Raw genomic sequence first — 115343 nt, 5'->3', positions numbered from 1 at the left:
AACGGGTATTTCCAGGCGACGCTCCAATAAGGTGGTTTCGCCTGCCAGCGTTCGGCGGGCGGGCGTTGATCCTGGCGCAGGACAATGCCATCGCTGGTGAAGGGCAGGGGAGCGCGATGCCAGTGCTCGCGCCAGCGTTCGGCGTCGGCAAATGCCTTGATCGGCTGACTGTAGGGCGCGGTGCTCGGGAAACCCAGTTCATCCAGCACCGCCACGCGGGCGGACAAGCTGGCCGGGCCTTGGGGCCAGTCCCAGACGAACAGGCCGATCCCTTCGGCTTGTTCGATGCTCAATATCTTGCGGGCCATCAAGCCAGCGACGGTGGCGCGGGCATTGAGGCTGCCGGCCTTGGCTTGAATGTGCTCGGTCAGGCGCCAATAGAGTTCGCCTTGCAACAACAGGTCCAGCGGTTGTGGCAGGTGTTGAGGGATGGCGGCGATCTGACGCGCCGAGGCCGTCCAGTCCTGGCCGTTCATTCCGTCCCCGCGACTGATGGCTTGAGTCAGTAGGCCTTTGCGGTAAATCAGTGTCACCGCCACGCCGTCGACTTTGGGTTGGACCCAGATGTCAGTGCGGTCACGCAGCCAGTTTTCGACGGCACGACCATCACGAAGCTTTTCCAGGCCGGTATGGGCGATGGGGTGGGGAATCTTGCCGCCCGCGGTGCGCAAGGGGTCTGCGAGTGGGCCTGAGTTGAAACAGTGATGCCATTCGATCAGGCGGGCGCGGGACTGATCGTAGAGTTCATCGGTGACCAATGAGCGGCCCTGGCGATGATAGTTGTCGTCCCAGAGATCGATCTGTTTTTGCAGCGCGGTGGTTTCGTTCAGCGCTCGTGCAGGGGGCCAGTCGGGGCATTCGGTGGCGTTGGTGGTCAGGCAGGCAAAGGTCAGCAGGAGACCGAAAAACAGGTGCAGGATGGTGAGCATTGTGAGCGTCCTTGCTCAGGGAGATGCTTGAAGGCTAGTCAGTATTTTCAGGGGAGGCAGGTGGGTGTTTTGCTTGGTGTTTCTGATGGTGACTGGGCTGGCGCCATCGCGAGCAGGCTCGCTCCCACAGTGGAATGCGGTCAACTGTGGGAGCGGGTCTGCTCGCGACGCGGTCTGAAGTGAAGACAATAAAAAGCCCCGCACGGCGAACCATGCGGGGCTTTGGGTGCCGCCGGGAAAGTCTTACAGGCCCGCAGCAGAACGCAGAGCGTCGACGCGGTCGGTTTTTTCCCAGGTGAACGTGGTGAACGTATCGTCGCCAACGGTCTTGGTTTGCGGGGTGCGACCGAAGTGGCCATACGCCGCGGTTTCCTGGTACATCGGGTGCAGCAGGTCGAGCATGGTGGTGATTGCGTACGGACGCAGGTCGAACACTTCGCGGACCAGGTTGATGATTTTCTCATCGCTGATCTTGCCGGTGCCGAAGGTGTTCAACGAAATCGACGTAGGCTGGGCCACACCGATCGCGTAGGAAACCTGAATCTCGCAACGCTCGGCCAGGCCGGCAGCGACGATGTTCTTGGCCACGTAACGACCGGCGTAGGCGGCCGAACGGTCAACCTTCGATGGATCTTTGCCGGAGAACGCACCGCCACCGTGACGCGCCATGCCGCCGTAGGTGTCGACGATGATCTTGCGACCGGTCAGGCCGCAGTCGCCCACCGGGCCGCCGATGATGAACTGGCCAGTCGGGTTGATGTGGAACTGGGTGTCCTTGTGCAGCAGTTCGGCAGGCAGTACATGCTTGACGATCAGCTCCATCACGCCTTCGCGCAGGTCTTTGTAAGACACTTCAGGGTTGTGCTGGGTCGACAGGACAACGGCGTCGATGCCGACCACCTTGCCATTTTCGTAACGGCAGGTGACCTGGGACTTGGCATCCGGACGCAGCCACGGCAGCAGGCCGGATTTGCGGGCTTCAGCCTGACGCTGCACCAACTGGTGAGAGAAGGTGATCGGCGCGGGCATCAGCACGTCGGTTTCGTTGCTGGCGTAGCCGAACATCAGGCCCTGGTCACCGGCACCCTGATCTTCAGGCTTGGCACGGTCGACACCCTGGTTGATGTCCGGGGACTGCTTGCCGATGATATTCATCACGCCGCAGGTCGCACCGTCGAAGCCGACGTCGGAGCTGGTGTAGCCGATGTCGGTGATCACGTCACGAACGATCTGCTCCAGGTCAACCCAGGCCGAGGTGGTGACTTCGCCAGCGATGATCGCCACACCCGTTTTCACCAGCGTCTCGCACGCCACGCGGGCGAACTTGTCTTCAGCAATGATTGCGTCCAGCACTGCGTCGGAAATCTGGTCGGCGATTTTATCCGGATGCCCTTCAGACACGGACTCGGAGGTGAAGAGGGAGTATTCGCTCATCTCGATGTTTTCCTGAAATTACCGATGGTGAGTGTCGCCAGTCGGTCGCTGAAAGTGGCGGACCTGAATCTGGAAACCATTACGTAAGCCTACATAGAGGCTTTCCCCGGGAACGAGTCCCGCAGCGGTGGCCCAACGGGCCAAATCGTCCTGTTCAAACCCCAACCAGAGATCACCGCAGGCCTCCCTGGCCCAACTCTGGTTGTGGCTGCATAAATCGGTTACCAGCAAGCTACCGCCTGATTGCAGCAAGCCGGCCATGTGTTTGAGCGCTTCGGCCGGCGCGGCAAAATGGTGCAGCACCATGTTCAGTACAACGCAATCGGCCTTGAGGCTGACGCCGTTCAGGGCGTCGGCCAGTTGCAAATTGACGTTGGTCAGCGTTTCGCGCTCGCAGACCTGGCGTGCCAGTTCGAGCATCGCCGGGCTGTTATCCAGCGCTGTCACTTGAGTGAAGCGGCGCGCCAGTTCCGGCAGGAATGCACCGTCTCCGGGGCCGACTTCAATGGCGGTGGCGCCTTCACTGAAACTCAATTTGTCGAGCAAGGCCACCACGCTTTCGCGGTATTGCGGCAGGCCGGCGATCAAGTCTTGCTGGGCGCGAAATTTCTCTGCAACCCGTGAGAAAAAGTCCTGGCTGGCCGCCGCTCGTTGCCCATGAACCTGACCAATCCGCGACTGCACATCGGCCGGCAGGGTCAGGTTGTCCACTTCCTCGAGCAGGGCCGCATGCAGCTTGCCGCCCGGCAGGTCGGTGTGGGGCAGGGCGCGACGGTAGAAAATCGCGTTGCCTTCACGGCGCGTCGCCACCAGGTCGGCCTGGGCCAATACCTTGAGGTGATGGCTCATGCCGGACTGACCGATGCCGAAGATTTGTGCCAGTTCCAGTACGCCAAACGAATCGTTGGCCAGCGCACGTAATACGTTCAGGCGCAGCGGATCACCACCGGCCTTGCACAGGGCCGACAGCTCATCGCAATCGTCATGTCGAATCGAGGGCGCGCGTAAATTCATAAGGCCAGCAGTCTAGTGACGGTCAGAAAGCATCGCAAGGGCAATATCAAAAAGTTTTGATATTGCTCGATAGATGGCACTTCTCGGCGTTAGGTTTAGTCAACAAACGAACAGCGGAAAGGTTTCACCCGTCGAATACGCTGTTAACCATTGGAAAAACGCCTTCAGATGACTATCTGTCATTGCCCCGAGGCGGGTGGGTGAGGGAAAATGCTCGCCTTTTTTCCGATTCGTTTTATTCACTCTCGATTCAATATCCGCAGGAGAACAGCGATGCCCAGCCGTCGTGAGCGTGCCAACGCCATTCGTGCCCTCAGCATGGATGCCGTGCAAAAAGCCAACAGCGGCCATCCCGGTGCCCCTATGGGTATGGCGGATATCGCCGAAGTACTTTGGCGTGACTACCTGAAGCACAACCCGAGCAATCCATCGTTCGCCGACCGTGACCGCTTCGTGCTGTCCAACGGCCACGGCTCGATGCTGATCTACTCGCTGCTGCACCTGACCGGCTACGACCTGTCTATCGAAGACCTGAAAAACTTCCGCCAACTGCACAGCCGCACCCCGGGCCACCCGGAATTCGGCTACACCCCAGGTGTTGAAACCACCACCGGTCCACTGGGCCAGGGCCTGGCCAACGCCGTGGGTTTCGCCCTGGCTGAAAAAGTCCTGGCGGCGCAGTTCAACCGTCCTGGCCATAATGTCGTCGACCACCACACCTATGTGTTCCTGGGTGATGGCTGCATGATGGAAGGCATCTCCCACGAAGTCGGCTCCCTGGCCGGCACCTTGGGCCTGGGCAAGCTGATCGCTTTCTATGATGACAACGGCATCTCCATCGACGGCGAAGTCGAAGGCTGGTTCACCGACGACACGCCGAAGCGTTTCGAAGCCTACAACTGGCAGGTGATCCGCAACGTCGACGGTCACGACCCGGAAGAAATCAAGATCGCGATCGAGACTGCACGCAAAAGCGAGCAGCCAACCCTGATCTGCTGCAAGACCACCATCGGCTTCGGTTCGCCGAACAAGCAAGGCAAGGAAGATTGCCACGGCGCCCCGTTGGGTGACGCGGAAATCGCCCTGACCCGCGCGGCGCTGAAATGGAACCACGGCCCGTTCGACATCCCGGCCGACATCTATGCCGAGTGGGATGCCAAGGAAGCCGGTCGCGCGGCCGAAGCCGAATGGGATCAGCGTTTTGCTGCCTACTCCGCTGAATTCCCTGAGCTGGCCAACGAACTGGTGCGTCGTCTGAGCGGCGAGCTGCCGGCTGACTTCGCGGAAAAAGCCTCGGCTTATATTGCTGAAGTCGCGGCCAAGGGCGAAACCATCGCCAGCCGTAAAGCCAGCCAGAACGCACTGAATGCCTACGGCCCGCTGTTGCCTGAACTGCTGGGCGGTTCCGCTGACCTCGCCGGTTCCAACCTGACCCTGTGGAAAGGTTGCAAAGGCGTGACGGCTGAAGACGCCAGCGGCAACTACATGTACTACGGCGTTCGCGAGTTCGGCATGAGCGCGATCATGAACGGCGTCACCCTGCACGGTGGTCTTGTGCCTTACGGCGCGACCTTCCTGATGTTCATGGAATACGCCCGCAACGCTGTGCGCATGGCCTCGCTGATGAAGAAGCGCGTGGTGTTCGTTTACACCCACGATTCCATCGGTCTGGGCGAAGACGGCCCGACGCACCAGCCGATCGAGCAACTGACCAGCCTGCGCAGCACGCCAAACCTCGATACCTGGCGCCCAGCCGATGCCGTTGAATCGGCCGTGTGCTGGAAGCTGGCTCTGGAACGCAAGGACGGCCCTTCGGCGCTGATCTTCTCGCGTCAGAACCTGCAGCACCAGGATCGCAACGCGCTGCAAATCGCCGACATCGCCCGTGGCGGTTACGTGTTGAAGGACTGCGACGGCGAGCCTGAGCTGATCCTGATCTCCACCGGCTCGGAAGTCGGCCTGGCGGTTCAGGCGTACGACAAGCTGACCGAGCAAGGTCGCAAGGTGCGTGTGGTTTCGATGCCGTGCACCAGCGTGTTCGATGCGCAGGACGCCGGCTACAAGCAAGCGGTCCTGCCGTTGCAGGTCAGTGCCCGTATCGCGATCGAAGCGGCTCACGCGGACTACTGGTACAAGTACGTGGGCCTGGAAGGCCGCGTGATCGGCATGACCACCTACGGCGAGTCGGCGCCTGCGCCAGCCTTGTTCGAAGAGTTCGGCTTCACCCTGGAAAACATCCTGGGTCAGGCTGAAGAGCTGCTGGAAGACTAAGTCCAGGTAATGTATTGCCTGTTCTGACGCCATCGCGGGCAAGCCCGCTCCCACAGGGATTTTTACCGTCCATGTGGGAGCGGGCTTGCCCGCGATAGCGGTAGCCAGGTCACACTGCAATGACGGATTCACCACGGTAATCGAGAACCTCATGCCTCAACCGCGTCCTTACAAAGTTGCACTCAACGGCTACGGCCGGATTGGTCGTTGCGTCTTGCGTGCGTTGTTTGAGCGAGGCGAAAAGGCCGGGTTTGAAATTGTCGCGATCAATGATCTGGCCGACATGGCCAGCATCGAATACCTGACACGCTTCGACTCCACTCACGGGCGTTTCCCCGGCGAAGTGAAGGTCGAAGGCGATTGTCTGCATATTAAGGGCGACTGCGTGAAGGTCCTGCGCAGTGCCACCCCCGAAGGCATCGATTGGGCGTCGTTGGGCGTCGATCTGGTGCTGGAGTGCTCCGGCGCTTACCACACCCGTGAAGATGGCCAGCGTTTCCTCGACGCCGGCGCGCCACGCGTGCTGTTTTCCCAGCCGATGGCCAGCGAAGCGGATGTCGACGCCACCATCGTCTACGGCGTGAACCAGGATTGCCTGACCGGCGACGAGCTGCTGGTGTCCAACGCGTCCTGCACCACCAACTGCGGCGTGCCACTGTTGCGCCTGCTGGATCAGGCCATTGGTCTGGAATACGTGTCGATCACCACCATCCACTCGGCGATGAACGACCAACCGGTAATCGATGCCTATCACCACGAAGACCTGCGTCGCACGCGTTCGGCGTTTCAGTCGGTGATTCCGGTGTCCACTGGTCTGGCGCGTGGCATCGAGCGTCTGTTGCCGGAACTTGCCGGGCGAATTCAGGCCAAAGCCGTACGAGTGCCGACGGTTAACGTGTCTTGCCTCGACATTACGATGCAGACCGTCAGCGACACCGACGCCACCGAGGTCAACCGGATTCTGCGCGAGGCCGCCACCAGCGGCCCGCTCAAAGGCCTTCTGGCTTACACCGAGCTCCCCCATGCAAGCTGTGATTTCAACCACGACCCACATTCGGCCATCGTCGATGCCAGTCAGACTCGAGTTTCCGGCCCACGGCTGGTGAACATCCTGGCCTGGTTCGACAACGAATGGGGTTTTGCCAACCGAATGCTGGACGTTGCAGAGCACTATCTGCAAACAGCCACCTCTCCAAAACAGTAGGAAATGCGACCCATGACCGTGTTGAAGATGACCGACCTCGATCTGCAAGGTAAGCGTGTACTGATCCGCGAAGACCTCAACGTCCCAGTCAAGGACGGTGTAGTCACCAGCGACGCGCGTATCCTGGCTTCGCTGCCGACCATCAAGCTGGCCCTGGAAAAAGGCGCGGCCGTGATGGTCTGCTCGCACCTTGGCCGTCCGACCGAAGGCGAGTTCTCGGCCGAGAACAGCCTCAAGCCAGTCGCTGACTACCTGAGCAAGGCCCTGGGCCGCGAAGTGCCGCTGGTCGCCGATTACCTGGGCGGCGTCGACGTCAAGGCCGGCGACATCGTGCTGTTCGAAAACGTACGCTTCAACAAAGGCGAGAAAAAGAACGCTGACGAACTGGCCCAGCAATACGCCGCCCTGTGCGACGTGTTCGTGATGGACGCCTTCGGCACCGCTCACCGCGCCGAGGGTTCAACCCACGGCGTGGCCAAGTTCGCCAAAGTCGCCGCCGCTGGCCCGCTGCTGGCCGCCGAACTGGACGCACTGGGCAAAGCCCTCGGCGCCCCGGCTCAGCCAATGGCTGCCATCGTTGCCGGCTCCAAGGTCTCGACCAAACTCGACGTGCTCAATAGCCTGAGCCAGATCTGCAATCAGTTGATCGTCGGCGGCGGCATTGCCAACACTTTCCTGGCCGCTGCCGGTCACCCGGTCGGCAAGTCCCTGTACGAACCGGACCTGCTGGACACCGCCCGCGCCATCGCCGCCAAGGTCAGCGTGCCGCTGCCGGTCGACGTGGTGGTGGCCAAGGAATTCGCTGAAAGCGCCACCGCCACCGTCAAGCTGATCGCCGACGTGGCTGCCGACGACATGATCCTGGACATCGGCCCTCAGACCGCAGCGAATTTCGCCGAGCTGTTGAAGTCGTCCAAGACCATTCTGTGGAACGGCCCGGTGGGCGTGTTCGAATTCGACCAGTTCGGTAACGGCACCAAAGTCCTGGCTCAGGCCATCGCGCAAAGCTCGGCGTTCTCGATCGCTGGCGGTGGTGACACCCTGGCGGCCATCGATAAATATGGCGTTGCTGAGCAAATCTCCTACATTTCTACCGGTGGCGGCGCGTTCCTCGAATTCGTCGAAGGCAAAGTGCTGCCAGCCGTCGAAATCCTGGAAAGCCGGGCCAAGGCCTGAGGCCGCCTATTTGACCAGGCAAAGGAGTGTTTATATGGTCAGGACCCTAGCGCTGTTGATCGTCGCGGTTTCGCTGGCGGCTTGCGGGAGCAACCCGAAAGCCAAGCCGGACCCCGCGCCGGCTGCGCCGGAGGATAAAGGCTGCTACCAGGCTGACTGGCAGGCCGAAACCAACCCGGTGCTCAACAAGCGTTCCGGGCCTGATGGCCTGGACAAATACGAGACACAGACCCCGGCCAAGGAACATGGCTGCCCTTGACGGGTCTGACTCTTTACTCAGGGCTGGCGGCGGGCGCCGTCAGTCGAGGACCACGGATGAAAGGTTTTATCGCCATTACGGCGCTGGCACTGCTGGCGGGTTGCTCGAATTTCAACCTGTTCAAGCCTGCCGAATCGACGGACAACTGGACCACCTGGACTTGCGACAGCCAGGCCAAAGTGCTCTGGCGTTATACCGACGACAGCCGTAAGGAAGTCGATGTGCGCCTCGGCGGGGCCGATCAGGTCTACCGCCTGAAGCTTGAGCCGGGCGCCGAAGGTTCGCTGTACAGCAACGACATGTTGGCGTTTCACATAAAAGGTGAGGAAGGCCTGGTGTACTGGGTCGCCACCAATGATTTGATCGGCCGCGGTTGTAAGGCGCAGTAATTGACACACCACAGATCCAATGTGGAAGCAGATCCAAATGTGGGAGCGGGCTTGCTCGCGAAAGCGGTGGGCCAGCTTGCATCAGTGCTGAATGTTGAACCGCATTCGTGAGCAAGCCCGCTCCCACAGTGGATCTGTGTAGGGACATCAGATTTTGGCAACACCGAATGAGCGGACCGGACCAACCCCCGATCTGCAATAACTTGAATAGCCGCCGCCGCTACGGCAGGCTGGCACGATTAACGACCCAAACCGGGAGAGACACACACAATGGCACTTATCAGCATGCGCCAGATGCTGGACCACGCAGCCGAGTTCGGCTACGGCGTTCCAGCCTTCAACGTCAACAACCTTGAGCAGATGCGCGCCATCATGGAAGCCGCTGACAAGACTGACTCCCCGGTGATCGTCCAGGCTTCGGCCGGTGCTCGCAAATACGCCGGTGCACCGTTCCTGCGTCACCTGATCCTGGCGGCAATCGAAGAATTCCCGCACATCCCGGTGTGCATGCACCAGGACCACGGCACCAGCCCTGACGTGTGCCAGCGCTCCATTCAACTGGGCTTCAGCTCGGTGATGATGGACGGTTCCCTGGGCGAAGACGGCAAGACGCCGACCGACTACGACTACAACATCCGCGTCACCCAACAAACCGTGGCCATGGCTCACGCCTGCGGCGTATCGGTTGAAGGCGAGCTGGGCTGCCTGGGTTCGCTGGAAACCGGCATGGCCGGTGAAGAAGACGGCATCGGCGCCGAAGGCGTTCTGGATCACAGCCAAATGCTGACCGACCCGGAAGAAGCCGCTGACTTCGTCAAACGTACCCAAGTCGATGCCCTGGCCATCGCCATCGGCACCAGCCACGGCGCGTACAAGTTCACCAAGCCGCCTACCGGCGACGTGCTGGCGATCGACCGCATCAAAGAAATCCACAAGCGCATCCCGAACACTCATCTGGTGATGCACGGTTCGTCTTCGGTGCCACAAGACTGGCTGGCGATCATCAACCAGTACGGCGGCGACATCAAAGAAACCTACGGCGTACCGGTTGAAGAAATCGTCGAAGGCATCAAGCACGGCGTGCGCAAGGTCAACATCGACACCGACCTGCGCCTGGCATCCACCGGTGCGATGCGTCGCCTGATGGCCACCAACCCGAGCGAATTCGACCCACGTAAATTCTTCGGCGCCACTGTCACTGCCATGCGCGACGTGTGCATCGCACGTTACGAAGCCTTCGGTACCGCAGGCAACGCTTCGAAGATCAAGCCGATCTCCCTGGAAGCGATGTACCAGCGTTACCTGAAAGGTGAGTTGAACGCCAAGGTCAACTAAGCCTTCAGCGTTTGAGCTGCATTAAAAAACCCGCCGAGAGGCGGGTTTTTTTGTGCGCGAACTCATTGAGCTTAACCGAAAACGTTTGTGAGTTATGGAGCCCTATATTTGTGCCATTAAAATGCTGCATCTAATTGTTGTTCCGGGTGTGGGTAGGTGCTCTACGTTGCCCGAGAACTTTAGATATCTGATGAACGTCTCTACTTCGCCATGCGTAAAACCAAGGCCGTCGGTTGGGGAACCGTAGCAAGGATTTTTTGGGTCGAGATCTAGTTCGCGCAGGGTGCCCATAATGGCTGCGTTTTTTGTGTTATGAGTTTGTTTGGTTTTTTCAAACAGTCGCTTAATGATATTGAGTTTGGCCCTGTGTTGAGCTCGATCGTAGTATCCCAATTGCTTTTATCTTCAAAGGCCGACCTCTTGCTCGCTGGGTTTTTACATGTGTACGGCGAGAACTTTCATAAGCGACTGTAGGAATGATTACTGATTGATGAGGTTTTTTTATATACGTGATTTTTGTCTTTGACAGGGTTGGGTTCTTTGCGCTAGATAGTTTGATCACTGGTCGGAGTGCCAGCGATTTAATTATCCAAGGATGAGGTTTTTTATGTGTTCTCGTAAAAATTTAAAGCAATTGATTTTTTATGTTCTTCAATCATGTTTTTTCGTTGCTATTACAGCCAATGCTGCAGACGGTGTTTTTACCGCGTCGATTGATAGCAAGGGTAACGTTATGGCGCAGTCCCCTAAGTGGATAAGCAACGTGAAGCACTACCCGCAACCAGGATTTTTTTCTGATTACGAAATAGTGCTTGAGGCAGGAGTGTTTGAACGTACTCCAGGGTTCTGTGCCGTATCTGTAACGGATCGGAGTTCTTACGATGATATTTTTTCTGCTCATGCCAAATTGGCCGGAACACCGACGCGTAGTACTGTAAAAGTTACGACTCAGTTAATAGGGGCTTCTGCGAAGGGGGCGGACACTTCAAAGAGTTTCATGCTGATGTGTGTTCGTTAGAAGAGCGTGATGTTTGAAGCGGTCTTTGTTGCGAGGGGCTTGTTCCCTCGCAACACAGTTTGCGGTCAGTGAGCGCGGAGCTATTTATCGTGATCAATATCCAGTTTGCTGAATGTTACTTTCCCGCCTTCGCTCGTATACCCGGTGTGGTCCTGCACATACACGCCGGCCTTGAAGTACAGCGGCTTGTCGCGCCAGGTCTTGCTGATGTCGGTGTCCCACTGGTAACCCGCCGCGCTGATACCCAGCGCACCGCCAGGGCTGAGGTGGATGAGGTAGTTGAATTGCTGATCCAGTTTCACCCCGGTGGCGATGGTGATGACCCGCCCTTCGCCGTCATCCGGGTGCATGCGCACCTTGGCGACGATGTTGCCGGAGGAGCTGCTGGTTTTGTATTGATACTCGAGCTTCACCAAAGGCTTCTGGCTTTGATAGGCGTGAATCTGGCCGATGACGATCTTGCCCGAACTCGGTACCTGGTTCACTGCCAGGGTGGCCCGCAGGGAGTTATCAGCCTCCGGGTACAGCCAATTGCGCAGGGTGCCGTTGCTGTAGGTTTCGCGAAGTTCGGTGCGGGGGTACTTGGCGTTTTCAGTTTTAGAGCCGGTGACCGGGGACCAGAAGAACAGGGTGCCGGTGTCGGAGTGGAAGTATTGATCCTTGAAGCCTTTCACCAGTTTTGGAGTGTCAACGGTGTACGGCGGATTGCCGACAGGAACACTCAGGTTCCAGGTTGCGAGATCGATCATAGTCAAAAGCTTCCACGTTTTTTTTTGCTGCACGCCCGTGCCAGAAGCTCTAGCACGTGCCTTGGAGGGCGGTCTTTATAAGCGTAGAAGCCGTCTTTGTTAATCCCCGTCCGGCAGATCGCTGGCGTCAACATCCTGTCGAAATGCCATCTTTCCCGGTTTTAGAGGGCTGTAGGACCGACCGTTAGTCGGCAAATGGACGCTTTGGTTAAATGATGGCTTACTGATAGCTTCTGCTTTCACAGAACCCGGTCTAGAGTGAACGTTAGTATTTGTCCGGTTTTCACGAGAAACCGGCCTGCCGCCCCGAACAAGAGAAGCAGCATGGAATGCGCGCAACCCACGCCAGCTGAAGGCAGCTCGATCCTGTTAATTGTCGACGATTACCCGGAAAACCTGACCAGCATGCGCGCGTTGTTGCAGCGCCAGGACTGGCAGGTCTTGACCGCAGGCTCGGGTTTCGAAGCGCTTAGTCTGTTACTCGAACACGATGTCGACCTGGTGCTGCTGGATGTGCAGATGCCGGGCATGGACGGATTCGAAGTGGCACGCCTGATGCGCGGCAGTCAGCGGACCCGCCTCACGCCGATCATTTTTCTCACCGCCAACGAACAGTCCCAGGCCGCCGTGATCAAGGGCTATGCCAGTGGCGCGGTGGATTACCTGTTCAAACCGTTCGACCCGCAAATTCTCAAGCCCAAAGTGCAGGCGTTGCTCGAGCATCAGCGCAATCGCCGTGCGTTGCAGCGCCTGAGCCACGATCTTGAGGTCGCGCGCGCGTTTAACGCCTCGGTGCTGGATAACGCGGCCGAAGGCATCCTGGTGGTCAACGAGGGCGGCCTGATCCGCTTTGCCAATCCGGCGATGTCGCGGCTGCTCAATGCCACGGTGCAAGACCTGCAAGGCAAGGAATTCCTGGATTTCCTGCAAAAGCCGCACATCCCGGTCTGGGCCGATTCCGAGCTGTTAGCCGGTTACAAACGCGGTGAAACCCTGCGCCTGCACGACGCCTTGCTGCGTACGGCGCCCGGCCAGCAGGTGCCGGTGGCCCTGTCGTGCGCGCCGTTGCCCGCTGAACAACATGCCATGGTGGTGACGGTGCTGGACATGTCAGTGGTGCGCCATCTGCACCAGCAACTGGAGTTCCAGGCCGTCACCGATCCGTTGACCGGGCTGCTCAACCGCCGGGGGTTCTACCAGACCGCGGAAAATCTGCTGCTGCGCGGCGATCGCTCTGACAGCGCCTGGGTGTTGCTGTACCTCGACCTCGATGGCTTCAAACGGGTCAATGATTCCCTCGGTCACGATGCCGGTGACCGGGTGCTGCGCTGGGTGTCCGAGCAGTTGAAGGCGTGCCTGCGGCCCTTCGACATTCTGGCGCGTATCGGCGGCGACGAGTTCACGGCGCTGCTGGATCTGGAGTTTCCCGAGCAGGCGGCAAAGATTGCCGAGAAGCTGATTGAGCGGGTGTCGATCTGTCAGCAGATCGATGGGCTGGATATCGCCCTGGGTGCCAGCATCGGCATCGCCACGTACCCGGATTGCGGCTCCAATCTCGACGGTTTGCTGCGGGCGTCAGACATTGCCATGTACGAAGCCAAGCGCGCCGGGCGTCAACAGTATCGCTTCTATGATCACGAAATGAACGGCCGGGCGCGCTCGCGGCTGATGCTCGAAGACAGCGTGCGCACGGCCATCGAGAACCGTGATTTCAGTCTGGTGTATCAGCCGCAGGTGGCGATTGCCGGTGGGCAGATTCGCGGGTTCGAAGCGTTGCTGCGCTGGCAGCATCCGAGCGTTGGCGATGTGCCGCCGGGGCTGTTTTTGCCGCTGCTGGAAGAGGCGCGGTTGATCAGTCGTCTGGGCAGCTGGATTTACCATCGCGGCGCCGAGCAACGCAAAGCCTGGGAAACCCTGTTTGCCGAGGATTTGGTGCTGGGCGTCAGTTTGAGCAGTACGCAATTCGGCATGCCCAACCTGGTCACCGAGTTGCGCCAGGTGCTGGAGCGTCATGGGTTGCAAGCGCGTTACCTGGAGGTCGAGGTCACAGAAGAGGCCTTGATGCAAAACCCTGAGGAAACCCGCAAACAGTTGCGTCTGCTGCGTAACCTCGGTGTGCGAGTGGCCCTGGATGACTTCGGTTCCGGGCCGTGCTCGCTGTCTCATCTGCGGGACCTGGAGCTGGACACGCTCAAGTTCGATCGGCATTTGATCGCCCGACTGCCGGAGTCTTCACGGGATGCGGCGCTGGTGCGCAATGTGATTGACCTGTGCAAACAGTACGGGATGCTGGTGATTGCCGAAGGGGTGGAAACCGTTGCGCAATACCAGTGGCTGCAAGCCAATGGCTGTGAGTATGTGCAGGGATATCTGGTGTCACGGCCGATGATGGCCGAGGACACGGGCGACTTTGTGCGGTCATTCGACTGGAGCGCGCTGGTCGGCTGAATTCGCTACACTGGCGACCTTTTCGTGACTCGTGTTGCCGCCACTAATGACCGCGTTGAAATACCTCCAGGCTTATCCCGCTACGTTGCAGGACCAGGTGCGCCAGCTGATCGCCGAGGGTCGGCTGGGCGACTACCTGAGCCAGCGTTACCCGGAAAAACACGGCGTGCAAAGCGACAAGGCGTTGTACATCTATGCGCTGGACCTCAAGCAGGAATACCTGCGCAATGCCCCGGCCATCGACAAAGTGTTGTTCGACAACCGCCTGGACCTGACCCATCGCGCCCTCGGCCTGCACACCACGATTTCCCGGGTGCAGGGTGGCAAGCTCAAGTCCAAGAAAGAAATCCGCGTGGCCTCGCTGTTCAAGGAAGCGCCGTCGGAATTTCTGAAAATGATCGTGGTGCATGAGCTGGCGCACTTCAAAGAGTCGGATCACAACAAAGCGTTCTACAAGCTGTGCGAGCACATGTTGCCGGGGTATCACCAGGTCGAGTTCGACCTGCGGGTGTACCTGACGTGGCGGGACATGCAATAGAAGATCCGGGAGCGTTTAGATGGACGTAAGCAAGACCAAAAGCAGCTTCTACCGTCGGTTGTACGTGGCGTACCTGATCGACAGCGGGCTGGCCAGCAGCGTCCCGGCGTTGACCGACGTTACGGGGATGCCCCGGCGTACGGCCCAGGACACCATCGCCGCGTTGGCGGATCTGGATATTGTGTGCGAGTTCGAGCAGGAAGAAGGTGCGCGCAATCATGCCGGGCGCTATCGGATTCGCGAGTGGGGGGCGATTGATCGGGGGTGGATCGAGCGCAATTTGCGGCAGATCAAAGCGGTGCTGGAATATCCCTGATTCCTGCGGTGACTTGGCTGACGCCATCGCGGGCAAGCCCGCTCCCACAGGTTGCGGGGTGGATTGCAAATGTGTGATTCACACGCAATCACTGTGGGAGCGGGCTTGCTCGCGAAGGGCCCTCAGGAACGACGCATTCCTATGTGCGGAATGTCATCCTCAAGAAACTCCTCACCCACCACGACAAACCCATACCGCCCGTAATACCCCTGCAAATGCGCCTGGGCCGAAAGATAGATCGGTACATCGGGCCAGCGTTTTTCCGCCTGTTTCAACGCCTGCGCCATCAACTCATGACCCAGCCCGGTGCCGCGTGCCTGAGGGGCAATGATCACCCGCCCGATCACCACGTCGCCGCCCTGCAGCTCGGGGTCGAGCAACCGCAGGTACGCCACTAGCCGATCCCCGTCCCAGGCCATCAGATGGCAGGTGTCACCTTCCAGGTCCTGGCCATCGATGTCCTGATACACGCATTTCTGCTCGACGACGAACACTTCCGCCCGTAATTGCAGAAGAACATACAGCTGCTCTTTGCCCAGATCGCTGTGGTGTTTGCAGACCCATTCGATTGTCATCTTCAGATTCCTTGAACAACGTCGCTCCGATACTAAGCGCCCAGCTGAAAGATGTCTTTATGGCAAAGAAATCTGTGACAAAGGCCAAAATGCCATCATTCATTTCTCGCGGCGTTGTCTTCTTTGTGTAATCTTCGATCACGCGCTTTGCAGTGGCTTCAATGAGCTAAGGTTAGACCGGAGTTTCGCCGGTTCGGGGGCCTTGGAGTTTAGGCTGAAAACACGCCGGGCAGCCCGCCCGCTAAGGATTTTCTAGCATGCCGCGATTGCATCGAGCCTGTGCTTTGATTGGATTGCTGTTGCTGACTCAAAGCGCGGCAGCTGAAAAGCTGCGGCTGGTGGCCGACGCCTGGCCACCCTTCACCGACGCCACGCTGGTCAATGGTGGGTTGGCGACGGACATCGTCAGCACGGCGCTGGCCCGGGCCGGCTATGCCAGTGATTTTGAACAAGTGCCCTGGGCGCGGGCACTGCTGGGCGTGGGCGAGGGGCGTTACGACGTGTTGGTCAACGCCTGGTACACCGACGAGCGCACCAAACTGGGCCAGTACTCCGGCGAATACCTGCTCAACCGCGTGCGCTTTCTCAAGCGCAAAGACGCACCGATCGAATACAACAACCTGCAGCAACTGCACACCTACCCGATCGCGGTGGTGCGCGGTTATGCCTATTCGCCGGAGTTCGATGAAGACGTCTCGCTGCAGAAAGTCCCTGTGCACAGCTTCGCGATGGCTGTGCGGATGGTCGCCGCGGATCGGGTCAAGCTGACGCTGGAAGACGAGTACGTCGCGCGTTATTACCTGGCCCGGGAGTCATCCGCGGTGCGCAATGCCGTGGAGTTCCTGCCCAAGGCGCTGAGCGAAAACAGCCTGCATATTCTGGTCAGCCTGAAGAACCCGAAGCATGAACAGATCGTCGCCGGTTTCGATCGTGAAATCGCGGCGATGAAGGTGGACGGCAGTTATGACCGGTTGATGAGGCAGCATGGGATGTGAGGTGTGGCTGATGGCCTCTTCGCGAGCAAGCCCGCGAAGAGGCCGTCCTAGCCACCTTAGATCTCAATCCTCACTCGTATCCTTGATCAAATGCGCGGCCAACGTGCGCAACGGCCCCAACTGCCGACAGATCAACCCCAACTGCGTCTGCACCAACCGCTGCCCTTCATCGATTTCATCCGGCATCTGCTCAAGCGAATTGGCCAGCGCCTCCTCCTCATCGCTTTGAATCGCAATCGGCAATTTGCTCGCCAACCCTTGGGCGATTTCGTCGATGCTGGCCGCCAGTCTCACCCCGGCACCGTCGATCAGCGACTCACGCACGTCCGGCGGAAGTTGGGTTTCCCGGTGCGCGCCCAGCCCTGACAAGTAACTGAGCAAAGTGTGCGACAGCACCAAAAAGCGGAAACCGACATCCGCTTCCTTACGGAAATGCCCAGGCTCCATCAGCATGTTGGCCAGCGTCGTCGACAGCGCCGCATCGGCGTTGTGCGCATTACGGCGGGCCAGGCGATACGCCAGGTCGTCGCTTTTGCCGGCGGCGTATTGCTGCATGATCTGGCGCAGGTAAATGCTGTTGCAGGTCAGGGTGTTGGCCAGCACTTTGTTCAGGCGTCGGCCCTGCCAGTCCGGCAGGAACAGGAACACCGCGAGGCCGGCGATCAAGCTGCCGAGCAGCGTATCGAACAGGCGTGGCAGGAACAGTCCGTAACCGTCGCCCACCTGGTTGAAGCAGAACAGCACCATCAGGGTGATCGCGGCAGTCGCCAACGTGTAGCGGGTGGTGCGGTTGATAAAGAACACCACCCCGGCCGCGATCGCGAAACACGACTGGACCAAGGGATTGGGGAACAGGTCAAACAGCGCCCAGGCCACGGTCAGGCCGATGGCGGTGCCGATGATCCGCTGGCCGAGTTTGCGCCGGGTGGCGCCGTAATTCGGCTGGCAGACAAACAGCGTGGTGAGAATGATCCAGTAGCCCTGGGACGGGTGGATCAAATGCACCATCGCGTAGCCGATGCTCAACGCCAGGGGCAAACGCAGGGCGTGGCGGAACAGCAGCGAGGTCGGCGTCAGCTGCGTGCGCACACGAATCCAGACATCCTTGAGGCTGCGTGGCGAACGGTCGAGCAGGCTGCTGTCGGTGGCGTCGGCGAGGGCGTCAGGGTTGCTGGCGTCGCTGAGCAAGCGATCGAGTGTGCCGAGGTTGGCCGCCAATGCACGCAACGAACGCAGCAAGCCGCGCCAGGCCGGGTTGCTCTGAATACGCAGGTGTTCGAGTGAGGCGTGCAAATCGCTGAGGGCTTCGGCGAAGCTCGCGTCATAGACGAACGGCTGACGCATCTGGATCGACTCGGCCAACGCTCGGCAGGCCTTGCCTTGCTGGCGCAACAGGCGCTGACAGCGGAACATCACGTCGCTGTGGAAGAACGCATCGGCCAGGGCGTTGTAAGGGTAGTGCGAGGAACTGGCGCGCTCGTGGATGTCCTGGGCCAGGAAGTACAGCTTGAGGTAACGGCTGACTTTCGAGCCCGGCCGACCGTTACCGACCCGGTGCAGGATGATTTCCTTGGCGACGTTCAGGGCCGCCACGACTCGACCGTTCTGCTGGGCCAGTTCGAGACGACGCGCTTCCACGTCCATCTGCCGGATCGGCTCGAACAGTGACGATTTCAGCTTCAGGTAAAACCCCAGTTCACGGAACAACCGCGCCAGGCTCTGCTGCACCGGCTGGTTGGAAAACAGCGCCTGCCACAACACCGAGAGCAAGCCGTACCAGGTGGCGCCGGCCACCAGCAGCACCGGCTCGTGCCAGAAATCGGTGACCGCGCCGCCGCGCTGGTCCACGCCGATCATGGTGTAGACCGACAGAATCAACGTCGCCGAGGCAATTGCGCCATAGCGTTCGCCGAGGGCGCCGAGCATGGTCAGGCAGAAGGCGGCCAGGGCGAAGGCGATGATGAACAGAACAGGGTAGGGGAACAGCAATTCGACCGACAGCGCGGCGACCATGAAGCACACCAGCGTGACCGCCAGTGCGTTGAGGCGGCCTTGCCAACTGTCGTCGGTCTCGGCCAGGGCGCTGGCGATAATCCCGAGGAACAGCGGGATCAGCAGCCCCATTTCATCCTGATACCAACACAGCGCCATGCTGCCGGTCAGGGCGATGAACACCCGCACGCTGTAGCTGAATTTATCCAACGCCCAGAGGCGGCGCAGAGACTGACTGAATGAGGTCGATGACATGAAGTGCGAAGGCCTTCCGAGGCAATGCCGCTAAATTGAGCCAGTAATGACGTCGACGCAATGGCGCCGATCACATCTGACAGCAAAATCTGTTCCTTTGAGCTTTTGTGCCGAACTCAATTTCCAGGGTCGGCAAAAAAACCTGTGGGAGCTGGCCTGCCAGCGATGAGGTCGGTACATCCAACATCATCGTTGAATGTCGAACCGCCATCGCTGGCAGGCCAGCTCCCACAGGGATTGCATTTCATATTGAACAATCTTGGTCAGACGTATTGCGCAGCCGCGTAACCCGAGGCCCAGGCCCACTGGAAATTGAAGCCGCCCAGATGCCCGGTCACATCGAGCACTTCGCCGATGAAGTACAGGCCGGGGCTTTTCAGCGATTCCATGGTCTTGGACGAGACTTCGTGGGTATCAACGCCACCCAGGGTCACTTCGGCGGTGCGATAGCCTTCGGTGCCGGCCGGCACGACTTTCCAGCTCGCCAGTTTTTCGGCAACGTCCGCCAGTTCCGCGTGGGTGTACTGCTTCATCGGTTTGGAAACGAACCAGTTATCCGCCAGCAGATTGGCCATCTTCTTGGTGAAGATTTCGCCGAGCAGGGTTTTCAGCTCACTGTTGGGGCGTTCTGCCTGCTGCTGTTGCAGCCAGCTCGGCACGTCGTGGTCCGGCATCAGGTTGATTTCGACCGTGTCGCCGGATTCCCAGAACGAAGAAATCTGCAAAATCGCCGGACCACTGAGGCCGCGGTGAGTGAACAGGATGTTCTCGCGGAAACTCTGCTCGTTGCAGCTCACCAGGCAATCCACCGAGGTGCCCGACAGCTCGGTGCAAAGCTCCTTGAGCTGATCGGTGATGGTGAACGGCACAAGTCCGGCGCGGGTCGGCAGCAAGTCGTGGCCGAACTGCTTGGCCACCTGATAGCCGAAACCGGTCGCACCCAGGGTCGGGATCGACAGGCCGCCGGTAGCGATCACCAGGGATTCGCAGGTGATCTGGCCGAGCGTGGTGTCCAGCAGGTAACCGCTTTCGAGCTTTTCGATGGTTTGGATCGAGGTGTCCAGGTGCAGGCTGACGCCGACCTGATCGCACTCGTTGAGCAGCATCTCGAGGATGTCGCTGGATTTGTTATCGCAGAACAACTGGCCGAGTTTTTTCTCGTGGTACGGCACGCCGTGCTTGGCGACCATGCCGATGAAATCCCACTGGGTGTAGCGCGCCAGTGCGGATTTGCAGAAGTGTTCGTTCTGCGAGAGAAAATTGCCCGGTTCGGTGTACATGTTGGTGAAATTGCAGCGGCCACCGCCCGACATCAGGATTTTCTTGCCGGCCTTGTTGGCGTGGTCGAGCAACATCACCTTGCGCCCGCGCCCGGCGGCGGTCAGCGCACACATCAACCCGGCGGCGCCAGCGCCAATGATCACGACTTCGGTAGAGCGCAAAACGGTGTCCTCTTGATGTCTCACCACAAAACAAATGTGGGAGCGGGCTTGCCCGCGATGGCGAACTGACAGACAACATGATGTTGAATGTGCTGGCCTCATCGCGGGCAAGCCCGCTCCCACAGGGGATGTGCGCGGTTCCTACAGGATACGTACGCGCAGCGAGCGGCCTTTGATCTTGCCGTCGTTCAGGCGCTGCAAGGCCTGCTTGGCGATGCCGCGTTCCACGGCCACATACGCCTGGAAATCGAAGATTGCGATCTTGCCGACCTGCGCGCCCGGAATACCGGCGTCGCCGGTCAGTGCGCCCAGAATGTCGCCCGGACGCACCTTGTCTTTACGGCCAGCGCCGATGCACAACGTGCTCATGGCCGGCAGCAGCGGAGCTCCGCCCTTGGACGTGAGGTTGTCCACCAGATCCCAGTTCAACGGCGACTTCTGCAGTAGCTCGATGGCTTGGGCGCGGTGCGCTTCGGACGGCGCGACCAGGCTGATGGCGATGCCTTTCTCACCGGCGCGGCCGGTACGGCCCACACGGTGAATGTGGATTTCCGAGTCACGGGCCAGTTCGACGTTGATCACCATGTCCAGCGCATCGATGTCCAGACCGCGAGCGGCGACGTCGGTGGCGACCAGTACCGAGGTACTGCGATTGGAGAACATGGCCAGCACTTGATCGCGATCACGCTGTTCCAGATCGCCATGCAGGCCGACGGCAGAGATGCCTTTGGACGTCAGGTGATCGACGGTTTCCTGAACCTGCTGCTTGGTGAAGCAGAACGCCACGCAGGAGGCAGGGCGGAAGTGGCCAAGCACCTTGGTCACAGCGCTCATGCGGTCATCCGGGGAGATTTCGTAGAAACGCTGCTCGATCTGCGTGTCGTCATGGAACGCCTCGGCTTTCACGATCTGAGGGTTGCGCATGAACTTGGCCGCCAGTTGCTTGATGCCCGACGGGTACGTGGCGGAGAACAGCAGGGTCTGGCGACGTTCCGGCGTCTGGGCGATGATTTCTTCGATCGAGTCGTAGAAACCCATGTCGAGCATGCGGTCCGCTTCGTCGAGGATCAGTGTGTTCAGGCCATGGAGCACCAGCGAACCTTTGCGCAAATGCTGCTGAATACGGCCCGGGGTGCCGACGATGATGTGCGCGCCGTGCTCCAGGGAGCCGATCTGTGGGCCGAAGGACACGCCGCCGCACAAGGTCAGGATCTTGATGTTGTCTTCGGCGCGGGCCAGACGACGCAGTTCCTTGGCGACCTGGTCCGCGAGTTCGCGAGTCGGGCAAATGACCAGCGCCTGGCAACCGAAGAAGCGCGGATTGATCGGGTTCAGCAGGCCGATACCGAAGGCGGCGGTCTTGCCGCTGCCGGTCTTGGCTTGCGCGATCAGGTCCATCCCCTTGAGGATCACCGGCAAGCTTTGCGCCTGGATCGGCGTCATCTGGGCATAACCGAGGGAGTCGAGGTTAGCCAGCATGGCGGCGGACAGCGGCAAAGTATTAAAAGCGGTGGCGATGGTGGTCACGGGACTGGCCTGCAAAACAAAATGTCGCGCAGTGTATCAGTCCCACGCACTCCACCTGCAAATTCTAGACGAGTAGCCCTGTAGCAGCTGCCGAGGCACGAGGCTGCGTTGGGTTGCGAAGCGGCCCCCGAAGGGCGGTCCTGCGGACACGCAACGCAGCCTCGTGCCTCGGCAGCTGCTACAGGTCAGTGTTCTATGTCGTGTTCGCGGCTGACCACTCGTCGGCCATCGTTGGGTGAAAGCTGCGAGAAGATCGTGGCAGCCAGCATCGCCATGATTCCGACCGTCACAAAGGTCAGTTGGAACGCGCCAAGAACCGTGTCAACGCCATCGTTTCCGACTTCTGCCGTGAAGCCGCCGAGCAGCGCACCGGCGCAGGCTACACCGAGGCTCAAGGACAATTGCGCGACCACCGACAGCAAACTGTTGCCGCTGCTGGCGCTGGCGTCGTCGAGGTCGATCAGGGTCACGGTGTTCATCGCGGTGAATTGCAAGGAGTTGATCGCGCCCAGAATCGATAGCATGACCAGCAGCAACCAGTACGGCGTCTGCTCGTTGACCAGGCCCATGCTCGCCAACATCAGCCCCAACGCCAAGGTGTTGCCGGTCAGCACGATGCGATAGCCCAGCCGCTCGATCAGCGGTCGCGCCACCGACTTGGCAACCATCGCCGCCGCCGCCAGTGGCAACATGCTCATCCCGGCCTGGGATGGCGAATAACCCAGGGCCACTTGCAGCAGCAACGGCACGAGGAACGGCAGGGCACCGCTGCCCAAGCGAGCGAACAGATTGCCGAGGATGCCCACGGCGAAGGTTCGGGTCTTGAACAGCGATGGCGCGAACAGCGGATTATCGATGTGCCCGGCCCGCAGCCAATAAGCCGCCAGACAGGCCATGCCACCGAACAGCAGCAACATCACGCGCAAGTGCGGCAGGTGCAATTCGCCGAGGCCTTCCATGGCAATGGTGATCAACACCATCGCCGCACCGAACAGCAAAAAGCCCAGGCTGTCGAAACGCGTACGTTCGGTGCCGCGCAGGTCGGGGATGAATTTCCACACGGCGTAGCAACCGACGGCGCCTACCGGCAGGTTGATCAGGAAGATCCAGTGCCAGGTCAGGTATTCCACCATCCAGCCGCCCATGGTCGGGCCGATCAACGGGCCGAGCAGGCCGGGAATGGTGATGAAACCCATGATCCGCACCAGTTCCGAACGCGGGTAGGCACGCAGCACCACGAGTCGCCCGACAGGCAGCATCAAGGCACCGCCGAGGCCCTGGATCACTCGGGCACCGATCAGCGTGCTCAGGGTGCTCGACAGCGCGCACAACAACGAACCGATGCTGAACAACAGAATCGCGCTGAAGAAGATTTTCTTGGTGCCGAAACGGTCGGCGATCCAGCCTGAGGCCGGGATCAGCAGCGCGACGGTGAGCATGTAGGCGATGATGACCCCTTGCATGCGCAACGGATCTTCCGCCAAGTCTCGGGCCATGGCGGGCAGGGCGGTGTTGAGGATCGTCCCGTCGAGGGACTGCATGAAGAACGCAATGGCGACGACCCACGGCACCCAGCGGGCGGTGACAGCGTCGAGAGGCGGGCGGTTGGGCATGGGACCTCATGTCAGTGTGGGTCAGGTAGTCCGTGGTGACTTCTTCGCGGGCAAGCCTCGCTCCTACAAAGGCAGCGCAAAACCTGTAGGAGCGAGGCTTGCCCGCGAAGCTTTTACAGCGTCAAAGTGAGTTGGCTGATCAGCGCCCCCGGCAACAACGCCGACGCCGTCGCTCGCTGGCTGTACGTGCTGGCCGACAGCAGCAATTCCCGCTCCTCGGTCAACGCTTCCAGCTTCGAACCAAGCAAACTGTAGGCGCTGTCATCAAAGCGCATGGTGCTCACCGGTGCCTGAATCTCGCCGTTCTCGACCCAGAACGTCGCGAACCGCGTCATGCCGGTCAGGCGCGCCGCCGGTTGGTCCGAGTAGTTCAGGTACCAGAGGTTGCTGATGTACAGTCCGGTGCCCAGTTGCTTGAGGATTTCAGCCTCGGGCAGTACGCCAGCTGCCATGTTCAGCGCGCTGGGCATTTCACCACCGCTGGCACCGTTGGCCGTCAGGCCATATTCCGCTGCACTGCGCGAGCTGACCATTTGCGCACCGGCCTTACCTTCGACGATCAACCCCAGATCACTGCGTGGATAACCTTCACCGGAAAACGCCGGGCTCAGGGAGCCGCTGACCTTTTCATCGACCGAGACCAGCGCGCTGAACGAACTGTCGCCACCGTAGAGCTTCTGCAACGGGCTGCCTTTGCTGGCGATCGATTGCGCTGAAAAACCGCCCCAGCCGAGCATGTCCATGATTTCGCCCATGGCCGCTGGTGCCAGGTAAGCGCGGTACTGACCGGGTGCCAGGGTGCGCAACGGCCGACCGAGAAACGCCAATTGCTCGCGGGCCTGCTGGAAGCGTTTGGCGAAGCCTTCGCTGTTCCAATCCTGACCGGCGTAACTGGCTTTCACCGCTTGGCCGTTTTCATGGAACAGGCTGAAGTCGAAGTTAAAGCTGTTGGCCTGATGCCAGCCGAACGCACCGGAGGAACTGGCAAAGCCACGACTGATCGGACCGGCCGCGTAGAAACCCACCAGGTCCAGTCCTTCGGCGGCCTGGGTGATTTCAGTAACGACCTGCTCGGTATCCGGCAGCGGATGTTCCTGCACGTTCTTGCTCTGCCAGTCGTTGTGATTCAGCAACAGGTACGGGTCCTGAGGCAGCAGCGGCAAGGTTTCGCGCAACTGTTGCAGCCCTTCAGCCAGACGATGAACATCGACTTCAGCCTCACCGGAGAGGGTTATTTCGAGGTCGGCATGGCGACCCTCATCGATCAGTTTGAAACCAATGCTCGCCTGCTGCACCTGCCCGGCCTGACGCACCTTGGCGTGGTTGAAACGCACGAAGGCCGACGACTCGGCGGCGTAGCTGAGGGTGAATTGTTCCGGCTCGCGAATCGCTTCGCGCAGCCAATTGACCAAGGCTTTGAACGACTCGGCCTGACTTTTCGACGTGCTCATCAGGCATCTCCCCCAAACACATCCACATGGCTGAACACACAGGCCGGCGAGGCATGGCCGACGCGGATCACCTGATTCGGTTCGCCCTTGCCGCAGTTCGGCGTGCCGAGGACCTTGAAGGTGCTGGCGCCGCCGACGGCGCTGAGGCTTTTCCAGAAGTGCGCGGAAATCGCCCGGTAATTGGGGTTTTTCACCACGCCCTTGAGTTCACCGTTTTCGATCAACTGGCCCCACTCGCAGCCGAACTGGAATTTGTTGCGCGCATCATCGATGGACCACGAGCGGTTGGTGCTCATCAAAATGCCGTTCTCGATCCCACCGATCAGTTGCTCCAGCGGTTGATCGCCGGGCTCGATGTTCAGGTTGGCCATGCGGTCGATCGGCGGGCGATTCCAGCCACAGGCACGGCTGTTGGCGACACCGTCCATGCCGGCACGGAACTGCGACAGCGCGCCGCCCAGTGGGCGCAGGAGCAAGCCTTCTTTAATCAGAAATTGCTTGCTGGCGGCCGTGCCGTCGTCGTCATGGCCGTAACTGGCGAGCTGCTCGGGGATGTCCGGGTCGAAGGTGACGTTGAGCAGTTTCGAGCCGTACTGCAGGCTGCCGAAGTCTTCTGCCTTGACGAAACTGGTGCCGGCGTAATTACGTTCATCGCCGAGGATGCGGTCGAGTTCCAGCGGGTGACCGATGGATTCGTGGATCTGCAGCATCATCTGGTCCGGCATCAGCAGCAGGTCGCGCGGGCCTTGCGGGGTGTTCGGCGCCAGCAGCAATTGCAGCGCCTGATCGGCGATTTTCGGACCGGCACCGACCAGGCCGCAGCGGCTGATCACATCGAAGCCACCTTGCTGGCCGAAGTTCTCACGGCCGAGGGTGCGGGTCTGGCTGTCGCTGCCGTCGTAGGCGGTGACTTCCAGGCTCGGGTAGACGAAACGCTGGGCCTGGCGCAGTTCGGCGCCGGCGCTGCTGAGGTAGATCTGCTCGACGTTGGTGATGCCAATGCTTACCTGCCAGTTCACCAGTCGCTCGTCCTTGGGCACGGCGGCGGATTCGGCGGCGAGCAGTTGGTAGCAGTCGCTCAGGGACGGAAAAGGCTGGTCGTGGTTCGGCGAAAAGTAGTCGGCACGGTCACTGGAAACGGCTTGCTCGCGCAGGTCCAGCAGGGCGTGGGGCTTGAGTCGACGGGCTTGCTGCTCGGCGCGGTCGAGGGCCGCTTGCAGGCCTTGCTGCGACAGGTCGTTGGTCGCGGCGTAGGCTTCGACGCCGTTGACTCGAACGGTCAGCATCGCGCCTTCGTCACGGCTCAGGCTCGGAGGTTCGGCGACATTCTTGCGCACCGACAGGTACTGACCGGACTCGCGCACATAACGCAGCGAAAAGAATTCAGCGCCCGTGCGCAAGGCAGCAAAACGCTGCTTGAGCTGGGGGTGGAAATCGAACATTCGGGAACCTCCTTGGTATGGAGTGGCGGCGTAGCGGTGTGGCGAGGGGGTGAATCGATTGCGTGGCGCTAGAGTAGGCCTGGGAGGGGGGTAGATCAAGCCTGGATCGGTGTGGGCAAAGTTTCCTGGAAGATGTGTGGTGTTTCGCCGGGCCCCATCGCGAGCAGGCTCGCTCCCACATTTGATCTTGGGTGTTCACACAATTTGTGTCCACTGAAGATCCCCTGTGGGAGCGAGCCTGCTCGCGATGAGCGGACTGCGGTGAAACTGTCTTACTGAGCAGTCAGGCTCACATCCCGCAACGGCTTGCCACGCACTGGCGCGTCGCCGGCGACGAAGTAAGCTGCCTTGCTGCGCGGCAATGGCTGGCGGCCGCGGATCTTGTCGGCGATTTTCTCGGCGATCATGATCGTTGGCGCGTTCAGATTGCCGGTGGTGATGATCGGCATGATCGAGGCATCGACCACGCGCAGGCTCTGCAGGCCGTGAACACGACCTTCCGCGTCAACCACGGCCATTTCGTCGGTGCCCATCTTGCACGAGCAGGACGGGTGGAACGCGGTTTCGGCGTGTTCGCGGATGAACTTGTCGAGTTGTTCATCGGTTTGCACGTCGATGCCGGGGCTGATTTCGCGGCCACGGAAAGCGTCCAGTGCCGGCTGTTGCATGATTTCACGGGTCAGGCGGATGCCGTCGCGGAATTCCTGCCAGTCCTGCTCGGTGGCCATGTAGTTGAACAGGATGCTCGGGTACTCGCGCGGATCCTTGGACTTGGCCTGGATGCGACCACGGCTCGGCGAACGCATGGAACCCATGTGCGCCTGGAAACCGTGCTCTTTCACGCCGTTGCTGCCGTTGTAGTTAATCGCGACCGGCAGGAAGTGGTACTGGATGTTCGGCCAATCGAACTCTTCGCGGGTACGGATGAAACCGCCGGCTTCGAACTGGTTGCTGGCGCCGATGCCAGTGCCGTTGAACAGCCATTCGGCACCGATGGCCGGCTGGTTGTACCAGAGCAGCGACGGGTACAGCGAGACCGGTTGGGTGCAGGCGTATTGCAGGTACAATTCGAGGTGATCCTGCAGGTTTTCGCCGACGCCTGGCAGGTCGTGGACCACCGGGATGTCGAGCTTGTTCAGCAGTTCGGCCGGGCCGACGCCGGAGCGTTGCAGAATCTGCGGCGACGCGATGGCGCCGGAGCACAGCAGCACCTCTTTGCGGGCACGGGCTTCAACGCGCTCTTCAGCGGCACCGATCAGGTAACGCACGCCAACGGCACGCTTGCCTTCGAACAGGATCTTGTCGGTCAGGGCGTGGGTGACGATGGTCAGGGTCGAGCGCTTCTTGGCCGTGTCCAGGTAACCGCGAGCCGTGCTGGCGCGACGGCCGTTCGGCGTCACGGTACGGTCCATCGGGCCGAAGCCTTCTTGCTGGTAACCGTTCAAGTCTTCAGTGCGCGGGTAACCGGCCTGTACGCCTGCTTCAACCATCGCGTGGAACAGCGGGTTGTTGCCGGCTTTCGGCGTGGTCACGCTGACCGGGCCGTCGCCACCGTGGTAGTCGTTCGGGCCGATGTCGCGGGTTTCGGCTTTGCGGAAATACGGCAGGCAGTTCAGGTAGTCCCAGTCTTCAAGACCTGGAAGCTTGGCCCAATTATCGTAGTCCATCGCGTTGCCGCGGATGTAGCACATGCCGTTGATCAGCGAGGAACCGCCGAGGCCCTTGCCGCGACCGCATTCCATCCGGCGACCGTCCATGTGTGGCTCTGGATCGGTTTCGTAGGCCCAGTTGTAGCGACGGCCTTGTAGCGGGAACGCCAGGGCGGCCGGCATTTGCGTGCGGAAGTCCAGACGGTAATCCGGGCCGCCCGCTTCGAGCAGCAGGACGGTGACGCCTTCGTCTTCAGTCAGACGGGCCGCCAGGGTGTTACCGGCCGAGCCGGCACCGATGATGATGTAATCGAATTCTTGGGACATTGAATGCACCCTCTTTGAAGTTGGTCAGGTCAGGCCTGACGAGTGCTGCGCACTCGATCGCCAGCAGGCTGGCTCCCACATTGGAACGCGTACTCCTGTGGGAGCCAGCCTGCTGGCGATGACGGCCTCGCAGGCGAAGCGGATATCGCCTTAGAAAACCGAGGCGTAATCGCCCAGTTCGACCTGTACCGATTTGATGCGTGTGAAGTTGTTCAGCGAGCTGATGCCGTTCTCACGGCCCACGCCCGATTGCTTGTAGCCGCCGACCGGCATCTTCGCGTCGGACTCGCCCCAGGCGTTGATCCAGCAGATACCGGCTTCCAGTTGATGAATCACGCGGTGAGCGCGGTTCAGGTCTTTGGTGACAACGCCAGCGGCCAGGCCGAAGTCGGTGTCGTTGGCACGACGGATCACTTCTTCTTCGGTTTCGTAAGTCAGGATGCTCATCACCGGGCCGAAGATTTCTTCGCGCACGATGGTCATCTCGTCGGTGCAGTCGGTGAACACGGTCGGGGCCACGAAGGCGCCTTTCGCGAATTCGCCTTCGGTCAGACGACCGCCGCCGCACAGCACGCGAGCGCCTTCTTCCTTACCCTTGGCGATGTAACCCAGCACGCTTTCCATGTGGGCGAAGCTGACCAGCGGGCCGAAGTTGGTGTTTTCGTCTTCCGGGTTGCCGACGCGAATGCGCGCAACACGCTCAACGATCTTGGCTTCGAACGCGGCTTTGAGGTGGCTCGGCACGAACACGCGAGTGCCGTTGGTGCAGACCTGGCCGGAGCTGTAGAAGTTGGCCATCATCGCGGTGTCGGCGGCGCGATCGAGGTCGGCGTCGTCGAAAATGATCAGCGGGGATTTGCCGCCCAGTTCCATGGTCACGTCTTTCAGCGACGAAGCGGAAGCGCTGGCCATGACCTTCTTGCCGGTGTCGGTGCCGCCGGTGAAGGAGATTTTTTCGATGCGCGGGTGCTCGGTCAGCCAGGTGCCGACTTCACGGCCGCTGCCAGTCAGTACGTTGAACACGCCCGCCGGAACGCCTGCTTCGGTGTAGATCTCGGCCAGTTTCAGCGTGGTCAGGGAAGTGACTTCGCTTGGCTTGAAGATCATCGCGTTACCGGCCGCCAGGGCCGGTGCGGATTTCCACAGGGCGATCTGGATCGGGTAGTTCCACGCGCCGATACCGGCCACGACGCCCAGCGGCTCGCGACGGGTATAAACGAAAGATGTGGTACGCAGCGGGATCTGCTCGCCTTCGATGGCCGGCACCAGGCCTGCGTAATACTCCAGTACGTCAGCGCCGGTGACGATGTCGACGTACTTGGTTTCGGAGAACGACTTGCCGGTGTCCAGGGTTTCCAGGGCGGCCAGTTCATCGTTGCGCTCGCGCAGGATGTCGACGGCACGGCGCAGGATGCGCGAACGCTCCATGGCGGTCATGGCAGCCCAGATTTTCTGGCCCTTTTCGGCGCTGACCACCGCGCGCTCGACGTCGTCGAAGGTCGCACGTTGTACTTTTGCGAGGACTTCACCGTTAGCCGGGTTGATGGCTTCGAAAGTGGCGTCGCTGCTGGCGTCACTGTAGCCGCCATCGATGTAGAGTTTTTGCAGTTCGAAACGGGCCATATTGTCCTCGCAAGAGCATAAGTGGGTTGGCGGTAACCACTGGGCGTGCCGTGTAGCTCGGGCGGCACGGGTCAGTGGCGGTTCAGGGGCTGAGCGTTTTATGTGTGCTCTAGCTCACCTGCTTGGCCAATTGGAAATCCATGTATTCGTAAGCGATGCGGTGCGCTTGCTCGGTGTCGAAAGCATCGCCCGACAGCGCGCCGCGCAACCACAAACCGTCAATGAGGGCTGCCAGGCCTCGAGCTGCACTGCGCGCGTCATCGAGCGGCAATACACGGCGGAACTGGCAGCACAGGTTGGAATACAGACGGTGATCGTTGATCCGCTGCAACCTGTGCAAAGACGGGTGGTGCATGCTGGTGGCCCAGAAGGCCAGCCAGGTTTTCATTGCCGGGCCATTGACCTGGCTGGCGTCGAAGTTGCCTTCGATAATCACCTGAAGGTGCGCCCTTGGGCTGCTGTCCTCCAGCGCTTGACGACGCGCGGTGACGTTCTCGCTGAGGACACTCATCAGGTACTGCGCCGTGGCAGCGATCAGGCCGTTCTTGTCCTGAAAGTAGTGACTGATGATGCCATTCGAGACACCGGCCAAACGGGCGATCAGCGCAATGCTGGCGTCCCCCATTCCGACCTGATCGACCGCCTGCAGGGTGGCTTCGATCAATTGCTGGCGGCGGATGGGTTGCATACCGACCTTGGGCATCTTGCACATCTCCTTAGGCCTTCCGGCGGACGTAAAACGTCTATCGGATTGAAGGCCAGTCTATTTTGTTTTGATTGAACGTTCAATCAACAAAGAATAAGATCTGCGACAATTCGTCGCGATTTACAGAATTTTCCTACGTGTAAACGGCGATAAACCGGCATCCGAAACTGCTCGAAACCTATACGCACTGGCGTCCCTAGGGGTTCGGGCTTTTTTAGGGGTGTCTTTATATCACCCGCTGGTCGGCTGCCAACTAACCGATTGGTCGGGTATCGCGTTGCCTTGTGTTCTTCTCCCGCACTGCCCGGAGCATCTGTGCCATGAGTTCTGCCTCTCTTATAAAGACCCCGCCCGAGAAGGTGACGGTCAACGGTTGGGTGTTCTACACCTCTACCGCGTTGATTCTGTTGTTGACCGCCATTCTGATCATCGCCCCGCAAGAGGCCGGCAGATTGCTCGGTATTGCCCAGGCCTGGTTGTCCCGCAGCTTCGGCTGGTACTACATGGTGGTGATTGCCGCTTATCTGGTGTTCGTGGTCGGCCTGGCGTTTTCCTCCTACGGCAAACTCAAGCTGGGCAGCAAGGACGATACCCCGGACTTCAGCTACGGCGCCTGGGCAGGGATGCTGTTCTCGTCGGGTATCGGCATCTCGCTGCTGTACTTCGGTGCCTCCGAGCCGCTGGACCACTACTTCAACCCGCCCGAAGGCGTCGCCGCCAGCAACATGGCGGCGCGTCAGGCGGTTCAGCTGACGTTCCTGCACTGGGGCCTGCATGGCTGGGCGATCTACGCCTTGGTCGGCTTGGCCGTGGCGTACTTTGCTTACCGTCATAACCAGCCGCTGGCGTTGCGTTCGGCGCTGTATCCGCTGGTGGGCGAGCGTTGGGTCAAGGGCGCGGCCGGTCATGCGGTGGATGGCTTTGGCATGTTCGTGACCCTGCTGGGGCTGGTGACGAACCTGGGGATTGGTTCGCTGCAAGTGTCTTCCGGGCTGGAAAACCTGTTCGGCATGGAACACAGCAACACCAACCTGCTGATCGTGATCATCGTGATGAGCACCGTGGCGACCATCGCCGCCGTGTCCGGCGTGGAAAACGGCATCCGTCGTCTGTCCAACCTCAACATTGTGTTGTTCAGCGGTCTGCTGATTTTCGTCCTGCTGTTCGGCCCGACCCTGCACTTGCTCAACGGCTTTGTGCAAAACGTCGGTGACTACCTGAACGGCGTGGTGCTGAAGACCTTCGACCTCTATGTGTACGAAGGCGACAGTGAGAAGTCTGACCGCTGGTTGGGCCTGTGGACCCTGTTCTACTGGGCCTGGTGGATTTCCTGGGCGCCATTTGTAGGCATGTTCATCGCGCGTATTTCCCGTGGTCGTACCGTGCGCGAACTGGTGGCCGGCGTGCTGCTGATTCCGCTGGGCTTCACCCTGGCGTGGCTGTCGATCTTCGGTAACTCGGCCCTCGACCTGGTGATGAACCACGGCGCGGTGGAGCTCGGGAAGACGGCGCTGGAACAGCCGTCCATGGCGATCTACCAGTTGCTGGAGCATTACCCGGCGTCGAAGATTGTGATCGGCGTGTCGATTTTCGTGGGTTTCGTGTTGTTCCTGACCCCGGCGGATTCCGGCGCGGTGATGATGGCCAACCTGTCTTGCAAGGGCGGCAACGTCGATGAAGATGCGCCGCACTGGCTGCGGATCTTCTGGTCGGCGGTGATCACCCTGGTGACCATCGGCCTGCTGTTCGCCGGTAACTTCGAAGCCATGCAAACCATGGTGGTGCTGGCCGGTCTGCCGTTCTCGGTGGTGCTGGTGTTCTTCATGTTCGGCTTGCACAAGGCGATGCGTCAGGACGTGCAAATCGAACAGGAGCAAGCGGAGTTGGCTGCACGTGGTCGTCGTGGTTTCAGCGAGCGTCTGACTCAGCTGGACTTGCAGCCGAACCAGTCGATCGTGCAGCGTTTCATGGACAAGCAAGTCAGCCCGGCGCTGGAAGATGCAACGGTGCAATTGCGCGCTCAGGGCCTGGACGTGCAGACGTTGCTCGGTAAGTCGAAGCGGTGCATGGGCGTGCGGATCGAGATGGAAGAGGGCAACCCGTTTGTCTACGAAGTCAGCCTGGATGGTTACCTGGCGGCGGCGAGTGACACGGTGTCGGCCGAAAGTGCCGATGAACCCCGCGCCCGTTACTACCGCGCCGAGGTGTACCTGCACAACGGCAGCCAGGACTACGACTTGATGGGTTTCACCCAGGATCAGATCACCCGTGACGTGCTCGATCAGTTTGAAAGCCATCGGCAGCTCCTTGGCCGGGTTTATAGCTGAGTCATCAAGGACGCGGTGTTTCGATCTGAAGCACCGCGTCGGCTTCATCGCCAGCAGGCTGGCTCCCACAGGAGAATGCATTCCAATGTGGGAGCCAGCCTGCTGGCGATGGGGCCTTTAACTCCAACACGGCATGACCCGATATCCCATAAACAAAAACGCCGCGATCCTCTCGCGGCGTTTTTGTGTGTGTTGCCTTACCCCAGGTTCTTGCCGAGCAGCGCGTGATACAGCTCGCTGTCGCCCAGAATCCCGACCACTTTGTTGTTGTCGTGCAGCACCAGCTTGTTGCCCGTCTGGTAACGAATCTGCAGCGCATCGCGCATGCCGATGTTCGAGTCCACCAGCGTTGGGCGGCGGCCCAAGCCTTCAACCGCCTGCCCTGGAATCCAGTTTTGCAGGTCCAGGCTCGCGCCGTTCTGGCGTGCGCCTTTGATGGTGTTGCCTTCGGCCAGGTCCAGCCACGAATCGCCGCCCGGATCCAGGCATACCGAACCGTTGATGCGTTTGCAGTTGTCCAGGGTGCGCATCAGGCTGCGACCGCAGAGAACGTTCAGCGGGTTGGTGTGGGCCACGAAGGTCCGCACATAGTCGTCCGCCGGGTTCAACACGATTTCTTCAGGCTTGCTGTACTGGATGATCCGACCGTCTTTCATGATCGCGATGCGGCTGCCGAGCTTCAGCGCTTCATCGAGGTCGTGACTCACGAAGACGATGGTTTTGCTCAGCTTGTTTTGCAGTTCCAGCAGTTCGTCTTGCAGGCCTTGGCGGATCAGCGGGTCGAGTGCCGAGAACGGTTCGTCCATCAGCAGAATGTCAGCGTCCATCGCCAGCGCGCGGGCCAGGCCCACACGTTGTTGCATGCCGCCGGAGAGCTCGTCGGGTTTCTTGTTACGCCACTGGGTCAGACCCACCAGCTCAAGCTTTTCATCGACCAGTTTTTTCCGTTCTTTCTCTGGGCGACCCTGCATTTCCAGACCGAAACTGATGTTCTCGCGAACGGTCAGCCAAGGCATCAGGGCGAACTTCTGGAACACCATCGCAATGCGCTTGGTGCGCATCATTTTCAGTTCTGCCGGAGTGCAGGACGCGATGTCGATCTGCTTGCCTTCGTGCTCGACGAACAACTTGCCACGGCTGACGGTGTTGAGACCGTTGATGCAACGCAGCAGGCTGGATTTGCCGGAGCCGGACAGGCCCATCAGCACGCAGATTTCGCCTTTCTCGACGTCCAGGCTGGCCTTTTCAACACCGACAATCTGCCCGGTCTTTTTCAGGATCTGGTCGCGGGTCATGCCTTGATCGAGGAGCTTGAGCGCCTCGCGCGGGTCTTTGGAGAAGATTACGTCGACGTCTTCGAACCGGATAATGCTCATGCGTCACCCCCTACTTTAGCGTCGGGTTGTTTGCAGATACGGTCGAGCATGATCGCCAGCAGTACGATCGCCAGGCCGGCTTCGAAGCCCAGGGCGATATCAGCAGTGTTCAGTGCGTTGACCACGGGTTTGCCCAGGCCATCGGCGCCCACCAGTGCCGCAATCACCACCATCGACAGCGACAGCATGATGCACTGGGTGATGCCGGCCGCGATGCTTGGCATGGCGTGGGGCAGTTCAATCCGTGAAAGCAGTTGACGGCGCGAACAGCCGAAGGCTTTGCCAGCGTCCATCAGTTCTGCGGGAACATCGCGAATACCCAGGTAAGTCAGGCGGATAGGCGCGGCAATCGCGAACACTACCGTTGAGATCAGGCCTGGGACCACACCGAGACCGAAGAGGGTCAGGGTAGGAATGAGGTACACGAACGTCGGCACGGTCTGCATCAGATCGAGCACCGGACGCATCAGTGTGTAGAACATCGGTTTGTGCGCGGCGACGATGCCCAACGGCACGCCGATAAGCACGCAGACCAGGGTAGCGAATAGCACCTGGGCGAGGGTTTCCATGGTTTCCTGCCAGTACCCCAGATTGAGGATGAGCAGGAAGGAGGCAATGACGAAAACGGTCAGGCCCCATTTGCGTTGGATGAAGTGTGCCAGTAGTGCGATGAGGCCGATCAATGCCAGCGGGTTGAACCAGGTCAGCGCAAAAGTCACGCCGTGGATCATCGTTTCCAGTGACACGGCGATTGCGTCGAAGGTGCTGGCGCCGTGTTGCGTCAACCATTCAACGAAGCCCGCGATGTACTGGCCTAAAGGTATTTTCTGATCAATCAGCATGGTAGTGAACGTCCGCATGCAAGGAAATAAACAGCCCGGGCGAGCGAACCCGCCCGGCGTAAGCGATGCTTCCTAATTCAAGGCTGCGCGAGCTTGGCTTTCACGGCCTCCAGGCCTGGTTTACCGTCAATGGTGGTCACGCCAGCGAGCCAGGTATCGAGCACCTGTGGGTTCTTTTTCAGCCAGGCCTTTGCGGCCGCGTCAGGCTTCATTTTGTCGTCCAGGATGTTGCCCATCAGCGAGCTTTCCATGTCGACGGTGAATTCCAGGTTTTTCAGCAACTGACCCACGTTGCTGCATTCCTGGACATACCCTTTGCGAGTATTGGTCGCCACGGTGGCGGCACCAAAGTCGGGGCCGAAGAAGTCGTCACCACCGGTGAGGTATTGGATCTTGAAACGCTTGTTCATCGGATGCGGTGCCCAGCCGAGGAACACCACGGCGGTGTCGCGTTTCTGGGCGCGGTCGACTTGCGACAGCATGCCCGCTTCACTGGACTCGACGATCTTGAAACCGGCGTCTTTCAGGCCGAAGGCGTTCTTGTCGATCATACTCTGAATCAGACGATTGCCATCGTTGCCCGGTTCGATGCCGTAGATCTTGCCGTCGAGTTCTTTCTTGAATTTCGGAATATCGGCGAAGTCATGCAGCCCTTTGTCATACAGCGCTTGCGGTACGGCGAGGGTGTACTTGGCGCCGGTGAGGTTGGTGCGCACGACATCCACGGTGCCGGCATCACGATACGCCTTGATGTCGTTTTCCATGGTCGGCATCCAGTTACCCAGGAACACGTCCATGTTCTTGCCATCCGCCAGGGACTTGTAGGTCACCGGCACGGAAATCATCGTGGTTTTGGTCTTGTAGCCCAGGGCCTGGAGGACGACGCTGGTGGTGGCGGTTGTTGCGGTGATGTCGGTCCAGCCGACATCGGAGAAGTTTACGGTACTGCACTGTGCCGGTTCTGCGGCTTGCGCCAGAAACGGCAGACTTAGCATGGCGGCCAACAACAACGACGGGGAACCTTTCATGGATGGACTCCTTGGTGTTTTTTTTGGCAGTGTTCCGACTGGACCACCGCACTTATAGGTTGCGGTTGGATGGCGTTTTTTTAGACCGCTCTACCACGGCGCCTTGCAATCGAGTCGATACGATCATGTACCAGTGAAAATCTGACGCCTACAGGGGGCGTCGTATCCAGTACAGGGATGGTCGCATCCAGTGTCGGTGACGTCGTTTACAGCTTTTTTCAGCCCCCTTTGTCCCGCTGAACCGCAAAAAAACGGCGAAAACGCAGCGTGGAACGCGCGCGGCGTTCGTGGACAAGAGTGCGTCGGTGTGAGACGTCGAACGACACGGTAAAAGCCTGATGATGCAGCCATACCGGCGGATTGCAGCTTGAGCGTAGCAGCTCCGTCACTGGGCGCTTTTGCGTCCGGAGTTGGCACATCCAGGAGTTCGGCAGTAATGGCTATCAGCGTTTTCGACCTGTTCAAAATCGGCATCGGCCCTTCCAGTTCGCACACCGTGGGGCCTATGCGGGCCGCGGCGCTGTTCGTGCAAGGTTTGCGTGAGCAGGGTCTTTTGGAACAAGTGCGGCGCGTCGAAGTTCAGCTTTACGGTTCGCTGTCGGCCACCGGCATCGGTCACGGCAGCGATAACGCCGTGATCATGGGCCTGATGAGCGAGTGGCCGGACGCGATCGACCCGTCGCAAATCGGCATCCGCATCGAAACCCTTCGCGAAACCCACACGTTGTTGCTCGATGGTCGACTGTCGGTGCCGTTTATCTGGGCCCGGGACATGCGCCTGATCGACGAAAACCTGCCGTTCCACCCCAACGCCATGACCCTGATTGTCGAAGGTGATGACGGCGAACTGCATCGCGACACCTACTATTCCATCGGTGGCGGTTTTGTCGTGGATGAGGCGCAGGCCTCCAGTGGTGTGGTGGATCTGGATCGCACCGTGTTGCCGTACGACTTTTCCAGCGCTGTCGAACTGCTCAGCCTGTGCCAGACGCACAACCTGCGCGTGGCCGAATTGATGATGGCCAACGAGAAGGTCTGGCGCAGCGAAGAGGAAATCCGCGCCGGCCTGATGAAACTCTGGCGGGCGATGCAGGATTGCGTCGATCAGGGCCTCAAGCACGAAGGCATCCTGCCCGGCGGGCTGAATGTGCGTAGACGTGCGGCCAAGCTGCATCGCAGCCTGCAGGAATTGGGCAAACCGAACGTGATCGGCTCGACGCTGAGCGCCATGGAATGGGTCAACCTGTTCGCCCTGGCGGTCAACGAGGAAAACGCTGCGGGCGGGCGCATGGTCACGGCACCTACCAACGGCGCGGCGGGGATCATTCCGGCGGTCTTGCACTACTTTATGAAGTTCAGTGAAGCAGTGACTGACGCCAACGTGGTCGACTATTTCCTGAGTGCGGCGGCGGTGGGGATTCTGTGCAAGAAGAACGCTTCGATCTCCGGCGCGGAAGTCGGTTGCCAGGGTGAAGTCGGTTCGGCCTGCGCCATGGCCGCCGCCGGACTGGCGGAGATTCTTGGCGCTACACCGGAGCAGCTGTGCAACGCCGCGGAAATCGGCCTGGAACACAACCTCGGCTTGACCTGCGACCCGGTGGGCGGGCTGGTGCAAGTGCCGTGCATCGAACGCAATGCGATTGCTGCGGTGAAAGCGATCAACGCGGCGCAGATGGCGTTGCGCGGTGATGGCCAGCACTTTATCTCGCTGGACCGGGTGATCCGCACCATGCGTGACACCGGTGCCGACATGCATGACAAATACAAAGAGACATCGAGGGGTGGGTTGGCTGTAAGCGCGGTTGAGTGCTGAGACCGCATCGACCCTATCGCCAGCAGGCTGGCTCCCACAGTGGATGTGTGTCGACCACACAACCTGTGGGAGCCAGCCTGCTGGCGATAGAGCCAGACCAGTCAAAACTGCGCGCTAAGTGAACACCCGATTCAAAACGCGCCACGTTTTGGCGCGTCGCTTAGAGATAAGCGGCATCCAAACGGACAACGTTCAAAACGGACCCTGACCGTCCATCACCTGTGCTTGCGGTGACACTCTCCAGCAGGTCGCCGCAGGCCTATTCCCACAAGTGCTACCGAATTGCTCAAACCCAACGGGGCAGAGCGATTGCGGCCATTGATGGCACTTATATTCCACCCTTCCTGCGTGTCATATCCAGACACATCGCGACGTCGTTTTCAGGAGTTATTGAACGGCCATTCAATTTTAGGCATGGCAATTGCTCTGTCATAACAAAGCCCGTCTCCCACGCGAGAACGATGGCAATAACAAGAGCCTCCGCCTGAGGCCATCACCCGCTTTGTGTGAGGAGATACCGCGATGACGACGTTCAACTCAGGGGCCCAACCCCAGAACCGTGCGCCTCAATCCATCGGCTTTTTGCTGCTGGACAATTTCACGCTTATTTCTCTGGCCTCCGCCGTAGAACCCCTGCGCATGGCCAACCAATTGTCCGGTCGCGAGCTGTATCGCTGGTCCACACTGACCGTCGATGGCGGTCAGGTCTGGGCCAGTGACGGCTTGCAGATCACGCCCGACTGCTCCATGCACAAAGCACCGCCCCTGGACACCGTGATCGTCTGCGGCGGTATCGGCATCCAGCGCACCGTTACCCGCGAGCACGTCTCATGGCTGCAAAGCCAGGCCCGTCAGTCGCGCCGTCTCGGTGCGGTCTGCACCGGCAGTTGGGCCCTGGCGTGCGCCGGCCTGCTGGACGGCTTCGATTGCAGCGTGCACTGGGAATGCCTGGCCGCAATGCAGGAAGCTTTCCCGCGTGTGGCCATGAGTACTCGCCTGTTTACCCTCGACCGTAACCGTTTCACCAGCTCCGGCGGCACTGCGCCGCTGGACATGATGTTGCACCTGATCAGCCGCGATCATGGACGTGAACTGTCCGCCGCGATTTCGGAAATGTTTGTCTACGAACGCATCCGCAACGAGCAGGATCACCAGCGCGTGCCGCTCAAGCACATGCTCGGCACCAATCAGCCGAAGTTGCAGGAAATCGTCGCGCTGATGGAAGCCAACCTGGAGGAGCCGATCGACCTCGATGAACTGGCGGTGTATGTCGCCGTGTCCCGTCGTCAGCTCGAGCGACTGTTCCAGAAATACCTGCACTGCTCGCCGTCGCGTTACTACCTGAAACTGCGCTTGATCCGCGCTCGGCAGCTGCTCAAGCAAACGCCGATGTCGATCATCGAAGTGGCGTCGGTGTGCGGCTTCGTGTCCACGCCGCACTTCTCCAAGTGCTACCGCGAATACTTCGGCATTCCGCCGCGCGACGAGCGTGTGGGTTCCAACACGACCCAGCAGGTCGCCATGATGCCGTTGCCACAGGCGCTGGTGCTGTCGCCGTTGTCCGGGCCGTTGTCGGCGCTGAGTCAGGCGCGCAATGAGTCGACGTTTGCCAGCGTAAGGCTTTAAACCGAGGCGCCTTCATCGCGGGCACGCCCGCTCCCACAGGGATCACGAATAACCTGTGGGAGCGGGCTTGCCCGCGAAGGCGGTTTATCAGGCGCTACGGCTCTGCTGATACTCCGCCAACGCTGGCAGCAGTTGCTTGTCGATAGCCTGGCGCACGGCGGGCAGGATGGTCGCGCTGCTGGTGTACATCTGCTTGACCATGGTCCGCAGTTCCATTGCCCGTTCGTTGTTCAAACCCCGTACCGCGCATTCGCAGGCCTGCTCAGCAGTTGCACCAGGGGGCACTGCAAATCCTAACGCCTTGAGCTGGCCCAACAGGTCTTCCTGGTCAATCAAATCGGCGTACATCATGACGCAATCCTTCTTCAGGGAACGGTGTCGTGGCTCGATTCTCGTAGGGGTGCGGGGTGGCGGCAAGGACGATTTGTCGCAATGGCCGCAATACCTATGAACAGGTCGTTTTCGGCTAACTTGCGATCGATGCGAGTGGGCACACTGGCGTCAGCTGGCTTCACGAAGGTTTGGTCACCCTCGCGCAACGGCTCCTCAACAGTACCCTCCTCAGCTCCGATCCTGTCACGGCTTGATCGGGGTTTTTTTTGCCTGTGAATCCGGGGGAAATGGGTTGTCTGGGCTGACGCCTTCGCGAGCAGGCTCGCTCCCACATGGGATTGCATTCCACTGTGGGAGCGAGCCTGCTCGCGAAGAACGATGACTCGGTTCAGCGCTGTAGAACGAGGATCCGCGACAACAATTCATCACGGTCGACATAGCAACCCTGGAAATGCCGGGCGCCGGAGGCGGGGTCAAACGCGTTGCGGGCGTGGAGGGTGCGTCGGTTGTCGAAGCACCACAGCTCGCCGGGGTTGAGCCGCGTCATCAGGCGAAACCGTGCCTCGCGGGTCATGGCAATAAAGCGCCGATAAGCGCGATACAGCCTGGGCATCTGTTCCACCGAGGCATCGAACGGGCCGCGCAGGAAGTTCGCCATGCGGATTTCCGACACCTGCCCAAACGCATCCAGGGCGATGATCGGTGCCAGGCAACGGTAGTCGCTGTGGCGGTCCTTGTTGCGGAACTCCACGGGGATTTCACACAAGGCCTGGAACGCCTCGGGATCTTCCTGGCGCAAGGCCTCGGCGATGGCAAAACCGTCGACGAAAATACTCTCGCCACCGTCGGCATCATTGACCAGGCAATGCAGAAACTGCAGCCCCGGTTGCAACTCCCGGGTCGGCAAGTCGCTGTGCAGCGGCAGGTTGAAAGCGGTATAGGCGTTGCTATCGGCATCGGCCTTGGATTGCACGTTGAACAGCACGCCGAAATTGCTCTCGCGGATGAAGGAAATCCGCTGGGCGATCAGCTTCAACGAGCCGGGTTCGGTGGGCACGCCGCGAACCTGGGTCAAGCCGATATCGCGCACGGCCAGCAGCCATTGCAGCAAGGCGTCGGCGTCGTTCATCAGCGCCTGGTATTCGAACACCGGCAGCTGCAAATCACTGTTCCAGAGCCGGGCTTTGGGTTTGCCGGCACGACGTTCCGCGCGGGACTCGTCGTCATAGGCGTGGGCGCGCAACCAGCCTGGATCAAAGCGGCTGAGGTGCCCGTCCTGCCACTGGACGTAGAGGCAACCGTCAGCATCGACGCGGGTCTCGGCCGGCACCAGGGTTTCCGGGACGTCGACGATTTCCAGCACTTGTTCACGGGTCACGGTGTAGACGCAGTGCGGGCACGGGCAGTTGTCCCGCAACCAGCTGTGATGAAAGGGACTGACGCGGTCGTCGGCCCACTTCACCAGAACACGATCCGCCAGGGTCTGCACGCATGTCAGCGCGCTAATCAACGGATAAGTACGGAAGTCGGCAAAAGCGGCGGCGGTGTTCATGGCGATCTCCTTATGCGGTGGTGGCTATTTCGCTGGGGGCAGGGCAATCACGCGGCCGATGTAGGCGGGAGCGGGCAGGTCGGCTTGCTCGGCGACGATGGCTTGCAGTTTGTTCAACGTGTCTTCGCTGAACGGCGTGGATCGCGGCCCGGCGAGGTCGACGTGCAGCAGCATTTGCTCGTTGCCCGCCAGTTCCTTGTCGCCACCGATCAAGTGCAGGCTGTGGTAGAGGTGCAGGCGTTTGCTGTCGTGGCCGATGATCTGGGTGCGCACCTCGACGTCGGCGTCGAGCTTCACTTCGTGTAGGTAATTGAGGTGCAGTTCGAGGGTGAACAACGAGTTGCCGCTGGCTTCGCGGTTGTTGCTGTCCATCCCGAGGCGGTCCATCAAGGCGTCGGTGGCGTAGCTGAAAATCAGCAGGTAGAACGCATCGCGCAGGTGGCCGTTGTAGTCGACCCAGTCGGGGATGATTTTTGTTTGGTAGGTGGTGAGGGTGGGCATGATGTCTTTTCCAACATGGATAGTGTCTGGAATGCCGCTTTCGCCAGCAGGCTGGCTCCCACATTGGAATGCATTCCCTGTGGGAGCCAGCCTGCTGGCGATGGGGCCGGTCCTGCTAGTCGATTACTCGCTGAAGGCCATCCCATGCTTCTCTTTGGTGGTCTTCACCGCCTCCAGCACCGCCAGCAAGCAATCATCACGATAGCGCTCCAGCGCCGAGATGCTGTGTTTGCCGAGCTGATCACTGGTGCCATCGACCACATCATCGATCAACTTGTCGGTCAGCTCCGGCGCTGGCAGGTACGTCCACGGCAACTGCAACGCCGGTCCGAACTGCGCCATGAAGTGGCGCATACCGGCATCGCCACCCGCCAGGGTGTACGTCAGGAAAGTCCCCATGAACGACCAGCGCAGCCCCGCGCCAAAGCGAATGGCATCGTCGATTTCACCGGTGGTCGCCACGCCGTCGTTGACCAAGTGCAGCGCCTCACGCCACAGCGCTTCGAGCAAACGGTCGGCGATGAATCCCGGCACTTCCTTGCGCACATGCAGTGGACGCATGCCCAAGGATTCGTAGACTTTCATTGCCGCCTGCACGGCTTCCGGAGCGGTGTTCTTGCCGCCGACCACTTCGACCAAGGGCAGCAGGTAAACCGGGTTGAACGGGTGCCCGACCACGCAGCGTTCCGGGTGGGTCGAGCTCTCGTAGAACTCGCTCGGCAACAGGCCCGAGGTGCTGGAACCGATCAATGCGTCGGGCTTGGCCGCGGCGCTGATTTTGCTGTGCAGTTCCAGTTTCAGATCCAGACGTTCAGGGGCACTTTCCTGAATGAAATCCGCATCGCGAACGCACTCTTCAATCGTCGCGACAAAGCGCAGCCGATCCTGCGATGCGCCGGGCGCCAGGCCTTGTTTCTCCAGCGCGCCCCAGGCATTGGCGACGCGTTTGCGCAGGGCCGCTTCGGCACCCGGCGCCGGGTCCCAGGCCACCACGTCGAGGCCGTGGGCGAGGGCGCGGGAGACCCAGCCGCTGCCGATTACACCGCTGCCCAATGCTGCGAAGGTTTTGATTTCGGTAATGAAGGTCATGGCAACTTCCTGAAGGAATTCGGTGATCCCTGTAGGGGCGAGGCTTGCCCGCGAAGAGGCCGGTACATCCGACGGATCTCTCACGGCAGGAAATCCGCCTTCGCGGGTAAGCCTCGCCCCTACAGGGTTATGTGTGGTTTAACCGCGCTTTGTCAGGCCCATTTTGGCCCGGCCTTCCGCCGGCGTCAGAACGCGGGCGCCGAGGCGGCTGAGGATTTCCGAGGCGCGTTCCACCAGTTGGCCGTTGGTCGCCAGCACGCCCTTGTCCAGCCAGATATTGTCTTCGAGACCGACCCGCACGTTGCCGCCGAGCAGCACCGCTTGCGCCGCCATCGGCATCTGCATGCGCCCGATGCCGAAGCCCGCCCACACCGCGTTGGCCGGCAAGTTATCGACCATGGCTTTCATGGTGGTGGTGTCGGCCGGGGCGCCCCACGGAATGCCCAGGCACAGTTGGAACAGCGGGTCGTCGAGCAGGCCTTCCTTGATCAGCTGTTTGGCGAACCACAGGTGACCGGTGTCGAAAATTTCCAGCTCGGCTTTCACGCCCAGCTCTTGAATTCGCTTCGCGCCGGCACGGAGTTGCGCCGGCGTGGACACGTAAATGGTGTCGCCGTCGCCGAAGTTCAGGGTGCCACAATCGAGGGTGCAGATTTCCGGAAGCAGTTCTTCGACGTGGGCCAGACGGGTCAACGGGCCGACCAGATCCGTGTTAGGGCCGAACTCCATCGGGTTCTCGCCCGCGCCGATTTCCAGGTCGCCGCCCATGCCGGCAGTCAGGTTGACGATGATGTCGACGTCCGCCTCGCGGATGCGCTCCATCACTTCGCGGTACAGCGCCACGTCACGGCTGAATTTGCCGGTTTCGGGGTTGCGAACGTGGCAGTGGACGACCGTGGCGCCTGCTTTTGCCGCTTCTACTGCGGCGGCGGCGATTTGTTTCGGGGTGACCGGCACGTGTGGGCTCTTGCTGGTCGTGTCGCCAGCACCGGTGAGTGCGCAGGTGATGATGACGTCGTGGTTCATTTGATAGTTCCTTGCAGGCGTGATGGTCCCGTTCGCAGCCCGGTCGGGCTGCGAATCGGTGGTTCGATCAGGGTTTATTTGCTGGTCAGTTTCAGGTTTTCAGCGGCTGGTTTGCCATCGAAGGTGGTGACGCCTTCGAGCCAGCGTTGCTTGTCTTGCGGGTGATCGTTCAGCCATTGCTTGGCCGATTCGAAAGCGTCCTTGTGATCGAGCAGCGGCTGCATCATCCGGCTCTCGTCTTCGGCGGTGAAGGTCAGGTTGCTCAGCAGGCGGCCAATGTTCGGGCACTGCTGCGCGTAGTTCGGTGAGGTGACAGTCCACACGGTCGCCATGCCTTCGTTCGGGCCGAGGGCGTCTTCACTGCCGGTGAGGTACGTCATCTTGACGTTGACGTTCATCGGATGCGGCGCCCAGCCGAAGAACACCACCGCCTCGTTGCGTCGCACGGCGCGATCCACTGCCGCGAGCATGCCGGCCTCGCTGGATTCGACCAGTTGGAACTTGCCGAGGCCGAACTGATTCTTGGCGATCATTGCTTTGATCTGAGTGTTAGCGCCTGAACCTGGCTCGATGCCGTAAATCTTGCCGCCCAGTTCTTTTTCGAACTTGGCGATGTCGGCAAAGGTTTTCAAGCCCTTGTCGGCGAGGTAAGTCGGTACAGCGAGGGTGGCGCGGGCATCTTTGAGGCTGGGAGCTTCAAGTACTTTGACTTGCTTGCCATCGACGAACGGCGTGATGGTCTGCGTCATCAGCGGGTTCCAGTAACCCAGGAACAGGTCCAGGCGCTGGTCGCGGATCCCGGCGAAGATGATTTGCTGGGAGGCGCTGGTTTGTTTGGTGTTGTAGCCGAGGCCGTCGAGCAGGACCTGGGTCATGGCACTGGTAGCGATGACGTCGGTCCAGTTCACTACGCCCATGCGCACGTTTTGGCACGAGGCAGCGTCGGCCGCCATGACACTGGCGCTCAAGAAAGCGGTACCGCTGAGTGCAAGAACACAGCTGCTGATCAGTCGTTTCATGGTGGGGTCCTCGGCAGGTCGTTATTGTGGGTCCGGGCGTCTTCGTGCGCCGGTGATGCCCAAGTTACGCAGCTAAGCCCCGGTGAAAGCGCACTACGGCGACCAGCTCTTGCACTGCAGCGACCTGACCTCTTGAAAGCCTGTTGCAAGTGGCGTATCAACGTCCACACGCTACCCGGCCTCACGTTACCCGCCTATCGAGTGCGCCCCATGTCCCAGGATTTCTACTTCTTGTTGATGCCGGGTTTCTCGGCCATCGGTTTTATCTCGGCCATCGAGCCGTTGCGGGTCGCCAATCGCTTTCGCGGCGAATTGTATCGCTGGCATGTGCTGAGCGCTGACGGTGGCGCGGTCTTGGCCAGTAACGGCATGTCGGTCAACGCCGATGCGGCGCTGGAGCCGCTGAAGAAAGGTGCAACCTTGTTGGTGGTCGCCGGCTTCGAACCACTGAAATTCGCCACCCCGGCGCTGGAGCACTGGTTGCGTCGGCTGGACAACGAAGGCGTGACCCTCGGCGCCATCGACACCGGCAGCTTTGTCCTCGCCGAAGCGGGCCTGCTCGATGGCCATCGCCTGACCTTGCACTGGGAAGCCATTGACGCGTTCAAGGAGTCTTATCCACAGCTCAGCGTCACCCAGGAGCTGTTCGAAATCGACCGTCGGCGCATCACCTCAGCCGGCGGCACGGCGTCCATCGACCTGATGCTCGACCTCATCGGCCAGGCCCACGGCCCGGAACTGGCGATCAAGGTCAGTGAACAATTCGTGCTCGGCCGCATCCGCCCGCGCAAAGACCACCAGCGCATGGAAGTCGCCAGCCGGTATGGCATCAGCAACAAAAAACTGGTGCAGGTGATCGGCGAGATGGAGCAGCACAGCGAACCGCCCTTGAGCACGCTGGCGCTGGCGGAATCGATCAAGGTGACACGACGCCAGCTCGAACGATTGTTCCGCTTGCACCTGAACGACACGCCGAGCAATTTCTACCTGCGCCTGCGGCTGGAGAAGGCGCAACAACTATTGCGGCAGACAGACATGAGCGTGCTGGAAGTGAGTATCGCGTGCGGGTTTGAATCGCCGTCGTATTTCACCCGCAGCTATCGGGCAAAGTTTGCAAGGTGTCCACGAGAGGATCGGCGTACCGCAAAAGCATGAACAACAGAGAACCCTGTGGGAGCGGGCTTGCCCGCGATGAGGCCGGCACTTTCAACATTGATGTTGACTGACACACCGCAATCGCGGGCAAGCCCGGCTCCCACAGTTTCTCCGTGTTGGCAGCAATAGCGTTACTTCTTCATCAACGCCGAGCACGCCGCTTTATAAGCCTCATGCTGATACTTGTTCAGCGTGGCCGGCAGTTCAAAGTCGAACTTCTTGTTCTGCGCATTAATGGTCTGTGGCGACAGCAGCGTCACCTCGCAATTCTCCAGCAGCTGGAAAACCCCTTCGATCTTGAACGTGGTCGGCCCGCCAGCAAACTCACCCTTCTTGCTGCGCTTCTTGATTGCAATCCGGTCGATGGAATTCTCACGCACAAACGACGCGACCTGAGCGGCAAAGACTTTGACGTTGGCGGCTTCGTCGTCATCGTCGAGGGCGATTTTCTTGGTCGCGAGGGCGACGTGGCTCAAGGTCTGATCGTCGAGGGTGGCCACGGCGATAATTGCCTCGCTGCCTTTGATTTCGATGCCGCAGATTTTCATTTGAATTCCTTAACTGGCTGATGGCGTGCAGCTTACAGCTCAAGCTGATTCGCGTTGATGCCAAAAGCCGCAGCGATTCTTTCGCGGGTGGCCTTGCGAGGCTTGGCGACGGTCTTGCTGGGCGAAGGCCGGTTGCGAGATGCCCATGCGTTTGGCCACTTCATCCTGCGTAAGGTTCAAGTGCTCACGCCAGGCGCGTACAGGTAGCTCACCATCGACAATGCGGCTGACAACTTCGTGAGGGATCATCTTGTTTGTCATCCTTTTGTGTTTACTCCTGCCCAATCGACTCCAAAAACTCCGACCGTTCGTCACTCATCCGCGCGATGCAATCATTCTGCGCAATGGTGAACGCCTTGCTACCGCTCGTCGCCGGAAACGCTTCCACCGCGCAATCCGCGTCCCGGGTCTTCAGCCACTGCTGTTGGGCGGCCTTGAGCTTGGCGGTGATGTCGGTCAGTTGCGCCGGGTTCTTGCCGTAGGCGGTTTGCATGCGCTCGGTCAGGCCCTGGTAGTTGTCTTTCAGCAGGTCTTCGGCGGTGGTTCTGCTGTAGACCGAGCATTCGAGGGTCTGGACGTCGTTTTCGACGGCATCGCACGGGTTGGTGTCGGACTCTTCAGCGGCCTGTACGCCGGTCGCTATCAGTGCCAAAGCCAGGAAGATCGTTCTCATTGCGCCGCAGCCCCTTTTTCAATGCCTATCCAGTGATGCGGCGAATTCTGGCCCAAGTTCCGGGGAAAGAACAGGTTGGCAAACAGCCCCTGACGAGACCCTTTGTCGTGTATTGACGCTTTCGGCAAACCCTCTGTCGTTTTTGCACCCGGCTGCCCCGCCCCTCAGGCATATGCTGGCCCCAAAGCGCCGGCACACGATTCGGCGCATGAATCGCTAATAGGGGACAGCCTGATGAGCCCAGCCGAATTGCACGCCGACAGCATCGTTATCGACGGGCTGATTATTGCCAAGTGGAACCGCGAGCTGTTTGAAGACATGCGCAAGGGCGGTCTGACCGCGGCCAACTGCACCGTGTCGGTGTGGGAGGGCTTCCAGGCCACCGTCAACAACATCGCCGCCAGCCAGAAGCTGATCCGCGAGAACAGCGACCTGGTGATTCCGGTGCGCACCACCGCCGACATCCGCAAAGCCAAGGAGCAGGGCAAGACCGGCATCCTCTTCGGCTTCCAGAATGCCCATGCCTTCGAAGACCAGATCGGCTATGTCGAGGTGTTCAAGCAGCTGGGCGTCGGTATTGTGCAGATGTGCTACAACACCCAGAACCTGGTCGGTACCGGTTGCTACGAGCGCGATGGCGGCCTGTCGGGCTTCGGTCGTGAAATCGTCGCCGAGATGAACCGTGTGGGCGTCATGTGCGACCTGTCCCACGTCGGTTCCAAGACGTCCGAAGAAGTCATCCTCGAATCGAAGAAGCCGGTCTGCTACTCCCATTGCCTGCCGTCGGGTCTGAAAATTCACCCGCGCAACAAATCCGATGAAGAACTGAAGTTCATTGCCGACCACGGCGGTTTCGTCGGCGTGACCATGTTTGCGCCGTTCCTCGCCAAGGGCATCGATTCGACCATCGACGACTACGCCGAAGCCATTGAATACACCATGAACATCGTCGGCGAAGACGCCATCGGTATTGGCACTGACTTCACCCAGGGCCATGGCCAGGACTTCTTCGAATACCTGACCCACGACAAGGGTTACGCCCGCCGCCTGACCAGCTTCGGCAAGATCATCAACCCGCTGGGCATCCGCACCGTCGGCGAGTTCCCGAACCTGACCGAGACGCTGCTCAAGCGCGGCCATTCCGAGCGCGTGGTCCGCAAGATCATGGGTGAGAACTGGGTCAACGTCCTCAAGGACGTCTGGGGCGAGTAAGCCACAGCCCCTCTGAATCCTTTCCCCCGGCCGTCCGCGCCGGGGGCAACACCAAAATTTTTCTGGAGTTAAGTTTCCATGGCCAAGATCGCCCCGCAATTGCCTATCGAAGTCGACAGCGAAACCGGTGTCTGGACCTCCGACGCCCTGCCAATGCTGTACGTGCCGCGCCATTTCTTCGTCAACAACCACATGGGCATCGAGGAAGTGCTGGGCGCCGACGCCTACGCCGAAATCCTCTACAAAGCCGGCTACAAATCCGCCTGGCACTGGTGTGAAAAAGAAGCTGAATGCCACGGCCTGGAAGGCGTCGCGGTGTTCGAGCACTACATGAAGCGCCTGTCGCAGCGCGGCTGGGGTCTGTTCAAGATCCAGGACATCGACCTCGACAAAGGCACCGCCAGCGTCAAGCTCGAACACTCGGCATTCGTCTACGTCTACGGCAAGGTCGGGCGTAAGGTCGACTACATGTTCACTGGCTGGTTTGCCGGTGCCATGGATCAGATTCTGCAAGCCCGCGGCAGCAACATCCGCACCGTTGCCGAACAAGTCTACGGTGGCTCCGAAGAAGGCCACGACGACGGTTTGTTCACCGTCAAGCCGTTGTAAGTCGAGGAACCCGCCATGGCTTTCGAAGCAATGTTCCAGCCGATCCAGATCGGCAAACTGACCATCCGTAACCGCGTGCTCAGCACCGCGCACGCCGAGGTCTATGCCACCGACGGCGGCATGACCACCGACCGGTACGTCAAGTATTACGAAGAGAAAGCCAAGGGCGGGATCGGCCTGGCGATTTGCGGCGGTTCCTCCAGCGTGGCCATCGACAGCCCGCAAGGCTGGTGGAAGTCGGTCAACCTGGCTGACGACCGGATCATTCCGCACTTCCAGAACCTGGCCGATGCCATGCACAAGCATGGCGCCAAGATCATGATCCAGATTACCCACATGGGCCGACGCTCGCGTTGGGATGGCGAGCATTGGCCAACCCTGCTGTCGCCGTCGGGCATCCGCGAGCCGGTACACCGTGCGACCTGCAAAACCATCGAGCCGGAAGAAATCTGGCGGGTGATCGGTAACTACGCCACTGCAGCGGGCCGCGCCAAGGCCGGTGGCCTGGACGGTATCGAACTGTCGGCCGTGCACCAGCACATGATCGACCAGTTCTGGAGCCCGCGCGTCAACAAGCGTACCGACGAATGGGGCGGCAGCTTCGAAAATCGCATGCGTTTCGGCCTCGAAGTATTGAAGGCTGTGCGGGCTGTAGTCGGCCCGGATTTCTGCGTCGGGATCCGTCTGTGCGGTGATGAATTCCACCCGGATGGCTTGTCCCACGAGGACATGAAACAGATCGCCAAGTACTACGACGACACCGGCATGATCGACTTCATCGGCGTGGTCGGCTCGGGTTGCGACACCCACAACACCCTGGCCAACGTTATCCCCAACATGAGTTATCCACCGGAGCCGTTCCTGCACCTGGCCGCCGGTATCAAGGAAGTGGTGAAGGCCCCGGTTCTGCACGCGCAGAACATTAAGGACCCGAACCAGGCGACCCGTATTCTGGAAGGCGGCTACGTCGACATGGTCGGCATGACCCGCGCCCACATCGCCGACCCGCACCTGATCGCCAAGATCAAAATGGGCCAGGTCGACCAGATCAAACAATGCGTCGGTGCCAACTACTGCATCGACCGTCAGTATCAAGGCCTGGACGTGCTGTGCATCCAGAACGCCGCGACGTCCCGTGAATACATGGGCGTGCCGCACATCATCGAGAAATCGACCGGTGTGAAACGCAAAGTCGTGGTGGTCGGTGCCGGTCCTGCGGGGATGGAAGCGGCTCGCGTGTCGGCCGAACGCGGCCACGACGTGACCCTGTTCGAGAAAAAAGAATTCATCGGCGGGCAAATCACTACGGCTTCGAAAGCGCCGCAGCGGGACCAGATCGCTGGGATCACTCGCTGGTTCCAACTGGAGCTGGCGCGTTTGAAAGTCGACCTGCGCCTGGGCGTGGCGGCGGATGCGGCGACCATTCTCGACCTGCGTCCGGACGTCGTGGTGCTGGCCGTCGGCGGCCATCCGTTCCTGGAGCAGAACGAACACTGGGGCGCGGCTGAAGGCCTGGTGGTCAGCAGCTGGGACATCCTCGACGGCAAGGTTGCGCCGGGCAAGAACGTGCTGGTCTACGACACGATTTGCGAGTTTACCGGGATGTCCGCCGCCGACTTCCTCGCCGACAAGGGCAGCCAGGTCGAGATCGTCACTGACGACATCAAGCCGGGCGTGGCGATTGGCGGGACCTCGTTCCCGACGTACTACCGCAGCATGTACCCGAAAGAAGTGATCATGACCGGCGACATGATGCTGGAGAAGGTCTACCGCGAAGGCGACAAGCTGGTGGCGGTGCTGGAAAACGAATACACCGGCGCCAAAGAGGAGCGGGTGGTGGACCAGGTCGTCGTCGAAAACGGCGTGCGTCCGGACGAAGAAATCTACTACGCCCTGAAGGAAGGCTCGCGCAACAAAGGCCAGATGGACATCGAGGCCCTGTTCGCGATCAAGCCGCAACCTTCGCTGAGCCAGGCGGGCGACGGCTACTTGCTGTTCCGCATCGGCGACTGCGTGGCGCAACGCAACACCCACGCGGCGATCTACGACGCGCTGCGGTTGTGCAAGGATTTCTAAGAGCTTGTGGATAACCCTGTAGGAGTGAGCCTGCTCGCGATGAACGATAACGCGGTTTGCCTGAGGCACCGCGGCGCCTGAATCGCGAGCAGGCTCACTCCCACAGGAATCGAGCAAGGCATCCAGGTAGTTTGGCCTGCAAGACCCTGCGGTCTTTGGGAGCTCCACCATGTTGAACACCCTTCTTCCAATCCTGTTGTTCGCTGCCTTGGGCCTGGGTGTCCTGGGCGCGTTGCGGCGGGTGGCTATGTGGCGCCGGGGCCGGGCTTCGAAAGTCGACCTGATCGGCGGCCTGTTCGCCATGCCCAAGCGCTACATGGTCGACTTGCACCACGTCGTCGCGCGGGACAAATACATCGCCAACACCCACGTCGCCACGGCCGGTGGTGCGGTGGCGTCCATCGTGCTGGCGATTCTGGTGCACGGTTTCGGCCTGCATAACCGCTTCCTCGGTTATGCGCTGCTGTTGATGACGGCCGTGATGTTTGTCGGTGCGATTTTTGTTTACCTGCGTCGACGCAATCCACCGGCCCGTTTGTCCAAAGGCCCGTGGATGCGCCTGCCGAAAAGCCTGTTGGCTTTCTCTGTGAGCTTCTTCCTGTTGACCCTGCCGGTCGCCGGAATCCTTCCGGAAAACTTCGGCGGTTGGTTGGTAGCTGCGATTCTCGGCGTCGGTGTGCTGTGGGGCGTTAGCGAACTGTTCTTCGGCATGACCTGGGGCGGGCCGATGAAGCACGCCTTCGCCGGTGCCTTGCACCTGGCCTGGCACCGTCGCGCCGAACGCTTTAACGGCGGTCGTTCCACCGGTTTGAAACCGCTGGACCTGAACGACCCGACCGCGCCGCTGGGCGTGGAAAAACCCAAGGATTTCACCTGGAACCAACTGCTCGGTTTCGACGCCTGCGTGCAGTGCGGTAAATGTGAAGCCGCCTGCCCGGCATTCGCCGCCGGCCAGCCGCTGAACCCGAAAAAACTGATCCAGGACATGGTGGTCGGTCTGGCCGGTGGCACCGATGCCAAGTTTGCCGGCAGCCCGTATCCAGGCAAAGCGATTGGCGAACACGCCGGTAATCCGCATCAACCGATCGTCAACGGTCTGGTGGACGCCGAAACCCTGTGGTCATGCACCACCTGCCGTGCCTGCGTCGAGGAATGCCCGATGATGATCGAGCACGTCGATGCCATCGTCGACATGCGCCGCCATCTGACGTTGGAAAAGGGCGCGACCCCGAACAAGGGCGCCGAAGTCCTGGAAAACCTGATCGCCACCGACAACCCGGGTGGTTTCGCCCCGGGCGGGCGGATGAACTGGGCGGCGGACCTGAACCTTACGCTGATGAGCGAGAAGAAGTCGGTCGACGTGCTGTTCTGGGTCGGCGACGGTGCCTTCGACATGCGCAACCAGCGCACGTTACGCGCCTTCGTCAAAGTGCTGAAAGCGGCCAAAGTCGACTTCGCGGTGCTCGGTCTTGAAGAACGCGACAGCGGTGACGTGGCCCGACGCCTGGGCGACGAAGCGACCTTCCAGCTGTTGGCCAAACGCAACATCCAGACCCTGGCCAAATACAGCTTCAACCGCATCGTCACCTGCGACCCGCACAGCTTCCACGTGCTGAAAAACGAGTACGGCGCATTCGACGGCAACTACCTCGTGCAGCACCACAGCACCTACATGGCCGAAATCATCGGCGCAGGCGCCCTCAACCTCGGCCAGCACAAAGGCAGCAGCGTGACTTATCACGACCCGTGCTACCTCGGTCGCTACAACGGCGAATACGAGGCACCGCGTGAAGTGCTGCGCGCTCTCGGCATTGAAGTGAAAGAAATGCAACGCTCCGGTTTCCGTTCACGCTGCTGCGGCGGCGGTGGCGGGGCGCCGATCACCGACATTCCGGGCAAGCAGCGAATCCCCGACATGCGCATGGAAGACATCCGCGAAACCGGCGCCGAACTGGTGGCCGTGGGTTGTCCACAATGCACCGCGATGCTCGAAGGCGTGGTTGAACCCCGGCCATTGATCAAGGACATCGCCGAACTGGTGGCCGACGCATTGCTCGAAGATGAAGCACCGAGCAAACCGTCCACACCGGCCAAACGTGAACCTGCGGAGGCCCACTGATGAGCGACATTATCCGCCGCGACCCCCGCGCCGAATGGATTGCCCGCAACCGCCTGCACCCGCTGCACGCGGCCATGCAACCAGCGCAACACAGCTGGATGGGGCCTAACGGCGTCATCCGCAAGAACCTTCACGGCATCGGTTTTATCGGGCCCAACGGCATCAAGCGCATCGACCGCAGCGGCGCGCAACAGGGCGGGGCGACCAAACGCTCGGCGGCGGTTGAAGTGCAGTTGCCGCTGCATCAAGTGCCTGCACCGGCGTTCTACATCAGCGTGGTGCCGGACATGGTCGGCGGCCGCTTGAGCAGCCACGACCGCGACCTGCTGGGCCTGGCTCATCAATTGGCTGGCAACGACGGCGCGGTGTTGGCCGTGGTTTTCGGCGAACACAAGGAAAACGCCTTTGCTACCGCTGGCGTCGATCGGCTGTTGGTACTGGAAGGCGACGAGTTCAGCGGTTATGCACCGGAACAACGGGTCCAGGGCCTGCGGGCTGTGGATAACCAGTTCAGCCCGCGTCACTGGCTGCTGCCGGACAGCCGCAGCGGGGGTGGCGAACTCGGTCGACGCTTTGCGGCGGCACTGGGCGAACGCCCGGCCACGCGGGTCTGGCAGGTCAAGGATCAGGAATGCATCGGCCGCGCCGGTGCGGGTCTGCAAGACCTTGCGCGTCCGGTTGCACGGTTGATTCTGGCTGCCGTCGAGTGCGCCGAACCGGTCAGCGAAACCCGTCACGAAGCCTTGCCAGTGGAGTTATCCACAACCGTGGCGCGCAGTCTGTCGCGCATCGAGGATCTGGGCGCGGTGGCGGTGGACCCGGCAGCGATTCCGATGGCCGAAGCCGAGTTCATCTTCTCCGGGGGCAACGGGGTCAAGGATTGGCCGTTGTTCCACCAGACCGCCGCTGCCCTTGGCGCCACCGAAGGCGCCTCCCGCGTGGCGGTGGACGATGGCTTCATGGCTCGCGACCGTCAAGTCGGCGCCTCCGGCACTTGGGTCACTGCGCGGGTCTACGTGGCGGTGGGGATTTCCGGGGCGATCCAGCACCTGCAAGGCATCGGTGCCTGCGACAAGGTGGTGGCGATCAACCTCGACCCTGGCTGCGACATGATCAAACGGGCCGACCTGTCGGTGATCGGCGAGAGCGCCGAGATTCTTCAAGCCTTGATCGCGGCGGTAGAGGCTTACCGCAACGAAGCCAAGCGCGATGCGGCTTAAGGGAAGGAAAGGGTTATGAGCACGAAAATCATCAGTCTGGTGTCCATCGGCGCCCACCCGACCTCTGGCCGGCCACGTCGCGCCGAGCAGGATGCGCGAGCCGTGGAATTGGGTCTGCAACTGGCTGGGGATAACTTGCAAGTGCTGCATGCCGGCGACGTCGCCGAGCCGGCGCTGCGCGCCTACCTGGGCATGGGCCTTGAGCAACTGCACGTGCTGGAACAACCGGAAGGCGCCGACGCGCTACCGGCCTTGACCGCCTATTTGCGTGACGCCGGGGCACAAGTCGTGCTGACCGGTAGCCAGGCCGAAACCGGCGAAGGCTCGGGCATGCTGCCGTTCCTGCTGGCGGAAAGCCTCGGCTGGCCGCTGGTGGTGGGATTGGCTCAGGTCGAGTCCATCGACGGCAACTCGGCGCTGGTGCTGCAAGCCTTGCCGCGCGGTCAACGCCGGCGCTTGAAAGTGCGCCTGCCGTTTCTCGCCACTGTGGATAACGCCGCACCAAAGCCGCGGCAGAGCGCCTACGGCCCAGCCCGGCGTGGCGTGTTGCAAGCGGATGAAGTCGAAGTGACCGACGATGAACTGCTGGCCGTCGCCACCCTGCAACCCGCCAAGCCACGGCCGAAACGCTTGAAAGTGATCAAGGCCAAGAGCGGCGCGGACCGCATGAAAGCCGCGACGGCCAAAGCCAGTGGCGGCGGCGGACAAGTGCTCAAAGGCGTGACCGCGCAAGCAGGCGCCGAAGCCATCCTCAAATTGCTGATCGAAGAAGGCGTCGTCCGCTAACGAATCCAAAACAGATCTAATGTGGGAGCGAGCCTGCTCGCGAAAGCGGTGTGTCAGATAGGACGCCTTCGCGAGCAAGCCCGCTCCCACAAGGGAAAACCAATGACCGTTGAATTTCGTTCGGCCCTGCGCGCGGATGCGCGGGAGATTGCTCGTTTGTTCCAGATTTCATCAGAAGGCGCCTCGGATTACATCTGGAGCCAACTGGCCGAGCCCGGCCAGGATCTGCTGGACGTAGGCGCCAGCCGCTACGCCCGTGACGATGTGGACTTCTCCTGGCAGAACTGCATCATCGCTGAGGCCGCTGGCAGCGTCATCGGCATGATGCACAGCTACGTGATGCGTCATGATCCGCTGGCGGCCCCCGTCACCGATCCGGTCCTGGCGCCTTACGCCACAATGGAAATCCCCGACACCCTCTACATCTCCAGCCTGGCGCTGCATGAAGGCTGGCGAAACCAGGGCCTGGGCAAGCAATTCCTCGCCTACGCCTACGACCGTGCCAACCAGCTTGGGCTCAATGGCCTGAGCCTGATCGACTACGCCGCCAACACCGGCGCCCGGCGGTTTTACGAGCGGCATGGCTTCCGTATCGTCGACACCTGCCAGATCACGCCACATCCGATGATTCGGGTCACGGGTGAGGCCTATCTGATGTATCGGCCCTGATGAGCTACATTTTTCTATGAGCTGGCTTTCCATGAGCAGGGCGGGGTGGCAGCAGCGCTAATTCATAACACTCGTTTTCAGGAATGGGTTGAACATGCGAGCGGTCAGTCGACATGAGGCATGTCTGATCTGTGGCGTGATGTTTGTTGTGTTTTTTCTAATTGTGTCCACGCGTTCGATGGCTCAAACCAGAAAGGAAAATCCGGATTTTTATCAATGGCTGGCGTCTGAACAAGGACAAAACGCCTCCTTGGCGCAGATGAAGCAGCAGTGCGAAAAGGTTTTGGCGGCTGATAAAAACCTCGATTGTTCAGTCACCGTTTTCGCCCGAATGTTCGAGACCAAAGCCGCCAACCAACTCCCCGAATACTACCTGTCGGTCAAGCGTCGTCATGCCCAGGCCATAGCGAATGATCCTGAGCTCAAAGCCCTGTTTTCCATGTTTGGCAGCGAATCGATCGCGACCTTGCGGGCAGTCGCCGATTTTTCGGTGACAAGAACGCAGCGGCGCGAGCTGTTGCCGATTTATCCCTACGCCAGTGACAGCCACGTGACTGACGAGGTACTGCCCTACATCGATGTCAAAGCGGCCAATGGTTTCTCGTCACGGTTTATTGTGGATACAGGCGCGCCGCAAACCCGGGTCAACACCGAAACCGCGAAGCTGATGGGTATCCGTCTGTTAACCGACTCCCACTATGGCTACAGCACGTTTTATGGCGAGCACGACCTGTCCGCCAAGCTCGGGATCTTCAAGTCGTTAAAGATTGGCTCAAGCGAGTTCAGGAACGTCCTGGTGTTTGTCAGTGACCGGGATAACTTACTCGGGCTTGATCTGATCGGTAAGTTAGGTCGTCTAAAGGTCACGAAAAAGACCTTGGAGATAAACGCCGCGCGTCCCGTGCGATGTGATTCGCCCGTTACCTATGCGCGTATCGACATCAATCAAAGACTGACCATTCCCGCCCGGCTGGATCATCGGGTGACGCTGGCGATTATCGACACCGGCAACGTCGATTACCTGACGTCGGCCTCACCGGGCAGCTCACCCATTCGCGTTGCCGAAAAGCGGCGCTATCGAACCTACAAGGGCGAGCTGAACTTGTCGGGCCGAACCCGGTTGATCACCTACCGATACTACCCGGACTATACGATCCCGCCGTCCTTGCTGCTTGGGCGGTACGTGCCGTCGCTTTTGCTCGGGTGGCGTGCCTTCAATGACTATGAGTTGAATCTTGATATCGACTCAGGCCGGTCGTGTTTCAACAGGATCTGATCGCGGTTACCCACAATCCCTGTTAGCGCTTCTGTGGATAACATGTTCGCCCTTCGCTACACCCCATACAAATAAGGCCTTGCAGGCCATCGTACAAAAAACAACCAGCCTAAGCTGCGGTTTTTACACGCTTTTTACGGTGGATAAGGTTTGGCGCTGGTCAATACTTGCCCCCAATCTCTGTTGGCGCTTCTGTGGATAAGATGTTCGCTAACCGCTACAGGCCATATAAACCGTGGTCTTCAGTTGTCTGGTTAAAAAACGATCAAAACGTCACTTTACGTCGGTAAAAACGTTGTAAACCCTGATTTATCGAGTCTTCCGACGGTTTTCCACAGATCCGACGAAGTTGCCCCCAAAGTCTGTTGGCGCTTCTGTGGATAAGGTGTTCGCGACTCGCTACAGGCCAATAAAACCGCTACTCGCAGCCTCATGATCAAAAAACAACCAATTCTTCCTTCATAGCCTGATAGTGGACAATTCCTGGATTTTCTTTTCGGCGCAGAGCACTTATCCCCAAAAATGGTGGGTAGGGTGTGGATAACATGCTCGCTAAAACCATCGGGATATATGTCTGTGATGGAGTTTTGTTTGGTTTTTTATCGCCAAACGTTCTTCTGCACTGATACTTCTCACAGGTTTCAGCACTTTTTCAGGTGGGTATGCTCAGCTCAACTTTATGGGTAAGTAAGAATTGATCATGAGCAACGATGACGATAACTTAGTCTCTGAGTGTGAAGAAACCAATGCGTACAATTTGAATAGTTGGATGGCGGATCTTCACTCATCTATTAAGCATTTGCTAGTGAGCGAACTCAGTCTTCCGGGGGGGCATAATTCCGGGATGGATAAAGAGGGGAATCCGAATGCTTTCTTTGACACGTGTCAGGATAAAAGCTTTCGTGATCAGCTTAACAATGGTGTGCGCGTTCTGGATATAAGGCTCAGGTGGCATTCTGGATTTGGGAATGAAAATATTAACCAAGGGCTTATATTTGCGCATGCTGGAACTTCAATCAGAACGTTTGCGAATATGTTGAATGACCTGGATCGTTTTCAGGAAGCCAATCCAGGGGAAATTGTCATTCTTGATTTTCATCATTTCGAAGCGCAAAGGGCAGATAAACCTGTTCCGTATGCCTTGATTTATGCGCATTTCATGCGGCACTACACATGGAAAATGCTGCCCGGTAAGGCAATTACTTTAACTCTCGAAGAAATAAGAGCCCAGTACCCTGGGCCAAGAATTATTGTTGCGGCATCCAGATTGTTATGGACGGATGGAACCGGGGACGGTATACCGGCACGTGATCGAACTTATTTTTGGGATAAACTTACTCATAAATGGATGGGGGACGGTGAAGTAACTGTTGCCGAACTTAAAAAGTACATTACGGTGACTCTGAAAGAACGTGTTCCCACCTTTTCGCCGTGGTCGATGTCCGCAACAGCCTACAATATGATGGAGGGCCCCGTAAATATGGTTGAAACGCTGGCGGGCTGGTACCCAGTAAGAGGCGAATGGCAGCGAAAAAGCAACATTATAAATTTTGATTGGTGCAGTCGTTCGAATGCAATCATGATCAAGAACTGCATTGAGAGTAATATTTTAAAAGAGTCAATGATGCTACCTCGCCCCGTAGTAGCTCTGCCATTTAATGAATCTTCTTGTGTGGGTTCTAGACCGGTAATTGTTGGAACCAGCGAAGTTCGCGGTGCAACGGTTGTTTTCGCGGACGCAGGGTTGTTTTTTTATTACGGTACGGCGGAGGTTAGGGAAGATGGGGTATGGTTTGGTCAGTTTTCTAAAGACATAATGACAAGTTCGTTTCGCTTGGTTTGTTACCAGGTATTGAATGGGCAGCGCTCCGCTTATTCACCCGTAAGAACGTTATATGTCAACGAAAGTGGGCTGTCCATGCCGAGAGACATCACGGTAAATGCGGGGCCCAATTCCGCAAGAATCAGTTGGTCCAGCCTAGAGGCACGATGCGATTGGTTTCAGGAGGGCCAGGGCGCGCCGCGTTCGACAACGGAAAACTTTGCAAATGTTGAGCAGTTGAAACCTGGCCAGACTTACACATTTAACGTGTGGGCGGTAAAAGGGCTTGAGACTTCTGAAACCGCAACAATTACGTATACGATGGCGGAAGGGCAATATTCTGTTCCTCGAGATTTCCGGGTAGTCGCCAATGCAAACAAGTCTGTGACGGTTGCTTGGAATGCTCCTCTTGATGGTGCAGATCAGGTGACTGGTTATTGGTTGGTTATACCTGGACGGCCAGATCAAGTTCTTCTCACCGACTTGCATTACACGATGATCAGCAACGTTGTCGGTTGGCCTCTGGTGTTCGCACTTCGCGCCCGCTTTTCTGGAGGAGGGCTGTCGGATTATGTGAGGCTGGTTGTGACGGTTATCGACTAAATATCCGCAGGCCTGTGCGTGATGAGCGCGCAGGCCTCGGTCTATTGATTGTCGGTAGGGCCTTGAGACTTAGCCGCTAACCGGAACCCCTTTGAGGTACGGCGCAGGCTCGGCCCCGAGGTTGTTCAACAAACGCTCGCTGTACCAATCCACAAAGTTCACCACGCCAAACTCATAGGTCTTGGAGTAAGGCCCTGGCTGGTACGCGGTGGAGTTGATGCCGCGCTGGTTCTCTTCGGCCAGGCGACGGTCCTGGTCGTTGGTGGCGTCCCAGACCTGGCGCATGCGCTCCACGTCGTAGTCCACGCCTTCGACGGCGTCCTTGTGCACGATCCACTTGGTGGTGACCATGGTTTCCTGCGCGCTGATCGGCCACACGGTGAACACGATGATGTGGTCGCCCATGCAGTGGTTCCACGAATGCGGCAGGTGCAGGATGCGCATCGAGCCCAGGTCCGGGTTCTTGATGCGGCCCATGAGTTTGGCGCAGCCCTGTTTGCCGTCCAGGGTCATCGATACGGTGCCCTTGAGCAGTGGCATGCGCACGATGCGGTTACGCAGGCCGAAGCTGGCGTGGGCGTAAGGGATCTTCTCGGCTTCCCAGGCAGCGGCGGAGGCGGCGACGTGGTCCTTGAAGGCTTGGTCGGCACGCGGGTCGGTGACGTCGTCCCATTCCAGCAGGGTTTTCAGCAGTTCCGGGTGCGACGCGTTGCAGTGGTAGCACTCGCGGTTGTTTTCCAGCACCAGTTTCCAGTTGGCCTTTTCGAACAAGGTGGTCTGGATCGCCACCTTGGTGTTTTCCATGTCGTACGGTTCCATGTAATGGTTCAGCGTTGACAGGAAGTCATCGATGGCCGGCGGGTTCTCCGCCAGGCTGATGAAGATGTAACCGCCGGCCGTCTTCACGTTCACCGGTTTGAGGCCGTACTGCTTCATGTCGAAGTCGGCGCCCATTTCGGTGCCGGCGAACAGCAAGCGACCGTCCAGCTCATACGTCCACTGGTGGTAGTGGCAGACCAGCTTGGCGACTTTGCCTTTTTCACTGGTGCACAGGCGCGAACCACGGTGACGGCAGACGTTGTGGAACGCATGCACGACGCCTTCGGCGCCGCGAATCACGATGATCGGGTTCTTGCCGATTTGCAGGGTCAGGTAGTTGCCCTTGGTCGGGATCTCGCAGGTCATGCCGGCGATCAACCACTCTTTCTGGAAGATTTCCTGCATGTCGATATCAAACAGCCGCTCGTCAGAGTAAAACGGCTGCGGCAGCGAGAAAGTGCGCTCGCGCTCTTGCAGCATCTGCGCGGTGGCCTTGCGTGCGGGTTCCAGCGGATCGCCCAGGCTGATTTTTGCGGTGACGTCCATCGATTTGATCCTCATGGCCATTCTGTGTGGCCGGCGAAATAGTGGCTGATACGGTGTGCAACGCAAGGGTGTAAAGAAATCGTCTTTGTGTGGGGCGAGTGTGGGGCCGGCGTTGCCTGGAACCTTATCCATGGGCGACATGGCCCAATCTGTTCCCGACGCGCAACCCCCGGTAGTTGGGGGCTGGTCGCGATAAGTATGTGAATGTCGCAGATAGGTAAATGGGTGGTCCGCGCTATACGCAGAATCGCCAACATAAGGCCGAACATCGGCGGTGGAGAACAGCATGTCCAACAGCTTCCTGAATCCGGTAACGACCCAGACCTGGGCCAATGGTCGTCACATCGTCCGTTGCGTCAAAGTGATCCAGGAAACCTGGGATGTGCGCACCTTCTGCTTTATGGCGGACCAGCCGATCCTGTTCTTTTTTAAACCGGGGCAGTTTGTCACCCTGGAGCTGGAAATCGAAGGCGTGCCGATCATGCGCTCCTACACCATTTCGAGCTCGCCGTCGGTGCCGTACAGCTTCTCGGTGACGATCAAGCGCGTACCGGGCGGCAAGGTCTCGAACTGGCTGCACGACACCCTGCATGAAGGCCAGGAGCTGGCAGTGCACGGGCCGGTCGGGCTGTTCAACGCCATGGACTTCACCGCGCCGAAGGTGCTGTACCTCAGCGGTGGCGTCGGCATCACGCCGGTCATGTCGATGGCGCGCTGGTTCTACGACACCAACGGTAATGTCGACATGGTGTTTATCCACAGCGCCCGTTCACCCAAAGACATCATTTACCACCGCGAGCTGGAACACATGGCGTCGCGGATCGATAACTTCAGCCTGCACCTGATCTGCGAGAAGCATGGCCTGGGCGAGCCATGGGCCGGTTATCGCGGCTACCTGAACCACAAGATGCTTGAACTGATGGCGCCGGATTTCATGGAGCGCGAGGTGTTCTGCTGCGGGCCGACGCCCTACATGAACGCGGTCAAGCGCATGCTCGAGGCGGTCGGTTTCGACATGAGCCGTTATCACGAGGAATCCTTCGGTGCCACCCCAGCAGAAGCCCGTGCCGATGCGGTGGAGCAAGCGGAAATCGCCGCCGACGCACCGGACATCGACGTGGCGGATCTGCATCAAGTGGAATTCACCGCGTCCGGCAAGAGCATTCGGGTTGCACCGGGGGAAACGGTCCACGCCGCGGCGGCCAAGCTCGGTCTGTTGATTCCTAAGGCCTGCGGGATGGGGATTTGCGGGACGTGCAAGGTGATGAAGCTGGGCGGGGAGGTCGAAATGGACCACAACGGCGGGATCACCGAAGAAGACGAAGCCGAAGGGTTCATCCTGTCGTGCTGCAGCGTGCCGAAGGGCGACGTGCGGATTGAGTTCTAACGCACAGCGCAAATTCTAATGTGGGAGCGGGCTTGCTCGCGAAGGCGGTGTGTCATTCGACATCAATGTTGACTGATCCACCGCTTTCGCGAGCAAGCCCGCTCCCACAGGGTCGGTGTTTCAGTCGACAAACAGATCCGGCATCAGTTTGTCGGTGGTGTCGGGCGCAAATCGATACTGTTGAAAATCCGTCACGCCGTGCTCACCCAGAATCTCCTCATCAATCAGCAACCGACCGGTGATGCTGCGACCGCTGCTGTCCAGGATGACATGGGCGGCATCCGCCATGATCGCCGGGGTTCGTGCGTGTTTGAAGGACTCGCGTGAGCCGAGCTGAAATTCGATGGCGGCGGTGGCAATCATCGTCTGCGGCCACAGTGAATTGACACTGATGCCATAACCGGCAAATTCCTCGCTCATGCCCAGGGTCAGCATGCTCATGCCGTATTTGGTCACGGTATAGGGGCTGTATTGGGCGAACCATTTCGTCGCCAGGTTCAACGGTGGCGACAGGTTAAGGATGTGGCCATTGGTTTTTTTCAAATAGGGCAGGGCCGCCTGGCTGCACAGCAGCACGGCCCGGGTGTTGATCTGGTGCATCAGGTCGAAACGCTTGAGCTCGATGTGTTGAACACCGGTCAGCTTGATCGCCCCGGCGTTATTGATCAGCGCATCAATGGCGCCGAAATGCTCGTGGGCCTGGGCCAGCGCCTCGCGTACCGCGACTTCATCGCGAACATCCACCTGTAACGCCAACGCCTTGCCGCCAGAGGCTTCGACTTCCTTGGCCACGCTGAAAATCGTGCCCGGCAACTTGGGATGCGGCTCGGCGCTTTTGGCCGCAATCACGATGTTGGCCCCGTCCCGCGCGGCGCGTAGCGCAATCTCACGACCAATCCCGCGACTGGCGCCGGTGATGAACAGGGTTTTGCCTTGTAAGGACATGCGTGCGCTCCTGGTTGTTTTTATCTGAGCAGATAGAAACGGCTCGCCAGTCAATGTAGACCAAGTATTTGCGGCGAGGGTGCGTGCCTAAAGGCCAGTCAGTCAGGAGCTGAAAGACGCGATCCTTGTGGGAGCGGGCTTGCTGGCGAATGCGGCGTGTCATTCAACATAGGTGTTGACTGACCTGACGCCTTCGCGAGCAAGCCCGCTCCCACAGGGTTTCATTTCAGCTCGGAGATCAGCGGGACATGACTTCGCGAATGTCCGCCGCCAGTTCGCGTACGCGTTCTTCTTCGGTGTCCCACGAGCACATGAAGCGTGCGCCGCCGTTGCCGATAAAGGTGTAGAAGCGCCAGCTCTTGGCCGTCAGTGCGGCGATGGCCGGTTCCGACAGTTGCAGGAATACGCCGTTGGCCTGCACCGGGAACATCAGTTCGACGCCGGGAATGTCGCTCACCAGCTCAGCCAGCAATTGCGCGCAATGGTTGGCGTGTTTGGCGTATTTGAGCCAGGCGTCGTTTTCCAGGATGCCGACCCAAGGCGCCGAGAGGAAGCGCATTTTCGAGGCCAGTTGCCCGGCCTGTTTGCAGCGGTAATCGAAGTCTTCGGCCAGTTTATGGTTGAAGAACAGAATGGCCTCGCCCACCGCCATACCGTTTTTCGTGCCGCCGAAGCACAGCACGTCGACACCGGCCTTCCAGGTCAGGTCCGCTGGCGAGCAGCCAAGAAATGCGCAGGCATTGGAGAAGCGCGCGCCGTCCATGTGCAGGTTCAGGCCGAGCTCTTTGCAGGTGACGCTGATGGCGCGGATTTCTTCCGGGGTGTAGACGCTGCCGACTTCGGTGGCTTGGGTCAGGGTCACAACGCGGGGTTTCGGGTAGTGGATGTCCTGGCGCTTGAGGGCGATTTCGCGGATCGATTCCGGGGTCAGCTTGCCGTTTTCGGTGCGGGCGACGAGCAGCTTGGAACCGTTGGAAAAGAATTCCGGTGCGCCGCATTCGTCGGTTTCGACGTGGGCAGTTTCCGAGCAGATCACGCTGTGGTAACTCTGGCACAGCGACGACAGGGCCAGGGAGTTGGCGGCGGTGCCGTTGAAGGCGAAAAACACTTCGCAGTCGGTTTCGAACAGTTTGCGGAAATCGTCGGACGCGCGGGCGGTCCATTCATCGTCGCCATAAGCGCGTTGGTGGCCGTGGTTGGCCTGTTCCATGGCAGCCCAGGCTTCAGGGCAGATACCGGAATAGTTGTCGCTGGCGAATTGTTGGCTCTTATCGGTCATGGCCGGCTTCCGTGGTCGAGGCTCTTATGGTGAAGAGCTTCGTGGTCAATGATGGTGCGCACTTTACCCAAGATCGTCAGGAGAGCACACGGGATGATGCTGTCAGAAAAATACAGAGATGACGGGCAATTATGCACATGACGCCAAGGGATGGGGCACTCGATCTGCTCAAGTGGCTGGCGCTATTGAGCATGGTGCTCGATCACCTGCGATATGTCGGTTATTCCGTCGATCTGCTGTATGTGCCGGGACGGTTGGCATTCCCTTGGTTTTGCCTGGCGATGGCCACCAATCTCGCGCGGGCGCGTGCAGTGAGGACTGGTAGTCAATGGCGTTATCTGGGGTGGTTGGTGTTGTTTAGCGCCATCAGCGAAATTCCCTATCGGCTGTACATTCCTGATCCCGACACCTTGAACGTGCTGCCCACGCTAGTGCTCGGTCTGCTGGTGGCGCGTGGCTGGCAGCACAAGAATCTGCAATCGCGACTGCTGGCGGTCGGCGCTCTAGCCCTGGCGGCAGTGTTCCCGGAACGACTGATGTTCGGGTTCTTCGGTGTGCTGTTGCCGTTGGCGATGTTGCTGGTGATCCGTCGGCCCTGGTATTTCAGCCTGTTGCCGGGGCTGGTATGCCTGGCGGCCAATCAGTGGGAGGTGCTGTTTTACTCCGCGCGGCTCGGCAACGGTGCCGCCCTTTTCGGTCTCGCCGCTTGTCTGATCGCGCCATTGCTGGGACTGCTCTTGTTGCGACACGCAAAAGGCGTTCAACCACCGCCAATGCGCCGCTGGGCGTACGCGCTCTATCCCGTGCATTTCCTGCTGTTGCTCGCCGTGCGACAGGTCATCGCCTGACCCTGTGGGAGCGAGCCTGCTCGCGATGGCGGCAGCTCAGGCGACATCAATGTTGAATGTACGGCCGCTATCGCGAGCAGGCTCGCTCCCACAGGGGATCTTCGTTGGTTCGAAGGTTGTGTCCGGTCAGCCATTTCAGCCCATGTCGTAAACGCACCTTTGCGTGGCGTCCGTAGGCATTTGACCTGTCTGCGCCGGTCATACCATCGCATTCAAAGGGCACTGCCGAAACGCCAGTGCCTTACCGAGACGAATGGCGCATAGATGCCGCTGGGAGAGACGCGATGTTCAGCAAGCAAGACCAGATCAAGGGTTACGACGATGCACTGCTGGCGGCCATGAATGCCGAGGAGCAACGCCAGGAAGATCACATCGAGCTGATCGCGTCAGAGAACTACACCAGCAAACGCGTCATGGAAGCGCAAGGTAGTGGCCTGACCAACAAATACGCCGAAGGCTATCCGGGCAAGCGCTACTACGGTGGCTGCGAGCACGTCGACAAGGTTGAAGCCCTGGCCATCGAACGCGCCAAGCAACTGTTCGGCGCTGATTACGCCAACGTCCAGCCGCACTCCGGTTCTTCCGCCAACAGCGCCGTTTACCTGGCCCTGATCCAGCCGGGCGATACCATTCTCGGCATGAGCCTGGCCCACGGCGGCCACCTGACCCACGGCGCCAAAGTGTCGTCTTCTGGCAAGCTGTACAACGCTGTGCAGTACGGCATCGACACCAAGACCGGTTTGATCGATTACGACGAAGTCGAACGTCTGGCCGTCGAGTGCAAGCCGAAAATGATCGTCGCCGGGTTCTCGGCTTACTCCAAGACCCTCGACTTCCCGCGCTTCCGGCAGATTGCCGACAAGGTCGGTGCACTGCTGTTCGTCGACATGGCCCACGTTGCCGGCCTGGTCGCCGCGGGTCTGTATCCGAATCCGCTGCCGTACGCTGACGTGGTCACCACCACTACCCACAAGACCCTGCGCGGTCCGCGTGGCGGGTTGATCCTGGCCAAGTCCAACGAAGAGATCGAGAAAAAGCTCAACGCCGCGGTGTTCCCCGGCGCGCAGGGCGGCCCGCTGATGCACGTGATCGCCGGTAAAGCGGTGTGCTTCAAGGAAGCGCTGGAGCCCGGTTTCAAGGCCTATCAGCAACAAGTGATCGACAACGCCCAGGCCATGGCCGGCGTGTTTATCAAACGCGGCTACGATGTAGTGTCCGGCGGCACCGACAACCACCTGTTCCTGGTCAGCCTGATCCGTCAGGGCCTCACCGGTAAAGAGGCGGATGCAGCACTCGGTCGCGCCCACATCACTGTGAACAAGAACGCTGTCCCGAACGATCCACAGTCGCCGTTCGTCACCTCCGGCCTGCGTATCGGCACCCCGGCGGTGACCACTCGCGGCTTCAAGGTGACCCAGTGCGTAACACTTGCCGGCTGGATCTGCGACATCCTCGACAACCTCGGCGACGCCGATGTCGAGGCCAATGTCGCACAGCAAGTGGCAGCCCTGTGCGCGGACTTCCCGGTTTATCGCTGAGCGCGGTTTTGGAGTAAATGACTATGCAACGCTATTCCGGCTTCGGCCTCTTCAAACACTCCCTCAGCCATCACGAAAACTGGCAGAAAATGTGGCGCACGCCGACCCCTAAAAAGGTCTACGACGTGGTCATCGTCGGCGGTGGCGGGCATGGTCTGGCGACCGCCTACTACCTGGCCAAGGAACACGGCATCACCAACGTGGCCGTGGTCGAGAAAGGCTGGCTGGGCGGCGGTAACACCGCGCGCAACACCACCATCGTTCGCTCCAACTACCTGTGGGACGAGTCGGCGCACCTGTACGAACACGCGATGAAATTGTGGGAAGGCCTGTCCCAGGACCTGAACTACAACGTGATGTTCTCCCAGCGCGGCGTCTACAACCTGTGCCACACCCTGCAAGACATCCGTGATTCCGAGCGTCGGGTCAGCGCCAACCGCCTCAACGGCGTTGACGGCGAACTGCTCGATGCCAAGCAAGTGGCCGACGAGATTCCGTACCTCGACTGTTCGAAAAACACTCGCTACCCGGTGATGGGCGCGACCGTCCAGCGTCGCGGCGGCGTGGCCCGTCACGATGCCGTGGCGTGGGGCTTTGCCCGTGCCGCCGATGCCTTGGGCGTGGACCTGATCCAGCAGACCGAAGTGATCGGTTTCCGCAAGGAAAACGGCGTGTGCATCGGCGTTGAAACCAACAAAGGCTTCATCGGCGCCAAGCGCGTCGGTGTCGTCACCGCCGGTAACTCCGGGCACATGGCCAAGCTCGCCGGTTTCCGTCTGCCGATCGAATCCCACCCGCTGCAAGCACTGGTGTCCGAGCCGATCAAGCCGATTATCGACAGCGTGATCATGTCCAACGCCGTACACGGTTACATCAGCCAGTCCGACAAGGGCGACCTGGTGATCGGCGCCGGTATCGACGGCTACAACGGCTACGGCCAGCGTGGTTCGTACCCGGTGATCGAGCACACCATCCAGGCCATCGTCGAGATGTTCCCGGTGCTGTCGCGCGTACGCATGAACCGTCAGTGGGGCGGCATCGTCGACACCACGCCGGATGCCTGCCCGATCATCTCGAAAACTCCGGTACCGAACATGTTCTTCAACTGCGGTTGGGGCACCGGTGGCTTCAAGGCAACACCTGGCTCGGGCAACGTCTTTGCCGCGAGCCTGGCCAAGGGTGAAATGCACCCATTGGCTGCACCTTTCTCCATCGACCGTTTCCACAACGGTGCGTTGATCGATGAACACGGCGCTGCTGCGGTTGCCCACTAACAGGAGAAATCCCCATGTTGCATATCTTCTGTCCTCACTGCGGCGAACTGCGCTCCGAAGAGGAATTCCACGCATCCGGCCAGGCGCACATCCCGCGTCCACTGGACCCGAACAGCTGCACCGACGAGGAGTGGGGCGACTACATGTTCTTCCGCGATAACCCTCGCGGTCTGCACCACGAACTGTGGGATCACGTCGCCGGTTGCCGTCAGTATTTCAATGCCACCCGTGACACCGTGACCTACGAGATTCTCGAGACCTACAAGATCGGCACCAAGCCACAATTCACCGACAAGACCGACAGCCCGAAAGCGGCCGCCACGGCTCTGGGAGAGAAGGTATGAGCCAGATCAATCGCCTGTCCAACGGCGGACGGATCGACCGCAACAAAGTGCTGAGCTTCACCTTCAACGGCCAGGTCTACAAAGGCTTTGAAGGTGATTCCCTGGCCGCTGCACTGCTGGCCAACGGTGTCGACATCATCGGTCGCAGCTTCAAGTATTCCCGTCCGCGCGGCATCTTCGCCGCCGGTGCCGAAGAGCCGAACGCCGTGCTGCAAATCGGCGCGACCGAAGCCACGCAGATCCCCAACGTACGCGCCACGCAACAAGCGTTGTACCAAGGCCTGGTCGCTACCAGCACCAACGGCTGGCCGAGCGTGAACAACGACATGATGGGGATTCTCGGCAAGGTCGGCGGCAAGCTGATGCCGCCGGGCTTCTACTACAAAACCTTCATGTACCCGCAATCGTTCTGGATGACTTACGAGAAGTACATTCGTAAGGCCGCCGGTCTGGGTCGCTCGCCGACCGAGAACGATCCGGACACTTACGACTACATGAACCAGCACTGCGACGTGCTGATCGTCGGCGCTGGCCCTGCGGGTCTGGCGGCTGCACTGGCGGCTGCCCGTAGCGGTGCGCGTGTGATCCTGGCCGATGAGCAGGAAGAGTTCGGCGGCAGCCTGCTCGACTCCCGTGAAAGCCTCGACGGTAAGCCGGCGGCCGAGTGGGTCGCCAGCGTCATCGCTGAACTGAAAGACACCCCTGACGTGCTGCTGTTGCCGCGCGCCACGGTCAACGGTTACCACGACCATAACTTCCTGACCATTCACGAGCGCCTGACCGATCACCTCGGCGACCGCGCGCCGATTGGCCAGGTGCGTCAACGCATCCACCGGGTTCGCGCCAAGCGCGTAGTGCTGGCGACCGGCACGCACGAGCGTCCACTGGTCTACGGCAACAACGACGTGCCGGGCAACATGCTCGCCGGCGCAGTGTCGACTTATGTTCGTCGCTACGGCGTGGCACCAGGCAAGAAACTGGTGCTGTCGACCAACAATGACCACGCTTACCGCGTTGCTCTGGATTGGCTCGATGCCAGCCTGCAAGTCGTGGCCATCGCCGACGCCCGCAGCAACCCTCGCGGTGCTTTGGTTGAAGAAGCGCGCGCCAAAGGCATCCGCATCCTCACCGGCAGTGCCGTGATCGAGGCCCGTGGCAGCAAGCACGTGACCGCCGCTCGCGTTGCCGCGATCGACGTCAAAGCACACGCCGTGACCAGCCCTGGCGAATGGCTCGATTGCGACCTGGTGGCCAGTTCCGGTGGTTACAGCCCGGTGGTTCACTTGGCTTCGCACTTGGGCGGCAAGCCGATCTGGCGTGAAGACATTCTCGGTTTCGTACCAGGCGAAGCACCGCAGAAACGCGTGTGCGTCGGTGGCATCAACGGCGTCTATGGTCTCGGCGATTCCCTGGCCGATGGTTTTGAAGGCGGCGCTCGCGCAGCCAGCGAAGCCGGTTTCAGCGTGGTCGAAGGCACCTTGCCGAAAGCCCTGAGCCGTCTCGAAGAGCCGACGCTGGCGCTGTTCCAGGTGCCGCACGAAAAAAACACCGCACGTGCGCCGAAGCAATTCGTCGACCTGCAAAACGACGTCACCGCAGCCGCCATCGAACTGGCGACCCGCGAAGGCTTCGAGTCGGTCGAGCACGTCAAACGCTACACCGCACTGGGCTTCGGTACGGACCAGGGCAAACTCGGCAACGTCAACGGCCTGGCCATCGCCGCCCGTTCGCTGAACGTGACCATCCCGCAGATGGGCACCACCATGTTCCGTCCGAACTACACGCCGGTGACTTTCGGCGCCGTGGCCGGCCGTCACTGTGGGCACATCTTCGAGCCGGTCCGTCACACCGCGCTGCATCATTGGCACGTGAAGAACGGTGCCGAGTTCGAAGACGTCGGTCAGTGGAAGCGTCCTTGGTACTTCCCGAAAAACGGTGAAGACCTGCACGCGGCCGTGAAGCGCGAATGCAAAGCCGTGCGCGACAGCGTCGGCCTGCTGGACGCTTCGACCCTGGGCAAAATCGACATCCAGGGCCCGGACTCGCGCGAGTTCCTCAACCGCATCTACACCAACGCCTGGACCAAGCTCGATGTGGGCAAGGCGCGTTACGGCCTGATGTGCAAAGAAGACGGCATGGTCTTCGACGACGGCGTAACAGCCTGTCTGGCCGACAACCATTTCGTGATGACCACCACCACGGGTGGCGCGGCGCGCGTACTGCAATGGCTGGAAATCTACCACCAGACCGAATGGCCAGACCTGAAGGTGTACTTCACCTCCGTGACTGACCACTGGGCAACCATGACCTTGTCCGGGCCGAACAGCCGCAAGCTGCTCAGCCAGGTCACCGACATCGACCTGAGCAACGAAGCGTTCCCGTTCATGACCTGGAAAGAAGGCCTGGTCGGCGGTGTGCCGGCGCGGGTGTTCCGGATTTCGTTTACCGGTGAACTGTCGTACGAAGTCAACGTGCAAGCCGACTATGCGATGGGCGTGCTCGAGAAAATCGTCGAGGCGGGCAAGCAGTACAACCTGACGCCGTACGGCACTGAAACCATGCACGTCCTGCGGGCCGAGAAGGGGTTCATCATCGTTGGCCAGGACACCGACGGCTCGATGACGCCGGACGACTTGAACATGGGCTGGTGTGTCGGTCGCACCAAACCGTTCTCGTGGATCGGCCAGCGCGGGATGAATCGCGAAGACTGCGTGCGTGATCAACGTAAACAGCTGGTTGGCCTGAAGCCGATCGATCCGACCAAATGGCTGCCGGAAGGCGCGCAACTGGTGTTCAACACCAAGCAAGCGATTCCGATGACGATGGTCGGGCACGTGACGTCCAGCTACTTGCACAACTCCCTCGGCTATTCGTTTGCCATGGGCGTGGTCAAGGGCGGCTTGAAGCGCATCGGTGAACGCGTGTTTGCGCCACTGGCGGACGGTAGCGTGATCGAAGCGGAAATCGTTTCTTCGGTGTTCTTCGATCCGAAAGGCGATCGCCAGAACATTTGATGGCCTCGAGATCTGTGGGGGGCTGCCAATCGCTAGCAGGCTGGCTCCCACAGGGAAACACGGTCGAATGTGGGAGCTAGCCTGCTAGCGATGACGGCAGTGCCGCCACCACAGGAACCAACAGAATTCAGGAAAGGTGCTTTATGACCGCAGCCAATGTTTACCAACAACGCCCAACCACCGGGGCCAAGGCCGAGTCGTCGCTGCATCATGCCGACCTCGCCAGCCTGGTGGGCAAGGGTCGCAAAAGCGCCGGCGTGACCGTGCGCGAGAAAAAACTCCTCGGCCACCTGACCATCCGTGGCGATGGCCACGATGCCGCCTTCGCCGCTGGCGTGCACAAGGCTCTCGGCATCGAATTGCCGGCAGCGCTGACCGTCGTCGTCAAAGGTGAAACCAGCCTGCAATGGATGGGGCCGGATGAATGGCTGTTGATCGTGCCGACCGGCGAAGAATTTGCCGCCGAGCAGAAACTCCGTGAAGCGCTGGGCGACCTGCACATCGCAATCACCAACGTCAGCGGCGGCCAGCAGATCCTCGAACTGAGCGGCCCGAACGTGCGTCAGGTGCTGATGAAGTCCACCAGCTACGATGTGCACCCGAACAGTTTTCCGGTAGGCAAGGCCGTCGGCACGGTGTTCGCCAAGTCGCAACTGGTGATTCGTCATACCGCTGAAGACACCTGGGAACTGCTGATCCGCCGCAGCTTCTCGGATTACTGGTGGCTGTGGTTGCAGGATGCAGCCGCTGAATACGGCCTGAGCGTCCAGGCGTAATCAGGAGGCGATCACCTGTGGGAGCGAGCCTGCTCGCGAAGACGGTATCTCAGCGACATTGATGTCGACTGACACGCCCTCTTCGCGAGCAGGCTCGCTCCCACAGGAGAATGTTTTGTTCCCCGAACTCTCAGGAGTCACCGCACTATGAGCCGCGCACCAGACACATGGATTCTGACCGCCGACTGCCCCAGCGTCCTCGGCACCGTGGACGCGGTGACCCGCTTTCTGTTCGAGCAGGGCTGCTACGTCACCGAGCACCATTCCTTCGATGACCGGCTCTCGGGTCGTTTCTTCATTCGTGTGGAATTCCGCCAGCCCGACGGTTTCGACGAACAAGCGTTCCGCGCGGGGCTTGAAGAGCGTGGTGCCCATTTCGGCATGATCTTCGAACTGACCGAGCCCAATTATCGGCCGAAAGTGGTGATCATGGTTTCCAAGGCCGATCACTGCCTCAACGATTTGCTTTACCGCCAGCGTATCGGTCAATTGTCGATGGACGTGGCCGCCGTGGTCTCGAATCACCCGGACCTCAAACCGCTGGCCGACTGGCACCAGATTCCGTACTACCATTTTCCCCTGGACCCGAACGACAAACCGTCGCAGGAGCGTCAGGTCTGGCAGGTGATTGAAGAGTCCGGCGCCGAGCTGGTGATTCTCGCCCGTTACATGCAGGTGCTGTCGCCAGAGCTGTGCCGCAAACTCGACGGCAAGGCGATCAACATCCACCACTCCCTGTTGCCGGGTTTCAAGGGCGCCAAGCCGTATCACCAGGCTTACAACAAGGGCGTGAAACTGGTCGGCGCGACGGCGCACTACATCAACAACGACCTGGACGAAGGCCCGATCATCGCCCAGGGCGTAGAGGCCGTGGACCACAGTCATTACCCGGAAGATTTGATCGCCAAGGGGCGGGATATCGAGGGGCTGACGTTGGCGCGGGCGGTTGGATATCACATTGAACGACGGGTGTTTTTGAACGCCAATCGCACCGTCGTTCTGTAGATCGCTATCGCTAGCAGGCTAGCTCCCACATTGAAATGCGTACCCCTTGTGGGAGCTAGCCTGCTAGCGATGGGGTCATGACAAGCAACACAACAATCAGCATCTGTACCCGAGCAATCAACGCGCCGCCGATCCTGGGCGACGCGACCGCTACATAAAAACAACAGCGAGGTGAAAGCATGTCTGGCAATCGTGGTGTGGTGTATCTCGGCGCTGGCAAGGTCGAAGTACAGAATATCGAGTATCCGAAAATGCAGGACCCGCGTGGCAGGAAGATTAATCACGCTGTCATCCTGCGCGTAGTTTCCACCAACATCTGTGGTTCCGATCAGCACATGGTACGCGGTCGTACCACCGCCCAGACCGGTCTGGTGCTGGGCCACGAGATCACCGGTGAAGTGATCGAGAAGGGCAGCGACGTCGAGAACCTGCAGATCGGCGATCTGGTGTCCGTTCCGTTCAACGTCGCTTGCGGGCGCTGCCGTTCCTGCAAGGAAATGCACACCGGTGTCTGCCTCAGCGTTAACCCGGCGCGTCCGGGCGGTGCCTACGGTTACGTCGACATGGGCGACTGGACCGGCGGCCAGGCCGAATACGCGATGGTGCCGTACGCCGACTTCAACCTGTTGAAACTGCCGGATCGCGATCGCGCCATGGAAAAAATCCGTGACCTGACCTGCCTCTCCGACATCCTGCCGACCGGTTACCACGGCGCAGTGACCGCCGGCGTTGGCCCAGGCAGCACCGTGTACATCGCCGGCGCCGGCCCGGTCGGCCTGGCCGCCGCCGCTTCCGCTCGCCTGCTGGGCGCGGCAGTGGTCATCATCGGCGACGTCAACACCGTCCGCCTGGCACACGCCAAGGCCCAGGGCTTCGAAATCGCCGACCTGTCCCTGGACACCCCGCTGCACGAACAAATCGCTGCACTGCTGGGCGAACCAGAAGTGGATTGCGCCGTCGACGCCGTAGGCTTCGAAGCACGCGGCCACGGCCATGACGGCGTGAAACACGAAGCACCGGCGACCGTGCTCAACTCCCTGATGGGCGTGGTTCGGGTGGCCGGCAAAATCGGCATTCCAGGCCTGTACGTGACCGAGGATCCAGGTGCTGTGGATGCAGCCGCGAAAATGGGCAGCCTGAGCATCCGCTTCGGTCTGGGCTGGGCTAAATCCCACAGCTTCCACACAGGTCAAACGCCAGTGATGAAGTACAACCGCCAGCTGATGCAGGCGATCATGTGGGACCGTATCAACATCGCCGAAGTGGTGGGCGTTCAGGTGATCAGCCTGGACCAGGCGCCACAGGGTTATGGCGAGTTCGACGCGGGCGTGCCGAAGAAGTTTGTGATTGATCCGCATAAGTTGTTTAGTGCGGCGTAAGAGATATAGAAAAAAGGGCGACGTAATGTCGCCCTTTTTCATCTCTAGCGTACTGAAATCAAAATAAATCACCGTTCATTGCTCTAATCTGTGCAGCAACAACATTTGGTGGATCAACTTGGGGAAGCAGGTCAGGTCTGGGGCCGTAATGCATGTTCCTGTTGTCAGTGCCAACTTGTCGGGTCATTGCATAAGGAAAATCCCGTTGGGCCTGCGCTTGGGTTACTCCCGTGTTGACCGCTGCTGAGGGTGCTATTCCTTTTATTTCCCCAAACCCTACGTTATCGATTATTGGCAATCGATGTTCTGGTAGGCCGGCGTTCAAAAGTTTTTCCATGTTGATCTTGGATAACGCGTCAACAGATCCCTTCATTCGTTTTGAAGTGAGGGACACATTGACAAGATCTCTACCCTCAAGGTTTTCGAATATCTTTGCCAGTATTTCATTGGGCATATTGTTGAGCCTCTTAATAGGCTGTAGCTGAGGTGCAGGGCTGACTCTTTTTGCCATTCCTGGTATGCCGCTTAGTGAAGGCTTAGAGGAAAGTGGTAAATGTCCCGTCCGATCCGATTTATTTACGGGGTCCCCCACGCAATACGCATACGCATTCAACCCCCCCTCCCCAAACGGACTCCAACTGTCCGGGCTGTTAAATCGCATCAAAACCGGATTAAACGCCCGATAGCCATTCCCCAACAAATAGCACCCAGTGACCGGATCCGGTCGTTCGCCATTGAAACCGAGCAGGCTGAGTAATCCGTTTTCCGGATGGTGGTGACCATAGGGTGTGAAGGCAAGGGGATTGCGCCCCGCTGCAGCGAGTACGTTCAACACCGAGCGCTGCTGATCAGTGGCAAGCAAGCGCGTTCCCACGGTGCTGCTCTGATGCTGTTGCTCGGCCAGCAGTTGATCTTCGTGCTGCATGATTGAACGCTGCTCGGCGCCTTGAATCTCGGTGGTCAGGCGATCTTTCAGGTAGAAACGCCGGGTATCGGCCTGCACCAAGGGCGCGCTCGCAACCAGCCGATTAAGTGCGTCGTACTGGTAACGACAAAGCAAGGTTTTGCTGTCGATCTGCATGGGGCTGATCTCCCTGAAGAGGCATCGATTCAGGGTTTCACTGTGGCGCAATCAACCAGGGTTGCCTACTAGCAGAACTGATAGGGTCAGAGCTTCCGTCACAACGCAATCTGTAGCAGCTGCCGAACGCAGCCTTCGGCAGCTGCTACAAAGGGTGCGTTTCGTCCTCGGAGTCGGTCACAACGCCGCTAGTGCGCCTTGATATAACACCGGGCCCGTCGGTTGCCCGGTCGGCGAGCCGCCCTGCGGTTCAAGACTCACCGCCAACGCAATCGGCTTGCCGATCAGTGCCTTCTGCGCGTCGTTCAGTTCAACCTTGCCTTTGCCTCCCGCCGGAATCACCCCGAGGGAGATCGGTTTGCCATCCGCCGGAATCGCCCACAACTCAAGGCTCTGTCCTGGCTCGACGGCGGCGAGGGTCAGCGGTTCGACTTTCAAATAATCCTCGTGCGCTTCTACCTTCATTGCAGGCTGCGCGTCTGCCGCCAGCAACGTGGCGCTGTAACGTGCATTGTCGTGGTTGTACATAACGCCCAACATCACAGCGACCACCAGCGAACACACCGCCGCCGTCACCCGCAACCAGTTCCAGAATGGACGCCTCGCGGGCACATGCAGCACTTGCGGTTCGATCCGCGCTGTAATGCCTTGCCAGACGCTATCCGGCACCGGCTGCTCGGGCAACGCATCGGTCAACCTGGCCAGGTTTTCCTGCCATTGCGCGAGTTCCGAGCGTAATGCCGCGTCTTCCAGCAATAACTGCTCGAAACGTCGGCGCGCGGCAGCCGGCATCAGGCCAATGGCGTAGTCGGCGGCGAGGGCGCGGCGCAGGGTTGGGGTTTGATAGTTCATGATTCCAGGCACCTGCGCAGGCGTTCCATGCCGCGACGGATCCAGGACTTCACCGAGCCCAGCGGCGCGGCCAGGTGTTCGGCCAGTTCGGCACACGACAGCCCTTGAAAATACGCGACGGTAATCGACTGGCGCTGCATGCCTTCGAGACTGTCCAGGCAACGATTCAAGGCGCTGGCGTCGCGGGCACTGCTCAATTGTTCGTGGGCCGATGGGCTTTCATCCTCCAGCGCTTGCTCTTCGAGATCGCTCAACGGCCGGTCGCGGTGTTTGCGCAACTGGTCAATGGCCTGATTGCGCGTGATGTTGATCATCCAGGTCAGCGGGGCCGACAGGTGCGATTCGTAGCGCGAGGCGTTGTTCCAGATGCGCACGAAGCTTTCCTGCAGCACCTCTTCGGCCAGGTCGGGACGCCCCATGAAGCGCAGCGCTACCCCATGCAAGCGCGGGCCGACGCTGCGGTAAAGCGTCTCGAACGCGCGGCGATCGCCCAGTGAGCACTGGGCGAGAAGTTGCCTGAGTTGATCGGCGTCGGCGATGGGAATAACGGTTCTCCAGGCAATCGAGGCAGGTTGCGTGCGTTGCCGGTTGCAGGCAGAGGTTAGTTCACGGCGTGGGGTTGTTCCATTCACGGGTGGACCCCCTCGGATCAGCACGCACGCGTTTTCGTTGACGTCCATCGCGAGCAAGCTCGCTCCTACAGACGGGTGGGAACAATGTGGGGGGTTACCAGTCCAACACACAGTTTTTCGCCGCCCATGGGTGGGCGGTATTGGCCTTAAAGAGGTTGTCCCGATGAAGATTTCACGCGGTTTTGCACTGGCTTCGCTGATGAGTCTGGCCGCCAGTCCGGTCTTTGCTCAGTTCAGCCTGAACGATGCGGCCAATGCCATCTCCGGCATGCAGGGCGATAACGCCGCCGCAGCGGCCGCGCCGACCTCGCAGACGGCCGGTCTGCTGAGTGCGCTGAGCCAATTGAACGTGACGCCGCAACAAGCCGTTGGCGGCACTGGCGCGATGCTGGGGTTGGCGAAGAATCAGTTGAGTTCGACCGACTACTCGGAACTGGCCAAAAGCGTACCGGGGATCGACACGTTGTCGGGCGGCGGTGAGCTGGGCGCTCTCGCCGGCTTGCTCGGCTCGTCCGGTAAGTCCGCTGGTCTGGAAAACGCCTTGGGCACCGTGAAGAACGCCAACGACCTGAACAATGCCTTCAGCGCGCTGGGCATGGACAGCGGCATGGTCGGTCAGTTTGCCCCGGTGATTCTGCAATACCTCGGCCAGCAGGGCGTCGGCGGTTCGCTGCTGGAAAGCCTGGGCGGGATCTGGGGCGCCGGCACCGGTAGTTGATTCAGCGGCGCTCGGCGCGCAAGGCGTCGATGCGCTGGTCCTTTTCGATCCAGAGCCGGTTGACCCAGTTCTGGACGGTTTCGCGAAACACCGGATCGTTCTCGTAATCGCCCTGCCACAGCGCCGGGTCGAGCTCGCGGGTCTTGATGTCGATGATGATCCTCGGCACGTTGCCGCTGAGCAAATCCCAGAACCCCGGAATTTTCTGCTGCGGATACACCACCGTCACATCGAGAATGGCATCGAGCTGTTCGCCCATCGCCGCCAGCACGAACGCCACACCACCGGCCTTGGGCTTGAGCAGGTGGGTGAAGGGTGACTGCTGCTGAACGCTTTTCGCCGCCGTGAACCGCGTGCCTTCCAGGTAATTGACCACCGTCACCGGCTGACGCTTGTACAGTTCGCAGGCTTCTTTGGTGATCTCCAGATCCTTGCCGGCGAGCTCCGGGTTTTTTGCCAGGAACGCCTTGGTGTAGCGCTTCATGAACGGGTAATCCAGCGCCCACCACGCCAGGCCCAGGAACGGCACCCAGATCAGTTCTTTCTTGAGGAAGAATTTGAAAAACGGCGTGCGTCGGTTCAGCGTCTGGATCAGCGCCGGGATGTCGACCCAGGACTGGTGGTTGCTGATGACCAGGTAAGAGGTGTCGCGGCGCAGGTCGTCGCCGCCACGAATGTCCCATTGGGTGGGAATGCACAGGCGGAAAATCAGCTTGTCGATTTCGGCCCAGGTCTCGGCGATCCACATCACCGCCCACGAGGCATCATCGCGAAAACGTCCGGGCAGGACCAGTTTGAGCAGGGCAAACAGCATCAGCGGCCCGAACAGGACCAAGGTGTTGAGCAACAGCAGCAGGGTGACGAAACAGCCGGTGAGCAGGCGGCGCATAAGGAACTCTTGAAAGCGTTTGGGCGCGCAATGATAAGCAGCTTCGGGCGGCAGGCCAAATCGACGGTGACGAATGTTTCACTTTGACATGGGTATGCTGGGCCGAGATTAATCAAATGAAATGGCTGTGGTGCCGGTGCTGGCCCCTTCGCGAGCAAGCCCGCTCCCACATTGGAATTCCCGTGAACCCAGAGTTTGTGTACGACAGAGATCAAATGTGGGGCTTGCTCGCGAAGCGACCTGAAGAACGAACGAATTCCCCCATGGCGGTCTAAAATCCCGCGATCGACGCCCTAATTCCCCAAGGAAGCCCAATACGTGAAATCCCTCCTTGCACTGCTTTCCCTTGTGGCTCTGCCGGTCCTGGCCGCTGAGCCGACCCTGTACGGGCGCTACGAATACATTGCGTTGCCGGAAATCGGCGGCGAAGTCCTCAAGGCCAAAATGGACACCGGCGCCCTGACCGCGTCGCTGTCGGCCAAAGACATCGAAACCTTCACCCGCGACGGCGACGAGTGGGTACGCTTCCGCCTCGCCACCAAGGACGCCAGCAACAAAGTCTACGAACACAAGGTCGCGCGGATCAGCAAGATCAAGACCCGCTCCGAAGAAGACGAAGATGATGACGAAAAGATCGCACCCACCAAGCGCCCGGTGGTCGATCTGGAACTGTGCCTGGGCAACGTCAAGCGCACGGTGGAGGTCAACCTGACTGACCGCAGCAGCTTCAACTATCCGTTGCTGATTGGTGCAAAAGCCTTGCGTGAATTCGGCGCGGCGGTGAACCCGGCTCGGCGGTTTACGGCCGACAAACCCGACTGCTGATTGACGGGGTGTGAGGCTTGAGTCACCGTTCGCCCACCCAACTTCCGGGCCCGGACGCCATGCCTCATATCCTGATAGTCGAAGACGAAGCGGCGATTGCCGATACCCTGATTTTCGCCTTGCAGGGCGAGGGCTTTACCACCACGTGGCTGAGCCTTGGCGCGGCGGCGCTTGAGCATCAGCGGCAGACGCCGGCCGATTTGATCATTCTCGATATCGGCTTGCCGGACATCAGCGGCTTCGAAACCTGTAAGCAATTGCGCCGTTTCAGCGAAGTGCCGGTGATTTTTCTCAGTGCCCGGGATGCGGAAATCGACCGGGTGGTGGGGCTGGAAATCGGCGCTGACGACTACGTGGTCAAGCCGTTCAGCCCTCGGGAAGTGGCGGCGCGGGTCCGGGCGATTCTCAAGCGCATGGTGCCGCGCGCGGTGGCTGACACTTCACCGACGCTGTTTCGTATCGACAGTGAGCGGGTGCAGATCAGCTATCGCAATCAGCCGTTGAGCCTGACCCGCCACGAATTCCGCCTGCTGCAATGCCTGCTGGAACAACCCGAACGCGTTTTCAGCCGCGAGCAATTGCTCGATGCGCTGGGCGTTGCCGCGGACGCGGGGTACGAGCGCAGCATCGACAGCCACATCAAGAGCGTGCGCGCCAAACTGCGCCAGGTGAAGGCTGACGCCGAGCCGATCCAGACCCATCGCGGCCTCGGTTACAGCTACAACCCGGGGCACAGCTGATGCCGCTGGGGATCCGGATTTTCCTGGTCTACGTGCTGTTTATCGGCCTGACCGGTTACTTCGTGCTCAATACCGTGATGGAAGAAATCCGCCCTGGCGTGCGCCAGTCCACCGAAGAGACGCTGGTCGATACCGCTAACCTGATGGCCGAGATCCTGCGCGATGATTTCAAGGCTGGCAGCCTCAACCAGAACCGCTGGCCCGAGCTGCTCAAGGCCTACGGTGAACGGCAACCGGCGGCGAATATCTGGGGCTTGCCGAAGAACCAGGTCAACCACCGGATTTATGTCACCGACGCCAAGGGCATCGTCGTGCTGGATTCCAGCGGTGTGGCGGTGGGCCAGGATTACTCGCGCTGGAACGACGTTTACCTGACGTTGCGCGGTGAATACGGCGCCCGCTCCAGCCGCAGCAATCCGGATGATCCGAACTCCTCGGTGATGCACGTCGGTGCGCCGATTCGCGACAACGGCCAGATCATCGGCGTGGTCACTGTGGCCAAACCCAACAGCTCATTGCAGCCTTACGTGGACCGCACCGAACGACGCTTGCTGGCCTATGGCGCCGGGTTGATGGGGCTGGGTTTGCTGTTCGGTGCGCTGTTGTCCTGGTGGTTGAGCCGGGCGCTACGGCGATTGACTGCCTATGCCCAAGCGGTGAGTGAAGGCCGTCGGGTCGAGGTCCCGCATTATCGCGGCGGTGAACTGGAGCAACTGGCGACGGCGGTGGAGCAGATGCGCACGCAGCTTGAAGGCAAGGCTTACGTCGAGCGCTATGTGCACACCCTGACCCACGAATTGAAGAGCCCGCTGGCGGCGATTCGCGGTGCGGCGGAATTGCTCCAGGGTGAAATGCCATTGGTTCAGCGGCAGCGTTTCGTCAGCAACATCGACAGCGAAAGTGCGCGGATGCAGCAGTTGATCGAGCGGTTGTTGAACCTGGCGCAGGTTGAGCAGCGGCAAGGGTTGGAGGAACGGGTGGCGGTGCCGCTGGCTGCATTGGTGGACGAATTGTTGAGTGCTCAAGCGGCGCGGATTGAAGGCAAACAGTTGCGGATTGAACAGCGGATTGCGCCGGAATTGAACCTGCTTGGCGAGCCATTTTTGTTGCGTCAGGCACTGGGTAATCTGCTGGAAAATGCATTGGACTTCACTCCCGCTGAAGGCGTGCTGCGATTCAGCGCCGCCAGGGTCGGGGAGCACATCGAGTTCCGGCTGTTCAACCAGGCAGAGGCGATTCCCGACTATGCGTTGCCACGGTTGAGTGAGCGTTTCTACTCGCTGCCCAGGCCGGACAGCGGGCGGAAAAGTACAGGGCTGGGCCTTAATTTTGTCGAGGAAGTGGTTAAGTTGCATGGCGGAGTGATGAGCATCGGTAACGTCGAAGGCGGGGTGGAAGTCGTATTGCGCCTGGCTTAAGACCGAGTGCGGCAATCGCGAGCAGGCTCGCTCCCACAGGGGCCGGCACAGTCTCCACACACTCTGCACATTCCCCCCATAAATCCCTCACACAGCCATCCCAGACTTTCCCCATCCAAACAGGGAGAGTCCCATGAACCGCAGCCTGACCCTAAAACTCGGGGCGATTGCCCTTTTGATTCTGTTGTTGCTGATCCCGCTCTTGATGATCAACGGCATCATCCAGGACCGCCAGCAACTGCGTGACGGTGTGCTCGAAGACATCGCCCGCAGTTCCAGTTACAGCCAACAACTGAGCGGGCCGCTGATGGTGGTGCCGTATCGCAAAGTCGTGCGCACCTGGAAGACCAACGAAAAAACCAATGCGCGTTATCAGGACGTCGGCGAAGAACGTGGCCGCTTGTACTTCCTGCCCGAACGCTTCGAACTCGATGGCCAGATCCAGACCGAGCTGCGTTCCCGGGGCATTTATCAGGCGCGGCTGTTCCACGCCGACAACCGCATCAGCGGGCATTTTTCGCTGCCGGCGCAATTGGGCATCAAGGAAGATTTCGCCGATTACCAGTTCGACCAGCCGTTCCTCGCTGTCGGCATCAGCGACATTCGTGGCATCGAGAACGCGCTGAAACTCGAACTCAACGGCCAGCGCCTGGACTTCGTTCCCGGCAGCCAAGTGGGTTGGCTGGGTGAGGGCGTACACGTGACGCTGCCGGCCCTGGATGTGAAGCAATCCACGGAACTGGCTTTCGGTTTCGACCTGCGCCTGCAAGGCACCGGCCAGTTGCAGATTCTGCCGGTGGGCAAGACCAGCAAAGTCTTGCTGAACGCCAACTGGCCGCATCCCAGCTTCATCGGCAACTACCTGCCGGCCCAGCGCGACATCACCGATCAGGGCTTCAGCGCGAGTTGGCAGACCTCGTTTTTTTCCACCAACCTGCAAGAAGCGTTGAGCAGTTGCGTGTCCGGTGCAGGCTGCGAAGCGTTCAGCCGCCGCAGCTTCGGCGTGAGTTTCATCGACCCGGTGGACCAGTACCTGAAAAGCGACCGGGCAATCAAATACGCGCTGCTGTTCATCGTCCTGACCTTCGCCGGTTTCTTCCTCTTCGAAGTGCTCAAAAGCCTCGCCGTGCATCCGGTGCAATACGCCTTGGTCGGTGTGGCGTTGGCGTTCTTCTACCTGCTGTTGCTGTCATTGTCCGAGCACATTGGTTTCGCGTTGGCGTATCTGTTGTCCGCGAGCGGTTGTGTGTTGCTGATCGGTTTTTATGTCTGCCATGTGCTGCGCAGCGTGCGTCACGGCTTGAGTTTCTCGGCGGGGTTGGCGGCGTTGTATGGCTTGCTCTATGGATTGTTGAGTGCCGAGGATTACGCGCTGTTGATGGGCTCGTTGCTGCTGTTCGGGTTGCTGGGCGTGTTTATGGTGCTGACCCGCAAGCTGGACTGGTACGGGCTTGGGCAGAAAGCGGCCAAGCCACTGGCGTTTGATATCGGGGCGGTGGAATGAGCCGGTCGTTGGGGTTGCGCGAGGATCAGCGGGAGGGTGAGGTGTTGGCGACGCTGATTTTCGGGTTGTTTCCGGTTGATCCGGTGAGGTGCCTTCGCGAGCAAGTCGAATCGTCGCACCGCCGCTCCCACAATGGATCTCCTGTGAGCACAAGGTTTGCACACCATAGATCAAATGTGGGAGCGGGCTTGCCCGCGAAGAGGCCGGGAGAGTCAGCGAAAATTTAGACCTTTGGCATCGTCGCCAACATCGACGGCCGCTGACTCACCTCGAAATACCAGGCCGCCAATTGCGGATTTGCCTCGCGCCATTCCAGATCCGGGTGGCGCAAATCCAGGTAACCCAACGCACAGGCCACACTGATTGCCGCCACATCGAAATGGCTGGTCAGCTCGGCAATCGCGTCTTTTTCCAGCAGTGCCAGGGCACGGCGGATCTTGTCGCGCTGGCCGTCGAGCCACTCGTCCCAGTGTTTTTCCGGGGCGCGCAGGGCGACTTCGTAGCGGGTCAGCACTGCCGCGTCCATGATCCCGTCGGCCATTGAGGCCAGGGTCATACGGCGCCAGCGAGCCGAGCCTTCACGTGGGATCAGTGGGTTGCCGACGTGCTGGTGGTCGAGGTAGTCGAGGATCACCCGGCTGTCGTGGATGACGTTGCCATCGGCCAGGCGCAGGGCGGGTATCTTGCTCAGCGGGTTGTCGTCGATCAGGCTCAGGTCGGGGTCGACCGGTGTCAACACGCAGTTTTGCAGGGCCACGCGGTCTTGCTGACCGGTTTCGTGCAGCAGCACCATGACTTTGCGAACGAAGGGTGAGAGCGGGTTGTGGTAAAGGGTCATGCTCGGGGCGGACATGGCAACGTCTCGGTCGGTGGCGGTGTCGGCAGCATAGCGCGTTGATGCGCTAGCTCAAGCGCGAGTTGAGGGCTAAACAGAGATCGAATGTGGGAGCGAGCCTGCTCGCGATGGCGGTGTGTCAGGCGAGGTCGATGGCGACTGCTGCGCCGCCTTCGCGAGCAGGCTCGCTCCCACAGGTTTCTTTGCCGGTCAGTGGCGTTGCAGCAGGCCGCGTAGCGCGAGGGTGGCGGGGACGCCCAGGCCGAGCCAGCTCAAGGCATCCCACACGCCATCGCCCAGCAACGCGGCGAACAACCCCGCAGCGCTGAGCAGGGCGATGACGGTGGGGGTGGCGAAGACTTTCCAGAAGTTCGACTGCCGCGGTCTCATGCCGGAATCTCCGCTTTTTCGAGCACGGGCTTCAAGGCTTTGCGCCGCACGATCCACAGATAAACCCCGCTGCCAAGCACGATGATGGTCAGCACATCCAGGGTCGCCCAGAGGATTTTCATCGGCATGCCGCCGTAATCACCGAAGTGCAACGGCTGCGACATGCCCATGGCGTCCATGTACCACGGGCGCTCGGCCACGGCGGTGACTTGCAGGGTGCTGGCGTCGATCAACACCGGTGTCAGCAGGTGCGACGTCAGGTGGGTGCTGCCTTTCATGAACACCGCGTAGTGGTGCTCACTGGAAAAACGCGTACCGGGAAAGGCGATGAAGTCGGGCTGCATGCCCGGTGCGACTTCCTTGGCGATGTCGAGCAAACGGGTCGGAGGCGCCCGTTGCGTCAGCGGTGGCGCGTCGCCATACGGCGCGATCATCACGCTCAAACTGTCGTTGCGCCACGCCGCGATCAGCAGGTCGGCACAGGCACTGATGACACCGGTCACGCCGACCACCAGCGCCCAGGTCAGGGTCACCACGCCAATCAGATTATGCAGGTCGAGCCAGCGCAGGCGGGTGGATTTGTCCTGGCGCACGGTGGCGAATTTCAAACGCCGCATGAACGGCAAGTACAGCACCGTCCCGGAAATGATCGCCGCGACAAACATCAACCCCATGAACGCCAGCAGCAATTTGCCTGGCAGACCGGCGAACATGTCCACGTGCAGGCGCAGCATGACCATCATGAAACCGCCGTTGGCCGACGGCATCTCCAGCGCTTCGCCGGTACGTGCATCCAGCATGAAGGTGTGGGACGAATTCGGTTCGGTGCCGGCGGTGGCCGCCATGATGGTGATCGCGGCGTTGGGCTCGTCTTCGTCGAAACCGAAATACTGCATGACTTCGCCGGGACGATGTTTTTCAGCCGCCTGCACCAATTGCTGCAAATTCAGCTGCGGGGTGTCCGCCGGCATCGGCTTCAACTCGGCGGCATCGCCCAGCAGATGGTCGATCTCGTGGTGGAAGATCAACGGCAGGCCGGTCAGTGCCAGCATCAGCAGGAACACCGTGCAGATCAGGCTGGTCCAGGTATGGATAAGGGACCAGCGGCGAATTGTTTTACTTTTCATTTCCAGACCTTCAGAAATACCAAAGCCGTCCTTGAAGGACGGCCTGGGTATTGGGTGTGTCAGATCAAGCGATTACCACTTGTACGTGGCACTGGCGACGACACTGCGTTGGTCGCCGTAGTAGCAATAGAAGCTGTCGCAGGTGGAGATGTAATCCTTGTCGAACAGGTTGGTCGCGTTCAGTGCCAGGGAGGCGCCTTTGAGGCTGTTGTCCAGGCGGCCGAGGTCGTAATGGACTGCCGCGTCGAACACCGTGTAGGCGTTCGCCTTGCCGAGAAAGGTGTTGCCCTGGTCGCCGTAAGTGTTGCCGGTGTAACGCGCGCCGGCACCGATGCCGAAACCGTCGAGCACGCCGTTGTGCCAGGTGTAATCCGTCCACAGCGACGCCTGTTGGTTAGGCATCAGTTGCAAGCGGTTGCCTTTGAAGTCGCCTTTTTGCACTTCGGACTTGGCCAAGGTGTAAGCGGCGATGACCTTGAGGTTCTCGGTCACGTCGGAAACCGCTTCCAGTTCCAGGCCTTTGACTTTCACTTCACCGGTCTGGCTGGTGATCGAAACGTTGTCCGAGTTGGTGGTAGTGACGGAGACGTTTTTCTGCGTCAGGTTGTAAACCGCAGCGCTCAGCAGCGTGTTGCTGCCGGGCGGTTGGTACTTGATGCCCAATTCCCACTGTTTGCCTTCCGTCGGCTTGATCGAATCGGTCGGCGAAGCCGTGGCATTGCTGGTGGGCTGGAACGACTCGGCGTACGACAGGTACGGCACGATGCCGTTGTCGAACACATAGCTGATGGCCGCGTTGCCGCTGAAGTTCTTGTCCCGTTCAGTGTTGGTGGCGTCGCCCTTGTTGAAGAACTTGGTACCGGTGTGGACCCAATCCTCACGGCCACCCAAGGTCAGGCGCCATTGGTCGAGGGCCATCTGGTCCTGGATGTACAGTCCGGTCTGGTAGGTCTTCTGGTCGTAGTCATAGAACGCATCGGAGCGTGGCGGACGAACGATCGGCTGGCCATAAATCGGATTGTTGACGTTGGTGGTCAGGCCGTCGCCAAAGATCGAGGTGTAGTTGGTGTTGCTGCGCTGGTGATCGAGGCCGATCAACAGGGTGTGATGGATGTCGCCGGTGGCAAAATCGCCCTGGAAGTTGTTGTCCACGGCGAATTGGCTGATGTCTTCGTCAACACTGGTGCTCGAACGACCGACGTTGCCCTCGGCATCGACCTGAGTGAACGGATAGGCGCCCGGTGTGAGGCCCTGAAACGACAGGTCTGACTTGGTATAGCGCAGGTTCTGCTTGAACTGCCAGACATCGTTGAGACGATGTTCGAAGGCGTAGCCCAGCGCGTAGTAGGTGCGATCGTAGTATTCCCAGTCCGGGTCGCCCAGGTTCTTGTGGTGGGAGATCTTGCCGAGCGGCGAATGGATCCGGGTGCCTTGCACCGGCAGGAACTGGCTGGTGATGCCGGTATCGTCGCGGGTGAACTGGGTGAGCAGGGTGAACCTGGTGTCTTCGTCGATGTTCCAGGTCAGGCTCGGCGCGATGTTGTAGCGCTTGTTGTCGACGTGGTCGATCTGCGTGCCACTGTCGCGCACCACACCGCTGAGGCTGTAGAGGAACTGGCCTTCATCGTCGATCTTGCCAGTGCTGGCGAAGTTGATCTGGCGGTGATTGTCGCTGCCGTATTGCAGCTGGATTTCGTTGCTGGATTCGGCCGTCGGGCGGCGGCTGACCATGTCCAGCAGACCGCCCGGCGGGGTCTGGCCGTAAATCGAGGACGCCGGGCCGCGCAGCAGGGCGAGGCGGTCAAGGTTCCAGGTTTCCTGTTTCGGGTTGGCGTACACGCCTTTAGGGAGAGGCAGGCCATCGAGGAACTGGGTCGGTTCGAAGCCACGCACGCGCAACCAATCGGCGCGGGTGTCGCTGCCGTAGCTGCTGGCAGTGATGCCGGGCATATAGCGCACGGCGTCGTCGAGGCTGTGCACGTTGCGATCATCCATCTGCTCGCGCGTGGCGACGGAGATCGAACGCGGGACTTCGACCAGTGCGGTGTCGGTCTTGGTGCCAGCGGCGGTGCGCTTGGCCAAATAACCTTCCACCGGGCCCCAGGCGCTTTCGGTGTTTTCGACGCCGATCACGCTGGTTACCGGCAGGGCCATCACACCCTCGGGCACGGCCACCAGGCTGAAGGTGCCGGCGCTGCTTTGTTCCAGTTGCAGACCTGTGCCGCGCAAGGCTTCGCGCAGGGCGCCGGCAGCATCGAACTGGCCGTTGACCGGGGCCGAGGTTTTGCCCGCTGCCAGCGCCGGATTCAGCGACAACGCCATGCCGGCCTGGCTGGCGATCTGGTTCAAGGTGCTGGCCAATGGCGCAGCCGGCAAGTTGTAGGCGCGAACGCTGGACGCCTGTTCAGCGGCCATCAGCTGACTGCTGGCCAGAGGGGCGCAAAGGGCAATGGCAACCGCCAGCAAACTGGGGCGCAACAAGGTGTCTAGCGAGCGGGACATAGAGCGGCTCCTGAATGGAAATATTTCTCAATTGCCTAGGTGCCGGACGAGAATTCAAAAGTGATAGGGCTGGATGAAAATAATTTCGATTCAGTAATTGCGCTGGGGCTGATGCCGCCATCGCGGGCAAGCCCGCTCCCACAGGTTTTGTGAACGACATAAGACCTGTGGGAGCGGGCTTGCCCGCGATGGCATCGGCCCAGACACAGAAATATCAGGGCTTGACCTCTGTCTTCGCCGTCACCGTCACCCACCATTGCGTATGCTGTTCAATCTGCACCGGCAGCGTCGGCAACAGTGCGCTCAGCGCCTTGTCGGTGTCATGCAACGGGAAGCTGCCGGTGATCCGCAGGTCGGCAATCTCCGGTGCAACCCCCAGATGCCCGCGACGATAGCGGCCAAGTTCATGCACCAGGTCTTCCAGCCGCGCGTTGTCCACCACCAACATGCCGCGAGTCCAGGCATCGGCGCCTGGGTTGAGCGCGATGATCGGCCCGAGACCGTTGCTGCGCAGCAACACTTGCTGGCCCTCGCGCAGAATCTGTTCCTCCGGGCTCGACTCGGGGTGAGCGGCCACGGCGGATTGCAACACGCTCAGGCGCGTCCCTTCTTCTTCGCGCTTGACCAGGAACCGCGTGCCCAGCGCGCGCATGCTGCCTTCGCGGGTTTCGACGATAAATGGCCGGGCATCGCCATGGCCGGTTTCGACGAGAATTTCCCCTTCCTGAAGAATGATCAGCCGCTGCTTCTCATCGAAACGCACGTCCACCGCACTGTGGGTGTTGAGGTTGACCAGTGTCCCATCGCTCAGACGCAGGGTGCGTTGCTCGCCGGTGGCGGTGCGCTGATCGGCCAGCCAATAGTCGATTGGCAGGTAACGATCACCGGCGAACAGCGCCAGGCCGATCACCGCGACAATACTGGCCACGCCGCTGCCGAGTTTGCGCACCCGCCGGCGGATGCTTTCACGCGATTGCAGCAACGCCGTGCGGGCCGGGCCGCTGGCGACGCTGAAACGCTGGTCGAGCATGCCCAACTGACGCCAGGCGCGGGCATGTTCTTCGTGGGCAGCGTGCCATTTGGCGAACTCTTCGCGTTCCACCGGGTTGCCGGAATCCAGGGACAATTGCCAGGCAATCGCCGCATCCAGCACCTGCGCCGAGACCGGCCTGGAACTGACCGGGTTCATACCGGCTCACCGTACAGCGCGATGTAGCACTGACGAATGCCTTGCGCCAGGTACTGACGCACTCGCGGCACCGATACACCCAGGCGCTGGGCGATTTCCGCGTGGCCGAGGCCGTCGAGACGGTTGTAGAGAAACGCTGCCCGGGCCTTGCTCGAGAGCTTGCCGAGCAGGCGGTCGATGGCCTTGAGGTCTTCGAGGATCATTTGTTGCTCTTCCACCGACGGTTGCTCGCCGGCGGGGATCAGCATCAATTCGGTGAGGTAGGCCTGTTCCAGTGCGGCGCGGCGGAAATAGTCGAACAGCAAGCCTTTGGCAATCGCCACCAGAAACGCCCGTGGTTCGCGAGGCGCCTTCAGTTCATCACGGCCCAGCAAACGCACGAAGGTGTCCTGGCTCAGGTCTTCGGCCCGTTGCGGACAGGCGACATTGCGTCGCAGCCAGGCCAATAGCCAACCGCGATGGTCGCGATATAGCGTACCGACGAGCTCACTGTGGGGGCTTTGGACTGACGACACGCAGCATCACCGATTGGGAAGTGTTAACTAACGAGAATTGTTCGCGATTGTGGCAGAGGCGGGGGAGGTAAGCAATTAACGCTGGTCGGGTGGATTTAACGGTGTGTATTCAATTGGATCGCGTCATCGTTCTTCGCGGGCAAGCCTCGCTCCCACAGGATTTGCGGTACCTGTGGGAGCGGGCTTGCCCGCGAAGGCGTCAGAACAGGCGACGAAGATTTAGAAGGAATGCGTATGCTGCCGCCGTTTCCACTGGTTCAAGCGCTGTTGCAGATTCAACGGGGTATGAATCTGCTGCTGTCGCGCCCGGCTGAACAAGATCAGCGCCAGTTCGGCAGTGGCCAACGCGTCGGCACTGGCGTTGTGACGCTCGAAGACTTCCAGCTTGAACCAATCGATCCACTGATCCAGCCCCGCCTCGCGAATGTGCGCCTGCGGGCAAAGCATCGGTGCAATATCCGCCACATCCAGGAATGGATGCTGCAACTTGTAGCCCAGGTGATCTTTCAGTGCGCGCCCGAGCATGTGCTGATCGAACGGCGCATGAAACGCCAACACCGGACTGTCGCCCACGAACTCCATGAATTCGAGCAGCGCCTCAGCCGGATCGCTGCCAGCCGCAATCGCACTCGGGCCCAACCCGTGGATCAGCACGCTGGGGCCGAGTTTGAGTTCAGTGCATTGCAAGGTGCGTTCGAACTGCTGGCTGAAGTCGATCGCCCCGTCCTCGATCACCACCGCACCGATGGACAGCACCCGATCTTTGTTCATGTTCAGCCCGGTGGTTTCCAGGTCGAGCACCACCCAGCGTTGTTCACGCAGGCTGCACTCGCCCAACTCGGCACCCGCCGGCAAGTGTTGCAGACGTTGTTGCAGTTCACCGGACAGAAGCGGGCTTGCGGGGCGCAACCATGAAAACAGGCTCATAGCTGATACCGCAGGGCCAGGCTGCTTTGCAGGCGTTGCGCCTGGCGCAGGGATTCACGCAGGATCCGTCGATCAAGGTGGTTGAGGCTGTCGGGATCGACCCGGTTGGAGTAGGGCAAATTCTCCCGGGTCTGTAGCTGATGTTGCTGCATGCGGGTTTGCTGAATGAAGTGATACGCCTCTTCGTACGCTGCACCGTCCAGCCGTTCGATGACGTCTTTGTCCACCAGTTGGCGAAACCGCTCCAGCGTATTGTTCGCCTCGATCCCATGCGCCAACGCGAGCAGCCGGGCGGCGTCGACAAACGGGGTCAGGCCCTGGATTTTCAGGTCCAGAGTGGCTTTCTCACCATTTTTGCGCGCCAGCACGAACTCACGGAAACGTCCTACGGGTGGACGATTGCGCAGGGCGTTCTCGGCCATCATCCGCTGGAACAGCCGGTTGTCATTCACCTGATCGAGAATCCCCTGGCGCAGCTGATCGCAACCTTGCTCATCGCCCCAGACCACGCGCAGGTCGAAATAGATGCTCGAACCCAGCAGGTTCTCCGGCGTTGCCTCGCGGATAAACGCTGCAAAACGTCGCGCCCATTCGGCCCGAGACAAACACAGCTCGGGGTTGCCCGCCATGATGTTGCCTTTGCACAGGGTGAAGCCGCAGAGCGCCAGGCTCTGGTTGATCTGCTGGGCGATGGGCAACAGCTTGCCGCGAATTTCGGCCGCGTGGGCCGAGTCCCGGGCTTCGAACAACATGCCGTTGTCCTGATCGGTGTGCAGCGTCTGCTCGCGGCGGCCTTCGCTGCCGAAGCACAGCCAACTGAACGGCACGCCGGGGTCGCCTTTTTCGGCGAGGGTCAGTTCGATCACCCGGCACACGGTGTGATCGTTGAGCAGGGTGATGATGTGGGTGATCTGGGTCGAAGACGCACCGTGGGCCAGCATGCGCTCCACCAATTGGCCGATCTCACCGCGCAATGCCACCAGGTTGTCCACGCGCTGGGCGCTGCGGATCGTCCGCGCCAGGTGCACCAGATCGACCCGCTGCAAGGAAAACAGATCCCGTTCGGACACTACGCCGCACAGGCGATGATCTTTTACCAGGCAGACGTGGGCGATGTGCCGCTCGGTCATGGCAATCGCCGCATCGAAAGCGCTGTGGTCCGGCGACAGGAAAAATGGCGCCTGGGTCATGTGGCGCTCGATCGCTTCGTTGAAGTCGCTGGTGCCGGCGGCCACCACATGGCGCAAGTCACGCAGGGTGAAAATGCCCAGCGGAGCTTGGTGTTCATCCACCACCACGATGCTGCCGACCTGCTGCTCGTGCATCAGGGTCACGGCTTCACGCAGGGGCGTGGTCGGGCCGCACATTACCGGATGGCGCATGGCCAATTCGCCCAGACGGGTATTGAGCGAGTACTGGGTACCGAGGGTTTCCACGGCTTTTTGCTGGACTTGCTGGTTGACCTGATCCAGCAGGCTGCTGACGCCGCGTAGGGCAAAGTCGCGAAACGCGTTGGAAAGCGCGAACAGTTTGATGAACGCCAGCTTGTTCAGCTGTAGGCAAAAGGTGTCTTCGGCGGCCAGGTGTTCGGTGCGGGTCGCACGTTCACCCAGCAGCGCGGCGAGGGGGAAACACTCGCCGGTGGTGATTTCGAAGGTGGTTTCGGTCCCGCCCTTGGCGGTGTGCGGGCGTTCACCCACGACCCGACCTTGTTTGACGATGTAGAAATGCTCAACCGGGCCGTCGGCGGGTTTGATGATGCTCTCGTTGGGCGCATAAAAACGCAGCTGACATTGCTCAACCAGGTACGCCAGGTGCGCGTGTTCCATCTGATTGAAGGGCGGGAAACGCTGAAGGAATTGCAAAGTGCCCTGGATGTTCTGCAACACCGCGGTTTTTCCTGCCTGGGTGAAGGCGTCCGCTTTACTCATAACCATTACCGCAGTCTTTTTGAATTGTTGTTGTCGGATGACTCAGCCATGGTCGGCCCCTGGGCGCAGGGTGCCCATTGGACGTAAGTCTAGGTAGGCAGTACCGCTGGCGGAAGTTAGGAAATGTCTGACACAACTGTCGGAAAAACCTCTTACATTGGCTATAGGAAAAATTTCCGACGAAGTGCACATTGAAGGTCCTACTGGCGATGTCTGACGAATGAGCCAGACAGATTGAATGAAACGTAGAGTAAGCCATGTCCGACCACGATATTTTGAGTGACGCCGAGCGCGAGGCGCTAAGTGCCGTCATGCTGGAACCTGATCTGCCAGCGCAGCGGGTGCTGATCGTCGATGACGATAAAGACGCACGCGAGTTGCTGTCGGAGATTCTCGGTCTGGATGGCATTCGTTGCATGACCGCCGCCAGCGGCGAAACCGCACTCAAAATGTTGAACGAAAAACCCGCAATCGGCCTGGTGATTACCGATCTGCGAATGGGGCATGTCGATGGCCTGGACTTGATCCGTCAAGTTCGCGAGTCGGTTCGGGCCGCCATGCCGTTTATCATTGTTTCCGGCGATGCCGACGTGAAGGATGCGATCGCTGCGATGCACCTGAGCGTCGTGGACTTCCTGCTCAAACCTGTCGATACCGGCAAGCTGTTGGCGCTGGTCAAGCATGAATTGGGAATGGATGTGTAGGTTCCGATTTGAAACAAAAAAGCCCTGATCTTTCGATCAGGGCTTTTTTTGTCCGGCGTCAGCGCTCAGTTACAGGCCATTGGCAGCCTTGAACTCGCGACGACGACGGTGCAGGACCGGCTCGGTGTAGCCGTTCGGCTGTTTGGTGCCTTCAACCACCAGTTCGACCGCCGCCTGGAAGGCGATGTTGCTGTCGAAATTCGGTGCCAGCGGGCGGTACAGCGCGTCATTGGCGTTCTGGCGGTCAACCACCGGCGCCATGCGCTTGAGGCTTTCCATGACCTGATCTTCAGTGACGATACCGTGGCGCAACCAGTTGGCGATGTGCTGGCTGGAAATACGCAGCGTCGCACGGTCTTCCATCAGGCCGACGTCGTTGATGTCCGGCACTTTCGAGCAACCTACGCCCTGGTCGATCCAGCGCACCACGTAACCGAGAATGCCCTGGGCGTTGTTGTCCAGTTCGTTCTTGATCTGTTCCGTGGTCCAGCTCGGATTGACCGCCAGCGGGATGGTCAGGATGTCGTCCACCGAGGCGCGCGCACGTTTGGCCAGTTCGGCCTGACGGGCGAACACGTCGACCTTGTGGTAATGCAGCGCGTGCAGCGCAGCCGCGGTCGGCGATGGAACCCAGGCCGTGTTGGCGCCGGCCAGTGGGTGAGCGATTTTCTGTTCGAGCATCGCGGCCATCAGGTCGGGCATGGCCCACATGCCTTTACCGATCTGCGCGCGACCTTGCAGGCCGGTGCTCAAACCGATATCGACGTTCCAGTTCTCGTAGGCGCCAATCCACTTTTCAGCCTTCATGTCCGCCTTGCGCACCATCGGGCCGGCTTCCATGGAGGTATGGATTTCATCGCCCGTGCGGTCGAGGAAACCAGTGTTGATGAACACCACACGCTCGCTGGCAGCCTTGATGCAGGCCTTGAGGTTGACCGTGGTACGGCGTTCCTCGTCCATGATCCCGACTTTCAGGGTGTTGCGCGGCAGGCCCAGCACCTCTTCGATGCGACCGAACAGTTCGTTGGTGAACGCCGCTTCTTCAGGGCCGTGCATCTTCGGCTTCACGATATAGACCGAGCCGGTGCGGCTGTTCTTGCGCGAGTTGTTGCCGTTGAGGCTGTGAATCGCCGCGAGGCTGGTCACCAGACCGTCAAGGATGCCTTCCGGTACTTCGTTGCCGTCTTTGTCGAGGATCGCGTCGATGGTCATCAGGTGACCCACGTTGCGCACGAACAACAACGAACGACCGTGCAGGCTCAGTTCTTTGCCATCGACGCCGGTGTAGGTGCGGTCGGCGTTCATGGTGCGAGTAAAGGTCTGGCCACCCTTGGAGACTTCTTCCGACAGATCGCCCTTCATCAGGCCGAGCCAGTTGCGGTAGATCACCACTTTGTCATCGGCATCGACGGCGGCGACGGAGTCTTCGCAGTCCATGATGCTGGTCAGCGCGGCTTCCATCAGGATGTCTTTGACGCCGGCGGCGTCGGTCTGGCCGACCGGGGTGCTGGCGTCGACCTGGATTTCGAAGTGCAGGCCGTTGTTTTTCAGCAGGATCGCGGTCGGTGCCGCTGCATCGCCGTGGAAACCGATCAGTTGGGCATCGTTGCGCAGGCCGGTGTTGCTGCCGCCTTTAAGGGCGACCACCAGTTTGCCGTCAACGATCTTGTAGGCGGTGGAATCGACGTGAGTGCCGGCCGCCAATGGCGCCGCTTCGTCGAGGAAGGCGCGGGCGAAGGCAATCACTTTGTCGCCACGCACCTTGTTGTAGCCTTTGCCTTTTTCCGCGCCGTCGACTTCGCTGATGGCGTCGGTGCCGTACAGCGCGTCGTACAGCGAACCCCAACGGGCATTCGAGGCGTTGAGCGCGAAACGGGCGTTCATGACCGGCACCACGAGCTGCGGACCGGCCATGCGGGCGATTTCGTCATCGACGTTTTGTGTCGTTGCCTGGAAATCGGCCGCTTCTGGCAGCAGATAACCGATGTCTTGCAGGAAGGCTTTATAAGCCACGGCGTCGTGCGCCTGGCCGGCACGTGATTGGTGCCAGCCATCGATACGAGCCTGGAAATCATCGCGTTTGGCGAGTAGGGCTTTGTTCTTCGGTGCCAGGTCATGAATGACCTTGTCGGCATCGGCCCAGAACTTATCGGCGGTGAGGCCGGTACCGGGAATGGCTTCGTTGTTCACGAAGTCGAACAGGACTTTGGCGACCTGCAGGCCACCGACTTGAACGTGTTCAGTCATTGCTTGCCTCACTCTGCTCAGCTATTTCGCTTTTCAGCTCTTCAATTTAACAATGAAGCCTTTGGCATTTAAACCACAAACCCTGCGACCAGTGCATGCCATTTCTGACGGCTGGGTTGGGACCAATCAACGGCTTGGAGGCCTTGCTGACGGGGCTTTCAGGGATGCGACTGCGCCGGTAGGCAGACATCGATCCAACGTTATGTAGTGCGCGCTGCGGCATACTACATGATGAATTGCGCTTGTGAAAATTAGACTAATTACGTCGTTCTGCGACCCCATGACGCATTGCAGTCACGCCGGGGATCGGGATGTTCTCAAAAAACTATTGGATTGTTCCAGTTAAATATAAAAAGTTGTACACGATTTGTTTTTTCAGATGGCTCGGTAGCGTTCCATTCGCGAGCAGGCTCGCTCCCACAGGGACGGCGCGGAACCTGTAGGAGCGAGGCTTGCCCGCGAAGGCGTCAGACCTGCCAGCACGGAAACAACCCTTGCCTATACTTCTCTTTCAATAACAAAAGAGGGCTGCGCCATGGACCACCTCGTACTCACTGTTTTCGCTCCAGACAAGCCTGGGCAGGTCGAGCGCATCGCCCAGTGCATTGCCGAGCACGGCGGCAACTGGCTGGAGAGCCGCATGTCACGCATGGCCGGGCAGTTCGCCGGCATTCTCCGAGTGGGCGTACCGGCAGAAGCCTACGATGAATTGGTCGATGCCCTACAGGCGCTGTCCGCCCATGGCATACGTGTATTGATCGCCGAAAGCGGCATCGAGCAATCCTGCACCTGGAAGCCGATTGCGATGGAATTGGTCGGCAATGACCGCCCGGGCATCGTCCGCGACATCACCCGCCTGCTCAGTGAGCAGGGCGTGAACCTTGAGCGGCTGGTGACCGAAGTGCGTCCGGCGCCGATGAGCAGCGAGCCACTGTTTCACGCCGAAGCGATTCTCGCCGTACCGCTGACGCTGTCGCTGGACGTGCTGCAGTCCAGGCTGGAAACCCTGGCGGACGATCTGATGGTGGAATTGGTGTTGCGCAGCGAACCCTGACAGGGTTATCCAAGTTATACGTGCACCTGCCTGTGGATAACCTGTAGAGACAGCCCGCCAGGCCACGCCGGCCGGGGCTCTTCAGCAACTGATCAAAAAACCAGCAGTTTCAATAAGTTGCGCACAAACGCCGGGGATCACGCTGTGGATAACCTTGGGAAGGAATGATGCAGGCCACGAGGGACGTGGCCTGCGCAGGTTTGTGCGTTTTTTGATCAGCTGCGACGACGAAGACTTATCCACGCATCGACGCTGTAAATCGCCAAGCCCGCCCAGATAAATATGAAGGCCACGAGCGTGCTGGATGACAAGTGTTCGCCAAACAGCAGAACGGCCTGCAGCAGCACCAGCGTCGGTGCGATGTACTGGAGGAATCCCAGCGTGGTGTAGGGCAAATGCCGTGCAGCGGCGTTGAAACACACCAGCGGCACCAGCGTCACCGGCCCGGCGGCCACCAGCCACCAGGCTTCGGACGTGGTCCAGAATTCGGGCTGAGCGCTGGTGGCTGTCTGGTTGAACAGCAGCCAGGCAAGCGCAATCGGCACCAGCATCCAGGTTTCCACCACCAGGCCGGGCAGGGCTTTGACCGGCGCCTGTTTGCGGATCAATCCGTAGAAACCGAACGTCAGCGCCAGCACCAGTGACACCCACGGCAGGCTGCCGACTTGCCACACCTGTTGCGCCACACCGATTGCCGCCAAGCCAACGGCCAACCATTGCATGCGCCGGAGCCGTTCACCGAGGATCAGCATGCCCAGCAGCACGTTCACCAGCGGGTTGATGTAGTAACCGAGGCTGGCTTCGAGCATGCGCCCGTTGTTCACCGACCAGACATACGTCAGCCAGTTGGCCGCGATCAGCGTGCCGCTCAGGGCCAGGATCGCCAGGCGTTTCGGGTTGTCACGCAGCTCGCGCCACCAGCCCGGATGCTTCCAGACCATCAGCAGCAAGGCGCCGAACAGCGCGGACCAGAGCACCCGATGGATGATGATCTCCACGGCGGGCACGCTGGCGATGGCTTTGAAGTAGAGCGGGAACAATCCCCAGATGATGTAGGCACTCAGGCCCAGGATGTACCCGCGACGCGGGTTGGCAGCTTGCATGCAGAATCCTTGCTTAGGCAGCTAACAAAGAGGGGATTGTAAGGAGATTTGTCTACGAATGTCCTGCCGATTAGGTTGGGTAATTGTGAACACAGTCCCTGTGGGAGCGAGCCTGCTCGCGATGGCGGTGTAACAGACAAAAATCAGTTACTGATAGATCGCCATCGCGAGCAGGCTCGCTCCCACAGGGGGGGTTGTGTTTGTCAGAAGAGTTTTAAGGGTTCTTCATTGAGCGCAGACAATTGTTCGCGCAATGCCAGCACCTGGTCGCCCCAGTACCGCTCGGTACCGAACCACGGGAAACTGCGGGGGAACGCCGGGTCGTCCCAGCGGCGGGCGAGCCAGGCGCTGTAGTGCATCAAACGCAAGGCGCGCAACGGCTCGATCAGCGCCAGTTCACGCGGGTCGAAGTCGTGAAACTCGTTGTAGCCGTCCATCAATTCCGACAACTGACCCAGACATTCCTGACGATCGCCCGCCAGCATCATCCAGATGTCCTGCACGGCAGGCCCCATGCGGCAGTCATCGAGGTCGACGATGTGGAACATTTCGTCGCGGCACATCATGTTGCCGGGATGGCAGTCGCCGTGCATGCGGATGTTCTGGTGCGGCGTGGCCTTGTAGACCTCTTCCACACGCTTGAGCAGGTCGCGGGCCACGGACTCATAGGCCGGCAGCAGGCTTTTGGGCACGAAATTGCCTTCGAGCAATGTGTTCAGCGAATCCTGGCCAAAATTCTTCACGCCCAAGGCTTCACGGTGCTCAAACGGTTTGATCGAGCCGACGGCGTGCAGGCGCCCCAGCAACTGGCCGAGGCGATACAGCTGATCGAGATTGCCCGGCTCCGGGGCACGGCCGCCACGGCGGGGGAACAGGGTGAAGCGGAAACCGTTGTGTTCGTGCAGGCTGGCGCCGTTGTGGATCATCGGCGCGACGACCGGTACGTCGCATTCGGCGAGTTCGAAGGTGAATTGGTGCTCTTCGAGAATCGCTTCGTTGGTCCAGCGCTGCGGACGATAGAACTTGGCGATCAGCGGCTCGGAGTCTTCGATGCCGACTTGATAGACACGGTTCTCGTAGCTGTTGAGCGCCAGAATGCGCGCGTCGCTGAGAAAGCCGATGCTTTCGACGGCATCGAGCACGAGGTCTGGGGTGAGGGTTGCAAACGGGTGGGCCATGCTGACTCCTGCGCGCAGCAGGCTGCCGCGTCCGGCCAAGCATGGTAGCGCAGACGGGCGCAGATAGGTGGTGACTGTGCTGACGCCTTCGCGGGCAAGCCTCGCTCCTACAGGGTTCGCGTTAATTTCGCGCATGACCTGTAGGAGCGAGGCTTGCCCGCGAAGAGGCCCGATCAGGCGCCGACGACCCCGCCATCTTCCCTGGAAATCGCCATCACCGAAGACCGCGGCTTGCCATTCGGCAGGTGCTCCGGGAACGTCGACCCCCCGTTTTCCCCCGGATGCTGAATCCCGACAAACAAGGTTTTCTGATCCGGCGAAAAGCTGATCCCCGTGACCTCACAGCCCACCGGCCCGACCATGAAGCGCCGAATTTCCCCGGTCACCGGGTCGGCGCAGAGCATCTGGTTGTTGCCCATGCCGGCAAAATCACCGGCGTTGCTCGAGTCGCCATCGGTCAGAATCCACAACCGCCCGGCCTTGTCGAAACCCAAGCCATCCGGGCTGTTGAACATGTTCTGCGGCGTGATGTTCGACGAACCCCCCTTCGGCGTCCCGGAATGCACGCCGGGGTTGCCGGCGACCACAAACAAATCCCAGGCAAACGTCTTCGAGCCGTGATCGTCACGGTCGGTGCGCCAACGCAAAATCTGCCCGTAAACGTTCTTCTCACGCGGGTTTGGTCCACCCACCGGTTGCCCGTCTTCGCCGCGCTTGGCGTTGTTGGTCAGGGTGCAATAGACCTGGCCATCCTTGGGGCTGACGACGATCCATTCCGGGCGGTCCATGCGCGTGGCCTTCACCACGCTGGCGGCGAGACGCGCGTGAATCAGCACTTCGGCCTGGTCGGCAAACCCGCTGCTGGCGTCGATGCCGTTTTTGCCGTGGGTCAACTCGATCCACTCGCCCTGGCCTTTCGGGTGATCGGCGTTGCTGTCGCCGGCGTCGAAGCGCGCCACGTACAAAGTGCCGTGGTCGAGCAGGTCGCGGTTGGCCTTGGGATTCTTGTGGTTGATCGTGTCGCGGCTGACGAATTTGTAGATGAACTCGCCGCGTTCGTCGTCGCCCATGTACACCACGGCGTGACCATCGCTGGTTTCGGCAAGGGCCGCGTTTTCATGTTTGAAGCGGCCCAGGGCCGTGCGCTTGACCGGCGTCGATTGTGGGTCGAACGGGTCGATTTCCACCACCCAGCCATGGCGGTTGAGTTCGTTGGGGTTTTTCGCCAGGTCGAAACGCTCGTCGTGTTGATGCCAGTTGATCTCTTTACTGGTCGCCACCGCGCCGTAGCGCTTTTGTGCGGCGTCGAACTTCTGCTCGGCATTGCTGCTGCCGAAGCAGTCGGTGAAGTTCTCTTCGCAAGTCAGGTACGTGCCCCACGGCGTCTTGCCGTTGGCGCAGTTCTGGAAGGTACCGAGGACATTCTTGCCGTGCGGGTCGGCGCTGGTTTTCACCCGTTCATGGCCGGCGGCCGGGCCGCTCAGGCTGATCGGCGCGTTACCGTGAATGCGCCGGTTGTAGCGCGAGCCCTGGACGAATTGCCATTGGCCGTTCTTGCGCTGTACTTCGATCACCGACACGCCTTCGCAGGCCAGCGCCTTGTGCACTTCATCCGCCGACTGCGGCATGCCGCCGTGCGGGTAGAGGTAGCGATAGTTGGTGTATTCGTTGTTGATCGCCATCAGCGCGCGGTCTTTTTCACCGGGGAATTCGAACAGGCTCATGCCGTCGTTGTTGTCGCCGAACTGGGCTTCCTGTTGCTGGGCCGTGCCGTTGCCGCTCGGGTCGAACGCCGGGCCGTCCTTGTGCAGTGGCTGGCCCCAGCTGATCAACACTGAGGACTTGTAGCCCGGCGGCAGGCTGATGGCGTCACTGGTGGCGGCGGCAATGCTGTCAAAACCCAACAGGTTGCTGGAGCCGGCGCTCACGCTGGCGGCCAGTACGCTGCGGCTCAGCAGGTTGCCGCCGAGGAACATCGCCGCACCGCACAGGGCGCCGGCACTGATGAAGCCACGACGGCTGAGGCCGACCATTTTCTCGAGGTCGGTGGATTGGTTGTCTTCTAATAGGCTCACATCAGGCTCCCTGCTGGTTTTTGCAGTCACCTTAATGAGTGCGCATGACGCTTTTGTTGCAGCTGTGTTTACAGCGGCGTGCCAAGCAGCACGTTGGACGGCGCGAACTGCACCAGCACCGGTTTGTTGACCGCAAGACCGAGGGTTCTCAAGTGCAGCGGCTCGGCCAGCGCGCACAGTGTCTGACCATTGGGCAGGCCGATGCGCACTTCGCTGGGGCCGTCTTCGGCATCGAGAATTTCTTCGAGGGTGCCCTTCAAGCAATTGTGTCCAGTCGTTGCCGTATCTTCGACACCCAGCAGATCGAGCCAGCCGGCCTTGATCAGCGCGACCACTTCGGTACCGGTCTGCAGTTCCAGGCGCAGGGTGCTGTCGTGGGTGATCTGCGCATCGATAGTCAGGCTCTCGGCCAGTTGCAGACGGATCAGGTCGTTGCGCCCTTGGGCTTCGATCGCCACGACCTTGCCGTGCAATTGATTGCGCGCGCTGGTCCTGAGCATCAGTCGACCGAGCAAATCGAGGTCGCTGGCATCTTCGGCGGCTTCCAGCACCTGCGCCTGCAAGGCTTGCAGCTTTTGATACAGGCGCAAGACGCGCTCGCCTTCGCTGGACAGTTTGGCGCCACCACCGCCCTTGCCACCGACACTGCGTTCCACCAGGGGCTTTTGCGCGAGGTTGTTCAACTCATCAATGGCGTCCCACGCGGCTTTGTAGCTCAGCCCCGCGCTTTTCGCGGCGCGGGTGATCGAGCCTTGCTCGGCGATGTGCTGCAGCAAGGCGATGCGCTGCGGACGACGAACGATGTGCTGGGACAACAACGAAGGCAAGGACATGGCAAGACGCTTTGGACTGTGACGATGGGGACGACGTTGGCGGCTTGGGAGGCGGGAGTCAAGTCAGGCCGCAATCCCTGTGGGAGCGAGCCTGCTCGCGAAAGCGGACTATCAGTCAACAGTAATGTTGAATGTTATGGCCTCTTCGCGAGCAGGCTCGCTCCCACAGGTTTTTGTGTCGTTAAGTCAGACCGCATCTCCGGGTTTGGGCGTGCGGGCCAGGCAATAGACGTCGACCCGAGCGGCACCGGCTTCCATCAACAGGCGAGCCAGGGCCTGGGCGGTGGCGCCGGTGGTCAGCACGTCGTCCACCAGCGCCAGGTGACGACCCTTGATGAGCGCATCGGGCGCAAGGGCAAAGGCATTGCGCAGGTTCCTTTTACGCGCCTCGGCGTTCAGGTCCTGTTGGGCGCTGGTGTCCTGAATCCGCCGCAGCAGTGATTCGTCGCAGGCAATGTCGAGACCGCTGCCGAGCCAGTGCGCGAGCATCGCGGCCTGGTTGAAACCTCGTGCGCGCAGGCGCTTGGTCGCCAGTGGCACCGGGACCAAGGCGTCTGGCCGGTCGAGGTCTTCATCGAAACGGTGTTGCAAGGACTGAGCGAGGAGTTCGGCGAGCAGGCGGCCGAACGGCCACTTCGCGCTGTGCTTGAAGCGGGTGATCAGGCTGTCGATCGGAAAGCTGTAGGTCCACGGCGCCACGACCCGTTCGAAGGCCGGCGGTTGCTTCAAGCATTGGCCACACGTCAGCCCCGACGCGGGCAAGGGCAAGGCGCAGGCTTGGCAATGGTCGCCCAGCCAAGGCAGTTCGCTTTCACAAGCGGTGCAGATGGGCGTCCTTTCATCGGATGCTTCGCCGCAAAGTAAGCAGATCTGTTCGTTTTTTAACCAGATGTAAACCGGTCCTTCGTATCGTGGTTGACAGCGCATGACTCTTCCTTAAATATGCCGAACATCCGTGTCGTGTCTGTGGGTATTCCGTCCCCCAGCCGCTTGCCCAGCATAAAACAAAGGAAACGCCCATGAGCGCCAGCACCACTGCAACCCTGCGTCATGACTGGTCTTTGGCCGAAGTCAAAGCACTCTTCGTTCAGCCATTCAATGACCTGTTGTTCCAGGCGCAGACGGTGCACCGCGCGCATTTCGACGCTAACCGGGTCCAGGTGTCGACGCTGCTGTCGATCAAGACGGGTGCCTGCCCGGAAGATTGCAAATATTGTCCGCAGTCCGGTCACTACAACACCGGCCTGGAAAAAGAAAAGCTGATGGAAGTGCAGAAGGTCCTCGAAGAGGCTGCTCGCGCCAAGGCCATCGGTTCGACCCGTTTCTGCATGGGCGCGGCGTGGAAACACCCGTCGGCCAAAGACATGCCCTACGTGCTGGAAATGGTCAAAGGCGTGAAAGCCATGGGCCTGGAAACCTGCATGACCCTCGGTCGGCTCGATCAGGACCAGACCGTTGCGCTGGCCGACGCGGGCCTCGACTACTACAACCACAACCTCGATACCTCGCCGGAGTTCTACGGCAGCATCATCACCACCCGCACCTACAGCGAGCGCCTGCAAACCCTGGCCTACGTGCGTGAGTCGGGAATGAAGATCTGCTCCGGCGGCATCCTCGGCATGGGCGAGTCTCTCGATGACCGCGCCAATCTGCTGATCCAGCTGGCCAACCTGCCAGAGCATCCGGAATCGGTGCCGATCAACATGCTGGTGAAAGTCGCCGGTACGCCGCTGGAAAATGCCGACGACATCGACCCGTTCGATTTCATCCGCATGCTCGCGGTCGCGCGCATCTTGATGCCGCAATCCCACGTGCGCCTGTCCGCTGGCCGCGAAGCGATGAACGAGCAGATGCAGGCCCTGGCGTTCTTCGCCGGTGCCAACTCGATTTTCTACGGCGACAAACTGCTGACCACCGCCAACCCGCAGGCTGATAAGGACATGCAACTGTTCTCGCGCCTGGGCATCCTGCCGGAAGCGCGTGAAGAGCACGCCGATGAAGTGCATCAAGCCGCCATCGAGCAGGCATTGGTGGAGCAGAAGAGCAGCGAGCAGTTCTACAACGCAGCCGTCTAACCCTTCGCTGACACTTCTGAAGGAATGCAAAGTCCTGTGGGAGCGGGCTTGCCCGCGATGACGGTGTCACCCTCTCCATAGAGGGTGACTGATAGATCGCTATCGCGGGCAAGCCCGCTCCCACATTGGATTGCGCCAATCTTGAGTTTTGTGATCTGACCTTCGAGGCCTGCATGTCTTTCGATCTCGCCGCACGCCTTGCTGCCCGTCGTGCCGAAAATCTCTATCGCCAGCGTCCATTGCTCGAAAGCCCCCAAGGCCCGGAAGTGGTGGTCGATGGCCAGCCGTTGCTGGCGTTCTGTAACAACGACTACCTGGGCCTGGCCAATCACCCGCAAGTGATCGAAGCCTGGCGTGCTGGCGCTTCGAAATGGGGCGTCGGTGGCGGTGCGTCGCACTTGGTCATCGGCCACAGCAGCCCGCATCACGCGCTGGAAGAAGCCTTGGCCGACCTGACCGGTCGCCCGCGTGCGTTGCTGTTCACCACCGGTTATATGGCCAACCTCGGCGCGGTCACCGCGCTGGTCGGGCAGGGCGATACGGTGCTGGAAGACCGGCTCAATCATGCGTCGTTGCTGGATGCGGGCCTGCTGTCCGGTGCGCGCTTCAATCGTTATCTGCACAACGACGCCGCGAGTCTGGCCAAACGCCTGGAGAAGGCCACCGGCAATACGCTGGTGGTCACCGACGGCGTGTTCAGCATGGACGGTGATATAGCCGACCTGCCGGCGCTGGCTCGAGAGGCCAAGGCCAAAGGCGCGTGGCTGATGGTCGATGACGCGCACGGCTTTGGTCCGCTGGGCGCCAATGGCGGCGGGATCGTCGAGCATTTTGGTCTGAGTCAGGAAGATGTGCCGGTATTGGTCGGCACCCTCGGCAAGGCGTTCGGTACGGCCGGTGCATTTGTTGCCGGCAGCGAAGAGCTGATCGAGAGCCTGATTCAGTTCGCTCGCCCTTACATCTACACCACCAGCCAACCGCCGGCGCTGGCCTGCGCGACGCTGAAAAGCCTCGAACTGCTGCGCACTGAACATTGGCGACGTGAGCATCTGAAGACGCTGATCCGTCAGTTCCGCCAAGGCGCCGAGCAGATTGGCCTGGAGTTGATGGACAGCTTCACGCCGATCCAGCCGATCATGGTCGGCGACGCCGGGCGTGCGGTGCGCTTGTCGCAGATGTTGCGTGAGCGCGGGCTGATGGTGACCGCGATCCGCCCGCCGACCGTGCCGGCCGGCAGCGCCCGTCTGCGTGTGACCCTGACCGCCGCCCACAGCGAGGCGCAGGTGCAGCTATTGTTAAATGGACTGGCCGATTGTTTTCAACAACTGGGACCGGAGCCAAGCCATGCGTAATCGTTTGATTCTGCTGCCCGGCTGGGGCCTCGGGATTTCGCCGCTTGAGCCATTGGCGGCCGCCTTGCAGGGGCTGGATGAACACCTGCAAGTCGAGATCGAGCCATTGCCGGAGTTGGCGTCGAGCAATCTTGAAGAATGGCTCGATGAACTCGATTCGACCGTGCCGCAGGATGCCTGGCTCGGTGGCTGGTCCCTCGGCGGCATGCTCGCTTCCGAATTGGCGGCCCGGCGCGGTGATCGTTGCTGCGGCTTGCTGACCCTGGCGAGCAATCCTTCGTTTGTCGCTCATGAGCAATGGCCGAGCGCGATGCCCGGCGAGACCTTCGATGCGTTTCTGGCGGGCTGCAATGCCGATCCGCGCCTGACGTTGAAACGCTTTTCACTGCTCTGCGCGCAAGGCGCCGAAGACCCGCGCGGCTTGTCGCGGCTGTTGCTCGGTGGCGCGCCACACACGTCGGCAGAGGTGTTGATGAGCGGCCTGGAGTTACTCGCTCAACTGGATACCCGTCAGGCATTGCAAACCTTTCGCGGTCCGCAATTGCACTTGTTCGCCGGCCTCGACGGACTGGTCCCGGCCGAAGCGGCGGGCGACCTGCTGACGTTGCTGCCGGATGTCGAAATCGGCCTGATCGAACAGGCCAGCCACGCGTTTCTCCTGGAAGACCCTCACGGTGTCGCGGGGGCGATTCAGGCCTTTTTGCATGAGTTCGGCGATGACTGATTTATCCCTTCCCAACCTGCCCGGCGGCTTGCCCGACAAGCGCCAGGTAGCGGCGTCCTTTTCCCGCGCGGCGGCAAGCTATGACAGCGTGGCCGAATTGCAGCGTGATGTCGGCAGCCAATTAATGAGCCGTTTGCCCGATGAGTTTGTGCCGGGCCGTTGGCTCGATCTGGGGTGTGGCACCGGGCATTTCAGCCGTGCGCTGGGTGAGCGTTTTCCTGCCGGTCATGGCGTGGCGCTGGACATCGCTGAAGGCATGCTCAATCACGCACGGCCGTTGGGCGGCGCTGTGCATTTTGTTGCCGGTGATGCCGAGCGTTTGCCCTTGCAGGATTCGACCTTCGACCTGATCTTTTCCAGCCTGGCGGTGCAGTGGTGTTCGGACTTCGCCGCGGTGCTCAGTGAAGCGCATCGGGTGCTGAAACCGGGGGGCATTTTCGCGTTTGCTAGTCTGTGCGTGGGGACGTTGTACGAGTTGCGTGACAGTTGGCGTCAGGTGGACGGCATGGTGCACGTCAATCGCTTCCGTGAGTTCGGGATTTATCAACAGCTGTGCGCGGACAGTGGCTTGAACATCGCGACGCTGGAAACCCGTCCGCATGTGTTGCATTACCCGGATGTCCGCAGCCTGACCCATGAACTCAAGGCGCTGGGCGCGCACAACCTGAACCCTGGTCGGCCCGGCGGGTTGACCGGCAGGGCAAGGATCCTCGGCCTGGTCGAGGCTTATGAGCAGTTTCGGCAGGCACAAGGCCTGCCGGCGACTTATCAAGTGGTCTACGCCGTTTTGGAGAAACCCTTATGAGCGCAGCCTATTTCATCACCGGTACTGACACTGATGTCGGCAAGACCACCGTCGCCGCAGGCTTGTTGCATGCCGCGCGGTTGGCGGGCATGAGCACGGCCGCGGGCAAACCGGTTGCCTCCGGTTGCGATGTGACGCCCAAGGGTTTGCGCAATGCCGATGCGTTGGCATTGCTGGCGGAGTGTTCGGTGCCGTTGACCTATGCACAGGTCAACCCAGTGGCGTTCGAGCCCGCCATCGCTCCGCACCTGGCGGCGCGAGAGGCCGGCGTGGCGTTGACGGTGCAATCGCTATTGACGCCGATGCAGGAAATTCTCGACATGCAGGCAGATTTCACCTTGATCGAAGGCGCCGGTGGCTGGCGCGTGCCATTGGCCGATCAGGACAACCTGTCGGACCTGGCGATGGCGCTGGGCTTGCCGGTTATCCTGGTGGTCGGCGTGCGCTTGGGTTGCATCAATCATGCATTGCTGACCGCCGAAGCGATCGCTCAGGACGGTTTGCAACTGGCGGGTTGGGTGGCCAATATCATCGATCCCAAGACTTCGCGCCTGGAGGAAAACCTGGCGACACTCGCCGAGCGAATCCCCGCGCCGTGCCTCGGGCGGGTGCCAAAACTCAAGGTGGTGACGGCGGAAGCGGTGGCCGAGCATCTGCAACTGGATTTGCTGGACTAGCTTTTGACTATGACAAGGCACGGTGCCATTAGGGTTTTTGTCGGGTGTTTTGCCCGTGTGTCTGCTTCAATGGCCGCTGTTGATCCTTTGCAAGGACGTGTTCTCCCATGGAAATCTCAGGAAACACCGCTTTTTATGCCGGTCTGAGCACGATTCAGACAGGACAGAACCGTGTCGATCAAGCCGCCGGGCAGATCGCCAACACGACCATCGAACGGTCGGTGACCAGCCAGTCTTCCGAGGCTCAGGTCGATCGTCTGCGTGCGGTCGACCGCAGTCAGCAATCTGACTTGGCCAGCAATGTGGTCGAGCTATCCCAGGGCAAGTTTCAGGTTGAGCTGGGTGTCAAAGTCGCCAAGGCATCGGATGAAATGCTCGGCACGTTGATCGACACGTTCGCTTGATCCCTCGCTGAATCCGCTTCTGCTACGCCGCGACTTTTCGCGGCGTTTTTCTGCGTAAGTCCTTCTCCCTCAACTAATCTTTCCTCAACAGCGTGTTGCCTGTGCAGCGAGCGTGGGCTTCTGTGTGTCCGGCATTCCCATGGGCGTGATGACGAACGGCAAAAGATCGGCGCTTGACAAGATTTGGGCGTAAACGTATGTTTCAAACAACTGTTTGACCGTCACAACAAATCAACACGGTCGTTCATTCCCGGTTACATCAGCAGAGGTTTATCGCTATGCCTGACTACAAGGCCCCCTTGCGTGATATTCGCTTCGTTCGTGACGAACTGCTCGGCTACGAAGCGCACTATCAGAGCCTTCCGGCTTGCGCAGACGCAACTCCGGACATGGTTGACGCCATTCTTGAAGAAGGCGCCAAGTTTTGTGAGCAGGTGCTGGCACCGCTGAACCGCGTGGGTGACACCGAAGGCTGCACCTGGAGCGAGTCCGGCGTTAAAACCCCGACGGGCTTCAAAGAAGCCTACAAACAATTTGTCGAAGGCGGCTGGCCAAGCCTGGCCCACGACGTAGAGCACGGCGGCCAAGGCTTGCCGGAGTCTCTGGGTCTGGCGGTCAGCGAAATGGTCGGCGAAGCCAACTGGTCGTGGGGCATGTACCCAGGCCTGTCGCACGGCGCGATGAACACCATTTCCGAGCACGGTACGCCAGAGCAGCGAGAGGCTTACCTGACCAAACTGGTGTCCGGCGAATGGACCGGCACCATGTGCCTGACCGAACCGCACTGCGGGACCGACCTGGGCATGCTGCGCACCAAGGCCGAACCTCAGGCCGACGGGTCCTACAAAGTCTCCGGCACCAAGATTTTCATTTCGGCCGGCGAACACGACATGGCCGACAACATCGTCCACATCGTGCTGGCACGCCTGCCGGATGCACCGGCGGGTACCAAAGGCATTTCGCTGTTCATCGTTCCCAAGTTCATGCCGAACGCGGACGGTTCGATCGGCGCACGTAACGCCGTGACCTGCGGTTCCCTGGAACACAAAATGGGCATCCACGGTAACGCTACCTGCGTGATGAACTTCGACGCGGCCACCGGTTTCCTGATCGGCCCGGCGAACAAAGGCCTGAACTGCATGTTCACCTTTATGAACACCGCGCGTCTGGGCACTGCGTTGCAAGGTCTGGCGCACGCCGAGATCGGCTTCCAGGGCGGCCTGAAATACGCTCGCGATCGCCTGCAAATGCGCTCCCTTACTGGCCCGAAAGCGCCGGAAAAAGCCGCTGACCCGATCATCGTTCACCCTGACGTGCGTCGTATGCTGTTGACCATGAAGGCGTTCGCCGAAGGCAACCGCGCGATGGTTTACTTCACGGCCAAGCAGGTCGACATCGTCAAGTACGGCGTGGACGAAGAAGAGAAGAAGAAAGCTGACGCACTGCTGGCGTTCATGACGCCAATCGCCAAAGCCTTCATGACTGAAGTCGGTTTCGAATCCGCCAACCACGGCGTGCAAATCTACGGCGGCCACGGCTTCATCGCCGAGTGGGGCATGGAGCAGAACGTTCGCGACAGCCGCATTTCGATGCTGTACGAAGGCACCACCGGCATCCAGGCACTCGATCTGCTGGGCCGCAAAGTGCTGATGACTCAAGGCGAGGCGCTCAAGGGCTTCACCAAGATCGTCCACAAGTTCTGCCAGACCAACGAAGGCAACGAAGCGGTCAAAGAGTTCGTCGAGCCATTGGCTGCGCTGAACAAAGAGTGGGGCGAGCTGACCATGAAGGTCGGTATGGCGGCCATGAAAGATCGCGAAGAAGTCGGCGCGGCGTCCGTGGATTACCTGATGTACTCCGGTTACGCCTGCCTGGCTTACTTCTGGGCTGACATGGCGCGACTGGCTGCCGAAAAACTGGCTGCCGGCACCTCGGAAGAGGCGTTCTACACCGCCAAACTGCAGACGGCGCGCTTCTACTTCCAGCGCATCTTGCCGCGTACCCGCACTCACGTTGCAACCATGCTGTCGGGCGCGAACAACCTGATGGACATGAAAGAAGAAGACTTCGCACTGGGCTACTAAGCCTTAACGAAGTATTTCAAAACAACCGCTGCTCCTTCGGGAGTGGCGGTTTTTTTTTGTGCGGGCGGTAGCGGACAACCTGACCACGCTGTATGACAACGGTTTCGCTACCCGAGTCGAACGCAGTCTGTGCCAACTGCTACGGAGCGCGTTGTGGCAATGCAGCCTTAAAAAAACCTCGTCTAATCGCTCAGTAAGTCAGGACCTCTGCCGTTAACGTGGGTGGGCACAATGCCATCTATTGATCTGACGGGTCGGAGCTCTACCCCTTGCCGCGTTCTTCCGCTGTACGTTTCAGCCATTTCCTGCCGTCATTGCTGCTTTTGCTCGCGGGGCTTGCGGCTGCCTACGTCAAAGATCTCAACGTTTTCTTCACCTCGCTGTTCAACGTATTGCCTACTTTGGTGTTGTTGCTCGGCGGTGCTTACTGCGCGGTTTACCGACGCCAGCGTGAACTGTTTCTGATGGTGACGGTGTACATCGCCTACTACCTGCTCGACACCCAGACCGACTACTACCGCGACAACGGCAAGGTGCGTGAAGACGCCGCCGTGGTCTTTCATTTGTGCTGTCTGCTGCTGCCGCTGTTGTTTGGCGTGTTCGCTGCCTGGCAGGAACGTACCCATCTGTTTCAGGACATGGTGGCGCGCTTCGCCGTGTTGCTGGCCGTTGGCAGCGTGGCATTGGGGCTGGAACAAAGTTACCCACAGGCGTTGCTGATGTGGCTGTCGGAAATTCGCTGGCCGGCCCTGCATGGCGCGTGGATGAGCCTGATTCAGCTGTCCTATCCGGTGTTTATCGGCGCATTTGTGTTGCTGAGCTGGCAGTACTGGCGCAATCCGCGGCCGTTGCACGCGGCGCAATTGGTCGGCTTGCTCGGGTTGTTCTGGATGTTGCCGAAAACCTTCATCCTGCCGTTTACCCTGAACATCATGTGCAGCCAGGTAATGCTGATGATTGCCGCAGCGGTTGCCCATGAAGCCTATCAAATGGCCTTCCGCGACGAGCTGACCGGGCTGCCCGGCCGCCGCGCCTTGAATGAGCGCATGCAACGCCTGGGGCGCAATTACGTATTGGCGATGAGTGACGTCGACCATTTCAAGAAATTCAACGACACCCACGGCCACGATGTCGGCGATCAGGTACTGCGGCTGGTCGCCAGCAAGCTGTCGAAAATCGGCGGTGGCGGTAGGGCGTATCGCTACGGTGGTGAGGAATTTGCGCTGGTGTTTGCGGGTAAAACCCTCGAAGAGTGTATGCCGCACCTGGAAGTCATTCGCGAGTCCATTGCCACCTACAACATTCAACTGCGCAATCAGGACAGCCGGCCACAGGATGACCAGCAGGGTCGCCAGCGCCGCGCGGGTTCCGGCGCCTCCAGTGTGTCGGTCACAGTGAGTATCGGCGTCGCCGAACGGCTGGAGCAGCGCATCCCTGAGCAAGTGCTCAAGTCTGCCGACGAAGCGCTCTACAGCGCCAAGGGTGCCGGGCGAAACTGTGTGGTGGCCTTCGGTCAGAACCGCCGTGGCGCCGTGCGCATGGACGCCGCTGCGGGTTGAGTGATGATGGCGCATTCAGCGTCTGGACTGTGATTGTGAGGCAAGGTCGGCGGCAGTAGGTTTGAGGCATCTGCTGCCGGAGAAATGACCATGCCTGAGTACAAAGCTCCCCTGCGCGACATGCGCTTTCTGATCGACCACGTCTTCGACTTTCACAGCAACTACGCTGCGCTGGGCGCCACCGATGCCAGCCCGGACATGGTCAATGCAATCCTCGAAGAAGGCGCGAAATTCTGTGAGAACGTGCTCGCACCGCTCAATCGCAGCGGTGACGAAGAAGGCTGCCATTTCGACAATGGCGTGGTGACAACGCCCACAGGCTTCAAGCAGGCCTTCGCCCAATACGTCGAGGGCGGCTGGCATGGTCTGGCGGCTGATCCTGCTTACGGTGGCCAAGGCCTGCCAAGCTCGCTGGGGCTGGTCATCAGTGAGATGGTCGGCTCCAGCAATACGTCCTGGGGCATGTATCCCGGCCTGACCCACGGTGCGATGTCGGCGATCCATGCCCACGGCACCGAGGAGCAAAAACAGACGTACCTGAGCAAGCTCACCGCAGGCCAATGGACTGGCACCATGTGCCTGACCGAAGCCCATTGCGGCACCGACCTGGGCATCATCAAAACCCGCGCCGTGCCTGTGGCGGACGGCAGCTATGCGATCTCCGGCAGCAAGATTTTCATCTCCGCCGGCGAGCACGACATGAGCGACAACATCGTTCACCTGGTGCTGGCGAAGCTGCCGGATGCGCCGGCCGGCACCAAGGGTATTTCGCTGTTTATCGTGCCCAAGTTCCTGCCCAATGCCGAAGGTGAAGCGGGGGAGCGCAATGGCGTTTCCTGCGGCTCGATCGAACACAAGATGGGCATCAAGGCCTCGGCCACCTGCGTGCTCAACTTCGATGAGGCCAAGGGCTTCTTGATCGGTGAGCCGAACAAGGGCCTGAACTGCATGTTCACCATGATGAACCACGCGCGTCTTGGCACCGGGATGCAGGGGCTGTGTCTGGGCGAGGCGAGCTTTCAGGGCGCCATCAAGTACGCCAACGACCGTTTGCAGATGCGTGCGCTGACGGGACCGAAAGCACCGGAAAAAGCCGCCGACCCGATCATCGTTCATCCTGATGTGCGCCGAATGTTGCTGACCATGAAGGCCTTCAACGAAGGCAATCGGGCGCTGACGTATTTCACCGCTCAGTTGCTCGACGTCGCGCATCTGAGCCCGGATGCCACGGCGCGTCAGGATGCCGAAAACCTGTTGGCGTTCCTGACGCCGATCTGCAAAGCGTTCATGACCGATACCGGGCTGGAAGTGACCAACCATGGCATGCAGGTGTTTGGTGGCCACGGTTTCATTCGTGAATGGGGCATGGAGCAGCTGGTACGCGATTGCCGGATCGCGCCGATCTACGAAGGCACCAATGGCATTCAGGCACTGGACCTGCTGGGGCGTAAAGTGCTCGGCAGCCAAGGCAAACTGCTGCGCGGCTTCACCAAAATCGTCCACACGTTCTGCGCCGCCAACGCTGAGCATCCGCAGCTCGCCAGCTATGTGGCGCAGCTCAACGGGCTGAATCAGCAATGGGGCGAGTTGACCACCAAGGTCGGCATGGCAGCGATGAAAAATCCGGATGAAGTCGGCGCCGCGTCGGTGGATTACCTGATGTATAGCGGCTACATCATCCTTGGCTATTTGTGGCTGCGCATGGCGCTGGTGGCGCAGGCGCAACTCGACGCCGGCAGCGGTGATGCTGATTACTGCCGGGGAAAATTGGCCACCAGTGAGTTTTACTTCAAGCGCTTGTTGCCGCGCACCGCCGCTCATCGGGCGGCCATCGAGGCAGGGAGCGATTGTTTGATGACGCTGCCGGCGGAGTTGTTTGCGCTGTAACGGTTACGCCTTCAAAAGCTTCGCGGGCAAGCCTCGCGCCTACCCGGTTTGGGTTGTTCACGTCACGTGTGTACGACACCAAACCGTGTAGGCGCGAGGCTTGCCCGCGAATGCATCCTGACAGACACCATCATTCGATGACTAAAAATTACAAAACGGTCACCGGCTGACCCTATGTGTCGCAAAAGTTGTTGAGTTACACTCGGACCCAACGACAACACCACCCCTACGAATCACCCGTTTAGATCTTGCGAGGTTTGCCATGGCTGACTACAAAGCGCCCCTGCGCGATATGCGCTTCGTCCTCAATGAAGTTTTCGAGGTCGCCAAACTCTGGGCCGAGCTGCCTGCACTCGCCGAGACCGTCGATGCGGAAACCGTCGAAGCCATTCTCGAAGAGGCCGGCAAGGTCACCAGCAAAAGCATCGCGCCCCTGAGCCGTGCGGCTGACGAAGAAGGTTGCCGTTGGGCGGACGGTGCCGTCACCACGCCGGCAGGTTTCCCACAGGCTTATCAGACTTACGCTGAAGGCGGTTGGGTCGGTGTCGGTGGCGATCCGGCCTACGGCGGCATGGGCATGCCCAAAGCCGTTTCGGCGCAGGTCGAAGAAATGGTCAACTCCGCGAGCCTGTCGTTCGGTCTGTACCCGATGCTGACCGCCGGTGCCTGCCTGTCGATCAACGCCCACGCCAGCGAAGAGCTGAAGGCCGCGTACCTGCCGAACATGTACGCCGGCGTCTGGGCCGGTTCCATGTGCCTGACCGAGCCGCACGCCGGTACCGACCTGGGGATCATCCGCACCAAAGCCGAACCTCAGGCCGACGGTTCCTACAAAGTCAGCGGCACCAAAATCTTCATCACCGGCGGCGAGCACGACCTGACCGAAAACATCATCCACCTGGTGTTGGCCAAACTGCCGGACGCACCGGCGGGGCCGAAAGGCATCTCGCTGTTTTTGGTGCCGAAATTCATGGTCAATGCCGATGGCAGCCTGGGTGCGCGTAACCCGGCGAACTGCGGTTCGATCGAACACAAGATGGGCATCCAGGCGTCCGCGACCTGTGTGATGAACTTCGACGAGGCTGTGGGTTACCTCGTGGGCGAGCCAAACAAAGGCTTGGCCGCGATGTTCACCATGATGAACTACGAGCGCCTGGGTGTGGGTATCCAAGGCCTGGCGACCGGCGAACGCTCTTACCAGAACGCCATCGAATACGCCCGCGACCGCCTGCAAAGCCGTTCGCCAACCGGCGCGCAGAACAAAGACAAAGTCGCCGATCCGATCATTGTCCACCCGGACGTGCGGCGCATGCTGCTGACCATGAAAGCCTCGAACGAAGGCGGTCGTGCCTTCTCGACTTACGTGGCCATGCAAC

At 60.1% G+C, this 115343-nt stretch carries 96 protein-coding genes and 2 pseudogenes (2 of these 98 running past the window's edge); 50 read left to right on the top strand and 48 right to left on the bottom strand.

Annotated features, from left to right (window positions below):
* The 3 genes from ligB to ACA057_RS29345 all read right to left on the bottom strand — a co-directional run.
* Window positions 1-929: the 5' portion of an NAD-dependent DNA ligase LigB gene (gene ligB / locus ACA057_RS29355; RefSeq protein WP_497344366.1), read on the bottom strand. Its footprint begins 751 nt before the window's first position; only the first 929 of its 1680 coding nucleotides appear in the window; it begins with the start codon at window positions 927-929; its stop codon lies off the left edge, out of view.
* A 243-nt stretch (window positions 930-1172) separates the two neighbouring features.
* Window positions 1173-2363, bottom strand: coding sequence for a methionine adenosyltransferase (gene metK / locus ACA057_RS29350; protein WP_497344364.1), 1191 nt, complete (start codon window positions 2361-2363; stop codon window positions 1173-1175).
* A gap of 18 nt (window positions 2364-2381) precedes the next feature.
* Entirely contained in the window at window positions 2382-3377 is a 996-nt protein-coding gene (locus tag ACA057_RS29345) for an ArsR/SmtB family transcription factor (RefSeq protein ID WP_497344362.1), read from the bottom strand.
* A gap of 273 nt (window positions 3378-3650) precedes the next feature.
* On the opposite strand from ACA057_RS29345, the gene tkt reads away from it, so the two are divergent.
* The 7 genes from tkt to ACA057_RS29310 all read left to right on the top strand — a co-directional run bounded on the left by tkt (window position 3651) and on the right by ACA057_RS29310 (window position 11029).
* Window positions 3651-5648 (top strand): transketolase, encoded by a 1998-nt coding sequence (gene tkt, locus ACA057_RS29340; RefSeq protein ID WP_497344360.1) that lies wholly within the window; start codon window positions 3651-3653, stop codon window positions 5646-5648.
* 151 nt (window positions 5649-5799) lie between these two features.
* Window positions 5800-6852: an erythrose-4-phosphate dehydrogenase gene (gene epd / locus ACA057_RS29335; RefSeq protein WP_401354064.1), complete on the top strand. Its 1053-nt coding sequence runs from the start codon at window positions 5800-5802 to the stop codon at window positions 6850-6852.
* 12 nt (window positions 6853-6864) lie between these two features.
* The gene (locus tag ACA057_RS29330) at window positions 6865-8028 is read left to right on the top strand and encodes a phosphoglycerate kinase (protein ID WP_497344357.1); all 1164 of its coding nucleotides are present in this window, start codon (window positions 6865-6867) and stop codon (window positions 8026-8028) included.
* 34 nt (window positions 8029-8062) lie between these two features.
* Complete coding sequence (locus ACA057_RS29325) at window positions 8063-8287, top strand: hypothetical protein (protein WP_497344355.1); 225 nt, start codon at window positions 8063-8065, stop codon at window positions 8285-8287.
* Between the two features lie 56 nt (window positions 8288-8343).
* Complete coding sequence (locus tag ACA057_RS29320) at window positions 8344-8676, top strand: MliC family protein (protein ID WP_401354061.1); 333 nt, start codon at window positions 8344-8346, stop codon at window positions 8674-8676.
* Window positions 8677-8946: 270 nt separating this feature from the next.
* A complete protein-coding gene (gene fba / locus ACA057_RS29315; RefSeq protein WP_054044249.1) occupies window positions 8947-10011 on the top strand; it encodes a class II fructose-bisphosphate aldolase in 1065 nt (354 codons plus the stop codon).
* Between the two features lie 607 nt (window positions 10012-10618).
* Window positions 10619-11029: a hypothetical protein gene (locus ACA057_RS29310; RefSeq protein ID WP_497344352.1), complete on the top strand. Its 411-nt coding sequence runs from the start codon at window positions 10619-10621 to the stop codon at window positions 11027-11029.
* 80 nt (window positions 11030-11109) lie between these two features.
* On the opposite strand, the gene ACA057_RS29305 is transcribed toward ACA057_RS29310, so the two are convergent.
* The gene (locus tag ACA057_RS29305) at window positions 11110-11778 is read right to left on the bottom strand and encodes a polysaccharide lyase family 7 protein (protein WP_497344350.1); all 669 of its coding nucleotides are present in this window, start codon (window positions 11776-11778) and stop codon (window positions 11110-11112) included.
* 324 nt (window positions 11779-12102) lie between these two features.
* Here ACA057_RS29305 and ACA057_RS29300 point away from each other — a divergent pair, with 324 nt between their 5' ends.
* The 3 genes from ACA057_RS29300 to ACA057_RS29290 are packed head-to-tail and all read left to right on the top strand — an operon-like array spanning window position 12103 to window position 15080.
* A complete protein-coding gene (locus tag ACA057_RS29300) occupies window positions 12103-14226 on the top strand; it encodes a putative bifunctional diguanylate cyclase/phosphodiesterase (protein WP_497344348.1) in 2124 nt (707 codons plus the stop codon).
* A gap of 46 nt (window positions 14227-14272) precedes the next feature.
* Window positions 14273-14764 carry a M48 metallopeptidase family protein gene (locus ACA057_RS29295; protein ID WP_497344346.1) on the top strand — a complete coding sequence of 164 codons (492 nt, stop codon included), beginning with the start codon at window positions 14273-14275 and terminating at the stop codon, window positions 14762-14764.
* A gap of 19 nt (window positions 14765-14783) precedes the next feature.
* A complete protein-coding gene (locus ACA057_RS29290; RefSeq protein WP_008033286.1) occupies window positions 14784-15080 on the top strand; it encodes a winged helix-turn-helix domain-containing protein in 297 nt (98 codons plus the stop codon).
* Between the two features lie 122 nt (window positions 15081-15202).
* On the opposite strand, the gene ACA057_RS29285 is transcribed toward ACA057_RS29290, so the two are convergent.
* The gene (locus ACA057_RS29285; RefSeq protein ID WP_497344343.1) at window positions 15203-15655 is read right to left on the bottom strand and encodes a GNAT family N-acetyltransferase; all 453 of its coding nucleotides are present in this window, start codon (window positions 15653-15655) and stop codon (window positions 15203-15205) included.
* A gap of 257 nt (window positions 15656-15912) precedes the next feature.
* Between ACA057_RS29285 and ACA057_RS29280 the strand changes: the two genes are divergently transcribed.
* On the top strand, window positions 15913-16650 hold the full coding sequence (locus ACA057_RS29280) for a substrate-binding periplasmic protein (protein ID WP_497344341.1): 738 nt from the start codon (window positions 15913-15915) through the stop codon (window positions 16648-16650).
* 63 nt (window positions 16651-16713) lie between these two features.
* Here the strand turns inward: ACA057_RS29280 and yccS are convergent, their stop codons facing one another.
* The 9 genes from yccS to betI form a co-directional block, all read right to left on the bottom strand.
* Window positions 16714-18897: a YccS family putative transporter gene (gene yccS / locus ACA057_RS29275; protein WP_497344339.1), complete on the bottom strand. Its 2184-nt coding sequence runs from the start codon at window positions 18895-18897 to the stop codon at window positions 16714-16716.
* 263 nt (window positions 18898-19160) lie between these two features.
* On the bottom strand, window positions 19161-20339 hold the full coding sequence (locus ACA057_RS29270) for a BaiN/RdsA family NAD(P)/FAD-dependent oxidoreductase (RefSeq protein WP_497344337.1): 1179 nt from the start codon (window positions 20337-20339) through the stop codon (window positions 19161-19163).
* A gap of 141 nt (window positions 20340-20480) precedes the next feature.
* Complete coding sequence (gene dbpA / locus ACA057_RS29265; RefSeq protein WP_497344335.1) at window positions 20481-21866, bottom strand: ATP-dependent RNA helicase DbpA; 1386 nt, start codon at window positions 21864-21866, stop codon at window positions 20481-20483.
* A 185-nt stretch (window positions 21867-22051) separates the two neighbouring features.
* Entirely contained in the window at window positions 22052-23479 is a 1428-nt protein-coding gene (mdtD, locus tag ACA057_RS29260; RefSeq protein WP_497344333.1) for a multidrug transporter subunit MdtD, read from the bottom strand.
* Between the two features lie 113 nt (window positions 23480-23592).
* Complete coding sequence (locus ACA057_RS29255; RefSeq protein ID WP_497344331.1) at window positions 23593-24930, bottom strand: TldD/PmbA family protein; 1338 nt, start codon at window positions 24928-24930, stop codon at window positions 23593-23595.
* The gene (locus tag ACA057_RS29250) at window positions 24930-26372 is read right to left on the bottom strand and encodes a TldD/PmbA family protein (protein ID WP_497344329.1); all 1443 of its coding nucleotides are present in this window, start codon (window positions 26370-26372) and stop codon (window positions 24930-24932) included. The genes ACA057_RS29255 and ACA057_RS29250 overlap by 1 nt, the downstream gene beginning before the upstream one ends.
* Window positions 26373-26644: 272 nt before the next feature.
* Window positions 26645-28348, bottom strand: a complete 1704-nt coding sequence (gene betA, locus ACA057_RS29245) for a choline dehydrogenase (protein WP_497344327.1) — start codon at window positions 28346-28348, stop codon at window positions 26645-26647.
* Window positions 28349-28498: 150 nt separating this feature from the next.
* Window positions 28499-29971: a betaine-aldehyde dehydrogenase gene (gene betB / locus ACA057_RS29240; RefSeq protein ID WP_497344325.1), complete on the bottom strand. Its 1473-nt coding sequence runs from the start codon at window positions 29969-29971 to the stop codon at window positions 28499-28501.
* Window positions 29972-30080: 109 nt separating this feature from the next.
* The gene (gene betI, locus ACA057_RS29235) at window positions 30081-30674 is read right to left on the bottom strand and encodes a transcriptional regulator BetI (protein ID WP_010466984.1); all 594 of its coding nucleotides are present in this window, start codon (window positions 30672-30674) and stop codon (window positions 30081-30083) included.
* Between the two features lie 380 nt (window positions 30675-31054).
* Here betI and ACA057_RS29230 point away from each other — a divergent pair, with 380 nt between their 5' ends.
* Window positions 31055-33004, top strand: a complete 1950-nt coding sequence (locus ACA057_RS29230) for a BCCT family transporter (protein ID WP_497350050.1) — start codon at window positions 31055-31057, stop codon at window positions 33002-33004.
* Between the two features lie 197 nt (window positions 33005-33201).
* Here ACA057_RS29230 and choV read toward each other — a convergent pair whose 3' ends face one another.
* The 3 genes from choV to ACA057_RS29215 all read right to left on the bottom strand — a co-directional run bounded on the left by choV (window position 33202) and on the right by ACA057_RS29215 (window position 36250).
* Window positions 33202-34380 carry a choline ABC transporter ATP-binding protein gene (gene choV, locus ACA057_RS29225; protein WP_401354033.1) on the bottom strand — a complete coding sequence of 393 codons (1179 nt, stop codon included), beginning with the start codon at window positions 34378-34380 and terminating at the stop codon, window positions 33202-33204.
* The gene (gene choW, locus ACA057_RS29220) at window positions 34377-35222 is read right to left on the bottom strand and encodes a choline ABC transporter permease subunit (RefSeq protein WP_497344323.1); all 846 of its coding nucleotides are present in this window, start codon (window positions 35220-35222) and stop codon (window positions 34377-34379) included. Before choW ends, choV begins: the two co-directional genes overlap by 4 nt.
* Before the next feature lie 77 nt (window positions 35223-35299).
* Complete coding sequence (locus ACA057_RS29215) at window positions 35300-36250, bottom strand: choline ABC transporter substrate-binding protein (RefSeq protein ID WP_497344321.1); 951 nt, start codon at window positions 36248-36250, stop codon at window positions 35300-35302.
* Between the two features lie 436 nt (window positions 36251-36686).
* Between ACA057_RS29215 and ACA057_RS29210 the strand changes: the two genes are divergently transcribed.
* Both ACA057_RS29210 and gbdR read left to right on the top strand, forming a co-directional pair.
* On the top strand, window positions 36687-38063 hold the full coding sequence (locus ACA057_RS29210; RefSeq protein ID WP_497344319.1) for an L-serine ammonia-lyase: 1377 nt from the start codon (window positions 36687-36689) through the stop codon (window positions 38061-38063).
* Between the two features lie 522 nt (window positions 38064-38585).
* Window positions 38586-39689, top strand: coding sequence for a choline metabolism transcriptional regulator GbdR (gene gbdR, locus ACA057_RS29205; protein ID WP_059407471.1), 1104 nt, complete (start codon window positions 38586-38588; stop codon window positions 39687-39689).
* Between the two features lie 87 nt (window positions 39690-39776).
* Here the strand turns inward: gbdR and ACA057_RS29200 are convergent, their stop codons facing one another.
* From ACA057_RS29200 to choX, 6 genes are all read right to left on the bottom strand, one after another.
* A complete protein-coding gene (locus ACA057_RS29200) occupies window positions 39777-40040 on the bottom strand; it encodes a hypothetical protein (RefSeq protein WP_401354025.1) in 264 nt (87 codons plus the stop codon).
* A 370-nt stretch (window positions 40041-40410) separates the two neighbouring features.
* Window positions 40411-41574 carry a gamma-butyrobetaine dioxygenase gene (locus tag ACA057_RS29195; protein WP_497344316.1) on the bottom strand — a complete coding sequence of 388 codons (1164 nt, stop codon included), beginning with the start codon at window positions 41572-41574 and terminating at the stop codon, window positions 40411-40413.
* Between the two features lie 24 nt (window positions 41575-41598).
* Window positions 41599-42075: a thioesterase family protein gene (locus ACA057_RS29190; RefSeq protein WP_497344314.1), complete on the bottom strand. Its 477-nt coding sequence runs from the start codon at window positions 42073-42075 to the stop codon at window positions 41599-41601.
* Between the two features lie 123 nt (window positions 42076-42198).
* Window positions 42199-43164 carry an L-carnitine dehydrogenase gene (locus ACA057_RS29185; protein ID WP_461952881.1) on the bottom strand — a complete coding sequence of 322 codons (966 nt, stop codon included), beginning with the start codon at window positions 43162-43164 and terminating at the stop codon, window positions 42199-42201.
* Window positions 43165-43302: 138 nt separating this feature from the next.
* A complete protein-coding gene (cdhC, locus tag ACA057_RS29180) occupies window positions 43303-44190 on the bottom strand; it encodes a 3-dehydrocarnitine:acetyl-CoA trimethylamine transferase CdhC (RefSeq protein WP_017341199.1) in 888 nt (295 codons plus the stop codon).
* A 74-nt stretch (window positions 44191-44264) separates the two neighbouring features.
* Entirely contained in the window at window positions 44265-45209 is a 945-nt protein-coding gene (gene choX / locus ACA057_RS29175; RefSeq protein ID WP_497344311.1) for a choline ABC transporter substrate-binding protein, read from the bottom strand.
* Window positions 45210-45419: 210 nt separating this feature from the next.
* Here choX and ACA057_RS29170 point away from each other — a divergent pair, with 210 nt between their 5' ends.
* Complete coding sequence (locus ACA057_RS29170; RefSeq protein WP_497344309.1) at window positions 45420-46364, top strand: GlxA family transcriptional regulator; 945 nt, start codon at window positions 45420-45422, stop codon at window positions 46362-46364.
* 131 nt (window positions 46365-46495) lie between these two features.
* Here ACA057_RS29170 and ACA057_RS29165 read toward each other — a convergent pair whose 3' ends face one another.
* The 3 genes and pseudogenes from ACA057_RS29165 to ACA057_RS29155 form a co-directional block, all read right to left on the bottom strand.
* Window positions 46496-46912, bottom strand: a complete 417-nt coding sequence (locus ACA057_RS29165) for a DUF3010 family protein (RefSeq protein WP_497344307.1) — start codon at window positions 46910-46912, stop codon at window positions 46496-46498.
* Between the two features lie 32 nt (window positions 46913-46944).
* Window positions 46945-47161: pseudogene (locus ACA057_RS29160) on the bottom strand (helix-turn-helix domain-containing protein); the annotation flags it as partial.
* Between the two features lie 22 nt (window positions 47162-47183).
* Window positions 47184-47585: a lysozyme inhibitor LprI family protein gene (locus ACA057_RS29155; RefSeq protein ID WP_497344305.1), complete on the bottom strand. Its 402-nt coding sequence runs from the start codon at window positions 47583-47585 to the stop codon at window positions 47184-47186.
* A 234-nt stretch (window positions 47586-47819) separates the two neighbouring features.
* On the opposite strand from ACA057_RS29155, the gene ACA057_RS29150 reads away from it, so the two are divergent.
* The 9 genes from ACA057_RS29150 to ACA057_RS29110 all read left to right on the top strand — a co-directional run bounded on the left by ACA057_RS29150 (window position 47820) and on the right by ACA057_RS29110 (window position 59977).
* The gene (locus ACA057_RS29150) at window positions 47820-48797 is read left to right on the top strand and encodes a dipeptidase (RefSeq protein ID WP_008033250.1); all 978 of its coding nucleotides are present in this window, start codon (window positions 47820-47822) and stop codon (window positions 48795-48797) included.
* A 78-nt stretch (window positions 48798-48875) separates the two neighbouring features.
* Entirely contained in the window at window positions 48876-49406 is a 531-nt protein-coding gene (locus tag ACA057_RS29145) for a DUF5943 domain-containing protein (RefSeq protein ID WP_003194877.1), read from the top strand.
* 15 nt (window positions 49407-49421) lie between these two features.
* Window positions 49422-51482 carry a dimethylglycine demethylation protein DgcA gene (dgcA, locus tag ACA057_RS29140; RefSeq protein WP_497344302.1) on the top strand — a complete coding sequence of 687 codons (2061 nt, stop codon included), beginning with the start codon at window positions 49422-49424 and terminating at the stop codon, window positions 51480-51482.
* Between the two features lie 169 nt (window positions 51483-51651).
* The gene (gene dgcB / locus ACA057_RS29135; protein ID WP_497344300.1) at window positions 51652-53601 is read left to right on the top strand and encodes a dimethylglycine demethylation protein DgcB; all 1950 of its coding nucleotides are present in this window, start codon (window positions 51652-51654) and stop codon (window positions 53599-53601) included.
* Complete coding sequence (gene etfA / locus ACA057_RS29130; protein ID WP_497344298.1) at window positions 53601-54821, top strand: electron transfer flavoprotein subunit alpha; 1221 nt, start codon at window positions 53601-53603, stop codon at window positions 54819-54821. Before dgcB ends, etfA begins: the two co-directional genes overlap by 1 nt.
* A 15-nt stretch (window positions 54822-54836) precedes the next feature.
* Entirely contained in the window at window positions 54837-55607 is a 771-nt protein-coding gene (gene etfB / locus ACA057_RS29125) for an electron transfer flavoprotein subunit beta (protein WP_497344296.1), read from the top strand.
* Between the two features lie 102 nt (window positions 55608-55709).
* On the top strand, window positions 55710-56276 hold the full coding sequence (locus tag ACA057_RS29120) for a GNAT family N-acetyltransferase (protein ID WP_497344294.1): 567 nt from the start codon (window positions 55710-55712) through the stop codon (window positions 56274-56276).
* Window positions 56277-56370: 94 nt separating this feature from the next.
* A complete protein-coding gene (locus tag ACA057_RS29115; protein ID WP_497344292.1) occupies window positions 56371-57552 on the top strand; it encodes a retropepsin-like aspartic protease in 1182 nt (393 codons plus the stop codon).
* Between the two features lie 700 nt (window positions 57553-58252).
* A complete protein-coding gene (locus ACA057_RS29110; protein WP_497344290.1) occupies window positions 58253-59977 on the top strand; it encodes a phosphatidylinositol-specific phospholipase C domain-containing protein in 1725 nt (574 codons plus the stop codon).
* 69 nt (window positions 59978-60046) lie between these two features.
* Here the strand turns inward: ACA057_RS29110 and gbca are convergent, their stop codons facing one another.
* On the bottom strand, window positions 60047-61342 hold the full coding sequence (gene gbca, locus ACA057_RS29105; protein WP_497344288.1) for a glycine betaine monooxygenase oxygenase subunit: 1296 nt from the start codon (window positions 61340-61342) through the stop codon (window positions 60047-60049).
* Between the two features lie 286 nt (window positions 61343-61628).
* Between gbca and gbcB the strand changes: the two genes are divergently transcribed.
* Entirely contained in the window at window positions 61629-62729 is a 1101-nt protein-coding gene (gbcB, locus tag ACA057_RS29100) for a glycine betaine monooxygenase reductase subunit (protein ID WP_056739089.1), read from the top strand.
* 120 nt (window positions 62730-62849) lie between these two features.
* On the opposite strand, the gene ACA057_RS29095 is transcribed toward gbcB, so the two are convergent.
* The 3 genes and pseudogenes from ACA057_RS29095 to ACA057_RS29085 all read right to left on the bottom strand — a co-directional run bounded on the left by ACA057_RS29095 (window position 62850) and on the right by ACA057_RS29085 (window position 64953).
* Window positions 62850-63674, bottom strand: a complete 825-nt coding sequence (locus ACA057_RS29095) for an SDR family oxidoreductase (protein ID WP_497344286.1) — start codon at window positions 63672-63674, stop codon at window positions 62850-62852.
* Window positions 63675-63793: 119 nt separating this feature from the next.
* Window positions 63794-63889, bottom strand: a pseudogene (locus ACA057_RS29090) (metal ABC transporter ATP-binding protein); the annotation flags it as partial.
* Between the two features lie 23 nt (window positions 63890-63912).
* Window positions 63913-64953, bottom strand: coding sequence for a threonine aldolase family protein (locus tag ACA057_RS29085; protein WP_401353982.1), 1041 nt, complete (start codon window positions 64951-64953; stop codon window positions 63913-63915).
* Between the two features lie 131 nt (window positions 64954-65084).
* Here ACA057_RS29085 and ACA057_RS29080 point away from each other — a divergent pair, with 131 nt between their 5' ends.
* From ACA057_RS29080 to fdhA, 8 genes are all read left to right on the top strand, one after another.
* Window positions 65085-65801, top strand: a complete 717-nt coding sequence (locus tag ACA057_RS29080) for a TraX family protein (RefSeq protein ID WP_497344284.1) — start codon at window positions 65085-65087, stop codon at window positions 65799-65801.
* A gap of 284 nt (window positions 65802-66085) precedes the next feature.
* On the top strand, window positions 66086-67339 hold the full coding sequence (gene glyA, locus ACA057_RS29075) for a serine hydroxymethyltransferase (RefSeq protein ID WP_201185048.1): 1254 nt from the start codon (window positions 66086-66088) through the stop codon (window positions 67337-67339).
* Between the two features lie 23 nt (window positions 67340-67362).
* Window positions 67363-68613 (top strand): sarcosine oxidase subunit beta, encoded by a 1251-nt coding sequence (locus ACA057_RS29070; protein WP_007947735.1) that lies wholly within the window; start codon window positions 67363-67365, stop codon window positions 68611-68613.
* A 14-nt stretch (window positions 68614-68627) separates the two neighbouring features.
* Window positions 68628-68957: a sarcosine oxidase subunit delta gene (locus ACA057_RS29065; RefSeq protein ID WP_046818244.1), complete on the top strand. Its 330-nt coding sequence runs from the start codon at window positions 68628-68630 to the stop codon at window positions 68955-68957.
* The gene (locus ACA057_RS29060) at window positions 68954-71971 is read left to right on the top strand and encodes a sarcosine oxidase subunit alpha (RefSeq protein ID WP_497344281.1); all 3018 of its coding nucleotides are present in this window, start codon (window positions 68954-68956) and stop codon (window positions 71969-71971) included. The genes ACA057_RS29065 and ACA057_RS29060 overlap by 4 nt, the downstream gene beginning before the upstream one ends.
* A gap of 143 nt (window positions 71972-72114) precedes the next feature.
* Window positions 72115-72747 carry a sarcosine oxidase subunit gamma gene (locus tag ACA057_RS29055; RefSeq protein ID WP_438659007.1) on the top strand — a complete coding sequence of 211 codons (633 nt, stop codon included), beginning with the start codon at window positions 72115-72117 and terminating at the stop codon, window positions 72745-72747.
* Between the two features lie 147 nt (window positions 72748-72894).
* Window positions 72895-73752 carry a formyltetrahydrofolate deformylase gene (gene purU, locus ACA057_RS29050; RefSeq protein ID WP_497344279.1) on the top strand — a complete coding sequence of 286 codons (858 nt, stop codon included), beginning with the start codon at window positions 72895-72897 and terminating at the stop codon, window positions 73750-73752.
* 179 nt (window positions 73753-73931) lie between these two features.
* Window positions 73932-75131 (top strand): formaldehyde dehydrogenase, glutathione-independent, encoded by a 1200-nt coding sequence (gene fdhA, locus ACA057_RS29045; protein ID WP_059407445.1) that lies wholly within the window; start codon window positions 73932-73934, stop codon window positions 75129-75131.
* 58 nt (window positions 75132-75189) lie between these two features.
* On the opposite strand, the gene ACA057_RS29040 is transcribed toward fdhA, so the two are convergent.
* The 3 genes from ACA057_RS29040 to ACA057_RS29030 all read right to left on the bottom strand — a co-directional run bounded on the left by ACA057_RS29040 (window position 75190) and on the right by ACA057_RS29030 (window position 77696).
* Window positions 75190-76212 (bottom strand): RHS repeat-associated core domain-containing protein, encoded by a 1023-nt coding sequence (locus ACA057_RS29040; RefSeq protein ID WP_497344277.1) that lies wholly within the window; start codon window positions 76210-76212, stop codon window positions 75190-75192.
* A 177-nt stretch (window positions 76213-76389) separates the two neighbouring features.
* Window positions 76390-77064, bottom strand: coding sequence for an anti-sigma factor (locus tag ACA057_RS29035; RefSeq protein WP_497344275.1), 675 nt, complete (start codon window positions 77062-77064; stop codon window positions 76390-76392).
* The gene (locus tag ACA057_RS29030; protein WP_497344273.1) at window positions 77061-77696 is read right to left on the bottom strand and encodes an RNA polymerase sigma factor; all 636 of its coding nucleotides are present in this window, start codon (window positions 77694-77696) and stop codon (window positions 77061-77063) included. The genes ACA057_RS29035 and ACA057_RS29030 overlap by 4 nt, the downstream gene beginning before the upstream one ends.
* 163 nt (window positions 77697-77859) lie before the next feature.
* Here ACA057_RS29030 and ACA057_RS29025 point away from each other — a divergent pair, with 163 nt between their 5' ends.
* A complete protein-coding gene (locus tag ACA057_RS29025; RefSeq protein ID WP_497344271.1) occupies window positions 77860-78414 on the top strand; it encodes a DUF2780 domain-containing protein in 555 nt (184 codons plus the stop codon).
* A gap of 1 nt (window position 78415) precedes the next feature.
* On the opposite strand, the gene yihG is transcribed toward ACA057_RS29025, so the two are convergent.
* The gene (yihG, locus tag ACA057_RS29020) at window positions 78416-79303 is read right to left on the bottom strand and encodes a 1-acylglycerol-3-phosphate O-acyltransferase, YihG family (RefSeq protein WP_497344269.1); all 888 of its coding nucleotides are present in this window, start codon (window positions 79301-79303) and stop codon (window positions 78416-78418) included.
* A gap of 318 nt (window positions 79304-79621) precedes the next feature.
* On the opposite strand from yihG, the gene rloA2 reads away from it, so the two are divergent.
* From rloA2 to creD, 4 genes are all read left to right on the top strand, one after another.
* Complete coding sequence (rloA2, locus tag ACA057_RS29015) at window positions 79622-80128, top strand: retropepsin-like aspartic peptidase RloA2 (RefSeq protein WP_497344267.1); 507 nt, start codon at window positions 79622-79624, stop codon at window positions 80126-80128.
* Between the two features lie 59 nt (window positions 80129-80187).
* Window positions 80188-80868 carry a two-component system response regulator CreB gene (creB, locus tag ACA057_RS29010; protein WP_497344265.1) on the top strand — a complete coding sequence of 227 codons (681 nt, stop codon included), beginning with the start codon at window positions 80188-80190 and terminating at the stop codon, window positions 80866-80868.
* Window positions 80868-82286, top strand: a complete 1419-nt coding sequence (gene creC, locus ACA057_RS29005; RefSeq protein ID WP_497344263.1) for a two-component system sensor histidine kinase CreC — start codon at window positions 80868-80870, stop codon at window positions 82284-82286. Before creB ends, creC begins: the two co-directional genes overlap by 1 nt.
* A 133-nt stretch (window positions 82287-82419) precedes the next feature.
* The gene (gene creD, locus ACA057_RS29000) at window positions 82420-83790 is read left to right on the top strand and encodes a cell envelope integrity protein CreD (protein WP_497344261.1); all 1371 of its coding nucleotides are present in this window, start codon (window positions 82420-82422) and stop codon (window positions 83788-83790) included.
* 223 nt (window positions 83791-84013) lie between these two features.
* On the opposite strand, the gene ACA057_RS28995 is transcribed toward creD, so the two are convergent.
* The 8 genes from ACA057_RS28995 to ACA057_RS28960 form a co-directional block, all read right to left on the bottom strand.
* Window positions 84014-84643: a glutathione S-transferase gene (locus tag ACA057_RS28995; protein WP_497344259.1), complete on the bottom strand. Its 630-nt coding sequence runs from the start codon at window positions 84641-84643 to the stop codon at window positions 84014-84016.
* 192 nt (window positions 84644-84835) lie between these two features.
* The gene (locus ACA057_RS28990; protein ID WP_497344257.1) at window positions 84836-85015 is read right to left on the bottom strand and encodes a hypothetical protein; all 180 of its coding nucleotides are present in this window, start codon (window positions 85013-85015) and stop codon (window positions 84836-84838) included.
* The gene (locus tag ACA057_RS28985; protein WP_497344255.1) at window positions 85012-86142 is read right to left on the bottom strand and encodes a PepSY-associated TM helix domain-containing protein; all 1131 of its coding nucleotides are present in this window, start codon (window positions 86140-86142) and stop codon (window positions 85012-85014) included. Before ACA057_RS28985 ends, ACA057_RS28990 begins: the two co-directional genes overlap by 4 nt.
* Window positions 86143-86214: 72 nt before the next feature.
* Window positions 86215-88644: a TonB-dependent siderophore receptor gene (locus tag ACA057_RS28980; RefSeq protein WP_497344253.1), complete on the bottom strand. Its 2430-nt coding sequence runs from the start codon at window positions 88642-88644 to the stop codon at window positions 86215-86217.
* 214 nt (window positions 88645-88858) lie between these two features.
* Entirely contained in the window at window positions 88859-89833 is a 975-nt protein-coding gene (locus ACA057_RS28975; protein ID WP_497344251.1) for a FecR domain-containing protein, read from the bottom strand.
* Entirely contained in the window at window positions 89830-90348 is a 519-nt protein-coding gene (locus tag ACA057_RS28970) for an RNA polymerase sigma factor (RefSeq protein WP_497344249.1), read from the bottom strand. The genes ACA057_RS28975 and ACA057_RS28970 overlap by 4 nt, the downstream gene beginning before the upstream one ends.
* Window positions 90349-90567: 219 nt before the next feature.
* Window positions 90568-91275 carry a 3'-5' exonuclease gene (locus ACA057_RS28965; protein ID WP_497344247.1) on the bottom strand — a complete coding sequence of 236 codons (708 nt, stop codon included), beginning with the start codon at window positions 91273-91275 and terminating at the stop codon, window positions 90568-90570.
* Window positions 91272-93212, bottom strand: coding sequence for a putative nucleotidyltransferase substrate binding domain-containing protein (locus tag ACA057_RS28960; RefSeq protein ID WP_497344245.1), 1941 nt, complete (start codon window positions 93210-93212; stop codon window positions 91272-91274). Before ACA057_RS28960 ends, ACA057_RS28965 begins: the two co-directional genes overlap by 4 nt.
* A gap of 251 nt (window positions 93213-93463) precedes the next feature.
* Between ACA057_RS28960 and ACA057_RS28955 the strand changes: the two genes are divergently transcribed.
* Window positions 93464-93910, top strand: a complete 447-nt coding sequence (locus ACA057_RS28955) for a response regulator (protein WP_497344243.1) — start codon at window positions 93464-93466, stop codon at window positions 93908-93910.
* A 69-nt stretch (window positions 93911-93979) separates the two neighbouring features.
* On the opposite strand, the gene ACA057_RS28950 is transcribed toward ACA057_RS28955, so the two are convergent.
* Window positions 93980-96157: a malate synthase G gene (locus ACA057_RS28950; protein ID WP_497344241.1), complete on the bottom strand. Its 2178-nt coding sequence runs from the start codon at window positions 96155-96157 to the stop codon at window positions 93980-93982.
* A gap of 535 nt (window positions 96158-96692) precedes the next feature.
* On the opposite strand from ACA057_RS28950, the gene ACA057_RS28945 reads away from it, so the two are divergent.
* The gene (locus ACA057_RS28945; RefSeq protein WP_007947710.1) at window positions 96693-97211 is read left to right on the top strand and encodes a glycine cleavage system transcriptional repressor; all 519 of its coding nucleotides are present in this window, start codon (window positions 96693-96695) and stop codon (window positions 97209-97211) included.
* A 215-nt stretch (window positions 97212-97426) separates the two neighbouring features.
* Here ACA057_RS28945 and rarD read toward each other — a convergent pair whose 3' ends face one another.
* The 5 genes from rarD to ACA057_RS28920 form a co-directional block, all read right to left on the bottom strand.
* On the bottom strand, window positions 97427-98314 hold the full coding sequence (gene rarD / locus ACA057_RS28940; RefSeq protein ID WP_497344239.1) for an EamA family transporter RarD: 888 nt from the start codon (window positions 98312-98314) through the stop codon (window positions 97427-97429).
* A 203-nt stretch (window positions 98315-98517) separates the two neighbouring features.
* Entirely contained in the window at window positions 98518-99492 is a 975-nt protein-coding gene (locus tag ACA057_RS28935) for a serine/threonine protein kinase (RefSeq protein ID WP_497344237.1), read from the bottom strand.
* Window positions 99493-99665: 173 nt separating this feature from the next.
* The gene (locus ACA057_RS28930; RefSeq protein ID WP_497344235.1) at window positions 99666-101567 is read right to left on the bottom strand and encodes a PhoX family protein; all 1902 of its coding nucleotides are present in this window, start codon (window positions 101565-101567) and stop codon (window positions 99666-99668) included.
* Window positions 101568-101635: 68 nt separating this feature from the next.
* On the bottom strand, window positions 101636-102400 hold the full coding sequence (locus ACA057_RS28925; protein ID WP_497344233.1) for a TOBE domain-containing protein: 765 nt from the start codon (window positions 102398-102400) through the stop codon (window positions 101636-101638).
* Between the two features lie 186 nt (window positions 102401-102586).
* The gene (locus tag ACA057_RS28920) at window positions 102587-103327 is read right to left on the bottom strand and encodes a double zinc ribbon domain-containing protein (protein WP_497344231.1); all 741 of its coding nucleotides are present in this window, start codon (window positions 103325-103327) and stop codon (window positions 102587-102589) included.
* 92 nt (window positions 103328-103419) lie between these two features.
* On the opposite strand from ACA057_RS28920, the gene bioB reads away from it, so the two are divergent.
* From bioB to ACA057_RS28870, 10 genes are all read left to right on the top strand, one after another.
* Complete coding sequence (gene bioB / locus ACA057_RS28915) at window positions 103420-104475, top strand: biotin synthase BioB (protein WP_059407420.1); 1056 nt, start codon at window positions 103420-103422, stop codon at window positions 104473-104475.
* Between the two features lie 173 nt (window positions 104476-104648).
* Window positions 104649-105827, top strand: a complete 1179-nt coding sequence (gene bioF / locus ACA057_RS28910) for an 8-amino-7-oxononanoate synthase (RefSeq protein WP_059407419.1) — start codon at window positions 104649-104651, stop codon at window positions 105825-105827.
* Entirely contained in the window at window positions 105820-106551 is a 732-nt protein-coding gene (locus tag ACA057_RS28905; protein WP_497344228.1) for an alpha/beta fold hydrolase, read from the top strand. Before bioF ends, ACA057_RS28905 begins: the two co-directional genes overlap by 8 nt.
* Window positions 106544-107356: a malonyl-ACP O-methyltransferase BioC gene (bioC, locus tag ACA057_RS28900; protein ID WP_497344226.1), complete on the top strand. Its 813-nt coding sequence runs from the start codon at window positions 106544-106546 to the stop codon at window positions 107354-107356. Before ACA057_RS28905 ends, bioC begins: the two co-directional genes overlap by 8 nt.
* Window positions 107353-108033 (top strand): dethiobiotin synthase, encoded by a 681-nt coding sequence (gene bioD / locus ACA057_RS28895; RefSeq protein WP_497344224.1) that lies wholly within the window; start codon window positions 107353-107355, stop codon window positions 108031-108033. The genes bioC and bioD overlap by 4 nt, the downstream gene beginning before the upstream one ends.
* Before the next feature lie 107 nt (window positions 108034-108140).
* Window positions 108141-108437: a pyrroloquinoline quinone biosynthesis protein PqqE gene (locus tag ACA057_RS28890; protein WP_497344222.1), complete on the top strand. Its 297-nt coding sequence runs from the start codon at window positions 108141-108143 to the stop codon at window positions 108435-108437.
* A gap of 278 nt (window positions 108438-108715) precedes the next feature.
* Entirely contained in the window at window positions 108716-110521 is a 1806-nt protein-coding gene (locus ACA057_RS28885) for a phenylacyl-CoA dehydrogenase (RefSeq protein WP_497344220.1), read from the top strand.
* Window positions 110522-110790: 269 nt separating this feature from the next.
* Window positions 110791-112080, top strand: coding sequence for a GGDEF domain-containing protein (locus tag ACA057_RS28880; RefSeq protein WP_497344218.1), 1290 nt, complete (start codon window positions 110791-110793; stop codon window positions 112078-112080).
* A gap of 90 nt (window positions 112081-112170) precedes the next feature.
* Window positions 112171-113967, top strand: coding sequence for an acyl-CoA dehydrogenase C-terminal domain-containing protein (locus ACA057_RS28875; RefSeq protein WP_497344216.1), 1797 nt, complete (start codon window positions 112171-112173; stop codon window positions 113965-113967).
* A gap of 262 nt (window positions 113968-114229) precedes the next feature.
* Window positions 114230-115343 carry the 5' portion of an acyl-CoA dehydrogenase C-terminal domain-containing protein gene (locus tag ACA057_RS28870; RefSeq protein ID WP_497344214.1) on the top strand. It continues 665 nt past the right edge of the window, so the window shows 1114 of its 1779 coding nt (coding positions 1-1114); its start codon is at window positions 114230-114232; its stop codon lies off the right edge, out of view.

This window comes from Pseudomonas sp. LBUM1661, assembly GCF_059695925.1.
This window is presented reverse-complemented; position numbering and strand designations above follow the sequence as displayed.

Coding starts and splice junctions, on each gene's coding strand:
- metK (WP_497344364.1), bottom strand. CDS start 2,363: ATGAGCGAATACTCCCTCTTCACCTCCGAGTCCGTGTCTGAAGGGCAT.
- ACA057_RS29345 (WP_497344362.1), bottom strand. CDS start 3,377: ATGAATTTACGCGCGCCCTCGATTCGACATGACGATTGCGATGAGCTG.
- tkt (WP_497344360.1), top strand. CDS start 3,651: ATGCCCAGCCGTCGTGAGCGTGCCAACGCCATTCGTGCCCTCAGCATG.
- epd (WP_401354064.1), top strand. CDS start 5,800: ATGCCTCAACCGCGTCCTTACAAAGTTGCACTCAACGGCTACGGCCGG.
- ACA057_RS29330 (WP_497344357.1), top strand. CDS start 6,865: ATGACCGTGTTGAAGATGACCGACCTCGATCTGCAAGGTAAGCGTGTA.
- ACA057_RS29325 (WP_497344355.1), top strand. CDS start 8,063: ATGGTCAGGACCCTAGCGCTGTTGATCGTCGCGGTTTCGCTGGCGGCT.
- ACA057_RS29320 (WP_401354061.1), top strand. CDS start 8,344: ATGAAAGGTTTTATCGCCATTACGGCGCTGGCACTGCTGGCGGGTTGC.
- fba (WP_054044249.1), top strand. CDS start 8,947: ATGGCACTTATCAGCATGCGCCAGATGCTGGACCACGCAGCCGAGTTC.
- ACA057_RS29310 (WP_497344352.1), top strand. CDS start 10,619: ATGTGTTCTCGTAAAAATTTAAAGCAATTGATTTTTTATGTTCTTCAA.
- ACA057_RS29305 (WP_497344350.1), bottom strand. CDS start 11,778: ATGATCGATCTCGCAACCTGGAACCTGAGTGTTCCTGTCGGCAATCCG.
- ACA057_RS29300 (WP_497344348.1), top strand. CDS start 12,103: ATGGAATGCGCGCAACCCACGCCAGCTGAAGGCAGCTCGATCCTGTTA.
- ACA057_RS29295 (WP_497344346.1), top strand. CDS start 14,273: ATGACCGCGTTGAAATACCTCCAGGCTTATCCCGCTACGTTGCAGGAC.
- ACA057_RS29290 (WP_008033286.1), top strand. CDS start 14,784: ATGGACGTAAGCAAGACCAAAAGCAGCTTCTACCGTCGGTTGTACGTG.
- ACA057_RS29285 (WP_497344343.1), bottom strand. CDS start 15,655: ATGACAATCGAATGGGTCTGCAAACACCACAGCGATCTGGGCAAAGAG.
- ACA057_RS29280 (WP_497344341.1), top strand. CDS start 15,913: ATGCCGCGATTGCATCGAGCCTGTGCTTTGATTGGATTGCTGTTGCTG.
- yccS (WP_497344339.1), bottom strand. CDS start 18,897: ATGTCATCGACCTCATTCAGTCAGTCTCTGCGCCGCCTCTGGGCGTTG.
- mdtD (WP_497344333.1), bottom strand. CDS start 23,479: ATGCCCAACCGCCCGCCTCTCGACGCTGTCACCGCCCGCTGGGTGCCG.
- ACA057_RS29255 (WP_497344331.1), bottom strand. CDS start 24,930: ATGAGCACGTCGAAAAGTCAGGCCGAGTCGTTCAAAGCCTTGGTCAAT.
- ACA057_RS29250 (WP_497344329.1), bottom strand. CDS start 26,372: ATGTTCGATTTCCACCCCCAGCTCAAGCAGCGTTTTGCTGCCTTGCGC.
- betA (WP_497344327.1), bottom strand. CDS start 28,348: ATGTCCCAAGAATTCGATTACATCATCATCGGTGCCGGCTCGGCCGGT.
- betB (WP_497344325.1), bottom strand. CDS start 29,971: ATGGCCCGTTTCGAACTGCAAAAACTCTACATCGATGGCGGCTACAGT.
- betI (WP_010466984.1), bottom strand. CDS start 30,674: ATGCCCAAGGTCGGTATGCAACCCATCCGCCGCCAGCAATTGATCGAA.
- choV (WP_401354033.1), bottom strand. CDS start 34,380: ATGAGCATTATCCGGTTCGAAGACGTCGACGTAATCTTCTCCAAAGAC.
- choW (WP_497344323.1), bottom strand. CDS start 35,222: ATGCTGATTGATCAGAAAATACCTTTAGGCCAGTACATCGCGGGCTTC.
- ACA057_RS29215 (WP_497344321.1), bottom strand. CDS start 36,250: ATGAAAGGTTCCCCGTCGTTGTTGTTGGCCGCCATGCTAAGTCTGCCG.
- ACA057_RS29210 (WP_497344319.1), top strand. CDS start 36,687: ATGGCTATCAGCGTTTTCGACCTGTTCAAAATCGGCATCGGCCCTTCC.
- gbdR (WP_059407471.1), top strand. CDS start 38,586: ATGACGACGTTCAACTCAGGGGCCCAACCCCAGAACCGTGCGCCTCAA.
- ACA057_RS29200 (WP_401354025.1), bottom strand. CDS start 40,040: ATGATGTACGCCGATTTGATTGACCAGGAAGACCTGTTGGGCCAGCTC.
- ACA057_RS29195 (WP_497344316.1), bottom strand. CDS start 41,574: ATGAACACCGCCGCCGCTTTTGCCGACTTCCGTACTTATCCGTTGATT.
- ACA057_RS29190 (WP_497344314.1), bottom strand. CDS start 42,075: ATGCCCACCCTCACCACCTACCAAACAAAAATCATCCCCGACTGGGTC.
- ACA057_RS29185 (WP_461952881.1), bottom strand. CDS start 43,164: ATGACCTTCATTACCGAAATCAAAACCTTCGCAGCATTGGGCAGCGGT.
- cdhC (WP_017341199.1), bottom strand. CDS start 44,190: ATGAACCACGACGTCATCATCACCTGCGCACTCACCGGTGCTGGCGAC.
- choX (WP_497344311.1), bottom strand. CDS start 45,209: ATGAAACGACTGATCAGCAGCTGTGTTCTTGCACTCAGCGGTACCGCT.
- ACA057_RS29170 (WP_497344309.1), top strand. CDS start 45,420: ATGTCCCAGGATTTCTACTTCTTGTTGATGCCGGGTTTCTCGGCCATC.
- ACA057_RS29165 (WP_497344307.1), bottom strand. CDS start 46,912: ATGAAAATCTGCGGCATCGAAATCAAAGGCAGCGAGGCAATTATCGCC.
- ACA057_RS29155 (WP_497344305.1), bottom strand. CDS start 47,585: ATGAGAACGATCTTCCTGGCTTTGGCACTGATAGCGACCGGCGTACAG.
- ACA057_RS29150 (WP_008033250.1), top strand. CDS start 47,820: ATGAGCCCAGCCGAATTGCACGCCGACAGCATCGTTATCGACGGGCTG.
- ACA057_RS29145 (WP_003194877.1), top strand. CDS start 48,876: ATGGCCAAGATCGCCCCGCAATTGCCTATCGAAGTCGACAGCGAAACC.
- dgcA (WP_497344302.1), top strand. CDS start 49,422: ATGGCTTTCGAAGCAATGTTCCAGCCGATCCAGATCGGCAAACTGACC.
- dgcB (WP_497344300.1), top strand. CDS start 51,652: ATGTTGAACACCCTTCTTCCAATCCTGTTGTTCGCTGCCTTGGGCCTG.
- etfA (WP_497344298.1), top strand. CDS start 53,601: ATGAGCGACATTATCCGCCGCGACCCCCGCGCCGAATGGATTGCCCGC.
- etfB (WP_497344296.1), top strand. CDS start 54,837: ATGAGCACGAAAATCATCAGTCTGGTGTCCATCGGCGCCCACCCGACC.
- ACA057_RS29120 (WP_497344294.1), top strand. CDS start 55,710: ATGACCGTTGAATTTCGTTCGGCCCTGCGCGCGGATGCGCGGGAGATT.
- ACA057_RS29115 (WP_497344292.1), top strand. CDS start 56,371: ATGCGAGCGGTCAGTCGACATGAGGCATGTCTGATCTGTGGCGTGATG.
- ACA057_RS29110 (WP_497344290.1), top strand. CDS start 58,253: ATGAGCAACGATGACGATAACTTAGTCTCTGAGTGTGAAGAAACCAAT.
- gbca (WP_497344288.1), bottom strand. CDS start 61,342: ATGGACGTCACCGCAAAAATCAGCCTGGGCGATCCGCTGGAACCCGCA.
- gbcB (WP_056739089.1), top strand. CDS start 61,629: ATGTCCAACAGCTTCCTGAATCCGGTAACGACCCAGACCTGGGCCAAT.
- ACA057_RS29095 (WP_497344286.1), bottom strand. CDS start 63,674: ATGTCCTTACAAGGCAAAACCCTGTTCATCACCGGCGCCAGTCGCGGG.
- ACA057_RS29085 (WP_401353982.1), bottom strand. CDS start 64,953: ATGACCGATAAGAGCCAACAATTCGCCAGCGACAACTATTCCGGTATC.
- ACA057_RS29080 (WP_497344284.1), top strand. CDS start 65,085: ATGCACATGACGCCAAGGGATGGGGCACTCGATCTGCTCAAGTGGCTG.
- glyA (WP_201185048.1), top strand. CDS start 66,086: ATGTTCAGCAAGCAAGACCAGATCAAGGGTTACGACGATGCACTGCTG.
- ACA057_RS29070 (WP_007947735.1), top strand. CDS start 67,363: ATGCAACGCTATTCCGGCTTCGGCCTCTTCAAACACTCCCTCAGCCAT.
- ACA057_RS29065 (WP_046818244.1), top strand. CDS start 68,628: ATGTTGCATATCTTCTGTCCTCACTGCGGCGAACTGCGCTCCGAAGAG.
- ACA057_RS29060 (WP_497344281.1), top strand. CDS start 68,954: ATGAGCCAGATCAATCGCCTGTCCAACGGCGGACGGATCGACCGCAAC.
- ACA057_RS29055 (WP_438659007.1), top strand. CDS start 72,115: ATGACCGCAGCCAATGTTTACCAACAACGCCCAACCACCGGGGCCAAG.
- purU (WP_497344279.1), top strand. CDS start 72,895: ATGAGCCGCGCACCAGACACATGGATTCTGACCGCCGACTGCCCCAGC.
- fdhA (WP_059407445.1), top strand. CDS start 73,932: ATGTCTGGCAATCGTGGTGTGGTGTATCTCGGCGCTGGCAAGGTCGAA.
- ACA057_RS29040 (WP_497344277.1), bottom strand. CDS start 76,212: ATGCAGATCGACAGCAAAACCTTGCTTTGTCGTTACCAGTACGACGCA.
- ACA057_RS29035 (WP_497344275.1), bottom strand. CDS start 77,064: ATGAACTATCAAACCCCAACCCTGCGCCGCGCCCTCGCCGCCGACTAC.
- ACA057_RS29025 (WP_497344271.1), top strand. CDS start 77,860: ATGAAGATTTCACGCGGTTTTGCACTGGCTTCGCTGATGAGTCTGGCC.
- yihG (WP_497344269.1), bottom strand. CDS start 79,303: ATGCGCCGCCTGCTCACCGGCTGTTTCGTCACCCTGCTGCTGTTGCTC.
- creB (WP_497344265.1), top strand. CDS start 80,188: ATGCCTCATATCCTGATAGTCGAAGACGAAGCGGCGATTGCCGATACC.
- creC (WP_497344263.1), top strand. CDS start 80,868: ATGCCGCTGGGGATCCGGATTTTCCTGGTCTACGTGCTGTTTATCGGC.
- creD (WP_497344261.1), top strand. CDS start 82,420: ATGAACCGCAGCCTGACCCTAAAACTCGGGGCGATTGCCCTTTTGATT.
- ACA057_RS28995 (WP_497344259.1), bottom strand. CDS start 84,643: ATGTCCGCCCCGAGCATGACCCTTTACCACAACCCGCTCTCACCCTTC.
- ACA057_RS28990 (WP_497344257.1), bottom strand. CDS start 85,015: ATGAGACCGCGGCAGTCGAACTTCTGGAAAGTCTTCGCCACCCCCACC.
- ACA057_RS28985 (WP_497344255.1), bottom strand. CDS start 86,142: ATGAAAAGTAAAACAATTCGCCGCTGGTCCCTTATCCATACCTGGACC.
- ACA057_RS28980 (WP_497344253.1), bottom strand. CDS start 88,644: ATGTCCCGCTCGCTAGACACCTTGTTGCGCCCCAGTTTGCTGGCGGTT.
- ACA057_RS28975 (WP_497344251.1), bottom strand. CDS start 89,833: ATGAACCCGGTCAGTTCCAGGCCGGTCTCGGCGCAGGTGCTGGATGCG.
- ACA057_RS28965 (WP_497344247.1), bottom strand. CDS start 91,275: ATGAGCCTGTTTTCATGGTTGCGCCCCGCAAGCCCGCTTCTGTCCGGT.
- ACA057_RS28960 (WP_497344245.1), bottom strand. CDS start 93,212: ATGGTTATGAGTAAAGCGGACGCCTTCACCCAGGCAGGAAAAACCGCG.
- ACA057_RS28955 (WP_497344243.1), top strand. CDS start 93,464: ATGTCCGACCACGATATTTTGAGTGACGCCGAGCGCGAGGCGCTAAGT.
- ACA057_RS28950 (WP_497344241.1), bottom strand. CDS start 96,157: ATGACTGAACACGTTCAAGTCGGTGGCCTGCAGGTCGCCAAAGTCCTG.
- ACA057_RS28945 (WP_007947710.1), top strand. CDS start 96,693: ATGGACCACCTCGTACTCACTGTTTTCGCTCCAGACAAGCCTGGGCAG.
- rarD (WP_497344239.1), bottom strand. CDS start 98,314: ATGCAAGCTGCCAACCCGCGTCGCGGGTACATCCTGGGCCTGAGTGCC.
- ACA057_RS28935 (WP_497344237.1), bottom strand. CDS start 99,492: ATGGCCCACCCGTTTGCAACCCTCACCCCAGACCTCGTGCTCGATGCC.
- ACA057_RS28925 (WP_497344233.1), bottom strand. CDS start 102,400: ATGTCCTTGCCTTCGTTGTTGTCCCAGCACATCGTTCGTCGTCCGCAG.
- ACA057_RS28920 (WP_497344231.1), bottom strand. CDS start 103,327: ATGCGCTGTCAACCACGATACGAAGGACCGGTTTACATCTGGTTAAAA.
- bioB (WP_059407420.1), top strand. CDS start 103,420: ATGAGCGCCAGCACCACTGCAACCCTGCGTCATGACTGGTCTTTGGCC.
- bioF (WP_059407419.1), top strand. CDS start 104,649: ATGTCTTTCGATCTCGCCGCACGCCTTGCTGCCCGTCGTGCCGAAAAT.
- ACA057_RS28905 (WP_497344228.1), top strand. CDS start 105,820: ATGCGTAATCGTTTGATTCTGCTGCCCGGCTGGGGCCTCGGGATTTCG.
- bioC (WP_497344226.1), top strand. CDS start 106,544: ATGACTGATTTATCCCTTCCCAACCTGCCCGGCGGCTTGCCCGACAAG.
- bioD (WP_497344224.1), top strand. CDS start 107,353: ATGAGCGCAGCCTATTTCATCACCGGTACTGACACTGATGTCGGCAAG.
- ACA057_RS28890 (WP_497344222.1), top strand. CDS start 108,141: ATGGAAATCTCAGGAAACACCGCTTTTTATGCCGGTCTGAGCACGATT.
- ACA057_RS28885 (WP_497344220.1), top strand. CDS start 108,716: ATGCCTGACTACAAGGCCCCCTTGCGTGATATTCGCTTCGTTCGTGAC.
- ACA057_RS28875 (WP_497344216.1), top strand. CDS start 112,171: ATGCCTGAGTACAAAGCTCCCCTGCGCGACATGCGCTTTCTGATCGAC.